The following is a 115,343-nucleotide window of genomic DNA, read 5'->3' as shown; positions in this document are numbered from 1 at the left end:
AACACAGAGTGTTCTGAAAACGTGCCAGCGTCTTGCCTCCTATAGACCATGGTCACGCATTTTTGCTGGTAGCGGATTGCTCGTAAACCCACGACGCGGGACCTTGTCGCTTGCTCGAGATCACATGCCTGTTCCTGGCAAATGGCAACTAGACGGATCATCGGCTCGACCAAGGGGAATTCCAGTCTGATCTCCGGATCAGAGGCCGCAGAAATTACTCGCCTAATACACTGAGAGCGACCTCCGCGCCGACCGCTTCTGGCCGTTTGGAAGATCGTCGGCTCACGGACCCCTGGCGGGAGGGAAAAGCTCAATTGATGCTTACGCAACAAGTTCCAAATGAGCGAACAGGGCAGACGGGTTTTCGCGAGGAGAAAGACGTCTCTTGCAGTAATTCGCCTCGGTCGCACCGGAATGCGCAGTAAACCCTCGCCTTTCTGCGAGTAGGATCACGTCTAATGAGGGGCTTTAGTCCCTTCAGACACTTAGGAAACCTGATAGGGGGAATCGGCACGATGAAGGTGCTCTGTTTGTGGTACGCGACAGAAGACGAGATTAGTTACATCAAAGGAGCGATGCCAGAAGGCACAGAAGTAGTAGCGCCCAAGGGCGACTATCTTTCTCGCTTTGATTGCGCTTACGCGGACGTGGAGCACCTCGCTGCTGATGCTGAGGCTATCATCGCATTAAGCGTTCCCGAGGGCGTCCCGGAAGTTGCGCAAAAACTGAAAGTGTTTTCCTGGCTACATTCGGGTGTTGATGACCTGCGGCAAATGGGGGCGCTTGCTCTGTTCAAGCAACGGGGGGTTAAACTGACGAATATTCGTGGTGCCAATGCGGTTGCGGTTGCGGAGCAAGCGATGATGTTCGTGCTTGCGCTCGCGAAGAAAACCTTGCTGAAGCATGAGGCGTTGCAGGAGCGACAAAAGCCTTTCCCTATATATGCGGATGAGTATCGATCGGCCATGTTGCATGGGCGCACAATCGGCATCATTGGCCTTGGACAAATCGGTGGTCGCGTTGCGAGGCATGCAAAGGGATTTGACATGCGGGTCGTCGGCGTTCGCCGGAACAAGGGCAAGCCGGTAGAATACGTGGATTCCGTCCACGGAGTCGACGAGTTATCTTCAGTGCTCGCGAAATGTGACTATGTTGTCGTAGCCACTCCCAATACTGTTGAAACTAATCAGTTGATCGGCAAGGCCGAAATTGCGGCTATGAAGCCATCTGCCTTCCTAGTCAACATTTCACGTGGCAGTGTTATTCAAGAGAAGCCTCTTCATGAAGCGCTTACGTCCGGTCGTTTGCGCGGATACGCGGCGGATGTCTGGTGGACTTACGGGTTTGGAAGGGCGTTTCCAGCCGGCTCGGGTTCACGCCTGGCTGTCCACAAGCTTCCGAATGTGATCGGGTCAGATGATCAAGCTGCAAATGCCGATGACGTTCTGCAGCGAAATATTCAGTGGGGCACTCAAAACTTGCTGGAGTTTGCAACACAAAAGCCTCTCACGCGCGAGGTTAGCCTGGATCTCGGCTATTAGACGCAATCAAAAGTGATTGCAGCCCTTATCTGAAGATGCCAAAGGCAGAGTCGTTCAGGGATGGCCGACTGAGCCATTCCTGAAGTCTTTCTTGCCAAACAAGGTGCCGCTCAGTTTCTCTAGGCAGACACGTGCGCTACCGCGCTCGAAGATTGAGCCCAATGGAGGACTAAGCCCTTTCAGCTGCTTAGGTGGGGTTGAGCCTTCGCTTCGCATCAATGCCGAAGCATCAGCTCCTGCCGGAGGAGCGCCGGACTATATAGATGTCAGATACCTTGAGATTCCCTTTTAGTTGCTCCAACACCATCATCCCTAAACCCAGAAGTACTTTGCCGGCGTGGAGGCCATCGCGGGCTATCGCGTACACCGGACGAAGCGCGTGCGTGACTGCAGTAAGAGCAGTTCCAGTGCGAAGGTCTGCCTTCCATGGTTTGTCAGTCTGACGGAACCTCTTACATTAAGGCGAAGACCATCTGCTACGCGTGACGCCGGCTTTGGATCCCCACTGGCGCACATCGAGCTCAGCTGCGACCGGGTATTAACGCGCCGCTGCAGCCTTGCGTGTTCATTGGATGTCGATCTTCGGGCTTGAACGAAAGCCTTTGAACGAGTGAGATGTTCGATTTATAGAATGGCAGTCATAGTTTTTAATCATTTACGGCGCTGAAGAAAACATCTTCTCAGCACTAAGAACGGAGATAACTTGCGCGTTAGTCGGTGTATGGCGAGCCGCCTCACCACAACGTCACGAGCGATCAAAGTGGGAGAATACATTGAAACGTGGGTGCCTACCATCTGGAAGCGGCCGATCGCTCACACTCACCATCTGTCGGGCACTGCAGGCACACTGAGTTTGTTGGAGGCACGGGCGATTTCGACTCAGCTGGGCGGAGTCTAAATCGGCGGCCTCGATGAGCAGATCAAAGGCGTGATGGCGAACCTGGCAGAGGTACTCGCCACCGAAGCTGCACGCTCGACGACGTCGCGCGATTCAAGATGCACTACACTGTCGAATGAGGCGACTGGGAGGTGATTGCTGCGTGTGCCTGCTTCTTCAAGGTGGATCCCATTAGCGATCAGTACGATGCCTGAGCCGTTGCCGCCCTTTCGGTCAGACGATTCAGAATCAAGCGATTGTCCAGCGCGGTGGGTGCACGTACTCCGATGTCCGAGCTGTGCCGCGCCCAGTGCAGCTAGAGAGCCAAACACTGTTCGGCGATCGCACCGTTAATGCTGGATTGCGAGCGGGGGAGTTCATTGTGCTGGCCAACTGCACAGCCGAGATTCCAGATGGGGGGTGCGGCAACCGGGTAACGGCGTGGTCCAGAGTCACTTCATCATGGGAAAGCAAGCGGAGACGTTAGCCGCGCTCGGCGCATCCTTTCAGGACTGCGTCAGGGCTGGAAGGCTATTACTTCGGTAACACTCGGGAACAATGGGAGCCACTTTCCAAGCGCGAGCATTTCACTTTCGCGATCAGGGGCCTGTGCAACGGTGGTGCCCTGCCAAAGCCTCAATCCACAAGGCGCCGTAACCAAGGCCGAGGTCATGGCCATGCACGCGTTGCAGAACGGCTACGACAAATATATCCCGCGCGAGGACTATCGGCCTGCACGCGTTTGGAACTGGACGCACTGTGGAGATCTGGGGCATAGCTCAAGGCTGAGCGCTTCGATCCGACGCGAAGGGAGAGTCTACATGCGTTTCGTCGCTCATGATGAAGTACGAGACCCTTTCGTCCTTTGCAATCGGTCAGGACCGTGGCGTTGCCGGTGGCAAGCACCAAGGCAATTGAGAAGTTACGCCGGTACAAACGTGGCCATCGGCACCTACATCGATATCGCGAGGCGTGAAGGGGCGGGACTCGTGGTGCCGGTGGAGACACCAAGCGTCTTGTTGCCTAGACGGCATTTGACGCGCGTCTTCATCAATCTCGACAGCGCCACGGTTATCGGCGAGCTTTTCGCGTCGGCGCGCAATCCTCATGAGCTTCCAATCGTGGACGCGCCCGATTTCCACGCCAATCGGAGCGCGGCCATAAAGAATAACACCATGGTAATTGCCGGCTAATGCATTTGCCCATACGTAGACATTCGCGAGACGGGAGAACGTGCGGCTCGTACCGTCTTGCGCGCGATCAAAGGTGACGTGAAGCCTCGGATCGGGTGGGACCGCAGGCCCGTGCTCACTCCCACGCTGAAGCAGCGTCAGAGCGTACAGCCGATGAAGGACCTGATGGACGAAGTGATCGCCGCAGTACGTAGTGGGCGAGTGCTCAACGCCTCTATTTCGGGGCTTCCCAAGGGCGGACATCACGCACGTCGGCCTCTGCGCTGTCATTGTCGTTGATTGTGAGATCCTCGCCGCGGAAGGTTTATGCAACGAGCCAGGTCGGACACATGTCAGCACCCGACTGCGCGCCAAACGCATTCGAAAGAGTCTTCTTGCATCAACGGGGCGTCCACACATGTCAATAAGCACAGTCTCAACAGCACGCCTCACTCGGCAAAGCGGCCTTCACCGGAAGCATACCCTTCAGCGTCCCAGCTGTAGGATCCCATTGGCTCGGAAAGCAACCGATCGAAGTCTGGCCACAACGCAGCCGGATTCTGCAGCTTCTCCTGGCAGCGGCTGAACGCTCGAAAGCACCGCATTCTACTCAGCTGACGCTGAGGTTCGGCGGCACGAGGCCACAGATCGCAGAGATTCGACCTAAAGGACTCGATAATTTTCGTGGAACGAGGCCGACAGATTTCGTTCAACCCCGAACATCGCTTCTTGGTCTTGCTGCTCTGCCAGCGGGGCCCGAAGTCCGACGTTGTAGGACAGTCGCTGGGACAGGCAATGAACAAAACTTATATAGTTGGGACTTGCGACACTAAAGGCTGTGAACTGCGCTACGTGCGGGACCTTGTTCGAGACGCAGGTTGTCCTGTCGTTCTCGTTGATGTTTCGGTGTCAGTCAATCGAAGCCAGGCATCGGATATTGACGTTCAGCCGTGGGAGGTGATGCGCTACCATCCGAATCCGCCGAGGGCCAATGAGCTCAAGGACCGCGGAAGGGCGGTTGCCGCAATGTCGCAAGCGTTGACGGAGTTCATTCGATCGCGCAAGGACGTGGCCGGCGTCATTGGCGCCGGCGGCTCCGGAGGAACTGCCTTAATCGCACCTGCCATGCGCGCGCTGCCCATCGGCACGCCGAAAGTGCTCGTTTCGACAGTTGCTTCTGGAAATGTGGCGCCTTATGTGGGGCCAACTGACATCAGTATGATGTATTCGGTGACCGATGTATCTGGTCTAAACCGAATTTCGCGGGTGGTACTCGCCAATGCGGCTCACTCGGTTGCTGGAATGGTGCTCAAAAGGCAGGACTCCGTTGGCGACAACAGGCCGGCAATTGGGATGACGATGTTTGGTGTAACAACGCCATGTGTTCAGACCGTGGCCCGAACGCTCAAGGAAAACTTCGATTGCCTAGTATTTCACGCTACAGGAACTGGAGGACAATCGTTCGAAAAGCTTGCGGACTCCGGATTGCTGGCGGGTGGAATCGATGTGACCACTACTGAGGTTTGCGACTTTCTCGTAGGAGGGGTTTTCCCGTGTACGGGCGACCGCTTCGGTTCCTTCGTCCGAACCGGGCTCCCGTACGTAGGCTCTTGCGGCGCCCTCGACATGGTTAACTTCGGATCAATGGAGACCGTCCCGAGCAATTTTCGGAATCGCCGGCTGCACGTGCATAATCCTCAGGTAACACTGATGCGCACGACGGCTGATGAGTGCAGCAGGATCGGTGAATGGATCGCGGAACGACTTAACCTCTGTGCAGGCCCGGTTCGGTTCCTGATTCCAGAATTGGGTGTTTCGGCACTCGACGCTCCGGACCAGCCTTTCCACGATCCTGAAGCCAATGCCGCCCTCTTTTCGGCGCTTGAGCGCACGCTGCGTCGGACCGACAAGCGGCAATTGACGCGCGTCCCGCTTCACATAAATGATCCGCAATTTTCCGAACTACTTGTTGCAAGCTTCCAAGAGGTCCTTCGTGAGCACTGATACTCCCACTAAGCCTGCCACCCGGTCGGTGCTGATCGAGCGTTTCCGAAAGATGGTCCGAGCAGGAAGTCCGATCATCGGCGGGGGCGCCGGTACCGGCCTCTCTGCGAAAAGCGAAGAAGCAGGCGGTATTGATCTCATCGTCATATACAATTCGGGCCGCTATCGCATGGCCGGCCGTGGTTCGCTTGCCGGCCTTCTCGCCTACGGAAATGCCAATCAGATCGTCGTCGAGATGGCCCGCGAGGTCCTGCCCGTTGTGCGGAGCACTCCGGTTTTGGCCGGAGTCAACGGGACAGACCCTTTCGTCGTTATTCCGGACTTCTTGCGGGAACTGAAGGAGATGGGGTTCGCCGGTGTGCAGAACTTCCCAACGGTCGGTCTGATCGATGGCCTTTTCCGCCAAAATCTCGAGGAGACCGGAATGAGCTATGCGTTGGAGGTGGAGTTGATCGCAGAGGCCAACAAGCTTGATCTGCTGACCACCCCCTACGTCTTCAGTCCGAGCGATGCGACGGCAATGACGAGAGCCGGGGCCGATATTCTTGTGTGCCACATGGGCTTGACTACCGGTGGCGCAATTGGGGCTCATTCGGGCAAGTCTCTGTATGAAAGTATCGCTCTGATCAACCAGTGCATTAAGGCAGCCAGGGAGATCCGCGACGATATCATCATCCTTTGCCATGGCGGTCCAATTGCCAATCCGGAAGATGCCTGCTTCATTCTCGACGCCTGCCCGGGGTGTCATGGATTCTACGGAGCAAGCAGTATGGAGCGATTGCCTACTGAGGTGGCAATCAAGTCCCAAACGCTCGCCTTTAAGTCGATCCGCCGCAAAAGAGTCTGACCGTAGAACAGAGAGAATAGATATGCCGGTTTTCAGAAGCGGAGAACGGCCGCCCAGTTGGTGCGAACTCATGGGGTTCGAGTTGGTCAAATTCAGCGGGCACCGGTCGATAGCGGTCACTGCCGAAAAACAGCGTTTACTCGTCACGCGTGGAAAGTGCCGGTTGGCGAGCGGGAAGGGAGCACAGGTGCTCTCTGAAGGTCAGTTTTGGGACATGGATCAGGACGATGGTCCCTTTACAGCGGACGCCGGTGAAGGCGTGGTCGAGGTCCTCATTTTTTCCGGCAGGTGGGGAGCCGAGCTGGGCGGATGCGGCATCTTCAAGCTGACAGCGAGCACCCCAGAGTGGGAAAAAGGAGACCCCGTTAGTTATCCCAAATCGACGACCTTCGACTCTCATTATCACGACTGCGATGAATACTGGGTGATCATTGAGGGCGCAGGCACGGTTGTTGTCGGATCGCGCAGCTTCGAAGTCGACGTAGGTGACTGCGTTGCCATCGGCATGGGACACCATCACGATCTGCCGCAGATCATGGCCGATGTGAAAGGCGCCTATTTCGAGACCACGCTCGAAGGCAAGAAGCGGTTTGGACATCTTTGGGAGCACAAGCACGGACCGGCCGACATTCGCCCCGAGCGGGTCTGATCCTGCTGCTCATTTCGTGGAGGCAATCATGACGTATAAAGTTCTGCATATTGGAGCCGGCGGCTTTGGAGCCTACTGGTGCGACACGTACCTTCCGTCAAACGTGACGGACGGGACGATCGAGGTGGTCGGCCTTGTTGATATCGATTCGACCGCCCTCGAAAAGAGCCGAAAGCACCTCGGATTGAATCCGGAGCAGTGCTTCACCTCGGCGCAAGAAGCTTTCCGAACGGTGGCCGCTGACTTCTGTACCATCGTGGTTCCTCCGGCTCTGCACGAGTCGATCGTCGATCTAGCCCTTACTCGGGGGATGCATATTCTGTCGGAAAAGCCGATCGCTGACACTATGGAAGCTTCCGTCCGGGTCGCCGCCAAGGTGAAAGCGGCTGGCCGCAAGATGGGGGTGACCATGAGCCATCGTTTCGACCAGGATAAAACCACTCTTAGAGCGGTCGTTAGTGCGGGCGCGCTCGGCCGAATCAATAAGGTATCATGTCGCTTCGCCAGTGACTTGCGGGCATACGATTCGTGGGGACGTTTTCGGCACGAAATGGCCCATCCTATGTTGATCGAGGGCGCCGTACATCACCTCGACATCATGGCGGATCTGGCCGGGGCACCCTGCACATCAATTTTTGCACGTACTTGGAAGCCCGAGTGGGCCGAATATATGGGTGACACAGACGTCGTAGTCCTGATGGAATTCGCCAACGGCGCTCACGGTGTGTATGAAGCCTCGTGTGTACAATCAACCGGCCTTAACGATTGGACTTCTGAATACTTCCGGGTGGAAGCGGCATCCGGGACGGCTATTCTTGACCATCGTGAAGTCGAGGTGTTCCATCGGCAGCCAAATCGGATTCGACAAACTAATCGCCAGGGAAAAGGGCAGCAGGTGCCGCTAGTTACCGGTAAGAAGTGGCGTAATTCCCTGTTGATCGAGCAATTCTGCCACTGGCTTGACGGGCGCTCACAAATGGCCACCAACGTCGAGGATAATCTTCAGTCTGTAGCGATGGTCTTCTCCGCTATTGAAAGTGCACGGCTTGGCCAGCCTGTTATAGTGCAGGAGTTCCTCCAATCCTTTCGAGAGAGCGCTCCAATTCAGTCGGTTGCAAGATACGCCTCTTAATGCCTCTGATCTTCTGTGCGGCCATTTCCTCCAAAGTCCACTCTGCCTAAGTAGGAGATTGTCGCGATGCGGAATCTACTCTCGGCAAGGCTGGCCACCACTCTCTTGGACACTATAGGTCGCCGCGCGGTCGGCATGATCATCTTGGCACTAAATGCTGTTCCTCTGCGAGCATGGGTGCGATGTGCACCTTCCTGTCGCTCTAAGTCGGAGCGGGTGGACTTAGGCTTGTGCTCGCAAGCAAGGGGAAGACCACGGAACCTGTATGCGGACTAATCATAAACCATAAACCTCCCCACCTTTGTTTATGATCGTCTTCTGGACCGACGTAGCAGGCCGGAGCGCTCGAAACGCTCCATGTCGCTCAGAACAGAGGCGAGTAACTCTTCCAAGGTTCGGACCAGGATCAGCCTGGAAATTACCAAATCTCAGCTGGCTGGACCGGTAGTACAATGCTGGGAACCGGGAGCCTTTGTCTCAGAGTTTGCGACCTGAACTCCTCGGAAGGCTGCACGTTTCTGACTTTCGCCGCATGTTTTCGGCTGTGTTAGCCCTCCTTTTGAGCAATTTCTGCTTCTGACTTGTGTCATGTTTTCGGTTCTGACGGCGTTCAACTCATGCTCCTTCGGAGTATGACTTCAGAGAGGCTGCGCATACTGCTCGGCTGCCGGTGGAAAATCGCAAAGAGTAGCCGAGAGAATGTGCGGTGCCAGAGCTATGATTTGCGGGCAAGCTCGAACTAGCACCGAGGTTGACAGTCCGTTCAATGATGCTTTTGCACCAGCGAGATAACAAGCCTTCCAGTTCAGCGGTGGGCCACCTTTGTGCGGTTGTGATGCACCAAGGCTCGCGCAGCGCCAAGGCCTGTTATCCAGAGATCGCGAGCGTCTGAGACACGCCAAGGTGGTCTATGCACCTGAAAATCCGCGCTGACACAACATTGGGGAGAGAAGTGGATAGTACAATGTATGGGACCCGAGATAAGCGGGGATACTGGAGGCCCACTAGGAGGCCGAAGCGCTCGCCGATCTTCATCTGGCCTGCCCGGCCAAAAGCATTTTTGCTCTGGCTGTTTGGCTATTTGAAATATAACTCGCCCTACGTCCTGATCTCGCTCGTCACTTGGATCTATCTGACGCCTTCGCACGAAACGATGCGAGAGTTCGGCATCGGCTGGGTATCGCTTATACTCTTGCGCAACGCTGCTCTTACGATCCTGGTCTACGGCGGCTTCCATGTGGTGCTCTATATCCAGCGACGGCAACAAACTGATTTTAAGTACAATGTCAAATGGCCAGATTCGAACAACCCAACGTTCCTGTTCGGGAGTCAGACCGTCGAGAATGTATTATGGACGATGTGCAGCGGTGTACCAGTGTGGACCGCTTACGAAGTGTTCGCCTGGTGGATGTTCGCCAACGGTTACATTCCTTACGTCCACTTTCACGACCATCCATTCTATTTCATCTTGTTGATGTTGATCGTTCCGATGTGGCATTCTCTGCACTTCTATGTGGTCCACCGCTTGATCCACATGGGGGCTCTCTATCATATCGTTCACAAGGTTCATCATCACAACGTCAACCCGGGTCCCTGGTCGGGTCTTTCGATGCACACGTTTGAGCACATCATCTACTTCTCCAGTGTGCTGACGCATTTCCTCCTGCCCTCGAACCCGCTGCTCGCAATGTTTCAGCTCGTGCGTTCGGCACTCTCGCCGGTGCTCGGACATCTGGGCTTCGATCGGGTAGTAACGGCGGATGAAAAATTGATCGACACCGATAATTACTACCACTACCTGCACCACAGGTACTTCGAGGTGAACTACGGTGCGGATCTGATTATCCCGTTTGACGAGTGGTTCGGCACGGCACATGACGGATCACCCGAGGCCGACCAAGCGATGTACGAGCGGATCAAGGCGAAAAAGTACACGCGCGGCGGATAGCACTGATACGAACGAACCGGGTGGAGAGGCGCATCTGGCGCGACATGTGCCGGGTTCATGCTACCAACTGACTTCGGTCGGCGCTAACGGACGGGCATAAGATCGAACGCTCCGTCACCGAGAGCCAATGAGAGGAAGCCACATTGACTGACGCAGCTGGGTGGGTAGCGGCTTGCGCCGCCGATGCATTGCAGCCAGAAGAGCTGCGCCGCTTCGATCACGGAGGGCGCACGTTTGTCATTGCTCGTTCGTCAGAGGGCGACTACTTCGCCGTCGACGGCCACTGCTCCCATGAGAAAGTCCATCTCGCGGATGGCATCGTCGATGGGCATATCATCGAATGTCCCAAGCATTTTGGGACGTTCGATTACCGCACGGGCGAGGCACGAGCGTTGCCAGCCTGCATCGACCTGCGCAGCTATGAAGTGAAGGTCGAGCAAAACACAGTATTTATTCGAATCTGAGGGCCAGCACAGGAGCCAGCATTGTGTCGAAGCAGCGCCTGATTGTATTGCAATCGCTATGGGCGATGGAACGACGTCATCCTGACGAGATCGAGCGCTCGGTCGAGCAGAACGTGACGACGATAAAGAACGCCGGCTTCGATGGTATCAGCACGTCGTGCATCGATCCCGCAGGTGTCGAGCTAATCGCGCATGCCCTGGTCGGTACAGGGCTCTTGGTAGAGGGTATGTGCTTCCCGCAGACGATCGATGACCTAAAGGCCGCGATCGATCTGGCCCGTCAACTCGGCGCCCTACATCTGAACGTCCAGCCCGACGTCCGTCCACGTCGCGTTGCGGATTGCATCCCGCTGTTGGAAGGGTGGATTAGGGTTGCGGAGGACGCTCGCATGCCGATCTACTTCGAGACGCATCGCAACAGGATGACGACGGACCTCCTGTTCACTCTCGATCTGATCGAGCAGGTTCCTTCAATGCGTATGCTAGCGGACCTCTCGCACGTCCTGGTGGGCAGGGAGTTCTGGTGCCCGATATCTGACGAGGACGATGGGCTCGTGCGACAGGTGCTCGACAGGGCATGGGCATTCCATGGCCGCGTCGCATCGCGCGAGCAGATACAGGTTGAGATTACGTTTCCACAGCACAAGGTTTGGCTCGATTTGTTCCTGCGATGGTGGGACTACGGCTTTAGAAGCTGGCGAAAGCGCGCAGGTCCGGATGCGCTTCTTTCTTTTGCTTGTGAACTTGGCCCGCGTCCCTATGCGATCACTGATCGGGAGGGCAATGACACCACCAATCGCTGGGAGGAGGCTCTGTTGATCAAGTCCCTGGTGCGGGACATATTCGAGCGTGCGGCAGTCGAGGCGCAACCCTCTCTCAAACAGGACTGGCTCGCTTGAGCAAAGAACATGCGATGGTGATCGTCGGGGCGGGGGAGGCCGGCACGGCTGCCGCGATCGCCCTGCGCGAGGGCGGGTGGCGGGGCCTCGTTTTCTTAATAGGCAACGAAAGTGCGCTACCATATGAACGTCCACCGCTGTCGAAGGTGACTCTGATCGAGGAGACAGATCCTGGACCGAAATTGCTCGTCACCCACGAACGCCTCTCCGAGTTAGGAATCCGATATCTCGAAGGGAAAACTGTTGAGACAATCGACCGGGCGGCACACCGCGTCACACTATCGGATGGGGCGCAGCTGTTCTATGAACGACTGCTGCTGACCACCGGCGCTCGCCCCCGCACATTGAACATTCCAGCCGCTGCGGGGAGCGGACTTGCGACGCTGCGCACGTACGCTGATGCGCTAGCGATCCGAAAGTTCATTAGTCGACGATGCGAGGTGGTCGTAATTGGCGGTGGTTTCATCGGGCTTGAGGTTGCAGCGAGTGCGGTGTCGAGGGGCGCTTCGGTGACCGTGATTGAGGCCGGCCCGCGGCTGCTGATGCGGGCAGTGCCGGCGCCAATGGCCGAACTCATCAGAGCCAAGCATGAGCGATCGGGCGTGCGCATCGAGACCGGCGCCACGGTAGAGCGCATCGATATTAAAGAAAACTCCTCCACCGTCGTGCTGTCAGATGGTCGCACGCATGTTGCCAATCTGGCCCTCGTTGGAATTGGTGTCCTGCCGAACGTAGAGCTGGCGCAGGCGGCTGGGCTCGCTATCAACAACGGCATCATGCTAGACGAGACATTGGCGACGTCAGATCCAGACATCTTCGCAGCCGGCGACTGTTGTTCGTTCCCGCATCGCCTCTATGGGGCGCGAGTTAGGCTGGAGGCATGGCGCAACGCGCGGCAACAGGGTGCTGCGGCCGCAGCGAATATTCTGGGCGCGAATCTCCCCTATGATAACGTGCCGTGGTTCTGGTCCGATCAATACGATGAGACCCTTCAAATCGCCGGACTCTGCCATGAAGAAGACGTGCTAATAGCCAGAGTTCTCGGTGCAAGGGCGCAGCTGTTCTTCCACTTGGCCGCCGGAGGACGCCTGGTCGCCGCATCCGGCTTCGGCAGCCTCGGCGCGATCGCGAAGGAAATACGTTTCGCCGAGATGATGATCGCCCGGCGGCTCGCTCCCAAAGCGGAGGCGCTTGCGGATCCGGCCGTCAGTCTCAAATCTCTACTGGGTTAGTATCGCGTTCGCATGCTGCGGCGGAAGAACATCTCCGACAGGAACAGGTTGGAGCTATCCAGCAGTAGATTAAGTTGCAGGCGCAAGAAGTAGAACGCTCCTAGCTTGGGCGGCGATGAATTCTAACCATTGTTCAAATTGCAATCAGGATGCCGCAATGAAGATACATGTGCCGCCGTAGGGTTCGAAACTACAGAACCGCTTGAGATCGTCGAGGTCGACCTTGAAGGGCCGAAAGCCGCGAAGTACTGGTCGAGATCAAGACCGCGTGTATCTGCCACACCGACTCCCACACCCTCGACGGCTTCGACAGCGAAAGGAATCTTCCCATCGATTCTAGGCCATGAGGGTGCGGGCATCCTCGGCGAGTTCGGCCCGGGCGTGACGTCGGTGAAGCCGGGCGATCACGTGATCCCGCTCTGCACCCGGAATCCCGGTAGTGCAAAAGCTGCTTCAGCCAGAAGACCAATCTTTAAACCGCGATCCGCGCGACGCGGGCAAGGGCGTGATGCCGGACGCGTCGGTGAGGCCGACGAGGTGTTGGACGATTTGGCCGGTGACCTTATTCGTGTGGCAATGTGCCAGACTGACCGCTCGTCGCACCGGACTCCTGCTCGGCTCGCGTGCGTCGCACGCGCAAGCAAGTGCGCCTACCAAACGTTCCTACCGCGGCTACTTGCGCACAATTTCTGCGCGAGATGTTACAAAATCGAAGAAACTCAGCGTTCCGAGCTAATATATTGCGATGAAACAAAAACATAAGGCGACTGCAAAGTCGCAAATGCCGCACGTGGGAGGACAATTGAGCCAACTGGTCGACCGCAAAGATGCCTTGCGCTGAAGTATTTCCGCGGGCTCGACCGGGCTTTGAATTGCAATCGGTCAAAAGAACATCGTGGTCTGGTAGTCTCCGCGGCGCCGCGGTAGCTGAAGAGCGCGGGATCAAGGAGAGGGCAATGCCAGGCACGTACAGTGCATTTGTGAAGTTTTCCGAGGTACAAAAGACATACGACGGTGAGACGTTGGTCGTTAAGAATCTCAACTTGGATATCGCCCAAGGTGAGTTCGTGACGATGCTCGGGCCATCTGGCTCCGGCAAGACGACAACCCTCATGATGCTCGCTGGCTTCGAGGTGCCTACCCAAGGCTGGATTCTTCTGGAGGGGCGCTCGATCGAAAAGATGCCGCCGCACAAGCGCGACATTGGTATGGTGTTCCAGAACTACGCGCTTTTTCCGCATATGACAGTCGAGGAGAATCTCGCCTTCCCGCTCAAAGTCCGCAAGCTCGGCAAGTCTGAGATAGAGGCTAAGACCCGGCGAGCGCTCGAGATGGTTAGACTTGGTGCCTTTGCCAAGCGACGGCCTGGTCAGCTTTCCGGAGGGCAGCAGCAGCGTGTCGCGCTCGCCCGCGCTCTCGTCTTCGATCCCAAGCTCGTATTGATGGACGAGCCGCTTGGTGCACTTGACAAGCAACTCCGCGAGCAGATGCAGATCGAGATCAAGCAGATTCACGAGGATCTGGGCGTCACAGTAATCTATGTGACGCACGACCAGAGCGAGGCGCTGACCATGTCGGACCGCATTGCGGTGTTTAATGACGGAAGCATTCAGCAGCTCGCCGCGCCCGCTGAATTGTACGAGCGGCCGCAGAATGCATTTGTCGCCCAGTTCATCGGCGAGAACAACCGATTGCATGGAAAGGTCGCTGCGGTGAATGGTGCCACGTGCACAGTGGAGATTCCGGGGCTGGGCAACGTGCAAGCGCTGCCGATTAATGTCGAAGGGGTTGGCCGACCGACGGTATTGTCGTTGCGGCCCGAACGAGTGAAATTGAATCCCCTGTCGGGGTCGCTGTCCAGCATCGTAGGTGCGCAGGTTAAGGAGCTGATCTACCTGGGGGACCACGTGCGCATTCGGGCCTCGGTTGCTGGCCACGATGATTTCGTCATCAAGCTACCGAACTCCGAAGGTGTGGCGCACGTCGAGCCCGGTGCGCTGATTACGATCGGCTGGAAAACGGAAGATTGTCGGGCGCTCGACGCGTCGTGACCACGAACCGAGGCTCGGCCGCGAGCAGGCTTGGCCGGGGCGGGAGCGCTGTCCACGTCCTGGGGGATGGCATAGCAGGAGAGAGTGGTGATGAGGAAGTTATTGATGATCGCGGACGTCCTGGCCGTTACCGTTCTAGCGGCTGGGGCGCTTGCGCCCGCCAAACCCGCCTTTGCGGGCGATCAGCTCACAATCACCGGCTATGGCGGGGCAGGTCAGACCGCGCAGCGCAAGGCGTTGTTCGAGCCCTTCGCCAAGGCGGCCGGTGTGAAGGTAATCGAGGAGGAGTACAACGGCGAGGCCTCGAAGATCCGCGCGATGGTCGAGTCCAATAGCGTCAGCTGGGACGTCGTCTCCGCCGATGCTGTGGCAGCCGCGCAAATGTGCGCCGAGGGCATTCTCGAGACGATTGACTGGAAAAGGCTGGGCTTTGACCGAGCCAAGTTCCTAGGCGCGGACAAGCTCGATTGCGGAGTGCCGGACATCCTCTATGCTACGGTCCTGGCTTACGACAGGGACAGGCTGCCGAATGGCCCGAGAACTCTTACCGACCTGTTTGATATGCAGAAATTCCCCGGCAAGCGGGGTCTCCTTAAGAGTCCCTTCGGCAATCTTGAATGGGCGCTGATCGCCGATGGCGTGGCCATCAAGGATGTCTACAACGTGCTTAGCACGCCAGAGGGTGTTGACCGCGCCTTGAAGAAACTCGACACGATCAAGAAGGATGTCGTCTGGTGGCAGTCCGGCGCCCAGGCACCGCAGCTTCTCGCCGACGGTCAGGTCGTCATGACCTCTGCCTGGAACGGACGGATTTTTGATGCGAACAAGAATTCCGGCAAACATTTTGAGATCGTGTGGGATTCCCAGGAACTGGGGATGAATGTCTGGGTGATGCCCAAGGGTGGTTCGCGCCTAGATACTGCTTACAAGTTCGTCGCCTTCGCCGGCTCGCCGTCGGGACAAGCCGGCGTGACCCGCTACATCTCCTACGGGCCCGCCAACAAGGATGCCATTACTTATGTCGATCAGGCCATCCTTCCGCACCTGCCCACTGCGCCCGACCATATGGCCAACGCTTTGCTAGTCGACCCTAACTTCTGGAGTGAGAAGGGCGACGAACTGCGCCAGCGCTTCACCGCCTGGCTCGCAAAGTAACAAGCAAGGAAGAAAACGTGGGGAGGACCTCCCGTTCTCCCTACACTCAAACAAACGAACTGAAAGAGGAGTCGATGGCGACGATAGCCGCCCAAATCACCGGCAGCCACGACGGTGTACCGCTGCGGACCAAGCTTCACCGGGTCGAGCGCCGCCGCAAGCTGAGAGCTTTCATTCTCGTCCTGCCGCTCCTGCTGTTCATCTTAACCACCTTCGTTCTTCCGATCGGTCGAATGATATTCAATGCCGTTCACGATGATACACTTCTGAGACTAATGCCGCGTACGATGACGGAAGTCAGGGCCTGGGACGGCAAGGACTTACCCGACGAGAGTGTCTATGCTGCGCTGGCGGCCGAGCTGAAACAGTCCTGGACTCAGAAGACTGCGGCCGAGATCGGCAAGCGGATAAACTATGAACTGCCCGGCGCCCGCAGTCAGGTTACCTCGAGCGCCCGCAAGGCCAGCACGCTTTCCACCGGTCCCTACAAGGAGGCGCTGATCGACATCGACCCACTCTGGGGCCGCCACGATGTCTGGAGTCTTCTGAAGCGTGGAAGCTCGGCTTACACGGCCTACTATCTCTTGCGCTCCGTCGACTTGCAGTACGGTCCGGATAGCCAGATCGTCGCCTCGCCGCCAGAGAACTCGATCTTCCGTAACGTCTTTCTGCTTACGCTCGGTATTAGCATTAGCGTGACCGCTGTCACCCTCGTGTTGAGTTTCCCGGTCGCCTACCTTCTGGCGACATTGCCGGAGAGGTACAGCAATCTCCTGATGATCATGGTGCTACTGCCGTTTTGGACCTCGGTGCTGGTGCGCACTACCGCCTGGGTCGTGCTTTTGCAGCGGCATGGCCTCGTAAACGAGATGTTGATAATGCTTCATATCTTGTCTCAACCTGCCGAGCTCATATTCAATCGGATCGGAACGGTTGTCGCCATGACCCATATCCAGCTGCCCTTCACGCTTCTGCCAATCTACAGCGTGATGAAGACGATCTCGCCCAGTTACCTTCGCGCCGCTCGCTCGCTTGGCGCAGGGCCGTTCTACGCCTTCTGGAAAGTCTATTTTCCTCAGACCCTACCTGGCATTGCGGCTGGCTGCCTGCTAACTTTCATCCTGTGCCTTGGCTACTACATCACCCCCGCGCTTGTCGGGGGCGCGGCGGACCAGATGGTCAGTTACTTCGTCGCCCACTACACAAACGAGGAACTCAACTGGGGCATGGCCTCCGCCCTCGGCGCCATTCTGCTGACTGCCACCATGCTGCTCTACTATGTTTTCAACAAGCTGGTCGGTGCCGACCGGATCAAGATGGGGTAAGAACGATGGCCTCTTCCGCCTATGCTTCGCCGTTGGAGAAGGGCTGGTACTATCTCCACCGAATGATCTGCGGGGCAGTGCTGCTGTTTCTGATTGCGCCGATTCTCGTGATCTTTCCTTTGTCGTTCAACTCTGTGCCGTTCTTCAGCTATCCGATGCCGGGGCTCTCGCTGCGATGGTATGAGGAGTTCTTTCTGACTACCCGATGGCAGGGCGCACTGCACAATTCGATGTTCGTCGCTGTGTCGGTCACGCTGCTGTCCACCATGCTGGGTACGCTCGCCGCACTCGGTCTCAGCCGGCCGAACTTCCCGTGGCGCACGACCGTAATGAGCTTGCTAATCTCGCCCATGATCGTTCCGGCTGTGATAACCGCAGTGGGTGTGTATTTCTTTTATGCGGATGTCGGGCTGCTAAACAGCTATACCGGACTGATCTTGGCGCATACGACGATGGCCACGCCCTTCGTCGTCATTATCGTAACCGCGACGCTAACGGGTTTTGACCACTCACTGACCCGCGCGGCCGCCGGGCTCGGTGCGCCGCCAACCACCGTGTTCGTCAAGGTCATCTTGCCTCTGATCATGCCGGGCATGATTTCTGGTGCGCTCTTTGCGTTTCTCACCTCCTTCGACGAGGTGGTGATCGCTCTTTTCGTGGCCGGCGCCGAGCAGCGTACCTTGCCGAGGGTTATGTTCTCAGGCATCCGCGAGGAGATCAGTCCGACGATCACGGCGGCCGCTACTGTGCTGACCCTCATCTCAGTTATCATGCTAGCCACGGTCGAACTTCTGCGTCGGCGCTCAGAGCGGCTGCGGGGCATCCACGGCAGCTGACGATGCGGGCGCCTAGGCGAAAAGCCTTTATTTGAACGTATCGGCCATTCGACCAGAACCTTGCGGCCCGGCGGAAACATCCGATGCAGCGTTGGGCGTCGCGTTTGCCAGCGTGGAACGGCGCCGGTGCTAGGCTGGTGCTCGCGAAACCAGTCTTTGCGCCGATCAGCTTAAGAGCATCATCTTCGGCGAATGGCCGAGCGTAAGGCCCGCTTCGAGCCTACGCCACGAGGGCAGCATAAAGGGAGAGTACACAATGGGGAGACATGGAAGATCGCGAGATGGAGTGCGAGCCGGGCGTAGTCCGCCGCGCCAATAATTCTTCTGGCCGGATCCGAACACGACAACAATCTGCGCCAAAGTTTCTATATCACTCAAATCTTTGAAACTGCGTCTGCTGATATGAAACCGTAGCGAATGCCCTATACGTATTACCTAAAAATTCCAATTTACGCCAAAAATATCTTTCCCGGATTAAGAATACATTGCGGATCAAGCGCCTGTTTGATCCGGCGCATCAGCTCCAGCTCTTCCGGGCTGCGTGAATAAGCCAGATAATCCCGTTTGAGCAAGCCGATGCCGTGCTCGGCAGAAATGGACCCTTGATGCTTCCGAACGCCGTCGTATACGATGGTGTTAATGCGGTTCTTGGCAATCACATTGAGTTGTCTGGCCGAAATGCACAGGTGAATATTGCTATCGGCGACATGGCCGAAAATGGAAACGTGAATGCCTGGAAACTCCGTCTCCAGAGCCTTGATCACCTCCTCCGCGTATAAGTTGAGCGCTCCAATGGGCAGGCTGACGTCGTATTCGATGAGATTTGGTAGCTTGCCGAGTGAAAGCCCTTCACGGATCTTCCAGAACCTATCGCGCTCCTTTTCCGATTGAGCGATTAATGCATCGTCCAGCAGCCCTTCCTCAAGCATTGCGCTGAGAAATTCTTCCAAGCCGATCGTCTCACCCGATTGCTCGATGATGACCGTGAAAGGGTAATCAGCCTCAAAAGCCTTGATATTCTCTGCTTCGCAATTGAAGCGGAAGAACGTTTCCCACATTAATTCAAAAGCCGAGAGGCCCATCAGCGATTTGCGAGCGTGGCGGAGCAATGCAACAACATCCTCGTAGCTGCTCAACGCGCACAACGCCGTTGCCCGATGAACGGGTAACGGCTGCAGTTTCAACACCGCGCGGGTAATGATGCCTAGGGTCCCTTCAGATCCGATGAACAACTGCTTCAGGTCATACCCGGTGTTGTTCTTCTGCACACGGTTGAGCGATGAAATGACTGTTCCGTCGGCGAGCACGGCCTGCAACCCCAATACATTATCACGCGTCACACCATGATTGATGACGCGGACGCCGCCTGCGTTGGTAGCAAGATTGCCGCCGATCTGGCACGATCCTCGCGCGCCGAGATCAATTGGAAGCAGAAACCCAGAGTCTTCCGCTGCCTTCTGCGCGACTTCGAGAACGGTGCCGGCCAGCACTGTCATTGTACCTGCAGCGGTGTCGATCTCCTCAATGCCGGCAAGCAAGTCCATGGCTATGACAACATCCTTGCGCTCGGGATTGGCGCCGCCTGCCAGTCCGGTCATCCCGCCTTGCACAACCACTGAACTACAATAGGTATTGCAGAGTCGCAATGCGCTCGAGATGTGCTCGACGGAGCGTGGGCGGATGTAGATCATCGGCGAATGGTGGCCAATACGGCTTTTGTCGCTCCGAGCCTTCGCGGGAATGCGCTCCCCTGTCAGAACTACGTGATCGCCGAGCGCCTGTTGTAGCGCTTTTAGAAGTTTGACGTTGATCGGCCGGTTCATGAGCATCTCACTACAAGAGGCGAAGAGACGTTCAGCAGACCTGTCACTTCTCCTTTAGCAGGAGTGACCAGATGCACGGTTCTCATCGTCGATCAAGTCGGGAATGAAAATCCCGCGTCATTTCATTTCCTTGGCCAAGATCTGCGAGCAGCATAGCGTCTTGAGAGCTCACACAATAACCAACACTTCGGCCCACGTTCCGTGTAAATCAGTCCTGTTGCGCAGAAATCCTGCGTTCGCTCATTTTGAGGGGCTGGCGATCGCCGGGCGGGACCGCCCTTGACGGCAGCCGTTCGTCAACTGAGACCCGGGTGATCAAGCCAATTGGCACCCGCAAATTCAGAGCTGCCGGCATCGCTCTCGATGTGTCGGACAGGGGGACGGCTATTCAGCAGCATGGTGTTTAGGTTCGGCACACGCAAACCTTCGCGGTGACCTCCGTCGCAATACTCAGAAGAGGAGTAGAATGGCGAACTCTCGAAAATCCTCGCAATGGTCGACTTCAAGGGCGTCAGTTGGGATGTGGCCGCCACTGATGCCGGCTGTACAAATGTGCTCCGAAGGGATTTTTGATACGATCGACTGGAAAAAGCCGCGCGTGGATCCCCAACTTCATAGGCGCGGACAAACATGATTGTGGCGTGCCGGAGAACGTCTATGCCACGGTCATCGCTTACGACAACGGATATGCCGCCGAAGACTGTTGGTGACCCGTTCGACACACGGAAATTTCCTGATAAGCGGGAGCTGTTTTAGAGTGCTTTCGGCAATCTCGAATAGGCGTTGATTGCGGATGTTGTGCCCATCAAGGATGTCTATAAGGTCCTCAGCACGCCCGAGAGCGTCGAGCGTGCCTTTAAAAAGCTAGACACAATCAAGAAGGAAGTTGTCTGGTGGCAGTCTGGCGCCCAAGCACCGCAGCTTCTTGCCGATGGCTGGGTCGTAATGACCTCTGCTTGGAATGGCGGATTCTTGATGCGAACAAGAACTCCGGCAAACACTTCGAGATCATATGGGATTTCAAGAACTGGGGATGAATGTTTGGGTTATGCCTAAGGGTGGTGCGCGCCTGAACACCGCCTACAAGTTCGTCGTCTTCGCCACATCACTTTTAGCGCAGGCCAGCAGACGCACCACATCTCCTACGGTCCAGCAGACAACGAAGCGATCGCTGAAACGATCCGGCGATCCTGCCGCACCGACTGACGGCGCCCGATCATATGGCCAATGCGTTGCTGATTGCCCCTCACTTCTGGCGTGAGAAGGGCGATGACCTGCGTCACCGATTCACCGCATCGGTCACGAAACAGCAGGATTAAAGAAAAGCGGAAGAACTGCCGTGCTCCTCGCTGCCTCCTCGCACGAATTCAGAAGGGGGACGATGGCGACGGTGCCCTCGGATCCGGGTTGTGCTTGGAAGAAGAGAGGCAGTCATGATGAAGAGCAGGAGCAACACGACGAGCGTAGAGCCTTCAAATTGATCGGCAGCGGAACGCCGTCCGGGCTGCCCCCGATTGCATCTTCAGGCGACGGAGGCGATTGTCAATCGGCAGAGGCTCGTAATGTCGTAGACCGGCAATTTCGAGATACGACGGATCGCAGCTGCGACCAACGGAAATCCCGCACATTCGAACAGGAGAGTGCTGATTTGAGGATCCTTGACGCGGAGGCGGGCTACGCAGGCTGCGACATCAGTCTCGATCGCGGCGACGTCGACCGGTGGTGCTGGTCGCTTCAGCTCATCACGCCAGAACTTGCCACCTTCGATGCCACCAACAACGATTCTCGCTCTATCAGCTGGGTCATTGAGCCCCAGCAGATCGTCGCCGCAATGTGTCGAGTCATATGTCAAAACCGCGATTTTGTTTGTTGGCACCAGTTGGCGAAGCAGCGCCGGTAGGAGGAGCAGGCTGGACATTACCACGGGGACGTTCACGGAGGCCGCCACAGCCGCCTGATGCCGAATAGAGAAGCCGCAGTTCGAGCTTACTGCGACAGCACCCCGCTCGACCAGCCGCCGGGCGGCAGCGACGTAGGCGCGCTCAAGGGTTGGATCGCCGCGAACGACATTCTCAACCCAAGCTCCTTCAACCGTCTCCGAGATGACCGGAAAATCGAATGTAGCCGGATCCACCATCGAGCCGGGAAGCCGCGTTGGGTGAGGCGGTGCGGGCTGCACCCCGCGTTCTAGGAGGAGGACTCCAAGGGATGGTTCAATTTGCGATGTCATGGATGAACCTTAGCGCACTTTGACGCCGAATTCTCCTAAAAATGGATTTCCGACCTTGGAAATTGTGCATCTATTGGAGAAATACGACGCAAGTACACGATGATATCTCGTCATTACAGAGTTCGGCATAGGTGTGCATAGCTTGATGGATCGCGAGAGACGGAACACGGGCAAGTGCAAGCTATCGAGCGTCCGCTGCGTTCATTCATTGGAAGCGACAGCGAGGAGGTCCATAGGAGGAGACCGCTTGCGATCGTATGAGAAACCTTCACATTCTAGCAATCACACGCAGAAATGCGGCCATACGATAGTCGATTCCCGAGGGGAATCGACGCCCGCTCAGCCATCAATAAGCCGTACGCCAGATGCACAGAGTTGTGATGATGGAAACTGCGCCAGTCGCCTCCTTCGTAGCCGCCAAGCCCCGACTTCCTGCTTGAGCGCTTGGATAGTCGCGCTTGATACGCCAACGCACTTGATAAGCCCACGCACTTGGCAAGTCGACCAGTTGCTGGAAGCTCACGGTCTCCGGCAGCGTTTAGCGCCAGTATTTGGTGGGCTCTGCTTCTCCTCCGACCCTCCGATCAGCAGCCTCCGGGGACAGCTTCTCTGGGATTAGCTTGTCGTGACCAACAGCACGCGCACACGCGCGAAACATAAGTACAACCGGTCGGCGGAGCCTCCCCGCCACGTCACCGTGCTCCGGGCGCTTGGCCGAGACCAGATCGGGCTCGTCACACCGGCCGGTATCGGCCGTACATCACTGGCTTGCTTAACGCCTGTATTCGCGCCAAGGGACAGTTTTGAAAGATGCTGATGCAACACGCGCCGACGTTGCGTGGCGGTTGGCAGCACCATAGCCAGCTTTTCGAATTGCACGATGCGGCCAAGTGCCAGAACAGGCTTGGCCTTGCTCGACATTGAAATGGGTGAGAGTTTCCACGGTCGGCTCAAAAGCGTCGCATCCACACGGATTTGCGCAAGATTCCCGCTGAATGGGTTTCTAGATCGATGGAAAACGGCGCACGCGCTCCCTATCTTAGCGGCGCAAATAACAAACGTAAGACTTGGCACAATCGCAACGAGGTGAGCTGAGATCATGAGCTTTTTGATGAAGCGCAGACGTATCCTGCAAACGGGCTCGTCCGCCGTTCTAGCGGGAGCCATGAATTCGATCATGGGGGGTCTTTCGTCGGCCGCCACCAACGACCTGCGAGTGGTAGTCTACGGCGGTGACATAGCAAAGGCATACATCGAGGCCTTTGTGAAGCCGTTCGAGACGGAGACCGGAATCAAGGTGGTCCCGATTACCGACCAAATCAGCTTTGCTCAGCTCGAACTAATGGTGACCAACAAAAACGTCACGATTGACGTTGCTCCCATCACTCAGGGCGCTACCATCATTGGTGGGGAGAGGGGCCTTCTGGAGCCGATCGACTATTCCAGTTTTAAGAGAGAGGAGCTGGATGGCCTCTTTGATTTCGTCAGGCACCCCTATGGGGTGGGCCAACTGATTTTTTCCTACGTCATGGTTTACAACGTGGAGAAGTATCCAGCGGGCAAACCGCGGCCGAGCACATGGGCTGAGTTCTGGGATACCAAGACATTTCCTGGCGTGCGGACGCTGGTGTCAGGTCGAGGAGGGGGTGAGGGGCCTTGGGAGGAAGCGCTGTTGGCTGATGGCGTGCCTCCGGACAAAGTCTATCCGATGGACATAAACCGTATTTTTGCAAGTTTGGATAAGATAAAGCCGCACATACGCAAGTGGTGGACGGTTGGCTCCGAGATCCAGCAGATCATGACAGATAAGGCGGCCGACCTTATGCAATCCTATAGCGGACGAACGGGTGTGGTGATTTCCCGGGGGGCTCCCATGGAGATGAATCGGAGTCAATCTAAGATACAATGGGATAGTTGGGTGATCCCTAAGGGCAGTCCCAATGCGACAAAAGCTCAGAAGTTCATTGAATTTGCTACCCGCGGCGACCGCCAGGCCGCTTTGGCACGGCTTTGGCCGGAAGGTCCAACAAATCGGAACGCATTTAAGCTCCTGCCCGATGAGCTTGCCCGTAAGCTTCCGAGCTATGCCAACTATTTGGCTAGTGGCATCGTCATGAACGGGAAGTGGTACAGCGAGCGAGGGGCAGACGGAAAAACAAACTCCGAGCGCCTCCGTGAACGCTGGAATGAATGGATCCTCAGCTAGATTTAAGAGCCTTTGCAATGAGTAACATGGCGGCAAAGCCGCCCGTTGATCGCCGTGCTGCTTCCTGAGTTAATGGAGCCACTATGCCGAACGCTCTCGTTACTGACGATCAAAACCCTGTCGATCGGCGCTCAAATGCGGCCATCAAGAATATTGCTGTAGTTGCCGACAACTCGTCGAAGGAAGAAGACGAACTTTCTGCGCAAATCGAGTTTCGTAATGTCACCAAGACGTACGGATCGGTTGCTGCGGTCAAGAATCTCACGTTGCGCGTTCGACGCGGCGAGTTCTTGACAATTCTTGGTCCAAGCGGCTCGGGCAAGACGACAGCGCTAATGCTACTCGCCGGCTTCCAAGCTCCAACTCAGGGCAATATCTTTATTGCCGGGAAGTCTGTGGCCGCCGTTCCTTCGTACCGACGCGATCAGGGCATTGTGTTCCAGAGCTATGCACTGTTCCCGCACCTTAATGTGCGCAGAAATCTCGAATTTCCGCTTGAGATGCGTGGCGTGAAAGCAGCCGAGAGGGCTGCGCGCGTCGATGGAATTCTCTCGCGGGTGCATCTAGATGGATTGGAAGATCGAATGCCCGCGGAGCTAAGTGGCGGTCAGCAGCAGCGTGTAGCCCTTGCTCGCGCATTGATAGCCGATCCGCCGATTCTTCTGCTCGATGAGCCACTCGGCGCACTTGACCGGAACCTGCGCGAGCAGATGCAGGGCGAGATCAAGAGTCTGCACAAAGAGTTCGGGATCACCACTGTCTGCGTCACACATGATCAAGATGAAGCGCTCACACTGTCGGACCGTATCCTTGTGATGCGAGCCGGCCGAGTTGAGCAGGCTGATACGCCTGAGGTGATCTACGACTGGCCCGCGACGAAATTCGTCGCGACATTTTTGGGGGAGGCGAACGTGCTCGAGAACGCCGGCTTCGTGATCGAATCTGAGATTGCGCAGCCGCCAGGCACTATCCCCATGATTCGACCGGAGCGAATCTCCATTGCGAGAGCCGGCGCGCCGCAGTGCCTTAATGCGGTACAATGCCAGACCGTCACCGGAACCGTGAGCAATATGATTTATGCAGGACCGCTGCGGAAGTATCAAGTGCGGGTCGGCAACAGCGAACTTGTCGTGCGCGAGCACGTCGCATCGGGGCGACAGGCCCTTCTACCGGGCGATGAGGTGCGACTAGAGTGGCTACGTTCGGATGTAAGATTCGTCAAGCCAGGGCAAGACTGATGAGCACGCTTCACAAGCTTGGTAAAATACCAATTGCTCTTACTTTTCCGGCCTTGGCCATTCTGCTCGCAGTGTTTGGCATACCGACCGTTATTCTGTTTCTGGCGAGCCTGAATGCGCCGATCATCTCTCTTGCCAATTACGAGGCGTTCTTCGGCCGCGCGGCGAATGTCCGGGTGCTCTTACAGACCGTTGAGGTGAGTGTCATAGCTACGGTCATGTGCATTGTCGTTGGCTATCCGACGGCCTACCTGATCGCGGCTGCCTCAAAGGGCGCGCGCATGGTGCTGCTCGTGCTCGTCATCATTCCCTATCTCACGAGTCTTCTAGTACGCACCTATGCGTGGATAATAATCCTGGGCGATAGTGGATTGGTCAACAATCTATTGCTCAAGCTCGGGCTTATCTCCAGCCCCGCACCGCTGATCTACAACCGCCTGGCCGTCTATATCGGCATGGTGCACATCATGCTTCCTGTTATGGTTCTCCCGTTGGTCAGCGTCATGCTGGGAATTGACAGGTCGCTTATTTCGGCAGCTCGCAGCATGGGTGCGCCCCCGTTCGCCGCTTTCTGGCGCATATTCTTCCCACTTAGCCTGCCGGGCGTCCGCAGCGGCTCGCTTCTGGTCTTCGTCCTCTGTCTTGGTTTCTACATCACGCCAGCAGCGTTGGGCGGGTTGCGTGACGCAATGCTCTCGACTTTCATAGCGGCTCAAGTCGAAAACTCCCTCGATCTGCCACACATTGCCGCCTCGGCCTTCATCCTCCTGGCGCTAGCAGGGGGCCTGCTGGCGATTTTCGGGTTGGACCTTTCTGATACGCAAAGTCGCACGACGGCAAAAGTATGGAAATCTCCTCGTAATCGGCTACCCTCATTTGGTTCGTCGACCCTCTATTTCAGAGAGCTTGATAATTCGTATCGAGCCAAACGTTGGGCAACGACGCTTTACCAAGCCGCGCCCAAAAATCATGCGTGGAACATGGTCGGTGTGGCCTTCGTCGGACTTGTCATGTGTTACCTGCTGTTTCCGAGCTTTGTCGTCATCGTGATGTCGTTCAGCGCCGGTCCGTCACTGCGATTCCCGCCGTCCGCCCTATCGCTCCAATGGTATCGCACTTTCTTTGATAGTTCTTCCTGGATCGAAGCTGCATGGACAAGTATTCAGATCGGCGTCGCCGTCGCCCTTCTGTCGACTATCGTGGGGACGCTTGCTTCCTATGGGCTCAGTCGTACCTCTCCTAGGCTACGCAGCATCCTGACATTGGCAATCCTCACTCCGATCACAATTCCAAGCATCGTGGTCGGCATTGCTGCTTATCTGGGACTGCTCAACCTTGGACTCATCGGCACCAAAGCCGGCATCGCACTCACGCACATCATAGGTGCTTCTGCCTATGTCGTTGTGATCGTCTCGGCGACTCTGGCAAATTTCGACCGACGCTTGGAGCTCGCGGCGAAGAGCATGCGGGCCGGTCCTCTGCAAACCTTTAGACGTGTAACGCTGCCACTAGTCAGGCCAGGCGTTATCGGAGGGGCTCTTTTCGCCTTCCTTCATTCTTTCGATGAAGTTGTCCAGACGTCACTGGTCAGTGGATTTTCAATTCGTACCCTTCCGTTGAAGATGTGGGAAGACATCCGCCACGAAATCGACCCGACGATTGCGGCAGTCTCGTCGATGCTGGTACTACTCCCTATCGTTTGGCTAATCGTTCTCTACATCGCATGGTGGAGATTGAGACCGACGGTTTCGAGTGCCGCTCCGCCGCCTGAGTGACCGCTCGGCGGTCCTCAACGGATGCTTACGTTGACGTCAGAAGTGGGCGCGATGAAGTGCCCAGTCAATTACCGCATCCCTGCTCCAGGCCAGCATGGCTTGCAGGTAAACTCGGTTCCATGGTGGGACACGATCATTCCCGGTGAGCGCTTGCCCTACGGGCTTGATCCAACTTGAAGTTCGTTCTGCCCCACGCGAGGACCAGAGCATGAAGCGCAGCCGCTTTTCGGAGGAGAAGAATCTGGGTTTCGGAAGGAGCACGAGGCTGGGCGTTTCAGTCGCCGTCTGTACCGGAAGCACCGTGTCAGTGACGCCAGTATCTACAATTGGAAAACCAAGTGTGGATGGAGGTCTCGGAGGCCAAGTGCCTGAAGACGCTGGAGGATGAGAACATGCGGCCGAAGCGGCGCTGGCCGACGCCGTGTTGGGCAACGCCCGTTGAAGGACCTGTTGGGAATAGTCGTGATGTCCGCGACCAAGCGAGATACTGTCGCGCAGCTCATGGATGTCCGACCGGATGAGCGAACAGCGGGCGTGTAAAGCCGTCTGCTATTGCCGCATGACTGTCAGATATCATAGGACCCGGCCGGATGATGCCGCCCTGCGCCGACGCACTAGGGCAATCGCCAAGGTGCGCCGTCGCTTCGGCCATCGGCGCCTGCATGTTTTGCTCAAGCGAGCCGGTTCACAGTGGCTCGCGCGGAAGATACAGGCCTTGGTCACAAGGTGCGTCTGATGCTCGCTCAATTCGTGAAGCCCTATGTAAAATCAGACAAGAACGATATCATCGACGCCGAGGCGATCGCAGAGGCCGCGACGCGGCAGACCTTTGTCGCAGTAAAGGAGGCCGACCAGGTCGAGCCTCAGCCGCTGCATCGAATCCGTGACCAAGTGGTCGGCTCAAGGACGCGCCTGATCAATGAGGTGCGGGTTTTCTCCCTCCAGTACCGTGTACCTCAGCGTCAGGGTGTTGGGATATTCAAACTGGAGTTGCCCCTCGAATGACGGAACGATTTGTCACCAATAATGCATCGACCCTTCGGCGATCTCTACGCCGAACTCCGCCCCTCGAAGATCGGATCCGCGAAGTGACAAAGGAGATCGAAGCAGTTGCTGATCGAGAGAACGCGATACGCCGGCTGATGACAATCCCTGGAAACTGCGCGAGGTCCCTAAATTAATGGGAGATCGAAGACGGCGCCTCATAAGTCTATGGCATCGGCGAAGACGGTGTAAGTGTTCACCTTCAGCATCGAACGCCTTATCGAGGTCGATCAAAATTACAAACAAGACCAACAGTTGCTTGATCACTCACCGTCATATCAATCCAGCCGAGCCCGCGGTTTATGCCGGATACGTACTTACTAGGTAGAACGATTCAAGCTCAACCCGCACCAAAGAATGCCGGTACTAAACACGCCGCCGGCGGAATCGTCGTACAAATAAAAGTCCGACTGGCGACACCTCGAAGGTAGACTACCTGAAAGCTTGCATAAGCAACTAAGGCGCTAACAAGTAACTCGACACGCAGCGGCCGCCAATAGACCTCTTCCTAGATGCGCCTGCACTTGCAATTCGCGTTGTCTGAGTGGACCAGAAGGCTTCAACGGATCAAGGGTCGGCTCTAAAAAACAACCTGTTTGCCAGCAAAATGAAACGCACTACCAGGAGCGTAGCGAAGACATTCGTTGCGATCGATAAGCCGATCCAGATACCAACGGCGCCAAGGCCTATCTTCAAACCAAGCAAGAAAGTAAGCGGAAAACCGACGACCCAATAAGCGATTAAGCCATAAAAAAGTGGTACGACAGTATCATTCAGTCCCCGTAATGCGCCCGCCGCAATGCTCTCCACAGCATCACTGATAAAGAAGCTCGCTCCAACCAAGAGGAGTTTGGCAGCTAGTCCAATCGTTTCATCGGCGTCGGCGCCCGAGTCGCCCAAAAACAGTTCGGCGATCTCAAAACGCGCGGCCAGTACCGCAATCGTCAGAGTTGCGATCGTGACTATGCCGAGTAGAAGTGCTGCCACACCGGCACGCTTGACGCCGGATCCGTCGTTACGGCCGACCGCGTGGCCGACGCGTATGGCCGCGGCCATGCTGATGCCGAAAGAAATCACCAATAGGATAACATCAATTTGAACCGCGATCTGATGGGCAGCGAGCGCTCTGGTGCTCATCAAGCCAGTTAGAAGCGCACCGGCCACGAATAAGCCATTTCCGATCAAGGAACTAACTGAGATAGGTATCCCTAGCACCAGCAGCTGCCGCATCAACGTCCAGTCGAAGCGCCAAAGATGTTCAAGAACGCGGTAGTCACGGAAGAAGCGGTATGCTGTTGTGAACCACAAACCACCAAGAAACGTCGCGCAGTTAACTAGGGTGGTCGCGACACCCGCGCCGAACAGCTCTAGCCGAGGCAAACCTAGCTTCCCATAGATCAGTAGATAAACTAAGCCGGCATTTACGGGGATCGCCGCCAGTGTGATACACAAGATTGGCCCCGGTCGGTTGACCGCGCTCATGAAGCTGCGGAGCACCTGAAAGCAAAACGCCGGGGCAATGCCCCATACGATCCCGAAAAGGTATTGTTGGGCGAGACGCGCCGCGTTAGGAGTTTGCTTAAAGACGAGCAGAAGTTGTTCGCCGCACAATGCGAAGGCTATGATCGGAAGCGATAGCAGCAGCGCCATCCATAAGCCCATGCGTACCGCCCCCCGGATCGCAAGTAGATTGCCCGCCGCAAAAGCCTGCGCCGCTAGCGGTGCGACCGCCCCCAGCAGGCCTGCGCCGAAGATGAAACTAAGCAGATAGATCCTGCCTGCCAGTGCCGCCGCTGCGAGTGCCTCGCTGCTAATGCGACCGATTAGGACGAGATCAGTCGTCATCATTACGATCTGCCCAACCTGCGTCAGAATTATCGGCAACGCAAATCTTGTGAGTTCGCGCAGCTCGTCGGCAAGCTCATGACCGGCCGTCGCCTGTCTCCTACTCCCCAATCCAGAATTCGGGGGCGGCTTTGTCTCAGCTGTCTTATCTATCGAAGCCATGATCAAAGATGCTACCTTTCATCGAGACGAACCTCCTTGCCGCTCGAATTTACCGATGGAGGAGGACGCGCCAGAACTGGCAGTGCGCAATCACAGCTTAGAGCGCCACCGGTTTGGGCAGTCCGAGCCTGCGTGTAGCGACTGCCCGCCCAGTGCTGAGGGCTCCGTCGCGTTGCTCCTGCATCTAAATGCTCGCCGCGCCGAAGTAGCGTTCACCGATCTCGAGCGGCGGCAGCCTATTGCTCAGCCGGTCGATCGCCTCGCGAAGATATAGTTCGCAAAAGAGCACTGTAGACATCCCGGCACTCGTCAGTCGCACCTGCGTCCGACGCCAACGCGTATTGAGGACAAGCATGCCAGTGATCATCGCTCCGATTTCGGGACATCCGATGCCGCTCCGCGAGGACAATATCAACTATCAACATTGGTGGTATCTACCTGAGCGGCCATCATCGGACGCGGGCTAGGGTCTGTACTCAATATGGATTCCGGCTGAGCGTGGTTTGTGATTCAAGGTCCTCTAAGATGATTTAGAGGCGGGAAGGCGAAGGCGCTCTACCTTTTGAACGATGCGGAATGGCGTCGGATCGAGCCGTTGTTGCCCCGCGGTCCGCGCGGGGCGCGTCGGGTGGACGACCCCCGGGTGATCAGCGGGATCGTCTACAAGCTGCGCTCAGGTTGTCGCTGGCCCGATTGCCCAACGGGGTATGGTCCCTGCACGACGGTCCACAATCGCTATAAACCGTGGAGCCGGCAGGGGATTTGGCATGACATCTTCAAGGCTCTAACCGCGGTCATAGCGGCATATTCGGCACCGTCGCCATCGACAGCACCCACGTCAAAGTCCACCGCTCCGCCGCTGGCACAAAAGGGGGGACTTCGCGCAAGGGATCGGCCGCTCGCGTGGCGGGCGCACGACGAAGCTCCAGGGCCTGACCGACGCGAAAGGCCGCCTCGGGTGCTGCTGCTCACCGCTGGCAACGTCAACGATATTACCGTTGCCGCCGATCTGGTCCACGCAATCGGTCCTTTTCGTCGCCTGATTGCAGACCGCGGATAAGATGCCGACCACCTGCTCAACCTGATCAAAAGCTGCAAGCTAGAACCGGCTATCCTCTCGACTACATCAAGGCGCAGCCCGATCCCTGACGACAAACGCGCCTACCGGCAACGAAACCGCGTCGAGCGCATGTGGTGCAGGCTCAAGGACTGGCGTCGCATAGCAACTCGATACGACAAACTCGCCAGGAAATACCTCAGCGCGGCCTTCGTCGCTGCCGCCGTTCCCGTTGGCTCAATTGAGTCCGAACCCTAGGATCGATAGCAATTTGTTCGGGAATCGATCTGACAACGCTTGCTCGAGCCCGATCACATGTTGCGATCACCTCGTTCCTGAGTGCCCCGAAGCAGAATAGGCGCGCGCCCGATCAATGCATTGCAATTCTCACAGCAAAGCACGTCTAAAGGGGCGGCGCTGCACTAGACAAGGACGCCCCTCACACTTGGTAGGTCCGTTCTCGTCAATTCTTATGTAGGGTAAATTTGCGAGAAATACTCCGTGTACTGCAAACGGTAATTGTCTCCTCTAGGGGCCGCTTCTCACCGGAGATCGAACGAAGTGGTTGCATACCTTTGCCGCCCTCGGACTTGCACATACGCGCGGCGCTGTAGCGAGTCGTTGCGTCACTTTTCGACATCTAGGAACTATGAAAGGTCGCGATTGAATCAAACAGTTGAATGCATCGCGCCAGAATAGTCAATGAACGGAGACAAGGCATGCGGGCCAACGAGAAAATGAAGCTCGGACTGTATCTCACCCGGGCGGGATACCATGAAGGCGCTTGGCGGGATCAGAGCGCGCCCGTCAGTGTGGGGGGGATGTCGAGCGTTATGAAGAACTTGCACGAATCGCCGAAAGTGCCGCCTTTCACTTCGTATTTATAGCCGATCATCAAGGCGTAATAGATGGTCATGCAATCATGTCACGTGTAGGTCGTAACGATGGCTTCGAGCCAATAACGCTGTTGTCGGCCCTTTCATCCCGAACACGGGACATCGGCCTTGTTGCGACCGCGACGACGACCTACTATCAACCGTACAATCTTGCGCGGATGTTCGCATCACTTGATCACCTATCGAAAGGACGCGCGGCCTGGAATATCGTTACCTCCGCCATGGATCCAGAAGCCCAGAATTTTGGGCAAGAGCGACTGCCAGATCACGACGAACGTTACGCTCGAGCGAGCGAGTTCGTGGAGATAGTCAAAGGACTTTGGGACACTTGGCAGGACGATGCTTTCGTTCGTGACAGGCAGACTGGTATCTACGCTGACACTGCGAAGCTACATGTGCTTAATCATCGGGGAAACTATTTTTCGGTGAGAGGACCCCTGAACATCGCAAGGCCCCCGCAAGGCTACCCAGTGTTGGTTCAGGCTGGCGCATCCGATGCAGGTATAGCTTTCGCTGCCGAAGTCGCCGAAGTCGTGTTCACCGCCGAGCCATCTATTGAGAACGGTAAAAGATACTACGCGAGTCTCAAACAAAAAGCGCGGGCACTCGGGCGGAAGGATGATCGGGTGGTAATCATGCCTGGCATCGTTCCGATAGTCGGAAAAACTAAGCAAGAAGCTGCTGAGAAACTTCAAAGACTACGGGCGGCCACGCACATAGACGTCCAAATTGGGGCGGCAGATATTTGGTTGGGCGCAGTCACCGATCTACGTTCGGTGGATCTTGACTCATTGGTTCCAGAGACTTTGCCGGAGACAAATTCCATCAAGAGCCGTCAGAAGCTGCTTGTCGGCGTTGCCGCACGTCAGAAATTTACCTGGAGACAACTGATCCAGTTGATATCAGACAGCAAAGGACATCTCATGGTTGTGGGAACTCCGGAGGAGATTGCTGACGCTATGGTAGGCACATTCGATCAACATGCGGCTGACGGATTTAACGTGTTGCCAGCAACTGCGCCTGGCGGTCTGAAAGACTTTGTTGACCTGGTAGTTCCTGAATTGCGCCGGCGAGGGAAATTCCGTTCGAAATACACCGGAGGAACCTTAAGAGAGAACCTCGGTCTGGAGCGACCGGCGAATCAGTTCGCGCAGGCTATGTAAACAGCTGCCGGCTCAGGCCAGCTCTCGGTGTGCGCATCTGGAACATTGATAAGGCGCTTGTGAACATGTGTCACTCGTGTTCGGCGTGATGAGCGGAGCACGGGTGTCATCCGCAGCCCATCGCGTAAGCACGCCAGATGGGGACCTTTACCGGTGGTGCCTTGCCGCGCCTTCAGGAGTTTGCTCCAGATGCATGTGCTGATCATGTTGTTCCTTATTCGACAAACCTACCGCGTTCGGAAAGAGTCCGCTAACGACAATTTCACTGACCTGTGAACGGCTAGCTCGGCTGTTCGCGTAGCAATAAGCCGAGTGGTAGTGTGCATCCTCACCCTTGCGTCCAACGGTGATTGTGATCTCGATCGCAAATCCTTCGGCTTCATGGCATGAGGCGGGCCTTCTCCATATCAAATGCGCCCATGCCGCGCGTCGTCCAACCCGTGGGGCCGTGGCTTGGTTGGCCAAGTTCGCCCAAGGGCGCCTGCGTCGAAAGAATGGGTGCACGAGAACGGCGACCGTGTTTCCTGATGGGATGACGTCCTTCTTACAGCAAATAGATGAGCGCCGCTACGTGCCATGCCCAACTCTTGAGCTCGATCGGTGGCATCAGAAAGGTTCAATGAGATCTGTCTCGATGGTAGCGACGTCGTTCGCCGTCGTCGGCATCATGCCAGAATGTACCACTTTCAAATACCGCTCATTATGATCCTCGTCCATCGGCGGAATGATCAACCCGGAGTGTCATAGTCACAATGATCACGTCGTAAGTTAGAATGCCGATTTTCGCATTCTGCTAGAGCTGGCGGGGCAACGGGGAAGCCGAAGGCCGCGCTTATCGCGACAGCACCCTCGCACAACTGGCGACTAGCAACAGCGATGTAGGCCGGTTCAAGGGCTGAATTGCGCAAAAAAATGTCCTCTACCCAAGCTCCGGAGATGTTTCAGTATAACTGAAAGTTGAATGTCGGAGAATTGAGCATCGAACCGAGACGCGGCGTTGATGGCGGGTCGCCGGACGCCAACGCGCGTTCGAGGCTGAGTACACCGAGAGATCGTTGAATTGCAACCTAACAGGTTAGCCCCGTCGAGGTTCTGTACTCCTTCGTCGTCTGAACTGATGTTGCTGCTCTGCCGCAGCGCCGATGAACCCGTCAAATGAGCGGCTTCAGTAACGACGTATGATGAGGATTCTTACGACCTCGGAATGGTAAAGAATACTACAAGCCTAGGGGGGTTCGCTGGTGCTCGTTTCTCAGCTATTGAAGTCGTTCCGGAAAACCCTCGTCGGACAACAACATACGTGCCCGGGGAGTGGCAGCTCCAGATCGCTATGTCTATAGGACGGCGATTCTGCGACTGATGATGGTTGTGGGCCAACGAGCCACTGAGGAGGCGAACATGAATGAAGAAATCAACCAGACTTGCAAATTGGAGTTGTTCGCGTCCCTGGAATCGAACGTTCGCTCGTACTCTCGTTCCTTTCCAGCCATTTTCAGCCGGGCGCGGGGCTCGACGATGCTAACTGAAGAAGGCCGGAAGCTAATTGACTTCTTCTCCGGTGCTGGAGCGCTGAACTACGGCCACAACAACCAAGCGATCAAGGAGGCTATCTTTGAGTACTTAGCATCGGATGCCGTAGTCCATGGGCTTGATATGGCCACTCCTGCCAAACTTCAGTTCATGAACACCTTCAAGTCGGCCATCCTTTGGGAACGAGGACTAGATTATCGCTTCCAATTCACCGGGCCAACAGGTGCTAATGCAATCGAGGCGGCTTTAAAGCTCGCTCGCAAGGCTACCGGGCGTCAAAACATCATTTCGTTCACACATGGCTATCATGGCATGAGCTTGGGAGCGATCGCCGCCAGCGGTAATAGGTTCTATCGCTCAGCGAGTGGCTTTTCTTTGGGTGGCGCGACGTTTTTGCCGTTTGATGGTTATTTTGGTCCGGCTGTGGACACCTCGGACTATTTGCGGAAGCTATTGACGGACGAGAGCAGCGGCTTCGATCGTCCAGCTGCGATTCTCGTGGAAACCGTACAAGGCGAAGGCGGCATAAACGTAGCTGGTGAGAAATGGTTGAGGACGGTTCAGGCCATTGCACATGAAGTGGGCGCCCTTTTCATAGTCGACGACATCCAGATGGGATGCGGTAGAACAGGGAAGTTTTTTAGTTTCGAGTTTGCGCGATTGTCGCCAGACGTTGTCGCTATGTCCAAGTCACTAAGTGGGTACGGTCTCCCACTTTCAATGTTGCTGATCAAAGAGGAGTGCGACATCTGGAAGCCAGGTGAACACACTGGCACCTTTCGTGGAAATAATCTCGCGCTTGTGGCCGCAACCGCAGCTATAGAAACTTACTGGCGGAGCCCCAGGTTCTCGCAGCAGGTTCAGCAAATGGGGGAGGTTATGCGACGCCGTCTCGAGGTTATTGCATCCAAGTATGGAAATGGGTTTGTTGTTCGAGGCCGTGGTATGGCTGTGGGATTTGATTGCCAGATAGCCGAAATAGCCGCTGTAGCCACGCGGAAGGCCTTCGAGAAGGGGCTAGTCATCGAGCGATGCGGGCCGGTTGACCAGGTTGTGAAATTCTTGCCTGCACTCACGATCGACCGTGAGACGATGGAGGAAGGTCTTGAGCTGTTCGACCAAGCGTTGGCCGAAACTTTGCGAGAGGTGAGGACACCGGCGAGCTGCAATGGATCTTAATCGCACCAGATGCGAACGCCCGCCGTACAATGCGGTGCTTGGCAACCACATTCATTTGTTTGGCCAAAAATGCACAGGTGCGCTAATATTGGTCTGATTCACGGCGCCTAGGCCGACACCCTCGAACCCCGAGCTGCTGCTACTGGACGACAATGGACGGTGCCTGTCGGCCCTTCAAGAGTTTAGCACTAAGGGCGATCGGAACTGTGGCGTCAGCGAATGGGAGGTCTGTTTGGACGCCATGCAGGATGTCGACTTCGATAGCTTTGTTCTTGCTTGAAGTCGACCCGGCTTGGAGCCTTGTTCAGCGTCATACGCCTCGCATGACAATCACGCTGGCTATTATGGTTTACACCCTGCCTCTGAACAGCTGCGCCAACGTTGGCTTGGATGACACCCCAAGTAAAGCCGACAACACGCGTCGCACGGGAACCGTCAGGGTTGAAATTCGATTACCATGAGTCGGCCGAGCCGCAGGAAGCATCCAGCTGCGGATTGCCGCCGTCAAGGCGGGCCGCGTACTCACCGGCGCGACGGCTTGCAATAGGAGGCAACGGGCACGCCCGAGGCACCGACGTAATCAGCTTGACGATCTCCGTACGGTTGTAATTGGAAGGCTTGCCAAAATGCGAACTCCGATAGATGAAAAGCGGCGCCGCCAGTTGCGCAGCGTGTAACTCGACTGAGAGAGAGGCTCGCTGGGTATCAGGCTAACCACGCTCACGATCGGCTTCGGTGCTGTGATTGTCGGGCATGACGTAGCGAGGCTGCTCACCCGCATGACTGCGGCAATGCGTCGAGTTTGCAGTCGGATTCATCTGAAATTGTCGACAGGTTGATGTCCCTTCTGCCATCGGCACCCCACCGCGTTGCGTTTGGCCGAATCACTGTGAGTCAAACAGCCGATGGCTGTCGACAAGCTACGTGGCGTTCCTAGAGTGAAGATCCAGGTGTCAGACATCTTTTAGGCCGTCCGATCGGGAGCACCCTTGCGTGATCTGGGGCGCGATTCTGTTGCCGCGCCATTTGGTAAAGTCGTCGACATATTGCATTTCCCTCAAGTTAAGCTCTCTCGCTCGAGGCAACCAAAGCCTCCTCCTTGGCTAACGTGCCGAATGGGTGGGGACACCCTGCGCATTGTGGTCACGCCGCGGCTTGATGTCTGTTCTGCCGTCACCGTCAAAGCTGCGCGTCTCCGTTTCGCGCGTCTCGCGCGGCCGACTATCCAAATTTGGTAGCTGCTCAAGCAAGACATTCTGTGGTTTATTCCTTCTGAAACAAGAGAGATCTAGCTGCTCCAACTTCTGTGCGGAGCCAGCGATTGGCTTGATTTCGGCAAGCCTCCGTGTAGTCCACGCAATTGAGCGGTGCATCGGTTGTGAAACACGGAGGCAAAGAATTGTTACACAGGGCTGCCGCAAGAACATTGTGAAGGCACGGCTCGACGAGTCGATTGGATGTGGTCCGCTTCGATGCAGCTCGTGCAGGCACGCTTGAGGGCGTAATGCACAGTGTGCTTCTCTTCTTTCTCTTTTTACGCGCGGTTTCACTCGCCGGTCATTCGGCAGTGGACGCAAGCCCGTTCCTCTGCTCGATTGCATTGCGCACATGTCTGGTGCCTGTCAGAGCGCAGTGCTTGCTGGTGAGGCCCAGGCAAAGATTAAAGTTTTCTTTGGAGCGCTTGCCTCGTTCAAATTGTTAGAGGAATTATCCGAATGTCACTGTCATGTGGCCCCCTGCCTCCGCATACGGCAGCAGCCCATTTGCATGTACGCGCGTTCAGCCTTGTACGGGACGGGGCTGGTTGGGAAACCATTGCAGATGACATCCGTCCTCATCGCGGCTGAGCGATTGGAAAGGAGCAATCAATGAAGAAGGCAAACGTTTCGGAGCTCATGCGCGCCTGAACTGGCAGGAGGTCCTTGAATGGGTGCATGGGTTAAAAGAGAGCCAGACCTATTGGAAAGATCAAGGCCGACCATCGCAGACAAGGCCGACTCTTCCGGGCAGCATGGAACGTGCGCGTGGCGGAGAGCTGTCTTCTTGACAAAATCATCGAGCTTCTCGCTAAACGCGTTCATCTTGTCCGAGTTTGTTGGCTCGCTTGCCGAGGCAATGATCGACTATCCCTCAGTGCCTGCGCTAGCCCCCGCGGAGAAGCGCGGCTTCACAAATGTGTAGTGGCTGACGAGTGCAGTCGTCCCACGCTCTCGGCGCTGTGCCCGGTGGACAAGGTGTCAAGGTCGCGGTGAAGGCGCGCGGTTGGTTTTGCGCTTGGTAACGTGCGGTACCTCTTGTCGAAATGGGCCAACTCAATCTGACACCCGGCGAGTGTCTCGGCGTGGTCGATGACGCTCCGGAGGGTACGACCGTTATAGGGAGCGCGGGCCTTGCGCTGGCGAGCAGCACGGACAGTGCACTAAGCGAGGCGATTGCCTGCACTCACGGTTGGCCGTGAGTCGTTGGATGAGAGCCTTGATTTGTTCAAGCAAGCTTTGGCAGAAACTTGGCACAGGTCACGGTCCCAGCGAGATGAGAAGTTCGTTCTCATTAGCACCAGAACAAGTCTCGCCGCTTCATGAGTTGACCGGTGACTCTCAGTATCTCGGGATTTCGCAGCGATCTCGAACCGAGTCCTCTACCGCAACCGCCTCTTTGATCCTCTGAGGTGTCCACTCATGATGTCTCAGGATGGCACTGCGCTGGGACGTTCTTCCGTCATGACAGGACAAGCCAAAGAGAGGTGTCCGTTAATACTAGAGGGCGAGAAGCCAGCGCCTCGAGCATGACATGATAATCGGGATCTATTCGCGCGGCCGGCGTGGGACGGGGGGTGATCTGACCTCCAAATCGCCGCTCCAGCTTTCTGCCGACTCGCTAGTTATGTGCCTTTTTTGCAGAGAGTCGTTGTGGCTAGTCCCGCAGGCCAGGCGAACTAGCGCCCCCCCCCTACGATGTTCCTACTAGAACTGGTCATTTCTAGTAAGTTGACGATGTAGTACAAACTGAAGTAGCGACTTAGAACGCTGCGGCTTAGTTAGTTGGCACAGTAGGCGAGGTGCGGCAATGAAACGCGTGGTTGATCATTTGCAGGTCTCACGTTTCCTTCAAGTGTATGACAGCGCCGCCATTCGGAAGGGCGTTAAGATTTCGATCGGCTTTGATTTTCATGATTATGTCTCGATGACGGAGCGCACTCCGACAAAAGGTAGGACGTATCCGATTTTCCGCCCTGATAGCTCACCCATTGAATTTGGCGACGGATATTGGATCGTAGGCGTTGACAAGAACAACGAGGTCGTCCTCGTAGAGGCTGCTCGACTGTATGACCTCTCGAACAGCAATCTGGCGGACCATCTTGAGTCTCTTAAGTTCTTCTATGCCGATCCGAGCAAACATGCACATCCTGATGATGGTTGTATTTGCAAAGCGCCAATTGCGCGGCAGATCACTGGAAAGGTGGTCTACCGCGGGGACATTTGGGTGCGCGGAGACTTTAGGGGGCAGGGTATGCCCAAGATCATGGAAGGGATAATGCGGGGTGTGGCCCTTGCCATGTGGGCTCCTGACTTCATGTGTGGTCTTGCGGGAACGTGGTCTGTCGAGAAGCGTGTCTACGACATAACGCGTTGCGAACCAGGTGGTTCGATATTGCGATTGGTAAACGAAAACATTGTGGACGACGATTGGCTTTTCTGGACGCCGGGTGAGGATTTAATCAGGTTAGTCAATGGGTGCGACGGGAGCGCAGTGGCATTGCCTTCGTGATCGTTGCTGGCACAAAGCCCTGCTGATGACGGTGACGCGAACATCTAAGGAAGTCCAACATCGGCGCACGGACGTCGCCGGGCATGCGGCTGAAGTGCTGTTGGCAGACGCCTTGTTGAATAACACGGGGGCAGACGTCGGGAAAGAAGTCGGCACTCTCGAAAGCAACGGAGAGCTGTCGTCCACCTGCGAGGACTTCCGTCTTATCGAACGCCAGGCGTGCCATCGACGGTTCAGCGCAACCGAGCGGGTGGATATCCAGTCAGCGAGGTGTCAGCAGCGGTGGAGTGTCGCGGTCACCGGGCGGATCGTGGCGACTCAGATGCGCAGGCCATATTCGGGTCTGGGACGGTGCGCAGGATCGACCCCTCATGACAACACCTGTTTGCTTGGCGCAACGCGCGCGCGCCGGTCTGGTGAGCTTGCCGGGAAGGACGCGGCGGTCTTCGTTCTTGATGTTGAAGCTGCGCGACGTGGGATCGCGCGTAAGCGGTAACGCAAGATTGCAGTCGGCATCGAAATTGATATGCGCTGGGGCGCGTAGCGGCGGCGATCTGCCTGACCGGCGGTACGAGAAGTGCTCTGGGCCTTGTCGGCGACGTGGTGGCGGCTTCGGTGGTCGTGAAGATCATATGCCTCGACGCGCTCGTGTATAGATGCCGCTTGGCTCCTGGTTGGTGTGCAAACAACTCCTCTATGATCGGTTCGACGTAAGGAGTGTCGTCTTTTGGTTTAAATACGAAACCGCCCGAAGAGTTTTGCGGGAGACGAGTTCAGGCCGTGTCAGCGGCTAGCGCATAGCGTCGTGATCGATCAACAATGGCGTGAAGCCGTTGTTGTGTGCGTTGACTTGCCGCAGCTTTTGTCGAGTCTTGATCGCGACTGCTCAACCCAGCTTCGTCGCCGAACAAAGGCTTCCGCGACGACGACCTCGGCACTGCAGCGCCGCCGAAGCCGCAGCTCAATTGCGTCGACAGCGCGCTCGTCCATATATGCAAACCATGTTCTTCAAAGCCAACTGTATATTGCCGGTCTGCTTAACAGCAACGAGGTGTGGGAGATGCGGTGCTGGCTCTTATTAACCAGCCGATTGTTGCGTTGAAGACCCTTCAACTTGACTCGAATGCCGGCTTCGCTGCTTTCCATACTTTCATTTGCCCGCACAACATTACGGCCACGATCGCGGGAGGGCCTGTGTATCGGTCGACGTTACATGCTCCGATGCTAGCGCCTGCGCTGTTGCCCGGCTTTGATATAGAGCCGATCTCGGCCGCTGGAAATGTCTTTCGATGGTCATGCGAACGCTCTCGGACATAACAGTGAGTGTGGCTCCGCTCTCTAAGCGGGTGCGAGCGTCAGGAGAAAAGGAGAGATCTCGTACAACAATCGCGCGAATCGTTGTTCGGTATTGGACAAGGTCTAGAAGGGCGGCAAGTACAAGATTGATCCTCCGCGAAGCTAGATGGTGTAAGCGTCGAGCAGGCCATACGTTGGATTAGTCTTGGCATGTTTATTGCTGCTCCACAATTGGGGGCAACAACTCTGAGAGAGATGCTAGCGCATTCAAGCACGCGCAAAGCGCAGTGCTCAGTCTGAGGTGACCTTTCATAGGGGAGGAAGAGAGATAGAAGCCCGTGCAGAATATCAGTTGGTCAGGTCCTTCCTCATGTTAGAGCGAAGTACCTTCCCTTTAGAGAGATCCCGTCTTAAGTCCGCGTGGCTTCGGTGGGGCGGAAGTCCGGAGAGTCACGTTAGCGGGAGTGTATTCTTGCGTCCGGGCGGAGCCTGGCGGACGCCGTGGATACTGACCACCGGTGGCGTTTCGCCGGCAAGCCAACTTGAGATCCGCTGTCCGATATCGGTCCCATTTAGGTGAGGTATCATGCCTGACGCATTCATCTATGATCACGTTCGTACTCCACGAGGTCGCGGAAAGTCGGACGGCGCGCTCCATGAAGTCACGGCACTTCAGCTAGCCTCGGTGCCACTCAGCGCACTCAGGCGGCGGAACAATATCCCTCGCGATATGATCGATGATGTTATCCTCGGCATCGTCGATCCCATCGGCGAAGCCGGTGGCGACATCGCTCGGTTTGCAGCCCTCAAGGCGGGGCTCGGTGATGCCGTAGCCGGCGTACAGATTAATCGGTTCTGCGCTTCAGGTCTTGATGCCGTGAATTTTGCAGCCGCCCAAATTATGAGCGGTCAGCACGAACTCGTCATTGGCGGCGGCGCTGAATCTATGAGTCGGGTGGGCATGGGCTCATCCGGTGGAGCCTCGTCAATGGATCCCACGATCGCGATACCTACCTATTTCATGCCGCAGGGCCTTTCGGCAGATTTGATCGCGACCAAGTATGGCTTTTCACGCAACCAGGTTGACAGCTATGCCGTGCAGAGCCACCAGCGGGCGGCAAAAGCATGGGAGCTGGGTCGCTTCAACAAATCGGTCGTACCCGTACAAGATATCAACGGGCTTTCGCTCTTGGACAGGGACGAGCACATTCGCCCAAACACGACTCTGGAGTCGTTGGCACAGCTCAAACCAGCATTTGAGGAGGGCGGGCAAACGGGCAGCTTCGACGCTGTCGCCATTCAGTCACACCCTGAACTTGAAGGCATCAACCATGTGCACCACGCCGGCAACTCGTCGGGAATCGTCGATGGCGCCGCAGCAGTGTTACTCGGCAGCGAAAACTTCGGTGTGAAACACGGGCTCAGGGCACGCGCAAGAATAAGAGCCTTTGCGAACGTTGGCTCGGAGCCCGCGATCATGTTAACGGGTCCCGTCGATGTCACAAATAAGTTGTTCGCACGCGCCGGCATGAATAAGTCGGACATTGATCTCTTTGAGGTCAATGAGGCGTTCGCATCAGTCGTGTTGCGCTATATCCAAGCGTTCGAGATCGATCATGCCAAGATTAATGTAAATGGAGGCGCGATTGCGCTTGGCCATCCACTCGGCGCCACCGGCGCGATGATCTTAGGCACCGTGCTCGACGAGCTCGAACGCAGCAATAAAGAGACCGCCCTAGTGACACTCTGTGTTGGCGGCGGCATGGGGACTGCCACAATCATCGAACGGGTGTGAAGCAAGGCGACAGGAGCAGCATATGAGTCTTAAGAATTTTCAAGTCGAAGTCGACTCGGATGGCATAGCTCTGGTGACTTGGAATAATCATGATCGTTCCATGAACGTGCTGGACGAGACTTCGACGAGCGAACTCGAGCAGATCGTTAGGACGATCATAGCGAACGCCTCAGTAAAGGGCGTTGTTGTCACCTCGGGCAAGGAGACGTTCTGCGCGGGGAGCGACCTTTCGATGCTCGAAAGTATAAATAGGGAATACGTCCGGCTGACAAGGGATGAGGGTGAGATCGCCGCGAATCAAATGCTCTTTAACCGAGGCCGGCAACTCTCGCTCACCTTCCGGTCGATCGAAACGTCGGGCAAGGCGTGGGTTGCTGCTGTCAACGGGACCGCGTTCGGCGGCGGACTTGAGCTGACACTGTGCTGCCATTATCGCGTTGCCGCGGATAATCCTGTAACGCAGGTTGGTTTTCCGGAGATTAAGATTGGTCTTCTCCAGGGCGCCGGCGGGACCCAACGTGTGCCGCGCCTCGTAGCTTTGGAAGACGCGATTCAAATCTTGCTAAAAGGCCAGCCCGTGAATCTGGCGCGCGCTAAAGCACTGAAGCTGATCGACGCGGTGGTGCCGGCGGCCGATCTGATCAAGGCGGCGAAAGACTGGATAAAAGAGGGCGGCGAGGCGGTCTCACCATGGGATAAGCAGGGATTTAAGTTGCCGAAAGGGCCCATATATTCTCCGGCAGGCAAATCGGCGCTTCGGACCGCCAATGCGCTCTATCGGCGCGACACTTACGACAACTATCCAGCCTCCCGCGCAGTAATGAGCTGTGTCTATGAAGGCTTACAGCTACCAATCGACGCGGCCCTGCGCGTTGAATCGCGATATTTTACGAGCGTCCTGCGCTCTAAGGAAGCGCGCGCTATGATCCGCACTCAAATCTCGATGCGGGAACTGGAGAAAGGGCGTTGCCGTCCGCATGACGTGCCGCCAAGCAAGGTCAAGAAGCTCGCTGTCATTGGCGCTGGCTTCATGGGCGCAAGCATCGGTTACGTGTCGGCGCGCGCCGGTATCGAAGTCGTTCTAATTACTCGGCACCAACAAAGCGCGAATAATGCCAAAGCGTACGCAAAATCTGCGTTTGACGATCAAATTCGGAAGGGGCATGCCAATGAAAATGAGCGCGACGAAACGCTCTCGCGCATCACGGCAACCAACGATTATGCGGCCCTTCCGCAATGCGATCTGGTCATCGAGTCGGTATTTGAGGACCGAAAGTCCAAGGCCGACGTGTATGCCAAGGCGCAGCCTCTTCTGAAGGATGGTGCCATTTTCGCCTCGAACACTTCGTCGCTACCGATCAATTCTCTGGCCGAAACCTTCCGGAACCGGAGTATATTTATTGGCCTTCACTTCTTCTCGCCCACTGAAAAGATGAGGCTGGTCGAGGTTATTCTAGGCAAAAACACAGGTAAGCTCGCGCTTGCCACCGCCCTAGACTACGTTGCCCAGATCGGGAAGATCCCCATCCTCGTAAAAGATTCCCGCGGGTTTTTCGCTAATCGCTGCGTGCGGCGCTATGTCTCTGAAGGAATAGAGATGTTTCTGGAAGGGGTGCCGCCGGCTGCGATCGAGAACTGCGCCAAGATGGCAGGCATGCCCATAGGACCGCTCTCGTTAGCTGATGAAGTTGCTCTTGATCTTCGCTTGCAGATTATGAAAGCGACAGAAGCCGATTTAGGCCCGAATGCGATCGACGCGGGTCAAAAGAAACTGATGGTGGAGCTAGTCGAGAACCAAGGCCGATTTGGACGAAAAAATGGCCGTGGCTTTTACGATTATCCTGAGAAAGGCAGAGGAAAAAAGCATCTTTGGCAGGGTCTTGCCAATCTACAACCAAAGCATATCGATAACAACAGGCTTGATACAGGCGAGCTGTGTCAGCGGTTCTTGATTGTTCAATCGGTGGAAGCTGCGCGCGCGATCGACGAACGCATCATAGCCGATCCACGCGATGCCGATGTCGGCTCGATTTTAGGCTTCGGCTACCCGCCGTTTACCGGCGGCGTACTATCATATATCGATCTAATAGGCGCGGACAAGTTTGTTGAGCGCTGTCACAAGCTGGAAGAGACGTACGGTAATCGTTTTACACCGCCGCAGCTCTTGGAAAATATGGCCAAAAATTCTGAATCCTTCTATCAACTAACATAACTTTCTTGTGTGCAAGAAAAGACGTGTCGCCGTCGTAGCGTATCGGGCCTGCGAAAGAGTCAAAAGTTCGATGTGTTTTAATCAGACCGCGCGAATGACCGGCCTTGATCAGCACTGACTGGATTTATGCGAGCTCATGCAGGTGATTGTCGAGCGTTGGACACACAAGCCCTTGCCTCTGCATTTGGAACGCTACAGCCCGCTTGGCTGGCAAGCTTACCAATCCGTGCTGGGCAATATCTCACTTGCCGCGGTCTGCATCAAACCGGATAGCAAAACCAAGGCTGAATGGCATAGAAGCCTCATGGCTTCTCTGAAGCTTGACTGATCGCGTTGACGGAATGTCCCGGCGCGCCAGATGGCCAAAAGCAGAGGGGCGATTGTGCACGGCTGCCACGAAGCGAGGACCTATGTTGCGAGGCGGGCCGCACTGCGGCGCTCTTGATCCGGAAAGGGATGAGAAGTTCTCGATGTTCTTCCGCAAGTTCAGGCGGGATGGCGTGATGAGTGATCGCCACCAAAGAAACTGCCGATCGGGTGGCCGTTATCATGGTGAAGTTTATCCTGGAATCTCTTGAGCGCCCCGCGAGCAGGACGCAGGAATTTCTCTCGAAAGATTCATGAGGCGGCAAGATGCGCAAGAACACCCGTTTAGATGAGACGCTTTGCGTTATTCCCCCAGAAACACCGCTTGAGGGCTTCGTCAGTCTTGCCATTCCCGTCTATCGCGGATCGACAATTGTATTTCCGGACGCAGCCTCCTATCGCGGTCGGGCGACTCGTGCACCAGATGGTTACACATATGGACTGTCGGGGACTCCGACCACGCGGACTTTGGAGCGGCAGCTGTCCGCCATGCACAATGCAGAGCGAGCAATCATTGTGCCGTCTGGTCAAGCCGCGATTTCAGCCGCCATATTAAGCGTCGTTAAAAACGGCGATCTTCTGCTCGTAACGGATAACGTTTATCCACCTGTAAAGCACTTCACGCGTAAGGTATTGGGCGATCTCGGTATAGAAACAGAGTTCTTCGATCCTACTCGGCTCACAGAGCTCGAGGCGCGGCTTCGCTCCCGACGCACGCGGCTCGTGTGGATCGAGTCTCCTGGATCGACCACCATGGAGATCTGCGACATTCCCGCTATTGCTCGCTTGAGCAAGAAAAATGGCGCGCTCCTCGGATGTGACAACACCTGGGCAACGGGACTATTGTGCAAGCCGTTGGAGCTGGGCGTTGATATAGTTGCGGAAGCACTCACGAAATATGTTGGTGGGCATTCCGATATTCTGTTGGGAGTGATTATTTTCCGCAATATGGACCTCTACCAGCGTGCACGACTCACATTGGGGTCACTCGGTATCGGCGTGTCGCCCGACGAATGTTCTCTCGCCCTGCGCGGCATGCAGACAATGAGTCTCCGATTGCGACACGTTGGCAAACTTTCAGAAAAATTCGCGCATCGATTGGCTCAGAGTGAGAACTTCCCGGTGCTGCACCCTTGTCTGCCTGGGTTTCCCAATCATGATATCTGGCAGCGTGATTTCAACGGCAGTTCCGGTGTTTTCAGCCTCCAAGTGGACGGCGTTTCTTCGGAACGTGTCAATCGCGCGTTAGATGGTCTCCAGACGTTCGCCATAGGAGCCTCTTGGGGCGGGACCCGCAGCCTTGTGGCCCCAATGATCATCGCCAGTGACCGCGATGTTATGGCTTCAAGCGCCTCAACAACCTATCTGCGGATTAGCATTGGCTTGGAAAACATTGACCAGCTGTGGGCAGATCTTGAGGGGCTGGTGAAAACGTTGGAATGTCAATAACGACACGCACGACCGATCTAACCATCTCTCAAAGGCCGTTTTCGAAGATCGGCATTGACGCCGGGAAGCAGAGCTGCCGTACGCAATTTGAAAAGGCAGGGTGAGCTTGGCATAGCAGCGCTTGTACGCGCACAGATGCGCCTGACCAGAAACTTTCAACAATAAAGAAGAGGCAAATGGCGAATCCTCCACCATGGCCGCCGAGGATAAATACATCTTAGCTTAACTAATCTAGTCGTATCGAGACAAGTGGCAAGATATCTAGACTCATGTTGGCCAGAGCTATTGGCAAAGATCATCAATTCAGCCGGCAGTCACTGCGCCAACATCAGGTGCCCTTTGTCAGACCTCGCTCGATGGATCGACCGGCTTCCTCGAACCTGCTTGTGCGAGGCGGCGACCGCTTTTTTGGCGGACCAAAAGAGGAAAGCTCACGAAGCGGATTGATTAACAAGGCTACGGTCGCCTTGCGCAGAATCTACACTAGATCTCGTTCGCGATGAACATCGAATCGTGCAAGCACATGCGGATTTCCGAGCACAGCTGAAACTCCTCTGGTCGACGCCGTCGAGCTTTGCAGGGCGCGATAAAGCCGCAAAAGCTTATAGTACTTGGCCTCGATCCTATCGCGCCGAGCCGCTCGGCGAGCAGCCCCCTTGATCAGTCGTTCTGATGCAACATGCTAGAGCGAGACAATAACAATCGCCGCCACGCCGGATTGGACCGGTGAGACGCGCCCACCCGATATTGCGCTGGAACAACGTCCAGCCTCACTCCTATACGACTCCAAACGTATATTCCCGACGCTATGTCGACAGTCATTGTCCACCACGGGATCGGCAATACGTGCCGTGACGGCGACATATGCGGTCGTCATTACGATATGGCGTCCTTTCCCGTTCCGGTGCTGCAGTTCTGGAACTAAGACGCGTTCATCGGGCCCGAGTGAAATCGCGACTCATCGTAGGACCTGTGATGATTTATCTTAGATTCTAATCTTGGAACGACCACCATGTTTGGAATTGGAGCTTCGTTCGGCGTGCTAGACGTCGCTCTCGAAATCAATTCACAGAAGGAAAACGAGCAGTTTCGGGCAGCCAGTTTGGACTTACGCAACCCGTAGATCATGCACTCGACCTGCGCACCGAGAGCAGAGCGACTCGACCGCCGAGCGCAGGACAATCGACATTGTTGGGTTTGTCGAATCCGCGACAAGAGACTACCAGGCGCCTCGCCTCTTGCTGTCGCTCATCTAAGCCGTTGAATCGTCGTTTATAATGCGAATGTCGGCGCTCCTGCGTTGTTGGCACGAGTTTTGTGAGTCTCTCGTCGGAGCTCAAGGAGCTACCAACGCAGATCCATGTTGTGTGGGAGCTATTCATTCTTGCTCTTCAGCAAAGGCTTGAAACGCTCGCTGATACGGAGATTTAGCATGCGCGCGGCGCTGAAAAGCCTGTCCCATCTTGATTACGCGCTGGTCGCCCACCTAAAGGTGGAGCCCGAGCAAGAAGAATTTGTGGACCCGCTGGATCTAGTTTTCACGGAGCTTCGAAATAGCGCATGTACCGGTTTTGAGCACGCGTTCTCGATTGAAGTCTGCGATAAGACCGTTGGCTTCTTTGTTCTCCGTGAAAGAGCGGCTTTGCCCGAATGGGCTCTTCCAAATGCCATGACTTTGCACACACTTTGCGTGGACCGATCATACCAAGGGAATGGATACGGTAAGGCGGCGATTGCACTTGCCGCTCGATGGATCTCTAAGAACCGTCCTTCTATCGGCAGTCTCATGCTCGGCGTCAACGTACGCAATGTGGCAGCTAGAGCTGTTTATCTAAAGTCGGGGTTTCGGGACACGGGCGCTACTCACTACGGCCTAAGCGGTTTTCAAAACATTCTTAAACATGAGATCCGTCGGGGAGGATAAGAGTACCTTGTTATCGATCGAGCCCTCGAGCGGCGAGGCAGTCGCGCCAACGTCTTCGCCGCGCGACGCCTGCATGGTCTTCGCGATTCGGTCCCAAATTGCTGATCCGCGTCCCGAGACACAAATTGGAGACTAGCTTAATTCGCCAGTCGAGGTCGTCACCAGATGGTCACCCCGAAGCAGAAATTCGACCATAACCTGAGGCCCGCCTGCTCCGCCGCGCAGGGGCACAACGGCGGTCCACTATTACAGAAGCATCAAAGAGGCATGCTATGCTGCACAAGACCGTAACGCAATTGATCGGGCAGACGCCGGTGATGTCAATTGACATTCCCAATCGAGATGCGCGTTTGATGCTAAAAATTGAGAAGAACAATCCGGGCGGTTCGATGAAGGACCGCATGGCCCGAAGCATGGTTATGGCTGCGCTCCAGGATGGGCGTCTCGCTCCTGGCGGCACCATCATTGAGTCCTCTTCTGGCAATACGGGTATAGGTTTAGCTCTCTGCGCATTGGACTTTGGCCTACACTTCATCGCAGTGGTAGATCACCATGCGGCCCCCGATAAGGTTCGGATGATGCGGGCGCTCGGCGCCGAGATCCGGTACGTCGAAGGCGAGTTTGCGGAAGACGAAGTCGCCGTCGTCGCGAGGCAGCGCCTCGCGGCACAACTTGCTTCAGAGCTTAGCGGCGCGCTATTCATGAACCAATCGAACAATCCTGCCAATCCGGACGGCTATGCAGCTCTCGTCGAAGAGCTAATTTCGCAAATTCCTCAGGGCGTCGACGCGTTTGTCGGATGCGTTGGGACCGGCGGGTCCATGACAGGTATTGCGCAACGGCTCAAGCGCCATAAGTCGACGGTGCGCACAATCGGCGTCGAGCCGGCCGGATCGATCATTTTCGGAAGACCCGCGCACCCCTATTATCAATCAGGGACCGGCATGCCTACTGGTGACCAGGTCGGCAACGTCCTGGACTATGGCTGTATCGACGAGGGCGTCCAGGTGACCGATGCTCACGCTTTCGAGACGGCGCGCTACATCGCCCGGCGCAAAGGACTTTTAATCGGCGGGTCGTCCGGCGGCGCTATCTACAAAGCTTTGGAGTTCATCGACGCAGGCAAGCTGACCGGTACAGTCGTAACCTTGGTCGTTGATGGGGGTGAGAAATATCTGAGCACTATTTTCGACGATGACTGGATGGAAATGCGTAGCTTGCTAGATTCAACCGTCGCTGCCCAATTGGACAAGTGGCTCTTTGGGAATGACACGTAACGCCAGGTCACGATAGTGGCGCACGCACCCCCGTTCGATAATGCGTCGCTGTTAATCTTCAGTAGGCGCGAATGCAGCGAGGGAAGCTCGCGAGGGTGATAGTCTTGAGGCAGGTTAAGAGGATCGTCATAAAGGCCGACTGGGCGAGAGAATTTGAGCAGGCTGATTATCGGTCAGCCTCCTGCCGGTTGAGCCTTAAAGCCGGAATGACTTTGCTGCTTTATCTCGTGAATGGGTAACATGCTTCATAGCTTGCCTCGGCGAACGAGCGCATGGACGTGGCGCGCATGTACCGGCGTGCTGAGCGCACCTCGCTTGCGCAGGCGCAGCATTTGCTGCCGTGAGCCGACGTTTGTCCGAGCAGTGAGAGCAAAAGCATCTGGTCACATTCTAAGTTCTGCATTCGTCCGAGCGCAAAAGGGCATTCCAATGTTTGGCGAGGACAAGAACGTGTTGGGAAAGGAACGTATATTTCCATCAAAACGATGTTTTGGATGGACCTATTTCCGGGTCCTCGAGCTCGAGTTCATGCGTGACTTACGCCATCCTCGCGGCAGGACCCGCATCGCAATCACGAGGAGCAGCTCAGTTGATCATCGTTTGTCCTATTGTGTCGTTGAGAGAGCCTCTCCTATCTGGGTTTGAAAAGTCTCTGAGGGCGAGTTGCATCGAAAACTCCAAGCGTCCGTGCTCGAGCGCCGTTCGTCAACCAAAGGTGTGAAATCTATGAGAACCCGCGTGTGGACCACTATCAATTTTGACGCGGACGGAATGCAATCCGATTTCGCGCGCGTTCCATACTCCTCAGACATTTCCGCCTATGGTTGGATCCCTATCCCGATGCTTTGCTTCAAATGTGGTGGCGGACCAACGGCTCTCTTCACGGCGGGTACCCACGGGGACGAGTATGAAGGCCAAGTCGCACTTCGCAAACTGGCACGAGAACTTACGACTACGGACCTCCAGGGGCGGGTCATCATCCTGCCTGCTCTCAACGGGCCGGCGGTTGCCGCGGGCCATCGCAACTCGCCCTTGGATGGAATCAACCTCAATCGCGTTTTTCCTGGCATGCCTGATGGCGGCCCAACGGCCATGATCGCACACTATGTAGCCACGGAACTGTTTCCTCGCGCCGATCTGATCATTGATCTGCATTCGGGCGGGACGTCGCTCGACTACTTACCTGTGGCGCTGGCCCGACCCGGGCGCACCGAGGGCGAAGCCGGAAAAGTCCTCCGCCTTTTAAGGAGCTTCGGTGCGCCCTATGGCATCCTTACGGACGGGGCGGGAGGCGGAGCAGGTGGCACACTCTATGGGCTCGCCGAACAGCAGGGCATTCCAGCATTGTCGACCGAGCTCGGCAGCGGTCCAACGATATCGGAAGCTGGGCTCGCAATCGCCGAAAGCGGCCTTCGCCGCGTGCTGCGTGACTACGGTATCGCGCGCGATATTGTCGCGCCAGAGGCGCCGGCGGTTCGGCTCGCGAGATCACTCGGGCGAACAGGTACAATCTATTCGCCTGCTGAAGGTCTTTTTGAACCTCAGGTGAAGCCCGGTGACCAGGTTGCTGTCGGTCAAAAGGCGGGATGCATCTATCGCTTAGATGACCCGCTCGCGCATCCGCTTGAACTCACCTTTGCTACCGCAGGCATCGTAAGCTTCCGGCGCTTTCCAACGCTTACGTCGATTGGGGATGCACTATTTGGCCTTATGGCAGAAGCAGACTAGCAAACACTTTGGCAGAGGTGTTCGATCGATGGGCGCGACTGCATCGAACGAAACCACTATCAAAGCGTGAACCGGAAGTTGGCATTGAGCGCCTCAGTTCAGCCCGCATCAGCAGTTCGGCTGGACGCGGGCATGTACCCGGTGGTGTTGATCGCGGCTGGCCTGCGTTCAGCAGTTCTCTTCGTGCGTGAGTTTCTGGCGCGATCTTTCGCTAGCTCGAAAGAGGCAGTGGGTCCACCAAGGTCCTCCAAAGCCGAACCTAACTGGAGCTGAGGATCGATCTGTCGCCAAGCTTAAGCGATCCCGGCACAGCGATTCAGTAGAGGCGCGGAGACCGCACGTAGCTCGGTGGCTCGCTCGGCACTCATCAGGCAAGGCCCTGTGTCCCGATCCCCATGCGAGCGTCGATGCAGCGAAGTTTCTCGGCTGGTGATGCGAGGTGTTCCATGCGGCAAGCTTCACCCAACGCTGTCATTCGTTTGGCATGGTTCGTGCTTTGTTGTTCGTACGCGAGTCACAGGCTAGCCTTTTTCGCAAGCTGCTGGGGCGTTTCAGTCATCTGAATAGTGTACAAAGAATCAGGGACAAAAAAATGTGCGCAACGGCCAATCCCGTCGCTAATTACGCCGTAGTCAAGCTGCCTATCAGGCAATTGCGACCGACAGAGCGCATCAAAATTGAAGATGCGCGTAAATTGACGAATATAATCGCGAAAGAGAAACGTTGGAAGCGACCTATTTTGGTCGAGCACCGTCACTCTGTCATCATGGATGGTCATCATCGCTACTTCTGCGCAAATGCGCTTGGTCTCTCCTTTGTCCCCTGCGTCCTGCTTTCTTATGATGATCCCAATCTGCAGGTGACCTACTGGTCTAATTCGACACCTGTCGCTGTGGACCGGATCATCCAGGCCGGACTTTCCGGCGACCTTATGGACTACAAAACGACGCGCCATCAGTTGCTCGTCGGTGTGGACAGCTGCTCAGTCGACCTGGACGACTTGAGGTGACGGACGATGGAATGATGCAGGGCTTTAACGAACACGTGTCAATGGAAGAATGTTGCCGAGCCGTAGACAAGCTTTGTTCGCTTTCAACCAGCGTGGGCTCCGGCAATGTAGAAGGCAAACAGCCCGACAGGCGCCTTTCCACCGCGCCTTCCGCACGCCTGATGTTTGCTCAAGGGTCCCCACGTGGCACAACAACCTTGTCTAGCCGACGTTAGATGGTCTTGATAGACATCCCGGCGATCTCGCCCAACAGCTTCCGGGCGCGGCCGTTGGACCGCCCGAGTGATCTGGCCACCTGACGGACTGTGCCCCCGATAAGTCGCCGGGCACCACATGGGGATAATGCATGAGGCGATCTAAGCTCTAAAAACACCCACCTGCCCAAGCTCGGTGGCGAATGTTATCGCGACGATCATGTCGATAGTTCCCAATGTTCGAAGCGCCCACAGGGGGGTAGAAGCCTTACCGAGTCGAACTCTTCGATCGAGCGCTCAAGCCGATTGATCCGGTCCTTGGCGACGCAAGCAGCTTTACCATTTCGTGAAGCGCGATCATGTGCCGGGGTGATTTAACTCTAGTTCCTGAGGCCAGCGAGATAACGAATTCTCGAGCCTTTTCTGCGGGCGATAGGTGAGGCCGTGCTTGAGCATGAAGGTGCGCGCCTTCTGCGGTGGACCGCAGCGCTTCAACCGCTGCCACTCGGGCGCAAGCGAGACCGCGCATCGTCTCGCGGCCTTCCATTCGACCCATACCGCCGTCAGCTCGTCCCATGCGTAGCAGCCGCGCGACAAAGGCGGCGCCGCCTGTTGGTCTTGGCCCGATCACCCGCCCCCTTTGAGGTCAGTGACGGAGCTAGCCTGCATTCATGTGACATAGCCAGCCCGACGGGCGTCTTAGCAAAAATGCACACTATCAAATCAGCAACCGAGCCGTCTAAAGACCCAGCGCATGCCGGCTGACGACGTGTCCACCTCGCAAGAGGCAAACGTCTCCTTTGCCGGCATGTTTCCACGAACGCAGAGTAAATTCAACTTCACGACATCAACTCCGACACATGCATAGCAAACAGCTACCACAACTCCTTCCCCGACCATGATGATCGGATCGGCTGCCCGATCAACACTCGAAAGCACCATGTCAACCGGTCACCTCACCAGAGGCGGGAATAGGAGTCTTACAGCTCGTCTATCTCGCCAAGATGCTGGATCGGGTAGCACGCCAATTTCTGTTTTCGCGACGGTCCATCACCATGGAAGCGGCTCTCGCGCTAAAGCCCTTTTGTGGACCCCCGGGATCGTCAGAGCCGGGTCGGACATCAGGTTTGGGCCCACAATTAATTCGGTAAGGCTCTCATAACTGTACGCGCCGGCAACGACATCGCCATCAGCATGGACGACAAGGGCGCTTGGCGCGTTTTGTCCGAGCGGTGGGGTGCGCAGGGCCACTACAAGTAGGCATACCTTCGGGCCTGCGAGATCGTCAGCGGGGCGTGCGATCAAAGGCCATATCTCGAACCTACAGAGCAGCCCTATTCGATCTTTGACCGCAGCACACCAAACCTGCTCCGCCTCTCCGTCCGAGATCCGCGTGACCGCCTAACATAGGCAGAGGCGACATCTGTCAACGCGGAGAATTGTCGTGACTGGCTCGATCTACGGCGGCAGCAACTTGGAGGCGGCACGAGCAAACATATCAAAGGCCTTCGGCCTGATCTGAGTTCAAGTTTGCGCTCAACGAGCCGAGGCTATCATCATTGGCAGTTGGCAGACCAGAGGCAGAGCGTCTAGATCGTATGCTGCCAATGAATCACAGCTACGGTTTCAACAGCTAAACAGGATACAAGCACAGGTCAAATCGAGTCGGAGAGATAACGTTATGAACAAAACTAACCTCGCTTGTAAGCCGTCAGATCGCGTCTACGTTGGACGATCCAAGATAAATGGGTCCGGCTTGTTTTCAAGAAGAACTATATCGAGGGGAAATGTCATAGAACGGCTCGAAGGTGAGATCCGTCCGCTGGCGACCAGGAGGACGATACAAATTGATCGAGATAAACACCTTTGTAGTGAATACATAGACTTCTTAAATCACGGTTGCCGTCCGAATGCCCGCCTTCAGATCGCCGATGGTGGCGTTGTCCTGATTGCGATGGAGGAAATTGGTCATGACAGAGATGAAGTGACGATCAACTACAACTGCTCGGAATACTCTCTTGCTGAGAGCTTCTTGTGTCGATGCTGTGAGCCTCCCAGGCTTATCGCTGGATACAGATACTTACTGGAAGCAGGCCAGGGCGAATATCTGGAGCGAATAGAGAAATTCGTGCTGCCGCACTTGTTGTCGAGTTCTTCATAATGACCGTCGTCTCAGGACCGAGTTCTACTACGAGGTGGCAAACTGAGGTCAAGTAGTCAAGCGTGGTGTAAAAGAGTGCAACAGCAACAGCCCAGAGACGCGCTACGCGGAGTTCTGATGGTCGGGCCAGCTTGCTCTTTCAGCCCGATGTCTTAGTTCTTGGCGGGCCACGTCCTGCAGCATCTGCTGGTCAGGCGATAGAGCCGAGGGCAGCTTGATCTTCTCGGTCCTCGATCTGCTTTAACCGCCGTTTTCTCGGTCGACGACAGCCGTCATACTCTTCTTCCGATCAAAATTGGGAAGTCATCTGGCTGATGCGGGACTTGCGACCGTTGTCCGATAGCAAGCGGATAAACGCCTCGCCTCTCTGGGCAGCAGAAACGCCGAGGGCCTTCAGCGTTATTCTCTCGTCCAGCTTGGAAATCGGTGCGAAACATCGCAGCTATAAGTGCTTGCCGGCCTGAAATCACATTCCGCAAAAAGTCGAGGCGCCGCGATTGCTATCATATCGATCGCCTGATTCATGCAAATATGCGGAACGCTCACTTGTTGGCCACGTCTCGCCGGCAAATAGTCGGCCATCCGTATCTTGCGCTGAGGGTCCCGAAAATTGCACCATGTTCGGTTCCAGACATTTTTGGTCGAGGCCCGGCATCTCTTTGTGGAAGCATTTCGGCGACTGGCGAAAAGGCTCCTCTTTATCTCAGCCACATCCGCGCACGTCGCCGTGGCACACTGTTTGCTGGAAGATCGTGGGGCTTGCTACGCGTGACTGGCGGCGAAGGAATCCATCAAAATGATCGGGAAGGTCAAACAGTTGGGAGCGGTTCCGATCGAAGTGTCACTCATGCTCTCTTTCGAAAGATGTCATGGAGGTGGTTCGTCTATGCCGCACGGCGTCGGGACGGACGGCCCGAAACTCTCTCAAGTCGCAGAACATGCAACTAGCCGCTCAAGGCGAGAGGGTCATCCATCCCAAAGTTTGTTGGACGCTCAGCTCCAACGCGGCGTTCACGGGAGGGGGCGCCGGCCTGTTTAATCGCCGTTCTCGTGGAGGAAGTGAAATGGACGAGAGAATGTCCTCCTGGGCATATGCTGAATCTAAGGCGCGTACCTCGCAGCTTTGCATGGGCGCATCGCGCAATGCCATCTCCCGCTTGGTTCGCTGCCTGTTCGCAGAGCGTCTTCTTGAGCCGGAAGCGTTAATGTGGGCTCGCCAAGGCAACGAAGCATGGCTTCCCCTTTGGCGATCACGTGAAGTCCTGCACTTTACGGATCTGCACCGTGCGCCTGCCGGAACACTCCAAAATCGAGGTTCAATCGAAGTAATAGACGAGACCGGCGCTTGCTACCTGATCGATAGTCCCTCCGACCTCATCGGACAGATCGTGCCCGCTTTGGCAGTCGTGCCCGCTCAGGACGGCGTTCAGCGTCTAATACGCGACGTCGAGGACAGTATGCGTAACGACGTTCTCGCACGTGATCACCGAGAGCGCTGGAGCGCAGAGTTCCGTGGTAAAATAGCCGAAGCAGAAGCCAGGGATTTCATCGATTATCTCCAAAAAAATCTGCCGCCGCACTTGGCGGCAATTACTCTCGATCAGTGGGGAGCACTGGAGGGGCATCCCTTCTACCCGACATGGAAGGCCAAATCTGACTTGTCGGCGGAGGAGGTCACTGCTTTGTCGCCTGAGTTCGGGGCTCGCGTGCGCGTTCGAATCGTGGCACTACGCAAAGAATGGTCCTATGTGGAGAAGATGCCGCATGTGAGCGGCTATTCAGAATGGTTCTCACAAAACTTCCCAGAGCTCTGGTGCGACTGGGCTAAAGGATTGAAAGAGCGTGGCAAATCTTCTGAGGATTGGCTGCCGCTACCTGTTCATAGCTGGCACCTAGACAATTTTCTGCGACGTGAACTCGCGTCAGAGATAGCTTCTGGAGTTTTCGACCCGAACGGCCCGGAAATCACAACGCTTCCGTCAATGTCGTTCCGCACAATGCTGCCAGACACACAGGAGCCGAGACCCTTCATCAAATTGCCGGTGGCGATTTGGATGACCAGCGAACAGCGCATTCTCCAGGCAAAGTCGATTCACATGGGACCACGTCTCAGCACCTTGATTTTAGAAATTATATCAAAGGAAAGGCATCTCTCAGAAAAATTGGAGATCTTCTCAGAAGAGCTCGGGGCAATCCTTCACCACCCCGTAACAGGCGACGAGCATCCGGGTCGCTTCCTTTCGGTTGTCTACCGCAACCCTGATGCAATGACACGAAATGATGGACTATTTTCGGTCACTGTTGCAGCACTCCTTGCGGCAAGCCCGCTCGACGGCCGCCCGCTCATTTGCGAATTGATTGCGAGAGGCGGCTGTCAAAGCGAAGCTGCGGCATCTGCATTCTTCCGTGCCTATGCGAGGACCGTGATCACGCCGATACTTACCATGTATTTGCTTTACGGACTAGCGCTTGAGGCGCATCAGCAAAACAGTACAATACTGTTCGACGAGATCGGCCGTCCGCAAAAACTCCTACTCCGGGATTTCGGCGACGCCCGCACGTTTGTTCCCCTGCTCAAGGAACGGGGTTACGATCTCAAGCCCTTCACTCGGACGGGGATCCTACCCACGGCCTTCTACGACGACATCAGTCTAGTGCGCTCATTCGTCATCGACGCGTGCTTCGTCTGTCATCTTCATGAGGTCGCACTGTGCCTCAATGAACAATATAAGCCGTCAGACACAAGCCTTTGGTACATCCTACGGGAAGAGACCGAGGCAGCTTTTGACGCCCTCAGGCCGCGCGTGATGTCGGATGCGCGGTGGTTAGAAGAACGCAAAGCGTTTCTCGAGGACCCCTGGCGAAGCCGTTCAGTACTACGGATGCATTTGGAGCGGTATCGGGACTTTCGAGTAGAGCACGAGCTGCCAAATCCGCTGGCGGAAGTGTAATGACAGTAGTCCCACAGCGTCCCGCGGCTATAAACCTGGCGCACAGGGGCAACTCTCCCGGCCGGTTTAACCCGTTTCATAGCGCTTGAGGCCCCTAGAAGCTTAGACCGTCCTAAGGTCCCGTGCCGCGCGAGCTGAAGAAGCGCTTTCTGCTTCAGAGCAGGATCGATGCGCCGAAAAACCAAAAGTGGAGATCGCTATATTCGTGCTGCCGTCCGCTTCAAGTCTTTCATTGCCACCCTGCCGGCGTCGCAACTCTCCTGGCCTGATGGACACGCGCCTTTTGCTGTTAGCCCAGAGAACATCGATGGCGGCACCATACCGGTATTGATACCGGTTCTTTGGGCGGCCATGATCGTGTGTGGTTTGGCCAGACAAAGCTGGCTCACTTTACGCCAAGCGCTCTAGCTTGGCGTCCACAAAGGTGACCGCGGTACCACCTTGGTCATTCAGATCGTTTCGTTACGAGCGATGTGACAGAGAGGGGAGACGAGGCGGAGGCGATCCCGTTCTTATGCGCCTCACAGTCCATATTGGCCGGTTTCGCGACGTCCTTGTCGCCTCAACTCGAGCATAGAGGCAAGCAAACGCGAGGCGTGTGTGCGAATTCCGGTGGAATCAATACAAGGACGCAGAATTTCGAACAGTAGGGGCGCAACATCGAATAAAACGAAAGTTGGTCGTTTGATAGCCTGTTCCCGGCAGCTGCCGAAGGAAACGATTTTTGCCAACGCGAATCCCCGGGGAAAGCAGCGAGTTCAAGAAGGCGCAGCCTGGCTCGCACGATGCATTGTGTGCAGAGTCTCGCTCCGATTCAGCAGGTGATTTAAGCGAACAAGAATTGGTGTCGAGGCACCATCATACGCGCAAACATGAGGTAGCATGTCGAGTGAAAACCCCGCCCTCACCCTTGTCGTTAACCACGATAAGGCGGAATTGCTTGCGCATGTGTTGGGTGAACGTTTTCCGCAAGTCCGGATCATCGTGGCGCCGGATTCTGAACGGCTTGACCGATACATAGGTGAGGCCGAGGTATTGCTTGCTTACCATTTCCCAGTCGAACTGTACGGCCGGGCGCGGAAGCTGCGTTGGTTTCAGTCCCTTAGCGCGGGGATCGATTCCATGCTTTCGATCCGCGACAGAGTGGGTGATATCATCGTGACTAATGTTCGCGGAATGCAAGGCGGGCTCATCGCTGATTACGTGATGGGCGGCGTGACGATGCTGAATTGGAACATCCGACAACTTCTGAAAGAGCAGGCGGAGCGCAAATGGATCCATCGATCCGTAGCGCCTTTGGCCGACAAAACGCTTGGCATCGTCGGGTTGGGGTCGATCGGTACAAGCATTGCTCGGCGCGCCAAGAGCGCGGGGATGATCGTTTTCGCTGCGAAGCGGGATATTTCCGTCCCGGCTGAAAGCGTAGATCGGTTGTTCGGCTCCGATCAGCTGAAGGAGTTGCTGCCGCTCTGTGATTTCGTGGTTCTGGCCCTGCCGGCGACGCCGGAGACGGTCGGTTTGATCGGCGCTGACGAGATAGCATGCATGCGACGTGATGCATTCCTGATTAACATCGCACGGGGCAGCGTCGTCGTGGAGTCCGAATTGATCAGAGCCCTACAGGCGTGCTCACTCGCGGGTGCGATGCTCGACGTCTTCGAGCGTGAGCCGCCGCCGCAGGACAGTCCGCTTTGGAACATGCCGAACGTGATCATGACGCCCCATATTTCAGGTATTCTCACACATTATGTGGAGCGCGCGTTCGACATCGTCACAGAGAACGTCGACCGCTACCTGAAAGGGCTCCCGCTGAGGAACGTAATTGACCTGCGACGCGGTTACTGACCCTTGATGGGAGCCTAGCAGAAGATTCGTGCTGCTCGCCCCAAGCGCCGCCGCATGGGCTCGTCTCGATTCGATGGCGTGCTTAGGTTCGCCGCGAGGCGAATCTTACCTGAATCCTGGGCAAGATCCTATACGAATGCTGTTGAATGCCTTTTGCAGGGGGGCCAAGCTTTGCCTGGCTCAACGGTACAATGCCGGCTTTCTGATGGGAGAGCGCCTGTGAGGCGGTCTCGTGACTGATCAGAGCTAGTTGGGGCAGCACGCAATCCAAACCTTGCTCTGGAGAGCAAGAATGGCCGGCCCTCCCGAACTGCCGGCAGGCCGTCCCGGTCGGAGCCAGTTGTTGTCGGGTCGCTCGATCGGCAAGCCTTCTTTTCCTCTGCAGCAGCCTCATTTCCTCTCCAGCAGCCTCATTCCCCCACCGTCTTCGTGCTCGAACCGAATATCAATTTAGATCGAATGAGAAGCTGCACGGTTTCCCAATTGCGCGTTGAATTTCGGCCGTGTGGCAGCCCAGATTGAAGAAATTCGGCCGGCGAGATGGCTAGTCTATCTGAACAAAGCAGTGAACCGCCTGAGAGCTGCGCATCAACCCGGGCGCGATACAGAGGTTCATTGTCTATCGCCCTTTCGAATTACCTTGGCTGCTCGGAGTTCTGATTGCTGTTGCCTTGATCCTGCACGCGATGCGGCTGCTGATGCAGCTTCGATTTGCATCTGCTCGGAACATTCACTGCCCGTACATCGCCGCGCTGGGCTTCGGTTCACCACGGACTTTGGCGATCGGATGGTGGCAATCTTGGTGCAGTTCGGCTGTCACCCTGGTGAGTATTCGATGTAGCGCATCGGTGTACGAGATGCTGCCCCACTGCAGTCTGGCGCTCGCGACGAGTGTGGTCGGCTGAACAATTGCTTGACGTGCGTTCCGCTCCTCGCCCGCAGATGATGGGCTTTAGGGCTGAGATGATGGAGTGCCGAGTCTCGGCGGATTAACTAAAGGAAGAACTGGAGCTATGGAAGCACGCGTTTCGACCGCCGCAGTCGCCTTAAGGGATTGGTCGCCTGCGGCCGATGCGAGTGACGTCATTAGCGGCATTCATGCAATGCTGCATCCCCGCAACATCGTGCTCGTCGGTGCCACAGACAAGCCGGGCAACTATGCCGAGCGCATTTGGAACAATCTAATCAAGTATAAGTACGCTGGTGGGCTCTATGCTATGAACCCCGGGCGCGACGCGATCTGGGGCGTGACCTGCTATAGGGATTTCGCCTCGCTTCCCGAGGCGCCCGACCATGTGCTCGTGCTGGTGCCGGCGAGGTTCGTCGTTAAGGTGTTACGGGAGGCTGCCGGCGCAGGCGCGCGATCAGCAACCATCGTGACGTCGGGATTTAGCGAATTGCAGGACGAGGAAAGTCAGCGGCTTGCGGCTGAACTCAAGGCCGCGGTGCGCGAGACGGGAATTTTCGTAACGGGCCCGAACTGCCTTGGCAATTTAAGTGCAGGCGGAAAACTCTTCACCAATATCGATGACCGGGTCGTTACGATGGAGCAGGGGGCCGTCGCGATTGCCGGCCAATCGGGCGCCATCGTGATGATGATCCGGCAGGCGCTCGAGGAGCGCGGTGTCGGCGTCGGTTATATGGTATCGACCGGTAACGAGGCTGGGCTGGAAACGCCAGATTTGATGGCCTACTTCGCCGCCGATCCCTCGATCCGAGTCATCGTGGTTTATCTGGAGGGCGTGCGCAATACCAGTGCGTTCCGGCGTGCATGCAGGGCAGCGCGCCACGCCGGCAAGCCGGTCATTGCGTTGAAGCTGGGAGCCTCTGAGGGTGGGCGCGCTGCCGCTATGGCGCATACCGGGGCGTTGGCAGGCTCCATCGAATCCTTCGACGCAATATCGCGCCGTGAGGGCGTGATCCGGGTACGTGGACTCGATGAACTGATCGAAACGACCGAATGTTTCGTTCATGCTCGATTACCCAGAGGCGGCCGGCTTGCCGCGGTGACGCTGTCGGGCGGCAAGCGCGGGCTTCTGATTGACGCATTCCATTCGGCGGGACTTCCTTTCCCCCCGCTCAGTAAGGACATTCGCGAAAAGTTCGCGACGATGCTTGGGCCGGGCTCGCTCGTTGGCAATCCGCTGGATGCCGGATTTGCTGCGGTGGTCGATCCATCCGTTTATCTCAAGTCAATCAAGATCATGATCGATGATCCGGACACCGACATTGTCATCATTGACGCGGAATTGCCTAAGGCGCCGCATGAATTGCGGGAGCAAAATCTGCGCATCGTTAACGAGATGGCGAGCACCACATCGAAACCTGTGATCTATATCAGCGGGATGTCCATCGGATTTACCGAGCACTCAAAGGCCCTTCGCAAGTCCTTGTCTTACATTACTGTTATGCAGGGCATGGACCGTGCTGTCGGTGCGATCAAGGCGTTAACCGACTATGCGATGCTCAATAATGATGTTCCGGATATCGTTTCCTGTTCAAAGCCCCGGGCTCGGGCTCTACTAAAAAAGACCTTGAATTGCAGCAAGGGCGCTGCGCTCGACGAGGTCGCCTCGAAAAAGCTGCTCAAGGCCTATGGCATTCCAATCCCAAAGGAGGCGTTAGCGCGGACCGCCAAAGAGGCGTCAGCGCTTGCAATGAAGATCGGTTTTCCAGTCGTGGCGAAAGTGGTCAGCCCAGACATCCTTCACAAATCCGATGTCGGCGGCGTCATGCTCAACCTCAATAGTGCGACCGAGGTTCAAGTTGCCTTCAACGAAATCGTCACGCGAGTGAAGAAGTTGAAGAGCAAGCCGAGGCTGGAAGGTATCTTGATTTCCCAGCAGCTCGAAGCCGATCTGGAACTACTTCTAGGCGCCTCACTTGATGCTGAGATGGGGCCGGTGGTGCTATTTGGCACCGGCGGTGTCGACGTAGAGTTGATCAAAGACGTGGCACTCGCCGGAGCGCCGATTGACGCGAACGAAGCCAGAAGGCTGATACGTCGCACCAAGGCGGGCATTAAGATCAGGGGCTACCGCGGCAAGCCAGCTTTGAACGAAGCTTCAGTTGTCAAGGCGCTGGTCGGGCTCTCGGACTTGATTGCCGATGCGGATGGTCAGATCACGTCTATTGACGTCAATCCATTTCTCGTCACGACCAAGAAAGGTCTCGCGGCTGATGCACTTGTCGTACTGCGAAATGACACAGACAAGAGCGCCAAGAGGAGCCCACTGTGAGCGAAGTGGTTAAGCTTGAGCGTCATGACGAAGTCGGCATCGTCACGGTGAACAGTCCTCCGGTCAACGCGCTCAGTGCCGCAGTGCGCGGCGGAATCCTGGAATGCATCAAGGCCGCTGTCGCTGATCCCGCCATTAAGGGCATCGTGCTGACCTGCGCCGGCCGCACCTTCATTGCGGGTGCGGACATCACCGAATTCGGCAAGCCGCCGAAGCCGCCGGCTCTCAACGACGTGCTGTCCGAAATTGAGAATTCGTCGAAGCCGGTGGTCGCTGCGATCCACGGCACCGCGCTCGGAGGCGGCCTCGAGGTTGCGCTCGCCTGCCATTTCCGTGTCGCGGTGAAAGAGGCCAAGCTCGGCCTGCCCGAGGTGAAGCTCGGCCTGCTGCCGGGCGCCGGCGGCACTCAGCGTCTGCCCCGCGCGGTCGGTCCCGAGCTCGCCGTCAAGATGATCGTCGGCGGTGATCCCATCGGTGCTGCGGAAGCACTGAAGAAAGGTCTGATCGAGGAGATCGTCGAGGGCCCGGCCTCCGGCGGCGAGGCCTTCGTGCGCAAGCTGATCGCGGAGAAGCGTCCCCTGCGCCGCCTGCGCGACGACGATTTCAAGCTCGCCGCGGCCAAAGCCGACCGTTCGATCTTCACCAACGCCGTTGCCGCCATGACCAAGAAGTCGCGCGGCCTTGAGGCGCCGTTCGCGGCGGCCGACGCCGTCGGCTGCGCCATTGACCTACCCTTCGACGAGGGCCTGAAGAAAGAGCGCGAGGGCTTCCTCAAGCTCGTTGCCAGCGACCAGTCCAAGGCGCAGCGCTACGCCTTCTTCGCCGAGCGCGAAGCCAACAAGATCGCGGGCGTGCCTGAGGGCACCAAGGGGCGGCCGGTGAACCGGGTCGCCATCCTCGGCGCCGGCACCATGGGCGGCGGCATCGCGATGTCCTTTGCCAATGCTGGCATCCCGGTCACCCTGATCGAGACCGCCGAGGAGCAGCTCAAGCGCGGCATGGGCATCATGCAGAAGAATTGGGAGGCGACCGCGGCGCGCGGCGGCATCCCGGCCGATGCGCCCGCCAAGCGCATGGCGCTGATCGAAGGCAAGGTCGGCATCGAGAATGTCGGCGATGCCGACCTCGTCATCGAAGCCGTGTTCGAGACCATGGCGGTGAAGAAGGAAGTGTTCGGCAAGCTCGACCAGTACGCCAAGCCGGGCGCGGTGCTCGCCTCCAACACGTCCTATCTCAACATCGACGAGATCGCGAAGTCGACCAAGCGTCCGCAGGACGTACTCGGCATGCATTTCTTCTCCCCGGCCAACGTCATGAAGCTGTGCGAGATCGTGCGCGCCGACAAGACCGCGCCGGATGCGCTGGTCACCGCCGTGACGATCGCACGCAAGATTGCAAAGGTGCCGGCCGTGGTCGGCGTTTGCGACGGCTTCGTCGGCAACCGCATGCTCGCTCAGCGCAGCAAGCAGTCCGAGAAGCTGCTGTTCGAAGGCGCGCTGCCGCAGCAGGTCGATGCCGTCGTGACGAAGTTCGGCATGCCGATGGGGCCATTCGCCATGGGCGATCTCGCCGGCCTCGACATCGGCTGGCGCTCGCGGAAAGATCGCGGCATCAAGTCCGAGATCGCGGACGCGCTGTGCGAAGCCGGCCGCTTCGGCCAGAAAACCGGCAAGGGCTACTACAAGTACGAAGCCGGTTCGCGCGCGCCGATGCCCGACCCCGAGGTCGAGAAGCTGATCGACGAGACGCTGCTCCGTCTCGGCCGCAAGAAGCGCGTCGTCAGCGACGAGGAGATCCTCGAGCGCATGATGTATCCGATGGTCAACGAGGGCGCGAAGATCCTGGAAGAGGGCATCGCCGCGCGTCCCTCGGACATCGACGTGGTCTGGCTCTACGGCTATGGCTGGCCGATCTACCGCGGCGGCCCGATGTTCTGGGCCGACAGCGTCGGCCTCAAGCACATCGCCGATCGTTTGTCGTTCTATGCCAAGGAGACCAACGATCCCAGCCTCGAGCCCGCGCCGCTGCTGAAGAAGCTCGCGGCAGAAGGCAAGACGTTTGCCTCGCTCGCGGCTGCGTCGAAAGCGGCGTGATGGCCACTGCCTCTCTGAACGTCATTCCGGATGGCCTCAAGGGTCAGCCCCAGATCGATTTCGCCGTGAAGCGCGGCGTCAATTGAATACCGGGGCTTGAGATCTTGTCCCGCTCCGGAATGACACCTGATCTAACTGCAGAAAATGACCCATCCTGGCGAACAGTTTTATTCGAAAGCCGTGCGGCGCGACGAAGCCATCGTCCAGGTCGCGCCGGCCGAGCTCCTTACGGAAGCTGCCGCTTATAATGGCACGCGCAGGCCGAAGCTCGCGACACCGGATCAGCTTACCGAACTCGCGGCAGGGGCCGTGCGCGCGCCAGCAGCAGAAATCGTCACAATCCATCCCAACACGCATCAGGAGGTCGTTTTTTGATCGACGCCGTCATTGTTTCCACCGCCCGCACCCCGATCGGCAAGGCCTATCGCGGCGCGCTCAACGCCACCGAGGGCGCAACCCTGCTCGGGCACACCATCGGCGAGGCCGTCGCCCGCGCCAAGATCGAGCCCAATGAGGTCGAGGACGTCGTGATGGGGGTGGCCCTTCAACAGGGATCGACAGGCAGCAACATCGCCCGCAAGGCGCTGCTCCGCGCCGGCTTTCCAGTGACCGTTTCCGGCACCACGGTTGACCGGCAGTGCGGATCAGGGCTTCAGGCCATCGCGCTCGCCGCGCATTCTGTGATCTTCGACGGTGTCGAGATCGCGATCGGCGGCGGTGGCGAGTCAATCAGCCTCGTGCAGAACGACAAGATGAATTCGTTCCACGTACGGGATCCCGCGCTGCTCAAAATCAAGAGCGAAGCCTACATGTCCATGATCGACACGGCAGAAGTCGTCGCCAAGCGCTACGGCATCTCGCGTGAACGCCAGGACGAATATTCGCTGGAAAGCCAGCGCCGCACCGCCGCTGCGCAGCAGGGCGGAAAGTTCAAGGACGAGCTTGCGCCGATCACCACGCAGATGGCGCTCACCGACAAGGCGACTGGCGCCGTCTCCTTCAAGGACGTGACGTTGTCGCAGGACGAGGGCCAGCGTCCCGAAACCACCGCTGAAGGCCTCGCCCGGCTCAGGCCGGTGCGTGGAGAAGGATTCACCATTACCGCTGGCAACGCCAGCCAGCTTTCGGACGGCGCCAGCGCTTGCGTCATCATGAGCGCCAAGGAAGCGGCCAAGCGCCGTCTTGCGCCGCTCGGCATCTTCCGCGGCTTCGTCTCCGCCGGCTGCGAGCCGGACGAGATGGGCATCGGCCCGGTCTTCGCCGTGCCCCGCCTGCTCAAGCGCCACGGCCTCACGGTCGACGACATCGACCTCTGGGAGCTCAACGAAGCCTTCGCGGTGCAGGTGCTGTATTGCCGCGACAAGCTCGGCATCGACCCCGAGAAGATCAACGTCAACGGCGGCGCGATCTCGGTCGGCCATCCCTACGGCATGTCAGGCGCGCGCCTGACCGGCCACGCTTTGATCGAGGGACGCCGCCGCAAGGCCAAGTACGCGGTCGTCACCATGTGTGTCGGCGGCGGCATGGGCGCGGCGGGGCTTTTTGAGGTGTTGCAGTAATCACATCCTCGCAGCCCTGTGCCAAATTGCGCATGCGCGGCACGAACTACATTCCGCAGCTGGAGTGATGGCTGCGGAGGCAAATGGCTTTCGTAACAGACGGAGGCCGGTTGTTACGGTCCCGGCCACTTTGCGTGTTTGCGCAAACCCGGACGATGAAGCTCACAGGAGGATCTCATGGATCTCGCGTTCACAAAGGAAGAGCAGGCGTTTCGGGAGGAGGTGCGGCAATTCCTGCGTGACAACGTGCCGCCGGATACACGGCGTAAGCTTGTGGAGGGGCGGCACCTCTCGAAGGACGAGATGGTGACCTGGTGGCGTATTCTCAACAAGAAAGGTTGGGGCGTCAGCCACTGGCCCAAGCAGTATGGCGGTACGGGTTGGACATCCGTCCAGCATTACATCTTTAATGAGGAATTGCAGTCCTATCCGGCGCAGCCTCCACTCGCTTTTGGCGTCGGCATGGTCGGTCCGGTCATCTACACCTTCGGCAATGATGAGCAGAAGAAGAAGTATCTGCCGCGCATCGCCAATGTCGACGACTGGTGGTGCCAGGGCTTCTCCGAGCCCGGCTCGGGCTCCGACCTCGCCTCGCTCAAGACCAAGGCCGAACGCAAGGGTGACAAGTGGATCATCAACGGCCAGAAGACCTGGACGACGCTCGCCCAGCACGCCGACATGATCTTCTGCCTGTGCCGCACCGATCCTTCCGCTAAGAAGCAGATGGGCATCTCCTTCATTGTCCTCTCGCTCAAGTCGAAGGGTGTCACCGTGCGCCCGATCCAGACCATCGACGGCGGCGTCGAGGTCAACGAAGTCTTCTTCGACGACGTCGAGGTGCCCTACGAAAATCTGATCGGCGAGGAGAACAAGGGCTGGGATTACGCCAAATTCCTGCTCGGCCATGAGCGCATTGGCCTAGCTCGCGTCGGCCTCTCCAAAGAGCGGCTTCGCCGCATTCGCGATCTCGCCTCCAAGGTCGAATCCGGCGGCAAGCCGATCATCCAGGATCCCGCGTTCCGCCAGAAGCTCACGGCGTGCGAGATCGAGCTGAAGGCGCTCGAGCTCACCCAGCTGCGCGTCGTCGCCGACGAAGGCAAGCACGGTAAGGGCAAGCCCAACCCGGCGTCCTCGGTGCTGAAGATCAAGGGCTCCGAGATCCAGCAGACCACCACCGAGCTCCTGATGGAAGTGATCGGTCCGTTCGCTGCGCCCTACGATGTGCACGGCGAGGACGGCTCCAACGAGGCCATGGACTGGACCGCCCGGATCGCGCCGAGCTACTTCAACAACCGCAAGCTCTCGATCTATGGCGGCTCTGACGAGATCCAGCGCAATATCATCGCGAAGGCTGTGCTGGGGCTGTGAATTCTACCTGTCACAAAACACAGTCGCCGTCATGGGCGGGGCTTGACCGGGCCACCCACGCCTAGCGGCACGAAGAACGTGGATGCCCGACACAAGGCCGCCATGACGAGATTAGATACCGGGAGAGTAGAGAAAGATGGATTTTGACCTGAACGAGGAGCAGCGGCTTCTCAAGGAAAGCATCGACGGTCTGCTGACCGATTCCTACGATTTCGAGCAGCGCAAGAAGTACATGAAGGAGAAGGGCGGCTGGAGCAAAACCGTCTGGCTCAAGCTTGCCGAGCAGGGCCTGCTCGGCCTGCCCTTCGCAGAGGCCGATGGCGGCTTCGGCGGCGGCGGCGTCGAGACCATGATCGTGATGGAAGCGCTCGGCAAGGCGCTGGTGCTCGAGCCGTATCTCGCGACGGTCGTGATCGGCGGCGGCTTCCTGCGCCATGCCGGCACCGACGCGCAGAAGGCCGCGCATGTGCCCGGGATCATCGACGGCAGCAAGACGCTGGCCTTCGCCCAGCTCGAGAAGAACGCGCGCTACGATCTCTTCGACGTCTCAACGACCGCGAAGAAGAAGGGCGACGGCTGGGTCATCGACGGCGAGAAATTCGTCGTGCTCAACGGCGAGAATGCCGACACGCTTGTCGTCACCGCGCGCACCAAGGGCGATCGCCGTGACAAGACCGGCATCGGCGTGTTCCTGGTCCCCGCCGACGCCAAGGGCGTCGCGAAGAAGGGCTATCCGACCCAGGACGGCCTGCATGCCGCCGACATCACCTTCACCGGCGTCGAGATCGGCCCGGATGCCGTGCTCGGTAACCCCAACGATTCGCTCGCGCTGATCGAGCGCGTCGTCGATGAAGCCCGCATCGTGCTCTGCGCCGAGGCGGTCGGCCTGATGGACGAGTCGCTCAAGACCACCGTCGAGTACATTAAGACCCGCAAGCAGTTCGGCGTCGCGATCGGCTCGTTCCAGTCGCTGCAGCACCGCGCCTCCGACATGTTCGTCGCGGCCGAGCAGGCGCGCTCGATGTCGATGTTCGCGACCATGGCCGGTGATTTCGAGGACGCGAAGGAGCGCGCGAATGCCATCGCTGCGGCCAAGGTGCAGATCGGCAAGTCGCTGAAATTCGTGGGACAGCAGTCGATCCAGCTCCACGGCGGCATCGGCATGACCATGGAGGCGAAGATCGGCCACTACTTCAAGCGTCTCACCATGATCGAGAACTCGTTCGGCGACACCGACTATCATCAGTCTCGCGTTACCGATGGGGGAAGCTTAATTTAGTCACCGCCGTCATCCTGGGTCTCGCAAAGGCGGGTCTGGTTTTCCGCGCTGCACCGTCATTCCTGGCAAAGCGAACTCACCCAGCCCCTTTCGGCGAGAGACAGCCGGATGCTTCGTCGCTAGGCGGGCACGCCGCTAGCAAGGGCTGGCGTAGGGCTGGACCAACAGGTGGCGTCTCTAGGACCGCCTCGCTTTGAGTGCACCTAAATACCGCTGATGCGCTTGCCCTGCCCGGCTTGGGCGGCCCGCGCCGCCCGCTGGCGTCTCGTTCTTTGGTTTCAAGCCACGTCCCGCCGAACGAGAGTATATCTCACGATACAATCTAAAAGAGATAAATTCGAAACCGAGAGAGAGCCATACAATGACCAAATCCCCAAGAGCTGCTGCTGAACAGCCGAAGAACGAAGCTAAGCCGAGCAAGCGAAGCGGATCGAAGCTATAATTTCGATCGCAGATGAGGAATGTCAAGACAACGCGAAACCATCGTTGGGTGAGCTGGCCCGCATCACCAACCGAGCGAGCGGCCTCCTTCGCATCAAGGGTGATGAGCGCATGGCCATTGAGAACGCCGCAACGCTCGAAATCGCAGAGGCGCGCTCGTTGCTCCTGAGCTGAGAAGTCCAGACGGAGCGTCCTAACATCTTGGGCCACGGCCTTGTCCTCGTCGATACCGGCGACTGCGTCGCCAGCCGCTCGTTTAACCGCCATGCTTTTAGATTGAGAAATGTCTAGGTCACGCGCACAAGCTGCGGAAGCAGCGGATACCCCCGAAGCAGCCCCTCTAGAATTCGAAAACCCGGCACCCGCAAAGCCCCTAGATGATTCCGATGGCGTTCCGACGCCTAAGTCTGCTCCGAAACCTCTGCCGAAACTGCCGCCAAGACTCCTCCCAAAGATTACCACCTCCGCCAAAAATCGGTAGATTGGTACGAGGCGTTGCAGAGCGGTGATGATGAGGCGTTCAAGAACGACGTTAGGAAGAACCTCGAACGGATCATTGCGAAACATTCCGCCCTCGCAGCTTACGAGGTCATGTTTCTATTCGACGATGATTCAATCGGTACGTTCCATTCAGACCGCCTATATTCAGCGGCAGCGGCTTTAAGGGCAAAGGCAAGGATTTTCTGCTGATCGTCGATAGTCCCGGCGGCCGCATCGAGCCGGCTTACTTAATTGGCAAGTCGCTGAAACGGATTGCCTAAAAGACCTTTTCGGTTGCCATTCCAAGGCGCGCGAAGTCGGCCGCAACTCTGCTCGCGCTTGGCGCCGACCAAATCCACATGGGCATGATTAGCCAGCTTAGACCCATTGATCCTCAAGTCCGGGGTTTGCCGGTGCTGGCATTGGGCAATGCTCTTGATCACATCGCGGATATTGCCTGCAAATTTCGTAGCGCATCTGAGATGCTGACGAAATATCTAACTGACCAGGCACCGATCCAGGTTTACGAACGGGTTGGTGAAAGTGCAGCCCAATATGCCGAGCGCCTCCTAACGATCAAAAAGCTTCCGGCAGGCACCGACTGCCGGCAAAATCGGAAGGCACCTAGTCCACCACTATAAAGACCACAGCTTCGTCATTGATACTGAGGAAGCCGTGCAGTTGCTCGGCTCCGACTTTATCAAGGAACAAACCCCCGAATATGACTTGGCCGACGAACTCTACGTGTTTCTCGAGATGGTCCAAATCCTCACATGCATCCGGGGTAAAAAGTTTTGGGTTGTCGGCGGACTAGACGGAATCGTGATCACGAAGAAGCCGGACGACAAATAGCCATCGCCAGCTTGAAAAGCGCGGCGGGCGGCTGGCCGACAACCCAAGAGAGAACCACCCACCGCGCTTGAGAGCGACCTCTCGGCGTCGCCGGGAGAATTAAGCCGTCGGCCTCGCGCTCAAACCTTTGCTGCTGCTGAAGCGTCGCAGGCCATTTTTTCGGAGCTTCCGCGCCGGCGATCAGCTTGGCGTCGGTCAGCGAGTCGATGAAGCTGATGGCGTGCTGACCTGCTCGCTGAGTGTCGCCGATTGCCCTTTCCAGTCGGTCGAGCCGTTCGACGTCTGCAGGATAGCGCTTCTTGGCCCAAGTGTATCGGCACATGAGCCACTTCGCTATCGCTCAGACCCGATAGCCAACCCTTCGAGTTGAGGATGGCACCGACGAGCAGATCGTCGTCGCTGTTGATCGGGTCGCCTTTGCGACCCGGCGATAGTGGGCGACCGACCAATTTCAAGAGGAGACGGTTCAGTGCCCATCAAAAAATCCATCCAGTAAGAATGATTGACCGCCGTCTGTCCCGGCCCAATGTCTTCTGGACGCGGCGCCTAAGTCGATGGAGGAGGTAAACATGGTCATTGAGGTTAAGGCCGACTGTTGAATTCGGCCGGGCCAAGGGCCGCGTGTCCCTCGGCTCAACGACCGAACTAGGATCTTGACCTGACCTCATCTGCTCTCCACTTGGCCAGGGCTTCACATGTACTCGAAGAGCCGGCTCCGACGCGCAGCCGTTGCGGAGCGACCGCCGCCGTCGCCCTTTTGGGCCTGCTGGCGGTCACCGCCAGCCCCTTAGCGAAGGTATCTCCGCCGGCGGCCGCGCTGCCGTGGAGCAACTGCTTTCGATCGTTGGCGCCCGGGTCGAGGATTTCGTACCGGAAGAGCGAGGCAAGCTCTCCAGGCCCGTCATCGGCGGCTTGCTGGCGCGCGCCGCTTCGACCGTCGGCAAGCGAGTTGCGGACGCCTCGTCGACGCTTCCTGCCCGGTGGCGCAGGCTTGGTTCGATCGAAAGACCCACAAGACGGATCAGATGATCTGGGCCGGCCGGCTGCAAGTCGTCGACGGTAAGCCCGATGGCCGTGATGACTCGGTGACGACATTGAAGTTCGACGGCGACGGCAACCTGGCTCTCGCGTACGGCCTCGCCCGGTTCTTCGCGACGATGGGCTTCGACGTCGGCAAGTTCAGGATGTCCGCGACGGCCACGATGACGGATCCCAATTGCTCTTGCACCTACCGCTCGTACGGGCCGGAGATCGAAGTCTGGACCACGGGTGTCGTCCAGCAGACGTGGCATTCCGAGAAAAACAAGCGAACCTACTTCGCCGCCGCAATGGACCCGAGCGGACGAGTGGCCTCGGGCCAGGTCACGGCGAGCTTCGGAGGAGTTACGATGACGCGCCCTGCGTCTTCTGGTCGTCCCATGACAAGCTGAATGCGGACAAGCGGCTTGACAACTATTGATATGACCCCCGCCTTTTTCGGGGGGAACGTGTCGAGTTAGGCGGCTGCCCCTTACGAGATCAATCGGACGACAGTTCGTCTTTCATACACGGCCCCTCATATTTTCGGTCTCAGGCGCCGGACCGTTTCGGAGGGCCCATTCGTGGCCGGTCTTCTGCTTCATTCGCGCGAGTAGCTTCTCGATCCTCTCGAGATATGTGGACTGGTAATGAACAGCTCCCATTAAACAGGGCTTGATCGGGGTTCGTATGCAGCGCATAAATTCGTGCATCACCGACCGAATTTGCCGCCCCTTGTGCAAAAACTGTATTCGATGGATTGGGAACGCGTTCGCATATTCCTGGAGGTCGCGCGAGCAGGACAAATCCTGAAGGCGTCGAAGAATCTTAGATTAAATCATTCCACGGTAGCTCGACAACTTAGCGCTCTTGAGCGAAGTTTGAACACTAAGCTGCTCGAACGACATACGGCTGGATGCACTCTAACTGCGGCAGGCGAGTCGTTGATGGTCGCCGCTGAGCGCGCGGAGAGCGAATTTATCAGAGTGAGTTCGAGCATCAGCGGCGCGAACCAGGCGATCACCGGTACAGTGCGCGTCGGTGCACCTGACGGCCTTGGCAACTATTTCCTTGCAGAGCGCCTTGGCATGCTTGCTGCGAAACATTCAAGGCTCCTCGTCCAACTGGTTCCGCTGCCACGAACATTCTCGCTATCGCGGCGAGAGGCCGACATAGCCATTACGTTGGATCGTCCCAAACAAGGCCGACTGATCCTGGCGAAGCTGACCGACTACACACTGAGCGTGTACGCGGCGGAGAAGTACCTTGCGCGAGAGGGCCCGATCACAGACCAGCACGAACTAGGCGGCCGATTGTTCGTAACGCATGTTGAGGACATGGCCTACAGCCCCGCCTTAGACTATGCTTCTGTACTCGGTCGCCTTATGTCACGTAAATACGAATGCGGCAGCGTGGTCGCGCAAATGGAGGCAATTCGCGCCGGGTATGGAGTTGGAATCCTTCACGACTATGCAGCGCAACGCTATCCGGAGTTGAAGCGCGTGCTGCCGGCAGTTCGGTTCGTGCGCAACTATTGGATCACCTCTCATCCTGATACGCATGAGACACGTCGAGTTCAAGAGGTGCATCGATTTATTTCCAGATCCGTGAAGGCCGAGAGGGCCTCATTCGTATCGGAGTAAGGTAGTAGACGCAGAGACCGGTGCATCGAACGACCGGCTAGACCTCATAGGGCGGTCGAGCAGCGTGCGCAAAGGTCGCTGACGAGTTCCCGGCAACGAAGCCTGTCCGGGGCATGCTTAGGTGCGGCCCCTCTAGACGGGCCAGATCATAGGTACAGCGTCATGACCAAGGGTCTCGCGAAACGATCTAACCTATGACGGAGCTGGTCCAACGGGCGAGCTTGGAAAGACTCGTCTCAATTATCTCTTTTAGTAGATTCGTATTGTCACCGCTGAGGACAAACACCAGCACAGTCTCATGGTACGCGGCCAACGGATTGGCGGGGGTTAGCTCAACGTCGCCGCCCGCGACTTGAACAAGGTATCTATTGTTTGTTTCCTTAGACGTGACTATGACGCCCTTGATTCGTTCTGCTATTTTTGCCAGCTGGCCCAAAGACTCGCGCATTCCAAACTGGTCGACCAAATCCTTCGTGCGCAGAACCATGGTGCTGAATGCAGCGCCAGAGAGCTCAGCGCCGCTCGCCGCGGGAAGAATTTTTGAGGGGCGGCGCGTCAGAATCGGCGTGCCGATGGCACTCGCATCGACTTTGCTATGATGGGCGCGTACGACGACGGCCTCTTGGTTGAGCTCGCCCAAGATCGCTTCGACCTCAGACACCCGAGTTGCGGGTACAAGATCTATTTTGTTAAGGATCAGCCGGTCGGCCGCTTCGATTTGCTGCTGGACCAGGTTGCCAACAAACCTGTCGTTCAAACGATCGATGAAACTTGACGCGTCGATCATTGTAATAATGGCACTGAGGCTCAATTCTCGCATGCCTTGGCTGTAATATGAAATGCGGCGAGGGTCGCCAACTCCGCTAGCTTCGACCAGAATGCGCTTCAGTGGCGGACGAAATGCAGTCATCCAATCGAATGCTTCTCCGAGTCGATCGGTGACGGAGCAGCAGACGCAACCATCTTGAATGCCAAGTGTCAATCCAGCCTTTTTAATCACGTGCTGAGCATCGACGTTAATAGGCGCGAGGTCGTTTACGATAACTCCTGTCTCTTTCGAGTCCCAGGTCTGTAAGAGGTGATTGACGAGGCTTGATTTGCCGGAGCCGAGATATCCGCCAATTATGATGACATCTACCGTCATTAGCGCACTCTAGAAGCTATTCGGAAAGTACTTTCCTTCGAAAACAGTGCCGAGGACCTTGATTTCGCGGATGCGCTCCGGCGGCACCTCGAACGGATCACTGTCCAGCACAGCGAAGTCCGCTTTTTTGCCCGCGCGAATACTACCGACTTCGCCATCCATTCCGAGTATATAGGCGGCGTCGATGGTGATGGCTTTCATCGCCTGTTCGACCGAAATGCGCTCGAGTTCTCCCATGACCTTACCCGTTTCACACAGGCGGTTGACTGCTACCCAGGCGTTCACCAACGGTGCTGCGGGCGCCATGCTGAAGTCTGAGTGCAAGGAGAAGCGGATATTGTTGCGCGTCAAAGTGCCTAGCCGAGACATCTGCGATGCCCTTTCATAACCGAGTATGCACTTATAGAAGCGGTCGCTGAGCTCATGAACGTAGTAAATGTTAACTGAAGCGTTGGCGCCCAGCTCGGCCGCGCGCTGAATCTGTTCCGGTGTGCTCACTCCAAGATGCTCGATTACGAGCTTGCGCCCAAATCGCGGCCGGCGAGCTTGGAGATGCTCGAGCGTGTCGAGGACGAGTTCTAGACCCAAGTCGGCGGAGGTATGAATATGAATGACGTCTCCCGCATCCCAATAGGCTTCGGCAGCCTGGCGTAGAAGCTCGGGCGAGGTTATCCAGTGGCCATCTTGGCCCTCGATCCGACCCGGCCAGTGGAGTTGCATCAGGTTGGAGAAGAATCCGCCGTCGGCGAACAACTTGACCGATTTGCCGAAGTGAGCGCGTGCTGTATTCTTTGCGCGAAGAGATTTGAGATGAGCCATGCGCGCAGGAATGTCGACGGAGTCCGCGCCGAAGGGAATCCCAACGGGAGTCATTTGTACTCTGAAGGGCGTGCTTTCATCGAAGGTTTCCTGGCAAAGCTGCCATTCCAGCTCTTCTCCGCCGATTTTGCCAAACGCCATGTCGCCGATTGTCGTGTTGCCGCCCGCCCGTATAACGTCTTTGAAAGCACGATATCCAGCTTTGATACGCTCCGGCGCGAGGAGATAGCTCCGCAAACGCGCCAGGACCATGGCCATGCCGCTTTCGTAGAACAGCTGTCGTTCAGCATCCACTTGGGGATGCCTTTCGGCATCCTCCCGCGTTATTCCGGCCCATGCCATTGCGGCGTCGTTGAGGTAAAGCGAGTGAAAGCCGCGGTGCCACACGACGATCGGCCGTCTGTTGGAGATGCGCGAAAGCAGTCCTCCACTTACCGGTCCGTGCCACAACTCATGATAGCCCCAACTCACCAGTGGTTCACCCTCGGAGAGCTGGCTTTCAATCTCGGTCAGACGATTGAGGAATTCGTTCTGTCCACGAACGGAGGTAAGAGATCTCCCGGGCAATTTCCAATCCACGCCAGTGATCCAGTGCATGGGAAGGAGAATGGAAGCCAGAGCAGGATGCACATGCGGGTCTATGAAGCCGGGCATCAGCACGGCATCTCGAAACGTGTCGTCGATCTCAGGTGTTTGGCCAGAAAACCACGGCCTGATTGACTCTGCCGTACCAACTTCGAGGATCCGAGACCCTCGAACCACCACAGTGTCGGCGACCGGCAAGGACGGGTTCATCGTCCGGATGGTCCTCGCCCTGTAGACGGTTGTCCTTTCCACCTTGGAATCCTTCCAAATGATCGTTGCGAATGGCCAAGCCTGTGCCGTGACGGCCGACTTACAACCTATTCACTAAGCGGAGTCACACGTACGACTGCCAACCAACGGCTCCTCACAGGGGTTTTCGAAAGCTCATTCGTTCGCGCAAAGGCCATTGTGCACCCGACGCTATCAGTCACGATGCACAGCAAGAGTGTGGCCACTACTGCTTTGGTTAGTCCTTGTGAAGGAGGGTTGATGGGCGGCGGCTAGAAGGGGGTCGTCTGCGCTATGCCGCCTGTCGCCCACTCGGCGCTTCTTCGGCCGAGCACTCCCAAATTTGTTCTCCCTCGACGTACGTGCCGAGGACCTTGAGATCCAGCACGTGCTCTGGATCGACGGCGCGAGGGTTCTTGTCGAGGATTGCAAAATCCGCGTATTTGCCGATCTCAATGCTTCCGATGTCGTTTTGCTTTCTGAGGTGGAAGGCCGCGTCAATTGTTATAGAGCGCAAGGCCGAATCCATATCCATGATCTGATCTGGACCAATAACGTTTCCTGCGCGGCTTCGGCGAGTGGTGGCAAGATGCAGGCAAAGGAGCGCGTGCGGCCAAGTCATCGGCGGGTCGCAGTGGAGCGAACTCCGCATCCCCTTTCGGACGGCGCTCCCCGCAGGCACAAACTTTGCGGCCGCTTCCGGTCCAAGGAGCGCGTCACGGAGTGCTTCGCCCCAGTAATAAAGGTAAGGTAAGAAGAAGCTGCACACCACTCCGAGCGTGTTGCAGCGGTCAATTTGGTCTTCGCGCAACGTTCCGCAATGCTCGAGCCGGAACGGACGCTTTGCTTCGGGAAACTCATGGAGTGCCACCTCATATGCATCCAGAACCGCGTCAATAGTCCGATCGCCATGCGTATGAACCGACATTTGATGCCCGCGGGCGGCGTAAGCTCGTATGATACGCTTCAACTCTTCGGGCTTGTAGTTCATGTGACCGACGCTATCGCGCGGTAGACCCATGCTCGTAAGGGTGATTTCGTTATTGAGGTATGGCTTTGTCAGCCACACGTTGCCCATAAGGACGGATCCATCACCCCACATCTTGATGCCGGCCATTGCAAACCGATCGTTTCCTCCCTCAAAGGAAATTGTCTCGATTCCTTCGGGAACAGCTCTCTGATAGCAAAAGACCCGAATGGGCATTTGCTCTCTTTCCAAAGTCTTCTTGTAGAAGAGGCTGGTCATGGGCGTCACGCCCATTTCGGAGCTGGTTGTATATCCAGACTTTGAGAACTTCCACAACCAATCCCGTAAGGAGTCGACGCCCCGCTGCTCGCCACAGAGAGCATAGAAACTCTCGATGATGTATTCGCGCGAGCGCTCCTCAAATTTCCAAGGTTCCCCATTCTCATCGCAACGAACATTCCCGCCAGGAACAACGGGGGTTTCGCGTGTGATTTTAAGTGCCTTAAGGGCCGCCGAATTGAGGTAAATTCCGTGCATGTTTGACACCTGCACCGCGATCGGAATGTTCGGTGAGAGTTCGTCGAGATCGGCCTTGCTAGGCTCTTTGGCGCCGACGTGGAGCTGGGGGTCAAGCCCCAGGAACCAGAGGAACTCACCATCTTTTGCTTTGCTAACTCTTCTTCTTATCTTAGCGAGAGCCGCCTCGTACGTGGGCGTGTGCACCGATCGAATATCGACCACGGGGTCGCCCCAACACAAAGCGCTAAGCAGGGGATGACCGTGTGCTTCGACGAAGCCGGGCAACATCGTGCGCCCATCGAGATCGACCATAGTTGTTTGCGAGCCACGGTGACGGCTTACGGCCTCCCAAGATCCAACGGCGAGTATTTTTCCCTTGGATATTGCCACGGCCTCAACCTGCATCTGGTCGCGATCCATCGTGACTATCGGACCGCCGTGAAAAATTGTGTCTGCGCCCATCTGTGCTCCTCCTGCCTGCTTCCGGGCGTCAAGCGCCGTTGGTCTGCCCTTCAAACATTTCCGTCAGTGTGTCGGTTGGTAGTTCGCCGCGCACGCCTATGAACACGAGCTCGCTTCTGCGATCGCCTGAAACGGAAGGGCGGAGGTCGATCGTCGAGCGCTTGCCGATGAGTTGGAAAATGCCGCTCTGATCGGCCAAATCAGAGAATCGAACGATACCCTTCGCGCGCAAGATTGACGCAGGAAGAGCCCTTACGATGTCAGCGAAGTTGGCTTGATTTCCGACATCACCTGACCAGGACCAACTCTCAAACGTGCCGGAATGATCACGAGTCCTGGAGGTGCCGGTGCAGGCGGTACAGCCTTCGTGACGGCAAGGGCTTTCAGCGCGGTCGCATCGAAAGGATGTCTTCCGATTAAGCCGGAGGGCCTCTCCGTCGCCATCATCGAGCAACATAAATGCCGGAAGGACGGCATTCTGCGTCTTTATGATTCTCATGGTAGGCAACGCACCGCGGAGTATCCCGATCACTTTGTCAGCGAACCGCGGCGCTATCAAATCGGTCTTGTTGAGTAATACATAGTCCGCGACCGCAGCCTGATCGATAGCAAGCTCAGTATGTTCGAAGCTGAGGCTCGGGAAGTTTTCGGCATCAACAACGCAAATGGTGCGATCAATCCTCAGCCGGCGAGAAACCGCGGGTTGCATAAATGCATCCGCGATGGCCATCGGGTTCGATACGCCACTTGTCTCGAGCAAAACTCCGTCGAACCTCTGCTCTGAAGACGCGATAGACAGAATTGAGCTTAAGAGGTCATCTTTGATGCTGCAGCACACACATCCATTGGTAAGAGAAATGATGGTGTCGTCCTGCGATGCGATAAGCTTCACATCGATGTTGAGCGCGGCAAAATCATTGACGAGGACAGCCAGCTTCAGCCGAGTGTGCTGTAAGACGTTGTTCAGAAGAGTCGTCTTTCCGGCACCCAGAAAGCCGGACACAATCGTCACCGGTAATCGTTCCTCCCGGGCGAAATGCAGCATCGCGGCGAATCCTCGGTGATTACAGCAACGCTCGGGCGCGTCCGTCGCCTGCCACACCGCCCAGGTACGAAGGGCGTTTTCGAGCCCTTGAAAATCAAAACGACGAAGCAGCTATTGCGATAAATCAAGAAGAAAATTCTGTCAACATGAAATTTTAATCAGAAATTTCACGTGCTTACCTGCTGTTGCGGTCCGCACGGGACTGCGTTTGTGAAATGTGGGAATGGCAGTTTGGGTGTCTTCACCAGCGCAACCGGCTGAGGACCCTATCAATGCACGCAGGCGGAATGCGCCCAGACAAATTGGCCGGCATCTTTTTTAGGACGGAGTGTCCATTTCGTTCCGTAGCAACGATCTTGCCAATGGCGAGGACTATCATCGGTTACAGACAAGGTTCTGGCGCAGACAGGTTTGCCTCCCCGGGGGGAGGGAGATGCATCGCTAACAGGCACCGCTTCATAGCGCAGATCGCCAGCCCGTTTCAGCGGATCCATTTCTCTTACGACCAGCGCGACTTGTGTAGCTTCTATCGTATGCCCCAGTCGCTCGGGAGCGAATGCAGCGGTCGCGATCATCAGTTCAAGAAAGCCGCGCGACTAAGTGATGACCAACCGACCTTGCGCCGTTTTCTTGCCCGGTTGTTTGCAACGGCGGCAGAGGCGGCAACGGTTGGTCTCTATGCTCCTTAATGACATCTTATGGATTCATCTGATTGGGCTTGAGCCATTCTCGGATCTCCACTTATCTAGTAGTGCGGCGGCGTAATGACCCAAACCACTTTAGCTGGCACCGTTCCGGGATTTGCGCAGCGATGTTGCAAGGTGCTGCTAAAGGAGAAGCTGTCTCCTTCCTCAAGCTGAAACAGCTTGCCGTCAACCCAAAGGTTCAGTTGCCCCGCAATCACAATACCCGCCTCGTTGCCGTCGTGGCTGTATTCTTCGCTGTCGGCCCCCGGTTCAATCGTACTTAAGAGCAGCTCTAGAGGGCCAGCGAGGTTGGGTGAGAGAAGCTCCTCGGCGATCCCGAGGCCGGTGAATGTCAATCGGCGACGGTGCGCTTTACGAACGACGATGTCCCGTTCGCCCGGCGCAGCCTGCATGTTCCCGTTGAAGAACCAATTCATATGTACGCCGAGAGCGTCGCTTAGCTTCTTCAGAACACCGATCGGCAGCTTCGATTGATTTCGTTCGACTTGGCTCAAATAGCCGACCGAAATGCCGGCGGCCTGAGCAAGCTGGGTGAGCGTCAGCTTCTTGATCTTCCGTAGTTCGCGGATCTGGCCACCGACGGCAGCCTCCAAATCCATTCCGCTTTTTGTTTCAGAGGCCGCCCATTCCTCAGCTGCGCGTAAAGATCTAATCGCCATGGGCTCTCTCGTCCTTCAATGCGGGCGGCGTGCCTATCGCGACCAGCCGCCTGCAGCCACAAAGCCACCTTCCAGCATTCAAACCGCCCGAGTGGCTCAATCCATTTGGAGCGCTTGCAACATGAGCTCCCGACTACCCGATTCTTTATAGAGGCCACAACACCGAAAAAAAACCTATGGGCGTGAAAAAGCTATTCACTTTTGTGAAAAAATATGAGATTTCTTCACGAAGGATCGTTAGGAGCTTCAGGTGTGACGGATCTTCCGAAGTCGGCCCAAGTCGTCATTGTCGGCGGCGGTATCATGGGTTGTAGCCTCGCCTACCATCTTACTCTACGAGGTTGGAGGGATGTCCTATTGCTTGAACGCAAGCAGCTTACCTCCGGAACGACATGGCACGCCGCCGGGCTGGTTGGTCAACTCGGGGCAACCCACAACCTGACGCGATTGGCCCAATACACGACAGAACTGTATGATCAGCTCGAAAGAGAGACCGGTCAAAACACCGGCTACCGTCAGATCGGATCATTGGCAATCGCCAGTCATCAGGAGCGCTTTGAAGAGTTGAAGCGCGGAGCTTCAATGGCTCGTTGTTTCGGGCTGGAAGTGAACGTCTTGACTGCGAGGGAAGCGGGCGATCTTTGGCCGTTGATGGCGACCGAAAATGTCGTGGGTGCGGTCCATCTTCCAAAAGATGGTCAGACCAATCCTGTGGACACGACACTTGCGCTGGCGAGGGGCGCCAAGAATCGCGGGGCGAAAATATTTGAGGGCACTGCTGTAACCGGGATCATGATTGAAAACGGCCGCGCGATCGGTGTTCGTACCAAGGACAGCGAAATCGCTGCCGAGTTTGTGGTCAATTGCGCAGGCATGTGGGCGCGGGATCTCGGTGCAAGCGCGGGGACGACAGTGCCGCTCCACGCGGCCGAGCACTTCTATGTCGTGACCGAGCCGCTGCCTGATATAAAAAAACATCTTCCCGTGCTGCGGGATGCGGATGCCTGCACCTATTTCAAGGAAGATGCCGGCAAGTTGCTGGTCGGCTGGTTCGAGCCGGTTGCAAAGCCCTGGGGTATGGACGGGATTCCCGAGAGTTTCGAGTTCGATACGTTGCCGGATGATTTCGAGCACATCGAGCCCTTGCTTGAGGGGGCGATCCGTCGCGTTCCGATACTGGGGAAGACGGGAATCCAGTTGTTCTTCAATGGACCCGAGAGTTTCACCCCCGACGATCGTTATATGCTGGGCGAGACGGCGGAGGTGCGAAATCTCTTTGTGGGGGCAGGCTTCAATTCCATCGGTATTCGTTCGGCCGGCGGAGCAGGCAAGGTGCTCGCCGATTGGATCGTCGATGGTCATCCGCCGATGGACCTGTGGGACGTCGATATACGGCGCGTCATGCCTTTCCAGTCCAATCGTCGCTATCTACGGGATCGAACGGTCGAGTCGCTTGGGTTGCTGTACGCGATGCACTGGCCGTTCCGGCAGGCGGAGACGGCGAGAGGCGTCCGACGTTCGGCACTACACGATCGCTTGCTCTCGCGGGGGGCTTGCTTCGGTGAGGTCGCGGGCTTCGAACGGCCCAATTGGTATGCGCCCGAGGGGTACGAGGCCAAGTATAAATACAGTTTCGGGCGGCAAAACTGGTTCGACTATTCCGCGGCGGAGCATCGTGCGGTTCGCGAGAGCGTCGGGCTGTTCGACCAATCCTCTTTCGCCAAATTCGTTTTCGAGGGCGATGACGCCGAGCACATTCTCAATCAAATTTGTGCAAACAACGTCTCAGTTCCGGTCGGGCGCATCGTCTATACTCAGTGGCTCAACGAGCGTGGTGGCATTGAGGCAGATCTGACGATCACCCGCGAAGGAGAAAAGCGATTTCTCATCGTAACCGCGGTGGGCACCCAAGTCAGAGATTTCGCCTGGTTGAAGCGCCATATTCCAGAAGGTGCCCGGGCGCTGGCAATCGACGTCAGTTCCGCCTACGCCGTCCTGAGCGTGATGGGCCCTAAGTCCAGGAGTTTGCTGAGCAAGCTGACCGATGCAGATCTGTCCAACGGTGCGTTTCCCTTTGCGAGCTCGAAGATCATCGAGCTTGGTTATGCCAAGGTGCGGGCGAGCCGCATTACTTACGTCGGTGAACTGGGTTGGGAATTGTACGTGCCGACCGAGTTCGTCCAGGGCGTGTTCGACGCTCTCGTCGAAGAGGGGGCTTCATTCGACATGCGCCTTGCCGGCTACCATGCAATGAACTCATTACGAATGGAAAAGGGTTATCGGCACTGGGGCCACGACATCACCGACGAAGATACCCCGCTGGAGGCCGGGCTCGGCTTCGCAATCGCTTGGTCGAAGCCGCAAGGATTCATCGGGCGCGATGCCTTGCTGCGTCAAAAAGAAGTGGGACCCAAACGCAAGATGGTCCACATAGCCCTCGAGGATCCCGCGCTACTTCTCTACCACAATGAACCGATCTGGCACGCGGGGCGGCTCGTAGGGCGTGTCACGTCCGGCATGTACGGTCACAGCATCGGCGCTTCCCTTGGTCTGGGCTATGTCGAGAACCCCGACGGGGGAGGAGTGGATGCGACCTATTTGCAGAGCGGAAAACTTGAGATCGAGGTTGCCGGCGTGCGTGTGCCCGCACGCGCTTCGCTGCGCGCGTTCTATGATCCGGCGAACAATCGGGTGAAGGACATCGAAGGCGCTGTTACCGTGTCTGCGGCGGCTTCTTGAGTGGTAAGTGTTGTGTCTGAAGTCAACACGGCACCCGCCAAAAGCCCCGATGCACGGAGTCCGTCCGTCTTTGGCTCGTCGAAGGAACGAACCGATCGTCCGGATTTCGTCCTGACATTTTCCTGTCCGGACCGGATTGGCATTGTTCATGCCGTTTCGGGCTTTCTCGCCAACCATGGATGCAACATCCGAGACAGCGCTCAGTTCTCCGATCGCAGCGCGGGGAAACTTTTCATGCGCCTCTCGTTCGAGGCGCTCGATGAAATCGCAACCTCACGCTTACAGTCGGAGTTTGCCAAGGTCGCAAATCTGTTTGACATGACGTGGCAACTGCATGATTTCGGGTCGAAGCCGCGGCTCATGATTATGGTCTCGCGGGCGGGGCACTGCCTCAACGACCTTCTGTTCAAATATTCCACCGGAATGCTCGATGTCGAGATTCCCTTGATCGTTTCGAATCATAAGGACTTCTTCCGCCTCGCTGCGTCCTATGACATTCCGTTCCATCATCTGCCAATCACTGGCGATACGAAGCTGGCGCAAGAGGCAAAACTGATGGGGTTGGTCGAGCAGGAACGTATCGATTTGATTGTTTTAGCCCGATACATGCAGGTCTTGTCGGATGGACTCTGCCAGAAGATGTTCGGCCGGGTCATCAATATCCATCACTCGTTCTTGCCAAGCTTCAAGGGAGCTCGACCGTATCATCAGGCCCAGGCAAGAGGCGTCAAGTTGATTGGTGCGACCGCGCACTATGTCACGGCCGAGCTGGATGAGGGGCCGATCATCGAGCAAGACGTCCTACGCGTTGATCACTCCCTCACGCCGGAGCAACTCTCGGCCGTCGGACGGGATGTCGAGGCGGCGGTATTGACGCGCGCCGTAAAGTTCCACGCGGAGAATCGAGTCTTGTTGAACGGGGATCGCACGGTGGTATTTGGATGAGCATCTTGATGCGGTTGAACACGCAATGAGCGCAGTGGTGATCGACGGTGTTGCCGTGGCCAGGCAGCTACACGCGGTTTTGCGCGGCGCCGTTCTAGATCTCGCGGAGCGCGGGGCGACGCCTGGCCTTGCCGTCGTGCTTGTTGGCGACGATCCTGCCAGTTCGGTTTACGTTCGCAACAAGGTGCGCCGGTCGGTCGAAGCGGGATTGCGCTCGTTCCATCACAAATTACCCGCCTCAACCAGCGAAAGTGACATTCTGGCGCTGATCGCGCGCTTGAACACCGCCGAAGACGTTGACGGCATTCTCATTCAACTGCCGCTGCCATCTCACGTTGACGCCCAGAAAGTGACTGCTGCGATTGATCCGGCAAAGGACGTTGACGGTTTCCATCCCATTAACGTCGGCAACATGTCGCTCGGCGCGTCCACTTTGGTCGCCTGTACGCCGCTCGGCTGTATGCTTTTGATCAAGAGCGTCCGAAAGGATCTTAGCGGGCTTTCTGCAGTCATCGTAGGCCGTTCAAACATAGTCGGAAAGCCGCTAGCACAACTCCTGTTACGAGAAAACTGTACGGTTACTATAGCTCACTCCAAGACCGAGGATTTGCCTTCGGTCTGTCGTCGAGCGGACATCCTGGTCGCAGCGGCCGGACGAGCAGAGTTTATTCGTGGCGACTGGATCAAGCCTGGTGCAATTGTTATCGACGTCGGCATCAATCGGATCGAACGCGATGGCAATCAGCAATTGGTCGGCGATGTGGATTTCGAGGGCGCTCGCACCATTGCCGGCGCGCTGACACCAGTCCCGGGCGGTGTGGGTCCGATGACCATCGCGTGCCTGCTCAGAAATACGGTCGAGGCTGCCTGCCGCCGCCGGGGTGTTTCTTCGCCGCTTGCCAATGGCGTGGACCCAATCGGCGCGGCGCCCCTACGTTGAACTGCTGCGGAACCAGGATCATCAACGGCAATGGCCATCGGCGAACCGATCCAGCGCTCTATGGGGTAGAACGGATGAACAAGCTCGACACCCGCGCCCGGCTCTGCGAGGGTTCTTCCGTGCGTCCCATCTGGCGGGTGGCGCAAGTTTCCTTGAACACGCTTACCAAGCTCTTGGTTGATGCCGGCAGCGCTTGCACCGCCTTCCATAATCGACCGTGCGCAGCGTGAAGCTCCAGCGCATTCAATGCGACGAAATTTGGAGTTTTGCCTGATCCCAAACGTCGCGAGCGCCAAAGCCGCCCGATTGGACCGGCAGACGCGTGGACATGGACTGCTATCGACGACCGACTCCAAGCTGATCCTGAATTGGCTTGTCGGGGATCGCGACGCGAGCGCGACCAACGACTTCATTGCCGACCTTAGCCCCGCCTCGCCAACCGGGTCCAGCTCATCACCGACGGCCAAAAAAAGGCTTACCTTCATGCAGTGAGCAACGAGCTCGACCGGGATGGCGTGGCCTGCTTGTGAACCTTTAGGGCAGCGATCCGCAGCCGCAGAAGCGCCACAGCCTGGTCAAGCTAATCCGCATCGATAAGGATTTGATCGTTGGTTCGCCCGACGTAGCGGACATTTCCACGTCTTACGTAGAGCGCCAGAACCTCTCAATGTGCATGTCAATGCGCCAGTTCAGGCGCCTTACCAACGTCTCAAAGAAAGGCGTGAACCACTGTCATGCGCTGTCGCTCTACTTCGTCTGGTACAACCTAGTGAAGCCGCACAAATCACTCAAGGGCCGGACGCTCGCCATGGCTGCCGAACTTGTTTCATCGCCGTTGGAGATGAGCGACATCGTTACGTTGATTGATTAGCGCAAAGGCCCGCCAAAGAAGCGCGGCCCCTACAAAAAGCGTGGACAACTGATCTCTATTACCCAGGAGTGGTACACTCGTGTCGCGGCTCTCTGAGTCGCGTCACAACTTAGAAAGGAACTTCACCGTGGGTAAGAACGAGAAAACCGGCAAAGGAGTTGGTAGTATCGCCTCGAAAGGCTTGCAGAAACCCGGCACCCTGACGAACAAAGAAATCAAGACGCTCGCGGCCTCTGCGCTGACGCAGCGCCCGGATCATAAGAAGCCTACAGGGCGGAAGTAAGCTTTCGATTTTGGTTATTGCTGCGGTCGGGATCGTAGAAGGACCCGACGCCTGATCCCAATCCTCGTCGCCGTTGCTTGCACCCAAGTTCGGCGCGAGGACTTTTGTTTTTCATCGTCCTGCACGAGGAAGCCGACCCAAACGCACTCGTGCGCCCGGAGCGCCCGCACCTCAGAAAGGAACTGCCAACTTCCTATTGGCTGGCAACTATCGAGCTGTTCAATGCCGCACTAGCTCGGGATTCTCGGGCATGATCGCATCTCGCGTGTTTATGGTTGATGTCCTGTAAATCGGCGGGGCCGAATTGGACAGGCTGTTTGTTTTGGGGGCGGTTATCTTGCTGGCCGGCTTGTTGAACGGCGGCGTTTACTCGGTAAATGGCTCTGACATCGGCACCGCCATTGTCATTAATAGATTTACGGCAGCGGTGTGGTCCTGCGGCTATCAGTTCACCCGGACAGACTACAAGTGACGAAATTTCAAGCTGACCCCGAGATCGATACTGTTCCCCTCTGACGCCCATCATAAAGAGGGAAACAATCCGCCATGAAGACTGAGCGGCCGTCGAGACCACTCGGCGTCCTCACCGAGTACACCACATGAATCAAGATGTCCCACGTTCCCAAAAGGGCCGGTCGGAAGCTGTCTTCAAAACGGTTGACAAAGGCCGTAGAAGGTAGCCGCGGTCCAGACGCTTGGCGAAGAGCATCGCACGCCGGAAGACCTAGTTGTTCTGCGGCTCGGACCATGGTGGATGGCGACTGTTCGATGTACAGCCGAATAGTCACAATGAAAGTGAACGGCGGTGGCCCATCGGTCAATTGTCGCCGCCTTCATGTCCGTCAAATCTTTCTGCCCAACTCTTCCCAATAAGGATCCCGCAGTCGCCTCTTGAAGATTTTGCCTGAGTCTTCGCGCGGCAGGCTGGTCCGGATCTCGATCTGCCTTGGAACCTTGTAGTCGGCCAACACTGTCTTCAGCTTCTCGCGCATGTCCAGGACGTCAAGCATAACACCGGGTTGGGGCTCGACCACTGCCATCAGTGCCTCGCCAAACTCCGCATCGGGAACGCCGAAGACTGCGCAGTCATGGACGCCCTGCAACATATGTAGAGCTGCTTCGATCTCAGCCGGGTAAATGTTGACCCCACCGGAAATCACCACGTTGTTCATCCGGTCGCATAGGAATAGATAGCCATGCGCGTCGACAAAGCCGAGATCGCCGGAGGCGATAAAGCCGTCTTGATTTATCTCGACGAGTGTCTCGGGTCTGTTGTGGTACGTGAATCCCGGGTAATACGCATTTCGCGAGTAAATCTCTCCAATCTCCCCTGCTGGCAAAACTTGTCCGTGCACACCGATCACGCGCAGCTCGACGTGGGGCAGAGGTCTGCCGACCGTTCCGGGCTTTGCTAGCCAGTCCAGCGAGCTCGCAAACGTCACAGCACCCGCCTCTGTCGAGCCGTAGAACTCATTTATAATGGGACCCCACCATTCAATCATGGCACGCTTTACCTCCGGGGGGCAGGGCGCGGCTCCATGGATCACGTGGCGCAGCGACGAAATGTCATAATTCGTTCGTACACTTTGGGGCAGTTGCATGAGGCGTACAAACATGGTCGGTACCATGAGAATGGTGTCGATCTTCTCCGCTTCGATCAGTCGCAACAATTCCTCAGGTTCGAAACGCGGCATCAGCACCATCGCGCCGTCGCGTCGGCTGAACCAAATTCCAAAAAAATTTGGTGCGGAGTGGTAGAGCGGTCCTGGCACCAGCGCGCGAGCGCCTAGCCCATAAATTATCGTGCGCACATGCTCCAGTCCCACGGCCTGCTCGCCGACTGGCGGGATGCGACGTACCCCTTTGGGACGCCCCGTGGTACCAGACGTATAGATCATAGTCGTCGGCTGGGCTGCGGGCAAAGCCGCACAAGAGGGCTGATCCGTAATCCAGTTTTCGAAATCACGTGCGAACCGCGGCATTGCGAGAAGCGCGGGATCGATCTTGTATGCCCTTACCAATTCCGGCGGCGTTGCTACGCCCAGAATCAAGTTGTATGGGGCGTCATGTCCTAGTTGATGTAAAAGGTCTGTATGCCCTATCAGCACCTGCGCTCCGGAGTCAGCCACAATATACTCGATCTCCTGACGCTTGAAATGCCAGTTCACTGGCACAGCATAAGCTCCGAGCTGCATGATTCCATGGGTGACCTCCACAAATGCGATCTCATTCCGCATCAGAATGCACACGCTGTCGCCTTCCCGAACGCCGAGTCGAGCGAGCCCCCCCGCGATGCGCGTAGCGCGATCTGCGACGTCGGAATGACTGCGCCGTCTCTCACCCGAGATGATGCCACGAAACAATTTGGAAGTTCCGATCATCGTAGCTCTCCTGCTTTAGTAAGATGGGGCGGCCATCGCACCGTTTCGTAAGACCAAGACGCATTGCGTGGGTATTTGGTCCTGGGAAGGGCCGGCGCCACAGTCTTCACGCATTTGAGGGCGCAGGAACGCTGGGGTCACCTCCCGGTTGCGGCTCCCATAAACAATCGTCCTCGGTACGATATTCACGGCATCGCCAATTCGACTGACCATCAATCCTTAACCGCCGCCTAATCGCAGCGCCGCGGCCCCTCGACGAACGCTTTAGATCCTTGGGGCCTCACTCGCCGCAATTTGATACGGCGCCTTCAGCTCCATGGGCTCGGCTCTCGCCCTGCAACTTCACCCCCGGTCAAGTTTGATGTGCAAACTCGTCTCGCGGTGTTCACGCTTCTTGAACCGCATGTGAGGTCGTTGTGTACACTACCAAAAATTGGAGGCAGGCAATGGCGCGTGAAACGACTGCGTTGGATGCCACAAGCGAATGCATTGCGATCCCGCGCTGCCACAAAGCGCTCGACTTTTAGTCAACGGCTTCAGCAATCCTGTTGGTTCGGGTTCAGGCGACGATTTCACCCAAGCAGAACCAGTTCCAGCCGCCAGCTCCAGCATCGTGAAGCTCCGCGAGCGCACGCGGTTAAAGGGCTGCATCGCGCCGCTGGCGCGACCTCACCATCATTAGCCCCTTTTATCTCGGATCGATTACCGCTAGAGAAAAGGCGGTTTCGGCCGACGCTGAGGCCCTCGGCTATGTCCTGAAGACGAGCGACTTCATGGAGTGAAACGTGTCGAGCAGCGTGGCCCTACGGTGCTGACGACCAGCTCTCTTGTTTGCGCTGCAGCGAACGTACTCGGTCATGGCGGTAGGCGCATCTGGTAGAATTGGGAATGAGCGCCACGACCGGTATCGCAAAGGTTGATCGCTGGTCGCAATTGTACGGAACGAGACAGATGCTCGCCTCCCCGATGCAGCGCGCCTCACAACGAGTTGCCGCATTGGTTCATGGCGGACCAGTGTCTTTCGGTTGACGGCCGCATGGATCTCAAAGGGCAGATCCGCGTAAGCACAGGTGGGACTGGCATCAGACGCAGTTCGCCAAGGTCGCCCTATATTCTGCGGCGACCTGCTGCACGAGCTCGGCGGCACCCATGATCGAGCGCACGCCTGAGACCGAGTGACCAGCACTCAAGATATCGATCCACCGCCGCGGTCCTTCGCCGGAGCTGCCACCAAATCTCTGTTTGGCTTGCGCTTCTGACACGGTTTCGTCGAGTGTAGACGGGTCAAGCCCGCAGGCTACGATTGATGGCCTCAGCATGTTGACTGGGAGCCCTGTAAAAGCCCTGGTCAATACAACGTCATCGAGCGTGGTATCCACCAACATTCGTCGATAGGCAATGCTTGCCATGCTCTCCAACGTGGCAATGAAGCGAGTCCCCATATAGGCTAAATCACACCCGAGCAAACGCGCAGCTGCGAGCGAAGCACCGTCAGTGATACCACCGGCGAGTACGATTGGACCATCGAACATGGTGCGAACAGCGCGAACAAAAGCAAATGGATTGGCCCAACCTGTATGGCCTCCAGCTCCCGCGGTAAGCAGAATCAAGCCATCCGCACCGGCTTTCAGGGCGTTCTCCGCGTGGCGCAGCGATGCGACGTCTGAGAACACCAGGCAGCCAATTTCGTGCAGCGGCCCGATAGCAGCTGTCGGCGATCCCATGCTGGTTATCACAATCTCCACCTTGTGGCGCACGATACAGGCGAGATCATCCTTCATCCGCGCCTGGCGCATGAGAAGGTTTGGGCAGTGCGGCGCCGCCACTCGATCCGGTTTCGCCAGATCTTTCTTAATGCAGCTTAGCCAATGATCTAGCTCCTCGACCGATCGGGCATTGATGGTCGGAAATGCGCCAATCGCTCCCGACCGGCACACGGTAGTGACAAGTTCGACCCCAGATACAGAGAACATGGGCGCGACGATCAGCGGTAGGTTCAGTCGCGATGCGATTGCAGTCGGCAACCCGCTTCCGTGGGAACGTGCAATCATACTTATCTCCTGCCATGCTGGGTTACGCTTCTATGTCCTCAAACCATAGCGTTAGGTCCGAGAATCCACGGGCAGCGGTTCGAGCAAACATGAGTGCGCAGGCGACGAGTTGACTTGATCAGAGCAGAGCGAACACAGATGGTGTTTACGAAGCATCGCGAAAACCCGTTGCTGTTCTTGTCAGGCTAATGTTCACCAAGCAATCGGTGACATGAGCGTACCGCTAGCTCAACTGCCAAAGTAGATAGTGTCCACCGGAACTAGCTTCCGATCTATTCGCCGGACTGCTCGATGCCGTCGAGCTCGCTTCTAGCGAGCAATTCTTCCGAGGTTGTTGCGCTGCAGGTGCCGCGCCGGCGCTTTGCCGCACTACGCCCGATCAGCGCATGCTCGGCTGGGAGGCGGATCGACTAAGTGACCCATTCTCACGCTCGACTTGGTTGCCTACTTCCATAGTGCGAAGTCGTGTCCTCCCGTCGAGTAAGTCGGTGACGGTCAGGGACTCGGAGCGATACAGTTTGTCCCAATTGTGAAGAAGCATCGCAAATTATCGCTGACGGAGGGTTCATCCTCATTGCGAAAGGCGATGAACTCCGGCGCATCGTCGCCAGAAAACTTGTTGGTCCGGCCCTTGGTTATGTCAGCGACATGGGCCAGGCGCTGGCGGTTAGAAGCGCTGCTCGACTTGAGAAGTCTGGATGATCGCTGTGGTTCAAGGTGTCAGCAGTCCGGCGCGGCGTGACGGTTGTCGACGTGCTGTTTGTCCTGAGCACGTGCCCAATCTCTTGGACGAAGGACGTGCATTCCTCACATAAGGGCGTGGCGCTCTAAGTCGCGGGCTGCAGCAAAGTCAAATAAGCTTGTCCAATTAAGCCGATCTATTAGACCATGCGCTTCCTGCGGATCTTTGGAATATGAGTTCGATCTCTCGAGATACCTCTAGGATAGAGTCTGAATGTTGGCCATTCTTGAAGAGTGCGTATTTGAGCGCTTGCTCCCGGGTTGCGAACACGCCGCCAAAAATGCCGTTCTGTTCGCGGACCACCCACTTTCCAAAACGATTCTTGCCAACGAAGACCATCGATCGGGTGGAGCTTCCGGAACGATATTCGATAAGCTTCATAACCATTAGACCACGAGTTTGTTGCATCATAATTTGGGACTCCCGCACCATCTCATGCTCGGCTCGCTGTAATAGATCGATCATCTCAAGTTTTGCGAGCGCATCGCCGTTCTCGGCTACGAGAGATGGGTGCTACACTTGGGCCCATGAGCTGCTCGGCGAACATCACACCGAACGTTCGCTGCCCAACGCTTGCCGAGCGCAAAAAGTCGTCGTTGCGGTCGGGATTGTCAGCAAAGCTCGCTTGGCGCCTCCGGGCACGAACTGCACCGGTTTGACGAGGCACACGTGCGAGGAGGCTGCGAGTACATTTGGAATGAGGGGATCATCTGTCGGGTCTGGCATCTGCAACACCGTCCTTGGGTCGCGGCTCAGGAACGACCGGCCGTAACATGTTTGGAGAACCGTCACGATTTTGGCCGTCTCACATGATCGTTGCGGGTTGCGGCAAGCATTGGGCCGTTCTAGTTGGCGCGCGTCAATTCCGATGGCCAAGTCTACCGCAAAGCCCAGGCGAGTCGCGCTACCAATTCTGGGGAAGGCATGCCTTCGGTAGGATTGAGCAGAACGTACCTACCGCATCAGGGCGTCTTTGCGTTCTTTTCACCAACAGATTGAAGAAAATGAGTGCGCTGGGAGTGAAGGCGCTCGCGAAGAAAAAGGATCTCTCGCGCTAATCGGAGTTAACGTACTTCCAGTGTGAGATGGATGCATTTTCTACGAGACAGACCAAGACATCATGCTCGCGAGTTGCTCGAGTCAAATCCCTACAGGTGATGAATGGTGCGGCGAGGCCACCCGTCAAGACTGTGCTTAAGCCAATGACTTCTGCTCAGAAGCTAATCCGGCACTGCCAAATTTCGTACTCGTCCGTTCAGCTCAATCTTCCCGATCGCCTCAATGGTGTGCGCTCCTACAGGCGCAAGATAATCCCGGAAGACCAGTTTCCTTGGCGGAAGGCGAGTCGCTAGAAGAGCTGAAATGGCGCAGCCGAGGTGGTCCGATCATAAAACCGTACCCAAGTTCACGGCCACGTTTTTCATGCAGCAATATTTTTGTCTTGGCAGCAAGTATAAAGCTCGTGCCCAGGAAGTATTATTTCTTTCTGTTGCGTGGGGGATTGGGCTTTCGACCCTTGCGCAACGTCTCAGGAGCCGTGGCCCCCTTGGGCGGTTGGATGAAAAATTCAGACAAATGAACTCCAAGCGTATCTGCGATGCGGTCGAGAATATCGATTGTCGGGTTCTGGGATTGCTGCTCAATGCCGCCCATATAGGCACGGTCGATCCTGGCATCATATGCCAATCGCTCTTGCGAAATACCGCGATCTACGCGGATCCGGCGCACATTCCAGGCGACAAGCGCACGAGCTTTCATGCGCTAAAGCAGCCATTCGGTAGGCCATCAAACCACTGGCTATAACCATACTATTGCGTTACGTTTGCCCATAAATGCGGAAGAGTAGAGTCCGCGCCTTATCCGAACAAAGGAGCGGCACTGGATTTAGTCTGCGAACCTGCCTGGCTGAAGAGTTACGGCGAGCTGCATCCGATGTCGGCCACCTGGTTCAGAGGGCGTACGGCGGTTCTCGTGATAGCGATTAATGGCATTCTGGGGATGGTCGGCGGGACCGAATTGACGGAACAACGGCAGTCACGGCCGCGTAGGTATGCCTTGGCGCGTGTGTTCCTGCAGGTCGCGACAATCGGTTCTCTACGAAGAAGCTGTGAATACGGCTAGCATCACTCAAACCGAGGCTTCTCAATCTGGTAGGACTTTCAGGCCGTGCCGCCCGATTACAAGATCGCCGATTTGGCGCCTGATGCGCCCCAGCTCACGCCATATGACGAGCAACATGCCGCAACGTATATGCGTCTGCTGGATGCCGAAGCCGATAACGCTGATTGGCGGGAAGTTGCGCGCCTTGTGCTTGGTGTTGATGCTAGCCTGGATCCAGAGCGCGCCCGCCGCACTTTTGAAAGCCATCTGGCTCGTGCCAAGTGGGCGGCGCATCATGGCTTTCGGCATCTGCTGCAGCGCGGTTGGCCAAGGACCAAGGAATAAGTGCGCTTGAAACAGTCGTCATTTTTGGTGATGACCGATCGCAAAACTAGATCATCACATCGCGTAACCGCGTCAATCGCGAACATCTATATTGCTGCAACCAGAAATAGTCACATTCGTCGGGCTGCAATTCCCTGCAGATGCGTGAAAGACATACAGGGAAAGTGATACGATGACACGTGCTGACTGGAGATCAGAGAAAGCCTATCCTGACGCCAAAAAAGCGGAAGCTGTGGACATCGCCTGGGAATGGCTACGCCGCAATGGCGAGTACCAGCGCAACTATATGGCCCTGGCGACGAGCGAACGATCCGGCGCGATGACGGACCATTTCAGACGGCAGTGGGGACTGTCTTTTCGCAGCTGATCCGCAAAAGGCGTTCGACCAACAGGCCATTTTCTGGGCGCCCGAAGCGCTAGCGACCGTGCTGCACGTGCGGGCGGCTGGCCACTCGGCAGTGGGGTTTGAGCTGGATTTCAGAACGCTGAGGGCTAGCGAACTTCGACATGCGCCGGATGGATGGCATGCGATCGTGGCGCTCGGAGGAGAGAAGCATCGTCTGTGGCTAACAGAACTTCCACATGGCCGCTCATCTCTTGCGGTCGACCTGCCGTTCGACCGCGATTTCTTGGTTCGTTCGCAGGCAGCTGATCGATTTTGGCTGGCGCTCGACAGGCGGCCCGTGGGACCACCGTCTCTGACGCTGCCAATCTTGACCCGTCGTAGGCTCATCCTCGCCTTGCGCGCAGTCGATGGAGCTTCGGAAGGACACAGCTATCGCGAAATCGCACAAGGCTTGTTCGGCAAGCATCGCATTCCTGATGGCGGCTGGAAAACGCACGATCTGCGCAGCCGGACCATTCGTCTGGTCAAGACCGGTTTGCATCTCATGCGAGGCGGCTATCGCGCCTTGCTCCGTCGCGGTCGTAAGGGCGGGGGAGATGCGACCTGAGCTTTGGCTGATTAACCGGCGATCTCACAACCGTCGTAGTCGGGCCGTTTGAAGGCCAAGCGGTTGTGGCAGGGTGCGGTTGATGTCTTCAACGGCGTGCTGGCCGCGGTGCTCGCGAAACGACGAGCTTGCAGGTGATATGTGCAAATGGGACGCTAAGATTCCGAAAATCGATCAAACGTCGGTTATCACGCAAATACGTGCTAGCCGGCTTCTGGAATCGCGGACTTCTTGCAGAGCCGCGCAACCCATCGGCAAAAGGCGCGAGCGACCTCGAGATTGTCGCTTCGGTCCACCGCATAAGCCCGATATTGCATGCCGCTAGAAGTACGCGATCCCGGTATGACATGGAGAGCCCCTGTACGCACGAGATCGCTGACGATGATTTCGGGCGCGACCAGCAGGCATTTTCCGGTTATGACAGCCGGCAAAGCAAGGTAATGATGATCGTATCGGGCCCCCGACTTGATGTCACTCGCCGTCAGGTTCATGGCTCTGAGCCAGGTCGGCAGTATGTCGGGCCGCGACGTGATATTCAGGATCGGCATTGAGCGGGCAGTTGAGAGAGCTTTTCCCAGGACGTGAGTTGGAGAGCCTACGCAGACGAGCATCTCGTTGTAGACGGCCCAATCGTCAGCCGGTTCAGCGACACACAGATCGCGCGTAAGCAAGATGTCGAAATTGTCCGAGGATCTCGGCGGAGACAATGAACTGATCACGTCAACGACAACGCCGCCCATCTCGGCAGAGAACGCTTGAAGGTTCGGGATCAGGAAGGAGTGGGCGAAGGTGGAAAGAGATGTGTGGACCACAATTCGATTGGGATCCGTTCTGTTCCTGCGCCGCATTCTCTTCGCGGTAAAACACACCGTGTCAAGCGGCTCGGCGACGGCGTCTGCAAAGAGCCTCCCGAATTCTGTCAATTCGCTCCGACGGCCTCGGCGTTGAACAAGATCCGTGCCGAAGTAGTCCTGTAACACAGCCAAATAGCGGCTGACCGAGCTCTGTGTCGTTCCCAATGTGCTCGCCGCACGGGTTACGCTTCCCTCGCGGGCAATGGTCACAAAGACCCTGATAGCATTGAGCGGCACTTCATTGTGTTCGGCAGCCATTTCTGCTCCGGTAGCTTCTGGGTGTCCGCTGATTGTCCACGGCAATGCCGAAGCTCCATCACATTATTCGATGTCTATAGCCGGGTCGCCGCCTATAAACGACATATCGCGCATAAAATCCGCCTTCTTGACGATGTCCGTGACCTGGCTCGCCGAGTTCGATTGCCGTCGACAGCTTTTCAAGAGGTGATCTCCAGGCGCCGGCAAGGGGACGACTGCTGATGTCGCGCTCGACGCGTCTGCCTGGCTCTTGCCTCTTCATGAGCCTGCGACGCGAGCGCCAACCATCGCATGGTCGCAAGTTTACATCGACTTATTCGATGGATGTCATCCTGCCGTAGCAGTTCAGGCTTTTAAGGTCGTGCACAATCGCAAATTGAATGACGTAGGCGTTCAATTTCGGTGATTGGCGAAGGTCTGTGCAAATAAGCATTCGCGCACGTGGCATTCGCACGAATGGATGTGGAACCGGAGACGGTGATGACCCGTATCGATCTGACGCGACGGCAAGCCATCGCAGGTGGCCTTGCCGCAAGCGCGCTAGCCACCTCAGGCGCTAGCACTGCGGCGGAGGGTGAATCTAAGGCATTGATGCGTCGCCGTATCAAAGTCGGCATGTCCGGATTTCCGCGATCCTTCGATCCCGTGATCGCGACCGATACTGCCATTCGCCGGATCATGCCGCAGCTTTTCGATACGCTGATTACCTTCGACCACGCCCACGACATGGCGCTACGGCCCGGCTTGGCCGAGCGTTGGGAGCGGATCAATGCGCAGTCGCTGCGGCTGTACTTGCGCAAGGGCGTTGCTTTCCACGACGGGTCGCCTTTGACGGCTGAAGATGTTGCCTTCAGCCTTGGTCCTGACCATCTGCCAGGACCTGGACGCAGCGGAATGTCCGAGGCGCTTCAGTCGCTCGATCGGCTCGAGAAGATCGAGATCGTCGATCCCTATACCGTCGTTGTGCATGCAAAGGGCGGCGACGCGCTGCTCGAGCAGCGTTTGGCGGCTTGGGGGTCGGAGATCGTGAGCCAGCGCGCCTTCCTCGCGGCTGGCTCGTGGGAGCGCTGGACCACAGCCCCTGTCGGAAGCGGGCCCTACAAGCTGATCGAACACAAGCTCGACATTCGTGTCTCTTTGGCAGCCCATGAGGCCTATTGGGGCGGGCGTCCGCCGTTCGATGCCATCGAATACCGCATCATTCCCGAACTTTCCTCGCGCGTAAATGGCCTGCTCGCCGGCGAGCTCGACATCGCCACTGACATTTCGCCAGACCAGTTCGCGAGCATCCAGAGGCGTGCTGATCTCGAGGTCGTGGGTGGCGCCGTGCAGAATATACGCTCGCTCGTGCTCGATCAGACCGATCCCATTCTGAAGGATGTGCGTGTTCGCCGTGCGATGAGCCTTGCGCTAGATCGCAAGCTGATCGTGCAGAGCTTGTGGGAGGACCGGCTCCCGATTCCGAACGGCTACCAGCTGCCGAGCTATGGGGAAGCCTACATCGACGAATTCCCCGCACTTGCCTACGACGCCCGCAAGGCCAAGGAGTTGCTGACTGATGCCGGGTACAAGGGAGAGCTGATCACCTATCGTCTGCTCAGCAACTACTACCCCAATCAGGTCTCTGGCGCGCAGACCATGATCGAGATGTGGCGTGCGGTTGGCCTGAATGTCAAAATCCAGATGATGGAAAATTTCGCGCAAATTCAGCGGCAGCCGGTGCGTGCGATCTTCGATACGTCAAATACGGCGCTGTTTCTGGATCATCTCGGCCATCCCTGGCGCGAATACGGTCCGAACGGCACTCTGCCGAAGTCAATCGGAGTTTGGCGGAACGAGGAATATTTCGCGCTCGGCGCCAAGCTCCTGGATACCGTGCAAAGCGAGCAGCGCCGCCCGATCATCCGTCGCATGCTTGAAATTATCAGCGATGTCGATCCACCTTGCGTGATCTTGCACGTCTCAGGCCAGTTCTATGGCAAACGCCGCGATGTGCCGTGGCTGCCGGGACTGACGCTCGACCTCAATTTCGGCCCGTTCAACAGAGCTCTGATCCGGACCTGATCGCGATGACGCATACGTTTGATCGGCTTAAAGCCGATGCGGCCTCGTGATGCGGCAAGGACAGGGACTTCGCATGGAGCCGCTTCTTCAAATCGCAGATTTGCGTGTCACGTTCGATGATGTGCCGACGCTGCGCGGAATCGATCTCACGCTCGCGCGCGGCGAGTCGCTGGGCATGGTCGGGGAAAGCGGTTGCGGTAAATCTGTGACATGGCTTGCGGCGCTCGGACTGTTGACCGGACGCGCGAACATAACGGGCAGCGTACGCCTGGCCGGAGACGAGCTGCTCGATGCAACAGCCTCTCGGCTCGACAAGGTGCGGGGCGGGCGGATCGCCATGATCTTCCAGGACCCGGCGAGCGCGCTTAATCCCGTGCACAGGGTGGGCGATCAGATCATAGAGGTCTTGCGGCTCCATCGTGGCATGGATCAGCGCGCGGCGCTTGCCGAAGCCCGTCGTCTGCTCGACCAGGTCGGCATACCCGATGCAGCCCGCCGGCTTCGCGCCTATCCGCACGAATTCTCCGGTGGCCAGAACCAGCGCATCATGATCGCCATGGCGCTTGCAGGACAGCCCGACATCTTGATCGCCGACGAACCGACCACCGCCTTGGATGTCAGCATTCAAGCGCAGATTCTTGAGCTTCTGCGGCAAATTCAGCGCGAGACAGGCATGGCACTGGTCCTGATCTCGCATGATCTCGGCGTCGTCAGCGAGATCTGTGAACGTGTCATGGTGCTTTACGGGGGCCACATCGTCGAAGAATTGCCCGCTGACCGTCTCTTCGCGCGACCTGCTCACCCATATACGAGAGGTCTTCTTGCGGCTCTTCCAAGTCTGGATGGGCCCCGGCAACGCCTCTTCGCCATTCCCGGTGTCGTGCCAAACGCAGCCGCGTTTCCCCCGGGCTGTCCGTTCGCCCCTCGATGCGATCGGCGGATCGGAGGCTGTCGTGATTGGGCGATGGAGCTCGCCGCGCTGGAGGGCGACATCAGACACAGGGCCGCCTGCTTGCATGTCACGAGCGAACCGCCCGCGGGCGAGGTCGTGGCCGCATGACCGCAACCGCTCCGCCCATCCTCCAAGCCGATGGGCTTGTCCGAAGTTATCGATTGCCGCAGGGCCTTTTCCAACCTCCGGCTATGATTCATGCGGTCAATGGGCTCTCCCTGCAGCTGGCTCCCGGCGAAAGCCTCGGACTGGTTGGTGAATCAGGTTGCGGGAAGTCGACTGTGGGCCGGCTCCTGATCGGCCTGGACCGGCCGGATGCCGGCTCGGTGATTTTCGACGGAGAAGCTTTGCCCGCTATCGGCGATATCCGATGGCGACGGCTCAGGATGCGGATCCAAATGGTCTTTCAGGATCCGCTCGCCGCCCTCGATACCCGCCTGACGATCGGCGCGCAAATAGCCGAGCCGCTCGAAATTCACGGGCTTGGCAGCAAGTCGGAGCGAGAGGGGCGGGTCAATGCGCTTCTTACCGATGTGGGGCTGAGGACCGACCACCTCGGGCGTTTTCCGCTTGAGCTTTCAGGGGGCCAGCGCCAGCGCGCCGTCCTGGCTCGTGCGCTGGCCACCGATCCAGATCTCATTGTCTGCGACGAGCCAGTATCGGCTCTCGACGTCTCGATCCAGGCGCAAGTGGTCAATCTTCTGCATGAGCTGCAGGAGCGGCGGCGCATGGCGATGATCTTCATCAGCCATGATTTGCGAGTGGTCCGGCTGATCAGCGATCGCATTGCTGTGATGTATCTCGGCACCATCGTCGAGGAAGGATCGTCTGAGGCGGTTCTTCTCGATCCCTTGCATCCCTATACGCGGGCGCTCGTTTCGGCAGTGCCTAGGCCTGGACGACATCGCTCGCGCACCATCCTTCAAGGAGATCCGCCCAATCCGGCTGCGCGACCGAGCGGCTGCGCATTTCATCCTCGCTGTCCGGTCGCACTTCCGCTTTGTGCGCGGTTCGCCCCAGAGCTCAAATCGGCGCCTGACGGGCGGCGCGTCGCCTGCCATCTAATCGGCGATCTCGGCGCCGAACTCGACAAGGAGAGATGATGGCTCGCTTCATATTGGTCCGGTTGGCACGCGCGTTCCTGACCGTCGCAATCGTCGTCACATTCGCATTCGTGGTGCTGCGCGCCTCTGGCGATCCCGCCCTGGCGTTGTTGTCGCCGGAAACCCCGGCGGAAGCGGTCGAGGCCTTCCGAAAAGCTTGGGGGCTCGATGCGCCGCTTTGGGTGCAATACGGCAGATACCTCTTTGCGGTCGTTCATGGAGATCTTGGCCAGTCGATGCGCGACGGGCGTGCCGCGATCGCCATCGTTGCCGAGCGCATTCCTGTCACGCTAATGCTGACTGCGCCGGCACTGATCCTCAATCTGATGATCGGCATTCCCTCTGGAATCTACGCGGCGCTCAGGCGGGATAGTTTCGCTGATCGGTTGGTGATGATGGTCGCCGTCGTGGGCTTCACCGTGCCATCTTTCGTGCTTGGTCTCGTGTTCGTACTCGCTTTCGCCGTCGAGCTCTCCTGGTTCCCCTCAGGGGGCGCGGGCACTTGGCACCATCTGGTATTGCCCGTGATCACCCTTGGTCTGGGCGGCGCGGCCGTTTTAGCCCGCTTCAGCCGTAGCGCCATGCTCGAGGTGCTTGGACAGCCCTATATTCGTGCCGCGAGTGCCAAGGGCGTGCCTTGGCCAAGCGTCGTGACCGGCCACGCTCTGCCCAACGCTGCGATAGCGGTGCTGACCGTCGTCGGGTTCATGGTCGGCAATCTCATCTCGGGAACGGTGCTCGTTGAAAGCGTGTTTTCGTGGCCAGGCATTGGCAGCCTGCTGGTCGTGTCAGTTGCCAGTCGCGATCTGGCTGTCGTCCAGTGCATCCTGCTCGTCGTAGCCGCCGCCATGATCTCCACCAATCTGACGATCGATCTGCTCTACGGGATGCTCGATCCGCGTTTGCGCGATTTGCGCTCCGGGAGGCGATAATTGTCCAGCATTTCCGCAGACGAGGTTTTGCCGTCTTCAAAGATGCCAAAGGTGTGGTGGTGGCGCGACCGCGCGATCGGAATAGCGATCGCCTGGCTAGTTCTCATGTTTCTTGTTGCAATATTCGCTAGTCACCTCGCTCCTTATGACTATGCAGCCCTCGACCTTCACCATCGGCTCGCTGCACCTCTCGGCCTCGGCGGAACCATTGCGCATCCCTTCGGCTCGGATGAGCTCGGCCGCGACGTGCTGGCGCGCCTTGTTATATCTATCCGCATCAGCCTCCTTATTGCTTTCGGCGCGACGTTGATCGGAGCCGTCCTTGGCATCACGCTTGGCTTTTTGGCCGCTCACTTCCGCGGCTGGGTAGAGCAGGTCATTCTCGGCTGTGTCGATTTCCAGGCAAGCATGCCCTTTCTCGTTCTGGCGCTCGCGGTGCTTGCTTTCTTCGGCAATTCTCTGCTCCTTTTCGTGGGGCTCATCGGCCTGCACGGATGGGAGCGCTACGCCCGCGTCACCCGCGCTCTTGCGATGAGTGCCAACGAGAAAGCCTATGTGACCGCAGTGCGGCAGCTTGGTGCAAGCCCGGGGCGCATCTACCTGCGCCACATCTTGCCGAACATCGCATCGACCCTGATCGTTACCATGACGCTCGCCTTTCCGGAGATCATTCTACTCGAGAGCGGCCTTAGCTTTCTTGGCCTTGGTGTGCAGCCGCCGCTGACATCCCTTGGCAATATGGTCGGCTACGGTCGTGACTATCTGACCCGTGCTCCCTGGATTCTTGTTCTCCCTTCGCTGGTTATCTCGCTTACGACTTTGTCGATTTCGCTGGTCGGGGACTGGCTGCGCGACCGGATCGACAAAACATTGGCGTGAGATTTTGAAACAGCCAGATCAGAGAGATCTCATCCCTGGCATGGGAGAAGATCGTACTCTTTCGCAATATAGCAGAGAAGTTCATGCCTTCGTCGGATCTTTCGCGTCTCAAGCTGACTTGTTCTCGCAATGGCGAGGCAAGAGGAGCGCCAGGCGCCCGGTTCGGTTTGCAGTTTCCTGGCTGGCAAACCTGAAGACGCGTGTCTCATCAGCCGGGGTTCCTTTCCGGGCGTATCAGGTCGACAATGATCGTCATCAACAATACCGCTCAGGTGGCTTGGACGTGCAGCAAAGCGAGTTTGCTTTGTGCGACCTGGATCGATGCAGGCGGCCGCGTCATTCAGAAAACAACGCTGCGCCACGATACATCTGTGCAATCCTTCGAAGCCGCTCCGCGTCCCGTCGTCGCGATGGAGGCTTGCCCAAGCCCCAATGGCTGGCACGCAAACTGCGGCAGCTCGGGCGGTGATCCATGCGCAAGGTCGTGCGTAATGCATCGAAACCAGACTTCTGATCGTCCGGGATCGTGGTTGCCTGGCCTCGAAAGCGCATGCATGTCAACAAGGTTACCGGAGCGTTCGTGGCAAAAATAGCGCGAGTGGCTGGGTCAACCTCACATGGCCCTCCTCGACTTACGAGCGTCGCCTTTTCGCTCGCATAACCCCAGCAGATTGCGAGGTTGGAGGTGGTGATGCCGAGACATTCGATCGGCGCCGCGTAAGCCCTTCGCCGAAAGCAGGCCAGGGCCCGATTAGCTATCTCGGAACGCGCCGTTCTGATCTTATCATGGCCTGGTCGCAACGGCAGCCCACTCACGAGAGGCCGGGTACATTTACGCAGACTATCGAAGTCGATCGCTTACGAGCCTTGCAGAGGCGGGGCAGACCATACGTTTCGGCGGATCACGTCCTGCAGCATCTCCTCCGTCACGCGACAGATCAGATCCGCCACCATTGACGTTCTTGTCCCCGAGCTGCTTTAGCCGCCGCATCTCGGTCGGCAACAGCCGTCATACTTCTTCTTCCAAATGAAGTAAGATGCCTGGCTGATCCGGCCTAGCGGCAGGTGTTCGGGACTGTCATGGCCCTGCTTGAGAATAAACGCCTTCTAGGCGTCCTAAAAACTTCCAGGCCTTCATCGTCCGTCGCTCCTAGTCGACGGGATTCGGCAGCCGAAAACTCTAGCCTAAAATGGTCGAGTTTGTAGGCCTCCGATCAATTTGACGCTTCGGTCAATCTGTCTTTTGGAGCTGCGCAAATATCGCCGTAGCAAGCCTTCTCACCCTTGTAGTTGGCGAGCGTCTGGACCAACAATGAGATGTCGTGCTGTTTCTGTTCAACCGAGATCGGCTCAGAACTATCCAGCGACTTCAGCGCCGCATCAACCAGCTCGATCGCCCGATCCTTGTTGCCGCTCTCGTAGTAATACTGAGCGACCGTCGGATATATCAGGTACTTGAGCCCGTCGCCCCGTTGCGGAGGATTCAGCGCCAGGATATGTTCGGACAACTCTTTGCCCATCTCAAGGCGCTCGGCGCGAGGCAAGTGGGAGTTATCATTCGCCGGATTGAAGAGCTGGCGCAGAGCCTCTCCCATCCATTCTTCAGCGTTTTTATCGATCGCGTCCCGAACGAATTGCCGCATGACCGGCAAGCCGGATTCCAAGTCACGCAGTTTATGAAGCAACAGATCCGCTTGAAGTGTGCGGTAGTTAAGGCTATCGGGCGTCACAGCGAGGGTCTCTTTGACAACCGAAAGCGCTTTCGCCCAATCGCCCGCCTTCAGCGGCGGCATAAGTTTGGCGAGGCGCTCGCCTTGAGCGATCCGCTTTGCCTCGGCGGCTTTAGCTTCATCGCTGGTGCGCCACGCTCCGTTCAGAATTTTTGGAAAAATGTCGTCGAGCTGCATCAAAGAGCCAATAAAGGCGATGTGGCCGTCACGGTCGACGACGAACAAGGTGGGGATCCCGAAAGATAAGCTGTGTTCCATCCAGAGCTTGTTCATTTCGCCCGTGTAGTCGAACCCAATTCGGTAGTTGGGATTCGGCACCTTTTCGGTCAGCCATGCGTCCAATTTGCTTCGAGCCTCGTCCGCTGTCCCAGCATGTTCATAAGTTGCGAGTCCCAGGACCTCAACTCCAATGTCTTTGTGTTTTTCTTGTAGCTTGGTGAGAGGGGGCAGCGCCGCCACACAAGGTCCGCACCAAGTTGCCCAAAAGTCGACGATGTACACTCTCCCCCGCTGGAAGCTGGCGAGGGGTTGACCGCGCAGCCAGCTCTCCACCTTGATCGGAGGAGCTTTCGATCCTAAGCCTAGCACCATGTTACCCTCCAAAACGATTGCTCGAGGCTGCGCGAAAGTTTGCGCGCGCTGACCTCTGATTTAACCGGCACCTGTGACGCTGGTGCCTTGGTGTAGGCGGAGTGCCCAGCGAGCTGCGCGGCAAATGTCGGTCGCGCCACGCCAAGCGCGACGAGACCCCATAACACGAGCAGTAATTTCTTTCTCTCAGAAGAGGGGCATATGGGTTCATGGAAGGGTCTTGCCTGCACGCACTGCGGAGTTCACTGCGCCATAGCAGCAACATCCGTGCCAGCATCAGCTGCAGTAACCGCCGCGCCGTGAAAACGGACCCCTGGTATTTGGAACGCTTAAGGACCGCGCCCGATTGCAATAGCCGGCTTGATCAGATTGACGGTCACAACTGCCGACGTATCCGCCTTCCTGATGCAGCTGACAGACGTCTGCGCCGGAAGCCTCTCCGCCGCTTCCACCTCAACGGCCGAGAGACATCGGCGCAAGGGGTGCCACTTCCCACACCAAATTCGGCGAGCGACGGGGTGACCGTTTCGCCATAGCTTGCCATTTATTGCAATTGCCGCGTGAGACTCCTTTCGTTGTTTGACGCTTCGCAGACAGCGATGGCTCATAAGCTACGTCGCCTGTGAGCAAAGCCCACATGATTCGCGCTTTCTTGTTGGCGAGAGCCACGGCCACGACATTGGGATTGCCGCATCTCGCCCAGCCAAATGCCTAGCGGATCCTGCTTACTGGTAGCCGGCTAGCCGCGTCAAACATTCAAACCGCAAGTTCGCGCTGCTTTTACGGCAGGTTTTCCTAGAGGGTGCGAACCGTGCAAATACGATTCTCGCGAAGATGCCACCCGCTCGCATTAGCTTGTCAGCGAGCGCATTACCTTCTAGCCGAGCGGGGCTTGAACGGAAGGGAAGTGCACAACTGTGTGACTTGGTCCGTTTGTGTTAAAGATGCGCTCGGCCAAACCGAATTGAAGTGGTTCAAGCTCGGTTACAAGGCCAAGTTCGCTTAGCTATGCAACTACCTCGCGCTCTGGCAGCGCAAGCCGGCCGGGGATAGCGACCAGCTCGCCTTCGTAGATCGCGTTTCCTGGCGACGCATTGTGCTTGGTGAAGTTGCGCACGTGTTGTCCCGATAACGCCGCACCGGGCCGGGTTGGTGATGGCGTGAGGTCTTCGGCAGATAGTGTCGCGGGTAATTCTCAATTCCGTCAATCAATTCTTTGATAGTCACGTCGCGTAGCTCGATCATTGAGAACGTTGATGACCACGTTTGTAACCTCAGCTTCAGTAACTCAGGACATGTTCCCTGCCTTCATTCTGGGATCGGCGCCTCTGCCACGCCCTACGCCAACGGCGCGCGCGTGAGGGCCACGGCAACAGCCGGCGCAACTGGCTCTGTCGAAGGCGTCGCGGCCTACAGCGGAACGGCTTGACGATAACCGCTGACAAGACGAGCGGTCGCGGTACAGGTGCGGCCTGGCGTAGCGGGCGAACCGGCACTGGCTTGGATGCGGCGATAACAGCGTTTGGCGAGACGCTCGGCGCGGACGTTGCCATGAGCACGACCGGCGTCTACGCGGACGGTCCATCGGTTGATGCCGGTACTTCCGGGACTTTCTACGTGTCCGGTACAGTGACTTTCGCGACAAGGAGCAGGGGCGCGTTTGCCGCAAAGCTGTGGGATGGAGCGACTGTCATCGCATCGACCACCTACACGTCAGTTGCTCGCGAACGCGGGCCCGTGTCTCTGAGCGGGTTTATTACGAACCCCGCCGGCAATCTGGGTATTCCGGTCGCGGAATGCTGGCTCGCCATCCGGTCAAACCTTCAACAACTCGGCCTTGAAGGACAGCGTCATCAACGCAATGAAGATTGCCTGATTTTCGCCGTTGCGCGCGGCGAGCTAGCGACTCAAATTCGGTGCAGCCCTCTGTTCTTCTTTTTGCGCTTTGCAATCGCCTTCGTGACCTGCTCTCGCAAGCGAAGGATTTCGGCCCATCGAGCCGTCAAATCCGGATCGAATGGCGCGCCGTCCCGCCTTGCTTTTTTTGACGGTTGCGTTTTGCCCATGACCGCAGCCTAGCGGCCGCGCGTCTGGCTGGCGCGATCATTCCGTCATTAAGCTTGATGGGCGTGGTCTGGGTTAATTCTGGAACCGCACGCGCGGACTTGCGCGGTCGAGCTGCAAAAAGTACTTAAAGAAGCGCATGGCTCACGATCAATCGCAATCAAGTGGCCCGTCTATCAATTGGCTCTTTTGGTCTCTGATGTTCGAGGCGCTCGCGTCCTTGTCGCTCAAGCCATCAATAGCGTCCGCGGCTAGCTGGCCAGTTCGATCACCTTGTGTCGGATAACCGTCCAGCCAGTCCTGTTCGGTCGCTAAGGCGGACCACGCCCGCGCCATGCGCTTGTAGCGGAGTGCCGCCTGCGCGTTGGTCGCCTCTTCGGCGAGTTGCAGGCAGTTCTCGGCGTTTTCGCGAAATTTATCGGACGTTCTGGCCATCGGAGATAACAAGCTTCCGGTGAATTGGTTCCGTTTTGTAGACTGCAGATGCCCGGCGCACCTTCAGCGCATTTGCCTGTACTTCGCCTAGCGACGGGGCCTGTCCTTGTTCTTCTGGATGAGAGGCGGGCTTGGTTTAGCTTGCTCCCGAAGTGGTTCACGACGGCGTTGATGGCCATCAGAACCAGCGCCGTTCTGAGGTCTTGCCGGCCCACCAACGCGCCGGCGACCCCTGGCGACTTCTCTAGGTGCGCCACGACTTTCACATGACCTTCTGCGATCAATCGCAGGAACAGGACACCGGACAGGTTGAAGCTTTGACGTGCGTCGACGGCCGCCATCAGGCCGTCGGAGGGGCGTCGATCGGCGATGATCCGCCGAGTATTCGTGCGATGAAAGCATCCAGATCGCTTCGCAGAAAGGCGTATCGTTGTCTCCACTTGCGGCCGCCGAACAGGGGTGCGATCATGCCGGAGGAGATGAGCTCGTGCACGACTTTGCCTTCGACGCCGAGAATGGCTCTTGCGGCGGTGAAATCCACGCTGTTTCGGAGGTCTTTCGCGATTGCCCTGACGGCCTCACCGTATGAGCCCGAGATTCACGCCGAGACTGCGCATCTGCTCTCAGATGATGCCGCATTCCTTGGCGGCTTTCTTCAGGGTGTAGGTGCCGGGCAGCACCGAAGCATCGAGCGCGATGCGGCCGTTGAGATGGAGTTTTCGTGGGCGTGCGCGACGAATGCCTCGGACAGGATCTCCGAGAAGGACCGGCCGCCCTTCGCGTTGAGCCAGTAATAGAGCCAACCGTATGCGGTCCGTGACTTCGGTCAATTCCAGGGCATTTCGACGGACGCCGCGAGACAACGCCGCTGCGTTCAGTCGCGAAACCAGCCAGCCTTGATCGCCTCCGCGATGGCTTCGACGAAGACCCGCGTCTTCGCCGGGACCAGACGTCCCGGCGGCAGGATCGCGTAGACGCCGCCGTCGCCCTTCCCTGTCCAGCCCGGCAGTACGTGAGTGAGTTTCTTCTCCCGCAGCGACGACCGAACCAGCAGTCCGGCAGCAACGAGATGCCGGCCCCGTCGAGTCCGGCCATCAGAATAATCTCCGAAATGTCGGCGACGAGTGCGCAGTTCGGGCGAAGGCATCGCGACTGCGGAACGGTTTGCGAAGGAAGGGTTCGAGATCGTGCTCGCCGCTCGCAGCGCCACGAAGACCCCAGCAACTCGCGGACTGGTTGAAGGCCAAGGGCTAGAAGGCCGAGGTGAAGACGGTGGACTCAAGTGATCGGAAGAGTGTCGTTAAGCTCGTCGCCGAGGTCGAGAAGCAGCACGGCCAGATCGACGTGATGCACTACAACGCGGCGTTGATGCGCAAGGCGAGCGTCGCCGAGCAGCCGAGCGACACGTTCAACAGCGATCTGACGGTCAACATCGGCGGCGCGCTCGCGGCGGCTCAGGCGGTTGCTCCGAAGATGGAAGCCCGCAAGTCTGGCGCAATCCTGCTGATGGGCGGCGGCTTCGCTCTCGCTCCCAGCCCGGATTACCTGTCGCTCAGCATCGGCAAGGCCGGCATCCGCGCCTTGGCGCAGGGGCTCTTCGAGTCGCTGCGAGAGAAGGGCGTCCACGGTGCGACGGTGACTGTCGCGGGCTTCGTCTCCCCGGAAACCAAGGAGGCCCAGGCCGTCGCCGATCACTTCTGGCAACTCTACAGCCAGTCGAAGGACGCCTGGACCGTCGAGGCGACCTACACCCCCGCCTGAGTTCGATCACAAGCCAATCATGCCGCGCGCGGGACCGCCTCGGGCCCGGCGCGCGCGTGCAATTCTGGAGGCCACATGACAGCAGCGGCAATTCGCCTGGAGAAGGCCGGAGGACCCGAAGTCCTGAAGACAAACGGGTCGAGCAGGAAAAGCCCGGCGCCGGCCAGGTCTGGCTCGACCAGGAAGCCATTGGCGTGAATTTTCTCGACGTTACGCAGCGCAACGGCGCGGTGCCGATCAAGCTCCCCAGCGGGCTCGGCTTAGAGGGGGCGGGGCTCGTCGCCGCGGTCAGTCCCGACGTCACCAACGTCGGCGTCGCCGATCGGCTATGCGGTCGGTCCGATCGGCAGCTACGCCACAGGACGGCTTTATCCTGCGAACCGCCTGGTGAAACTACCGGACGCGATCAAGTCGGAACAGGCGACCTCGATCACCTTCAAGGGCATCACGGCGCAGTACCTCATCAAAAGCACCTTCCACGTCAAGCCCGGACACGTCGTGCTGCTTTTCGGCGCCGCCGGCGCACTCGGTCAGATACTCGCGCCCTGGGCGAAGCACCTCGGGGCCCGGGTCATCGGCGTCGTGTGTCGTTCACCCGTTGTTGCCCCTCCGATGGCCTTCCTGATCTTGCCTTAAGGATCGATGGCCGCGTATCGGTTATGCCGGCAGCACGCATAAGCTCCAGCATCTCAAGTTCGGAAAGTCGGCTGATTAGGCGATACAGTGCGCTGTCGTCGGCCATGCTACTCCTCCCTTTCATACATCGTTGGTCAGTTGGCATGTTGCGCCGCAAAAATAAACGGAATCGAGCGCGTCCGAGGGGGCAAGGGAGATGTGATCCTCCCTAAAGCGCGATGAGCAAACAGATAGCTTGTATGCTCAGCTATTTGCAGCCGGGAAGACCTTGCATTGGAGCGTCCTCGCCCGTTCACGCATTGATCCGAAGCGCGTCCGGTCGCTCTATTGCGTCTGTCATCGCACTTCCTCCGCTAAACAAGATTACCGAAGGCGTCGGGGCGCAGCTTCTCGGGAACCGGAGGAGGATTCCCGAGCGTCTTGAGGATTTCCTTGCGCACCAAGAGGGGCGTGCTTGCCGGGAGACTACGCAACGCTCCCGCGATGAGCTCGATGCGCGTCTTCATGTCTTCCGGGAGCATGAGGACTCTGAGTGGTGTATCACGCTCGTACAGCACTGGTAGGCACCATGTTCCGTACGCGTCCTTGGGGGTGTCCTGATATTCTTCGTGCAGCTTTTCGCGAGCGGCGTTGACAGCAAGCCCCAGATCCAGCATGGCTGCATCGCCCCAATCAACACCTGAGAGCGATTCCTTGAGCTTTTCGAACACGCGTCCATAGAACGCGCGCGTGAATACGGTTGCGGCATCCGCCTTGATCGGCTCCGCCATGCCGATAGTCACGGGGGAGGCGCTCTGAGCCAGTTCGCTTGCCATGGACGGAAGCGATCCCGCAGGTGTCGCCCCGCTGCAGGTGTTCAGCACGGTTAGCCATGTGGCGCCAGTTGAAATCAGAACTTGCCGCAGGCGCTCAATCGACATACGGACACTTCCGATCCTTTTTTGAGTGTCCCAATCGCAAATTGTCGCGAGTTCCAGAAGACGCTCCCCCGCCTCGTTTAGGCCATGGCAGAAGAAGTGGACGATTTGCGGCGATTGATCCTTGATGACCTGCCCGACTTCAAGGGCAGATGGCGGCACAAAGGTAACGTCAACTCCGGGATATTCGCTCGCCCTATCGATCAATTGTTGCTCACCAAGGTAGATGGAACATATGAGTCGGAGACCCCGCTGCCTCGCGAGCAGCACTGCGCTGTGGATCGCTTTTAATTCTTCCTCTGCCGATGCATTCGCAGCCGAAAGGAAGGCGATCATTCGTATGGGCCAGCTAAAGGTCCGCACGCCGGGATCTCGGATGTCCGATTTGTAAGCGATACGAGTAACGGTGCAGTCCGGCTTGAGCGCGAGAAACGGCGGCATCGAGACCGCCTCCCATCGTGGCGTTTCAGCCTCTGGCACGTCGACGACAAACCGAAGCGCGGACGGAGTAGAGCCGGCGATGCGCTCGAGCTCTGCTGCGACCGCCCTATGCCGACAAAGAGCGTCCCTGATTTGGGTCGCATAACTGGTCACGTTCTGAAGTGTGTCCAGCTTTGGTAGCTTGGCGTAATCCAGGAACATCGATTTGTGTCTTCTAGAATCGTGGTGGCCTACCAAACTTTTTAGCAGCCGCACGCTCAGCCTTCCCTTGTCTGAGGCTCCGATCTCAACGATAGCTTCGTGCGGTCGTACGAACTGCGATGGACTAATCGATGTTCGCAGGTGGGAACGAGCGTCGCCAGTGGTTGCTGACGTGCCCAAAGATAGATGTCGCGAGACAACGTCTTTGATGTCGGAGAGCGTCTGCCGAACAGAAGCGGAATTTACAGTTTTCCCGATCCCATTGGACCTGGATAGTAGAACGTCGTCCGACGCTCGGCGAAGTTCGTCGAGCATCGCGTTCTCAAAAAAGCGCTGGGTTGCCGAGGCCCAGTTTGGCACCTGCTGGGGCGGAGGAACGCTGCTTCCTTTCGTTAACATTGCCGAGTTGTTGGCCGGGCTCTCGTCTCCGACCTTTGTAGCCGCGTCTGCAACGGCACTCGGCAATCCATATAGGAAACCGCGCAACAAGGTCGGCGGTTGTGTCGGCTCTGGGGAGAGCAGGAAACGATAGCCGTCCGTGAGGGCATTTGCGTCGTCCGGCACTTCGAGCGGATGGTAGAGCAACGGTCCGGGACGCGTGTGCGCGGCCGTGTCTGCGAAGAACGCAGCGGCATTCATGCAATGCAAATGCGTCCGCGGAGTAATGGTCACGGCCCACGCGCCCAGAAGCGTGAGCATTGCGCACAGATCTTCGACAGAGAGCCACGTTACGACTTGCCGGCCCTGTGTTTTCCACGGCTGCCTGAGAACCAGCATTGAGTTGGTCATGGTCGGCTCGACATCACAGATGACGTGCACAGCGTCTAGAGCTTGCCCTCCAAGTGATTCGGACATCCATTTGGTCCATAGCCGCCGTAGATCAGCTGGCCCACGCCTTATCGGAGGTGGCTGGTAAAGCTGTGTCGGTCTTTCAACGAGCTGTTCGGAAGGAAGCCGCGTGAGCAGCTCATGCCAGGGCTCCGGCGCGAAAATATGCACCCGTGTCTGCAGGCGTTTCGATCCGGTCAGAATGGCTTCCACCACCGCTCGCACCTGCCAAACCGTACGGTCCTGATGAGCGTTCGGATCTGCGGTAACAAGAATGGCGACGTCGGCAATGTTCTGATCCTCATGTGGTCGCTCTAGGAAAGTCGGCAAGCGCAAAATGGGTCTGCGGAGATGTTCTCCGAGGGCCGATTCCCAGGGAAGCGCACCAAGCAGACCATAAGGCCGAACCAGATCCAGCCACAAAGGTTGCTCAGCTGGCAGAGCCTGCGCGGTCAACTCGTCGCGCAAATCCATAGCAATCTCAGGTGGCAAAGTGAAATCTTGTTGCGGCTGCAGGAGGCTTGATGGCACGCCCATAACCGCAAGCGGGTACTTCCAAACGCGGTGTTCATGCTGAGCAACGCCCGTGCGCTGGCTGAGATCGAACTGAATCTCCGTGTTCCCGGGAGAAAAATTGAGGCTAACATGGAGAATGACCCCATCATGCTTCGTGCGAGCGAGCAGCTCCGTCGCAGGCAGTGAAGATGGCAAGAACAACTCAAACCCAGACACTGTCATGCTCCTTCCGTTTTGCGCTCGAGCGCGGCGTGTGCCAGAAATTCTCGGCACCCTTGCCAGACGAGTGCAGCGCCCGCTTGATCGGCACGGAAACCTTCCGCGCTTGGTCAAATGAGCAGACCGGTAGCCAGATGCTCAGAAAGTCTGTCGTGGCTCGTCCTTGAGGGCACTGGAAGCTCGCTGCCCGGTCAGGATGCGCTCTAGCGGAACGGGAGCGGGGCCGCGATCCGCGCCCGATCGGATAACGGCTAGATGCTCTGCGGCTTGATAACCCCAGCGCTTCGGCCGTAGATCCGGGTCTCACGTGGCAACCGCCCAGTCCTCGACTCGCCGCGGAAAACGCCCGTAGTGCCTTACCGCAGACGGAAAGCCGCCTGTTCCAGCTTCGTGAGAGCAGAAGCGCCGGCGCATCTAGCAAATGCGGCATGCGCTCGACCAGCGCCGTTCGGGTGCCCGCCGGTTTGCTGGCACGGCTCTCGTCACCCCGCAGAAGCCAAGTGTCCGTATTTGCGCCTCGCAATGTCCAGGGACTTACTTGACGCCCGTCGGGCATTTCACCCCCCGTAGAGGTGGAGCTGGGCACGTGGACCCATCATATCTAATGATAGTCTAAGAGCGGTATACGTGCCATCCGGTTGTAGTTGGGCGGGCTTTAGAAGCCGGTCGAGTGGTCGCCGTTCAGCTGAGTGCGGGCAGTCGCAACAAAAACGGTTTCATGCTCGACAAACGCGTGCCTTCGTCTTAAGCTTCAATTTTAAGTTCAGCGTTATTCGTTCAAAATTATTAGGGTAGCCCCATGCCAGAAGTTCGCGCGGCAGGTCCCTATCCGCTTGAGGGCATCAACCTTGAAACTTGGCTGGTGCGCTTCGACAGGAATGGCGTATGCACGTCGCCGGGCACCCGTGCGGCGTTGCTCGCGGCGCTGGCCGCCAAGCCGACTTCTCCAGTCTTGTTTTTCTCGCACGGCTGGAACAACGATTTCGCCGACGCCGTCGACCTGTACCGGACGTTTTTGAGCCACTTGCAGGAAGTGCTGCAGACGCTTCCGCCAGGGCCCGCGCCGATCTTCGTAGGCATCACCTGGCCGAGCATGTGGCTGCCTTCCGACAGCGGGCCGCAGATGGCTGCGGCCGGGCCAACCGGCCAGAATCTGGAGACTGAATGCGTCGCGGGGGAGCTGCTCAACATCCTGCCTTCGTCGACTGATTGGGATCGCTTCTATCAACTCGTCCATGCGGCCCGCTTGACGCAGGCCGAGGCCAGGGAGCTGGCCGGCATGCTGAAGCCGGCCCTCAAGGCGGACCGCGTCGGCCCCGACGAGGCGCCGGCATCCGAGGACAAGATCGTCGCGGCGATGACCGCGATGCAGGCCGCGGGAGGCGGGGCGCTGGTCAGGGACAATCTCGACGATGTCGGCACGGTGGGCGGGACCGGCGGAGGTAGACCCGGCGCGGCTGGGATCCTCAGCTACCTCGACCCACGGTGGGCGGTCCGCTTGGCATCGCTCTACATCATGAAGGACCGCGCCGGCACCGTCGGTTCCAACGGCGTGGCGGCGCTGCTGCGTGACATCAAGCGGTCGACGCAGGGGCCGCTCCACATGGTTGGTCATTCCTTCGGCGCGAAGATCATGTTGTCGGCGCTCGCAGCGCAGCCGGCTGTCGGCTGCCACGCACGCTCGCTGTTGCTGCTGCAGCCGGCGGTGTCGCATCTGAGTTTTGCGGCCACGGTGCCGGGCCGGGAAGGCCCGGGAGGCTATCGCGGCGTGCTGGACCGCGTCGCAAATCCGATCGTCACGACCTACAGCAACCACGACATCCCGCTGCACGAAATCTATCATCTGGCTCTTCTGCGTCGCGAGGACCTCGGCGAGCTGCAGATCGCAGCCGGCGAGACCGCGGCCGGCAATCCGCCGAACGCCTACGCGGCGCTGGGGGGCTACGGGCCTCGCGGCGCGGGCCAGCGCCTCGTCAACACCATTCCGGGACCCGGCGAGACGATCGATTTGGCCGGAGCGCGCCTCATCGGGCTCGACGGCTCCGTCGCCAATCGAATCGATTCACATGGTGGCGTCGCGACCTCGTTTACCGCCTGGACGCTGCGTAGCCTGATGGCCTTGCCGTGAGACCGCGACCATGACCTCGCTGCAGACCACGCTGTCGGATTTCTTGAAGGCGATTCCAAACCCGTTCGCGAGGAGCAATCCCGACCTGATCGTTCTGCGCACGACGCTGACGCTCACGGAAGA

At 57.4% G+C, this 115,343-nt stretch carries 78 protein-coding genes and 7 pseudogenes (1 of these 85 cut by a window edge); 66 read left to right on the top strand and 19 right to left on the bottom strand.

The window, feature by feature from the left end:
- Positions 1 to 515 precede the first annotated feature (515 nt).
- From BCCGELA001_RS29845 to BCCGELA001_RS29780, 16 genes and pseudogenes are all read left to right on the top strand, one after another.
- Positions 516 to 1,541, top strand: coding sequence for an NAD(P)-dependent oxidoreductase (locus BCCGELA001_RS29845; RefSeq protein ID WP_060736945.1), 1,026 nt, complete (start codon positions 516 to 518; stop codon positions 1,539 to 1,541).
- A gap of 1,815 nt (positions 1,542 to 3,356) precedes the next feature.
- Positions 3,357 to 3,611 carry a hypothetical protein gene (locus BCCGELA001_RS29840; RefSeq protein ID WP_008545065.1) on the top strand — a complete coding sequence of 85 codons (255 nt, stop codon included), beginning with the start codon at positions 3,357 to 3,359 and terminating at the stop codon, positions 3,609 to 3,611.
- 57 nt (positions 3,612 to 3,668) lie between these two features.
- On the top strand, positions 3,669 to 3,890 hold the full coding sequence (locus tag BCCGELA001_RS39530) for a M81 family metallopeptidase (protein WP_442855157.1): 222 nt from the start codon (positions 3,669 to 3,671) through the stop codon (positions 3,888 to 3,890).
- A 495-nt stretch (positions 3,891 to 4,385) separates the two neighbouring features.
- On the top strand, positions 4,386 to 5,594 hold the full coding sequence (locus tag BCCGELA001_RS29835) for a Tm-1-like ATP-binding domain-containing protein (RefSeq protein WP_060737932.1): 1,209 nt from the start codon (positions 4,386 to 4,388) through the stop codon (positions 5,592 to 5,594).
- A 52-nt stretch (positions 5,595 to 5,646) separates the two neighbouring features.
- The gene (locus tag BCCGELA001_RS29830; RefSeq protein ID WP_008545063.1) at positions 5,647 to 6,441 is read left to right on the top strand and encodes a phosphoenolpyruvate hydrolase family protein; all 795 of its coding nucleotides are present in this window, start codon (positions 5,647 to 5,649) and stop codon (positions 6,439 to 6,441) included.
- Positions 6,442 to 6,511: 70 nt separating this feature from the next.
- Complete coding sequence (locus BCCGELA001_RS29825; RefSeq protein WP_236840774.1) at positions 6,512 to 7,090, top strand: cupin domain-containing protein; 579 nt, start codon at positions 6,512 to 6,514, stop codon at positions 7,088 to 7,090.
- Positions 7,091 to 7,118: 28 nt separating this feature from the next.
- Complete coding sequence (locus BCCGELA001_RS29820; RefSeq protein WP_060736943.1) at positions 7,119 to 8,222, top strand: Gfo/Idh/MocA family protein; 1,104 nt, start codon at positions 7,119 to 7,121, stop codon at positions 8,220 to 8,222.
- 964 nt (positions 8,223 to 9,186) lie between these two features.
- On the top strand, positions 9,187 to 10,170 hold the full coding sequence (locus BCCGELA001_RS29815) for a sterol desaturase family protein (protein WP_008545059.1): 984 nt from the start codon (positions 9,187 to 9,189) through the stop codon (positions 10,168 to 10,170).
- Between the two features lie 143 nt (positions 10,171 to 10,313).
- Positions 10,314 to 10,634: a non-heme iron oxygenase ferredoxin subunit gene (locus BCCGELA001_RS36380; protein WP_008545058.1), complete on the top strand. Its 321-nt coding sequence runs from the start codon at positions 10,314 to 10,316 to the stop codon at positions 10,632 to 10,634.
- Positions 10,635 to 10,699: 65 nt separating this feature from the next.
- Positions 10,700 to 11,533: a sugar phosphate isomerase/epimerase family protein gene (locus BCCGELA001_RS29805; RefSeq protein WP_008545057.1), complete on the top strand. Its 834-nt coding sequence runs from the start codon at positions 10,700 to 10,702 to the stop codon at positions 11,531 to 11,533.
- A gap of 14 nt (positions 11,534 to 11,547) precedes the next feature.
- Positions 11,548 to 12,765, top strand: a complete 1,218-nt coding sequence (locus BCCGELA001_RS29800; RefSeq protein WP_008545056.1) for an NAD(P)/FAD-dependent oxidoreductase — start codon at positions 11,548 to 11,550, stop codon at positions 12,763 to 12,765.
- 138 nt (positions 12,766 to 12,903) lie between these two features.
- Positions 12,904 to 13,238, top strand: a pseudogene (locus tag BCCGELA001_RS36375) (alcohol dehydrogenase catalytic domain-containing protein); the annotation flags it as partial.
- Positions 13,239 to 13,721: 483 nt separating this feature from the next.
- The gene (locus tag BCCGELA001_RS29795; RefSeq protein ID WP_060736941.1) at positions 13,722 to 14,816 is read left to right on the top strand and encodes an ABC transporter ATP-binding protein; all 1,095 of its coding nucleotides are present in this window, start codon (positions 13,722 to 13,724) and stop codon (positions 14,814 to 14,816) included.
- Positions 14,817 to 14,921: 105 nt separating this feature from the next.
- On the top strand, positions 14,922 to 15,971 hold the full coding sequence (locus BCCGELA001_RS29790) for an ABC transporter substrate-binding protein (protein WP_060737930.1): 1,050 nt from the start codon (positions 14,922 to 14,924) through the stop codon (positions 15,969 to 15,971).
- Positions 15,972 to 16,045: 74 nt separating this feature from the next.
- The gene (locus tag BCCGELA001_RS29785; RefSeq protein WP_008545052.1) at positions 16,046 to 17,296 is read left to right on the top strand and encodes an ABC transporter permease; all 1,251 of its coding nucleotides are present in this window, start codon (positions 16,046 to 16,048) and stop codon (positions 17,294 to 17,296) included.
- A gap of 5 nt (positions 17,297 to 17,301) precedes the next feature.
- A complete protein-coding gene (locus tag BCCGELA001_RS29780; RefSeq protein WP_008545051.1) occupies positions 17,302 to 18,132 on the top strand; it encodes an ABC transporter permease in 831 nt (276 codons plus the stop codon).
- Between the two features lie 449 nt (positions 18,133 to 18,581).
- On the opposite strand, the gene BCCGELA001_RS29775 is transcribed toward BCCGELA001_RS29780, so the two are convergent.
- Positions 18,582 to 19,955: an FAD-binding oxidoreductase gene (locus BCCGELA001_RS29775; protein WP_060736940.1), complete on the bottom strand. Its 1,374-nt coding sequence runs from the start codon at positions 19,953 to 19,955 to the stop codon at positions 18,582 to 18,584.
- Between the two features lie 798 nt (positions 19,956 to 20,753).
- Between BCCGELA001_RS29775 and BCCGELA001_RS39525 the strand changes: the two genes are divergently transcribed.
- Complete coding sequence (locus tag BCCGELA001_RS39525; protein WP_442855184.1) at positions 20,754 to 21,011, top strand: extracellular solute-binding protein; 258 nt, start codon at positions 20,754 to 20,756, stop codon at positions 21,009 to 21,011.
- Positions 21,012 to 21,477: 466 nt separating this feature from the next.
- Here BCCGELA001_RS39525 and BCCGELA001_RS38525 read toward each other — a convergent pair whose 3' ends face one another.
- Complete coding sequence (locus BCCGELA001_RS38525) at positions 21,478 to 22,092, bottom strand: hypothetical protein (protein WP_008545049.1); 615 nt, start codon at positions 22,090 to 22,092, stop codon at positions 21,478 to 21,480.
- Between the two features lie 1,192 nt (positions 22,093 to 23,284).
- Here BCCGELA001_RS38525 and BCCGELA001_RS29765 point away from each other — a divergent pair.
- From BCCGELA001_RS29765 to BCCGELA001_RS29740, 5 genes and pseudogenes are all read left to right on the top strand, one after another.
- Entirely contained in the window at positions 23,285 to 24,391 is a 1,107-nt protein-coding gene (locus BCCGELA001_RS29765) for an ABC transporter substrate-binding protein (protein WP_060736939.1), read from the top strand.
- Between the two features lie 83 nt (positions 24,392 to 24,474).
- Positions 24,475 to 25,629: an ABC transporter ATP-binding protein gene (locus BCCGELA001_RS29760; RefSeq protein ID WP_008545043.1), complete on the top strand. Its 1,155-nt coding sequence runs from the start codon at positions 24,475 to 24,477 to the stop codon at positions 25,627 to 25,629.
- Complete coding sequence (locus BCCGELA001_RS29755) at positions 25,629 to 27,404, top strand: ABC transporter permease subunit (protein ID WP_008545040.1); 1,776 nt, start codon at positions 25,629 to 25,631, stop codon at positions 27,402 to 27,404. The genes BCCGELA001_RS29760 and BCCGELA001_RS29755 overlap by 1 nt, the downstream gene beginning before the upstream one ends.
- Before the next feature lie 208 nt (positions 27,405 to 27,612).
- A pseudogene (locus tag BCCGELA001_RS39010) lies at positions 27,613 to 28,089 on the top strand (transposase); the annotation flags it as partial.
- Between the two features lie 29 nt (positions 28,090 to 28,118).
- Positions 28,119 to 28,334, top strand: a pseudogene (locus BCCGELA001_RS29740) (IS110 family transposase); the annotation flags it as partial.
- A 681-nt stretch (positions 28,335 to 29,015) separates the two neighbouring features.
- Here the strand turns inward: BCCGELA001_RS29740 and BCCGELA001_RS29735 are convergent.
- Positions 29,016 to 30,455 (bottom strand): MATE family efflux transporter, encoded by a 1,440-nt coding sequence (locus BCCGELA001_RS29735; protein ID WP_063921116.1) that lies wholly within the window; start codon positions 30,453 to 30,455, stop codon positions 29,016 to 29,018.
- Between the two features lie 562 nt (positions 30,456 to 31,017).
- On the opposite strand from BCCGELA001_RS29735, the pseudogene BCCGELA001_RS36370 reads away from it, so the two are divergent.
- The 22 genes and pseudogenes from BCCGELA001_RS36370 to pimD all read left to right on the top strand — a co-directional run bounded on the left by BCCGELA001_RS36370 (position 31,018) and on the right by pimD (position 69,793).
- Positions 31,018 to 31,770, top strand: a pseudogene (locus tag BCCGELA001_RS36370) (IS5 family transposase).
- A gap of 526 nt (positions 31,771 to 32,296) precedes the next feature.
- Positions 32,297 to 33,571 carry an LLM class flavin-dependent oxidoreductase gene (locus BCCGELA001_RS29715; RefSeq protein ID WP_335339430.1) on the top strand — a complete coding sequence of 425 codons (1,275 nt, stop codon included), beginning with the start codon at positions 32,297 to 32,299 and terminating at the stop codon, positions 33,569 to 33,571.
- 1,398 nt (positions 33,572 to 34,969) lie between these two features.
- The gene (ectB, locus tag BCCGELA001_RS29710; RefSeq protein WP_202815394.1) at positions 34,970 to 36,280 is read left to right on the top strand and encodes a diaminobutyrate--2-oxoglutarate transaminase; all 1,311 of its coding nucleotides are present in this window, start codon (positions 34,970 to 34,972) and stop codon (positions 36,278 to 36,280) included.
- Between the two features lie 3,066 nt (positions 36,281 to 39,346).
- Positions 39,347 to 40,048, top strand: a complete 702-nt coding sequence (locus tag BCCGELA001_RS29705) for a hypothetical protein (protein WP_008545013.1) — start codon at positions 39,347 to 39,349, stop codon at positions 40,046 to 40,048.
- 1,882 nt (positions 40,049 to 41,930) lie between these two features.
- The gene (locus BCCGELA001_RS29695) at positions 41,931 to 43,139 is read left to right on the top strand and encodes an acetyl-CoA C-acetyltransferase (protein WP_008545009.1); all 1,209 of its coding nucleotides are present in this window, start codon (positions 41,931 to 41,933) and stop codon (positions 43,137 to 43,139) included.
- 22 nt (positions 43,140 to 43,161) lie between these two features.
- Complete coding sequence (locus BCCGELA001_RS29690; protein WP_060736935.1) at positions 43,162 to 45,351, top strand: 3-hydroxyacyl-CoA dehydrogenase NAD-binding domain-containing protein; 2,190 nt, start codon at positions 43,162 to 43,164, stop codon at positions 45,349 to 45,351.
- Between the two features lie 136 nt (positions 45,352 to 45,487).
- Positions 45,488 to 45,679 carry a hypothetical protein gene (locus BCCGELA001_RS37530; RefSeq protein WP_144441555.1) on the top strand — a complete coding sequence of 64 codons (192 nt, stop codon included), beginning with the start codon at positions 45,488 to 45,490 and terminating at the stop codon, positions 45,677 to 45,679.
- A gap of 305 nt (positions 45,680 to 45,984) precedes the next feature.
- Entirely contained in the window at positions 45,985 to 47,166 is a 1,182-nt protein-coding gene (locus BCCGELA001_RS29685; protein ID WP_060736934.1) for a trans-sulfuration enzyme family protein, read from the top strand.
- A 1,432-nt stretch (positions 47,167 to 48,598) separates the two neighbouring features.
- Complete coding sequence (locus BCCGELA001_RS29680) at positions 48,599 to 49,090, top strand: GNAT family N-acetyltransferase (protein WP_008545004.1); 492 nt, start codon at positions 48,599 to 48,601, stop codon at positions 49,088 to 49,090.
- A 272-nt stretch (positions 49,091 to 49,362) separates the two neighbouring features.
- Positions 49,363 to 50,367: a cysteine synthase family protein gene (locus BCCGELA001_RS29675; protein WP_008545002.1), complete on the top strand. Its 1,005-nt coding sequence runs from the start codon at positions 49,363 to 49,365 to the stop codon at positions 50,365 to 50,367.
- A gap of 738 nt (positions 50,368 to 51,105) precedes the next feature.
- Positions 51,106 to 52,095: a succinylglutamate desuccinylase/aspartoacylase family protein gene (locus tag BCCGELA001_RS29670; RefSeq protein ID WP_236840773.1), complete on the top strand. Its 990-nt coding sequence runs from the start codon at positions 51,106 to 51,108 to the stop codon at positions 52,093 to 52,095.
- A gap of 439 nt (positions 52,096 to 52,534) precedes the next feature.
- Positions 52,535 to 53,104: a ParB N-terminal domain-containing protein gene (locus BCCGELA001_RS29665; RefSeq protein ID WP_144441554.1), complete on the top strand. Its 570-nt coding sequence runs from the start codon at positions 52,535 to 52,537 to the stop codon at positions 53,102 to 53,104.
- A 1,746-nt stretch (positions 53,105 to 54,850) separates the two neighbouring features.
- Positions 54,851 to 55,459, top strand: coding sequence for an SET domain-containing protein-lysine N-methyltransferase (locus BCCGELA001_RS39520; RefSeq protein ID WP_442855183.1), 609 nt, complete (start codon positions 54,851 to 54,853; stop codon positions 55,457 to 55,459).
- 1,064 nt (positions 55,460 to 56,523) lie between these two features.
- Positions 56,524 to 58,410: an IucA/IucC family protein gene (locus BCCGELA001_RS29660; RefSeq protein WP_008544975.1), complete on the top strand. Its 1,887-nt coding sequence runs from the start codon at positions 56,524 to 56,526 to the stop codon at positions 58,408 to 58,410.
- Positions 58,411 to 58,578: 168 nt separating this feature from the next.
- Positions 58,579 to 58,818 carry a hypothetical protein gene (locus tag BCCGELA001_RS37525; RefSeq protein ID WP_144441553.1) on the top strand — a complete coding sequence of 80 codons (240 nt, stop codon included), beginning with the start codon at positions 58,579 to 58,581 and terminating at the stop codon, positions 58,816 to 58,818.
- 474 nt (positions 58,819 to 59,292) lie between these two features.
- Positions 59,293 to 60,255, top strand: a complete 963-nt coding sequence (locus BCCGELA001_RS29655; RefSeq protein ID WP_008544973.1) for a D-2-hydroxyacid dehydrogenase — start codon at positions 59,293 to 59,295, stop codon at positions 60,253 to 60,255.
- A 1,013-nt stretch (positions 60,256 to 61,268) separates the two neighbouring features.
- Positions 61,269 to 63,494, top strand: a complete 2,226-nt coding sequence (locus BCCGELA001_RS29650; RefSeq protein ID WP_008544971.1) for an acetate--CoA ligase family protein — start codon at positions 61,269 to 61,271, stop codon at positions 63,492 to 63,494.
- A complete protein-coding gene (locus BCCGELA001_RS29645; protein WP_060736931.1) occupies positions 63,491 to 65,587 on the top strand; it encodes a 3-hydroxyacyl-CoA dehydrogenase NAD-binding domain-containing protein in 2,097 nt (698 codons plus the stop codon). Before BCCGELA001_RS29650 ends, BCCGELA001_RS29645 begins: the two co-directional genes overlap by 4 nt.
- Positions 65,588 to 65,731: 144 nt before the next feature.
- Positions 65,732 to 65,962, top strand: a complete 231-nt coding sequence (locus BCCGELA001_RS29640) for a hypothetical protein (protein ID WP_008558551.1) — start codon at positions 65,732 to 65,734, stop codon at positions 65,960 to 65,962.
- Positions 65,959 to 67,146, top strand: a complete 1,188-nt coding sequence (locus BCCGELA001_RS29635; protein WP_008558548.1) for an acetyl-CoA C-acyltransferase — start codon at positions 65,959 to 65,961, stop codon at positions 67,144 to 67,146. Before BCCGELA001_RS29640 ends, BCCGELA001_RS29635 begins: the two co-directional genes overlap by 4 nt.
- A 177-nt stretch (positions 67,147 to 67,323) precedes the next feature.
- The gene (gene pimC, locus BCCGELA001_RS29630; protein ID WP_008558545.1) at positions 67,324 to 68,514 is read left to right on the top strand and encodes a pimeloyl-CoA dehydrogenase large subunit; all 1,191 of its coding nucleotides are present in this window, start codon (positions 67,324 to 67,326) and stop codon (positions 68,512 to 68,514) included.
- Between the two features lie 136 nt (positions 68,515 to 68,650).
- Positions 68,651 to 69,793: a pimeloyl-CoA dehydrogenase small subunit gene (gene pimD / locus BCCGELA001_RS29625; RefSeq protein ID WP_060736930.1), complete on the top strand. Its 1,143-nt coding sequence runs from the start codon at positions 68,651 to 68,653 to the stop codon at positions 69,791 to 69,793.
- 177 nt (positions 69,794 to 69,970) lie between these two features.
- Here the strand turns inward: pimD and BCCGELA001_RS37520 are convergent, their stop codons facing one another.
- Both BCCGELA001_RS37520 and BCCGELA001_RS29615 read right to left on the bottom strand, forming a co-directional pair.
- Positions 69,971 to 70,801, bottom strand: a complete 831-nt coding sequence (locus BCCGELA001_RS37520) for a hypothetical protein (RefSeq protein ID WP_144441552.1) — start codon at positions 70,799 to 70,801, stop codon at positions 69,971 to 69,973.
- Between the two features lie 739 nt (positions 70,802 to 71,540).
- Positions 71,541 to 71,888 carry a hypothetical protein gene (locus BCCGELA001_RS29615; protein WP_060736929.1) on the bottom strand — a complete coding sequence of 116 codons (348 nt, stop codon included), beginning with the start codon at positions 71,886 to 71,888 and terminating at the stop codon, positions 71,541 to 71,543.
- A 703-nt stretch (positions 71,889 to 72,591) separates the two neighbouring features.
- Between BCCGELA001_RS29615 and BCCGELA001_RS29610 the strand changes: the two genes are divergently transcribed.
- Entirely contained in the window at positions 72,592 to 72,996 is a 405-nt protein-coding gene (locus BCCGELA001_RS29610; RefSeq protein WP_144441550.1) for a hypothetical protein, read from the top strand.
- Between the two features lie 342 nt (positions 72,997 to 73,338).
- Positions 73,339 to 74,226, top strand: a complete 888-nt coding sequence (locus tag BCCGELA001_RS29605; protein ID WP_060736928.1) for a LysR family transcriptional regulator — start codon at positions 73,339 to 73,341, stop codon at positions 74,224 to 74,226.
- 187 nt (positions 74,227 to 74,413) lie between these two features.
- Here the strand turns inward: BCCGELA001_RS29605 and BCCGELA001_RS29600 are convergent, their stop codons facing one another.
- The 5 genes from BCCGELA001_RS29600 to BCCGELA001_RS29575 all read right to left on the bottom strand — a co-directional run bounded on the left by BCCGELA001_RS29600 (position 74,414) and on the right by BCCGELA001_RS29575 (position 81,361).
- Positions 74,414 to 75,370: a CobW family GTP-binding protein gene (locus BCCGELA001_RS29600; protein ID WP_008558511.1), complete on the bottom strand. Its 957-nt coding sequence runs from the start codon at positions 75,368 to 75,370 to the stop codon at positions 74,414 to 74,416.
- Between the two features lie 9 nt (positions 75,371 to 75,379).
- Positions 75,380 to 76,984 carry an amidohydrolase gene (locus BCCGELA001_RS29595; RefSeq protein ID WP_144441549.1) on the bottom strand — a complete coding sequence of 535 codons (1,605 nt, stop codon included), beginning with the start codon at positions 76,982 to 76,984 and terminating at the stop codon, positions 75,380 to 75,382.
- A 310-nt stretch (positions 76,985 to 77,294) separates the two neighbouring features.
- The gene (locus BCCGELA001_RS29590) at positions 77,295 to 78,950 is read right to left on the bottom strand and encodes an amidohydrolase (RefSeq protein WP_008558509.1); all 1,656 of its coding nucleotides are present in this window, start codon (positions 78,948 to 78,950) and stop codon (positions 77,295 to 77,297) included.
- A 28-nt stretch (positions 78,951 to 78,978) separates the two neighbouring features.
- Positions 78,979 to 79,995: a CobW family GTP-binding protein gene (locus BCCGELA001_RS29585; protein ID WP_008558506.1), complete on the bottom strand. Its 1,017-nt coding sequence runs from the start codon at positions 79,993 to 79,995 to the stop codon at positions 78,979 to 78,981.
- Between the two features lie 745 nt (positions 79,996 to 80,740).
- Positions 80,741 to 81,361, bottom strand: a complete 621-nt coding sequence (locus BCCGELA001_RS29575; protein WP_008558502.1) for a helix-turn-helix domain-containing protein — start codon at positions 81,359 to 81,361, stop codon at positions 80,741 to 80,743.
- A gap of 213 nt (positions 81,362 to 81,574) precedes the next feature.
- On the opposite strand from BCCGELA001_RS29575, the gene BCCGELA001_RS29570 reads away from it, so the two are divergent.
- The 5 genes and pseudogenes from BCCGELA001_RS29570 to BCCGELA001_RS38520 all read left to right on the top strand — a co-directional run bounded on the left by BCCGELA001_RS29570 (position 81,575) and on the right by BCCGELA001_RS38520 (position 87,139).
- Positions 81,575 to 84,100 carry a GcvT family protein gene (locus tag BCCGELA001_RS29570; protein ID WP_083543438.1) on the top strand — a complete coding sequence of 842 codons (2,526 nt, stop codon included), beginning with the start codon at positions 81,575 to 81,577 and terminating at the stop codon, positions 84,098 to 84,100.
- Positions 84,101 to 84,211: 111 nt separating this feature from the next.
- Positions 84,212 to 85,045: a formyltetrahydrofolate deformylase gene (purU, locus tag BCCGELA001_RS29565; RefSeq protein WP_060737925.1), complete on the top strand. Its 834-nt coding sequence runs from the start codon at positions 84,212 to 84,214 to the stop codon at positions 85,043 to 85,045.
- Between the two features lie 25 nt (positions 85,046 to 85,070).
- Positions 85,071 to 85,985, top strand: a complete 915-nt coding sequence (gene folD, locus BCCGELA001_RS29560; RefSeq protein ID WP_060737924.1) for a bifunctional methylenetetrahydrofolate dehydrogenase/methenyltetrahydrofolate cyclohydrolase FolD — start codon at positions 85,071 to 85,073, stop codon at positions 85,983 to 85,985.
- A gap of 74 nt (positions 85,986 to 86,059) precedes the next feature.
- A pseudogene (locus BCCGELA001_RS39515) lies at positions 86,060 to 86,856 on the top strand (IS1 family transposase).
- 127 nt (positions 86,857 to 86,983) lie between these two features.
- Positions 86,984 to 87,139, top strand: coding sequence for a hypothetical protein (locus BCCGELA001_RS38520; RefSeq protein WP_193409745.1), 156 nt, complete (start codon positions 86,984 to 86,986; stop codon positions 87,137 to 87,139).
- Positions 87,140 to 87,981: 842 nt separating this feature from the next.
- Here the strand turns inward: BCCGELA001_RS38520 and BCCGELA001_RS29550 are convergent.
- The 3 genes from BCCGELA001_RS29550 to BCCGELA001_RS29535 form a co-directional block, all read right to left on the bottom strand.
- The gene (locus BCCGELA001_RS29550; RefSeq protein WP_442855182.1) at positions 87,982 to 89,517 is read right to left on the bottom strand and encodes an acyl-CoA synthetase; all 1,536 of its coding nucleotides are present in this window, start codon (positions 89,515 to 89,517) and stop codon (positions 87,982 to 87,984) included.
- A 1,085-nt stretch (positions 89,518 to 90,602) separates the two neighbouring features.
- On the bottom strand, positions 90,603 to 91,571 hold the full coding sequence (locus BCCGELA001_RS29545) for an NAD(P)H-dependent flavin oxidoreductase (RefSeq protein WP_060736925.1): 969 nt from the start codon (positions 91,569 to 91,571) through the stop codon (positions 90,603 to 90,605).
- A 2,218-nt stretch (positions 91,572 to 93,789) separates the two neighbouring features.
- Positions 93,790 to 94,071, bottom strand: a complete 282-nt coding sequence (locus tag BCCGELA001_RS29535) for a helix-turn-helix domain-containing protein (protein WP_060736924.1) — start codon at positions 94,069 to 94,071, stop codon at positions 93,790 to 93,792.
- A 408-nt stretch (positions 94,072 to 94,479) separates the two neighbouring features.
- Here BCCGELA001_RS29535 and BCCGELA001_RS36360 point away from each other — a divergent pair, with 408 nt between their 5' ends.
- From BCCGELA001_RS36360 to BCCGELA001_RS29525, 3 genes are all read left to right on the top strand, one after another.
- Complete coding sequence (locus tag BCCGELA001_RS36360; protein WP_083543437.1) at positions 94,480 to 94,758, top strand: DNA -binding domain-containing protein; 279 nt, start codon at positions 94,480 to 94,482, stop codon at positions 94,756 to 94,758.
- A 172-nt stretch (positions 94,759 to 94,930) separates the two neighbouring features.
- The gene (locus BCCGELA001_RS37510; RefSeq protein ID WP_144441548.1) at positions 94,931 to 95,125 is read left to right on the top strand and encodes a transcriptional regulator domain-containing protein; all 195 of its coding nucleotides are present in this window, start codon (positions 94,931 to 94,933) and stop codon (positions 95,123 to 95,125) included.
- Positions 95,126 to 95,216: 91 nt separating this feature from the next.
- Positions 95,217 to 95,711 (top strand): DUF2285 domain-containing protein, encoded by a 495-nt coding sequence (locus BCCGELA001_RS29525; protein WP_236840772.1) that lies wholly within the window; start codon positions 95,217 to 95,219, stop codon positions 95,709 to 95,711.
- A gap of 203 nt (positions 95,712 to 95,914) precedes the next feature.
- Here BCCGELA001_RS29525 and BCCGELA001_RS29520 read toward each other — a convergent pair whose 3' ends face one another.
- Positions 95,915 to 96,823 carry a LysR family transcriptional regulator gene (locus BCCGELA001_RS29520; protein WP_008558447.1) on the bottom strand — a complete coding sequence of 303 codons (909 nt, stop codon included), beginning with the start codon at positions 96,821 to 96,823 and terminating at the stop codon, positions 95,915 to 95,917.
- A gap of 480 nt (positions 96,824 to 97,303) precedes the next feature.
- Here BCCGELA001_RS29520 and BCCGELA001_RS29515 point away from each other — a divergent pair, with 480 nt between their 5' ends.
- The 5 genes from BCCGELA001_RS29515 (at position 97,304) to BCCGELA001_RS29495 (ending at position 102,753) form a co-directional block, all read left to right on the top strand.
- Positions 97,304 to 98,887 (top strand): ABC transporter substrate-binding protein, encoded by a 1,584-nt coding sequence (locus BCCGELA001_RS29515; RefSeq protein WP_060737921.1) that lies wholly within the window; start codon positions 97,304 to 97,306, stop codon positions 98,885 to 98,887.
- A gap of 73 nt (positions 98,888 to 98,960) precedes the next feature.
- Entirely contained in the window at positions 98,961 to 99,947 is a 987-nt protein-coding gene (locus BCCGELA001_RS29510; protein WP_060736922.1) for an ABC transporter ATP-binding protein, read from the top strand.
- Complete coding sequence (locus tag BCCGELA001_RS29505; protein ID WP_060736921.1) at positions 99,944 to 100,942, top strand: ABC transporter ATP-binding protein; 999 nt, start codon at positions 99,944 to 99,946, stop codon at positions 100,940 to 100,942. The genes BCCGELA001_RS29510 and BCCGELA001_RS29505 overlap by 4 nt, the downstream gene beginning before the upstream one ends.
- On the top strand, positions 100,942 to 101,874 hold the full coding sequence (locus BCCGELA001_RS29500; RefSeq protein WP_144441785.1) for an ABC transporter permease: 933 nt from the start codon (positions 100,942 to 100,944) through the stop codon (positions 101,872 to 101,874). The genes BCCGELA001_RS29505 and BCCGELA001_RS29500 overlap by 1 nt, the downstream gene beginning before the upstream one ends.
- A 42-nt stretch (positions 101,875 to 101,916) precedes the next feature.
- Positions 101,917 to 102,753, top strand: a complete 837-nt coding sequence (locus BCCGELA001_RS29495; RefSeq protein ID WP_060736919.1) for an ABC transporter permease — start codon at positions 101,917 to 101,919, stop codon at positions 102,751 to 102,753.
- Positions 102,754 to 103,647: 894 nt separating this feature from the next.
- Here BCCGELA001_RS29495 and BCCGELA001_RS39000 read toward each other — a convergent pair.
- Together BCCGELA001_RS39000 and BCCGELA001_RS29490 are read right to left on the bottom strand one after the other, a co-directional pair.
- Positions 103,648 to 103,851: pseudogene (locus BCCGELA001_RS39000) on the bottom strand (IS3 family transposase); the annotation flags it as partial.
- A 116-nt stretch (positions 103,852 to 103,967) separates the two neighbouring features.
- Positions 103,968 to 105,074 (bottom strand): TlpA disulfide reductase family protein, encoded by a 1,107-nt coding sequence (locus tag BCCGELA001_RS29490; protein ID WP_144441547.1) that lies wholly within the window; start codon positions 105,072 to 105,074, stop codon positions 103,968 to 103,970.
- A 1,551-nt stretch (positions 105,075 to 106,625) separates the two neighbouring features.
- Between BCCGELA001_RS29490 and BCCGELA001_RS37505 the strand changes: the two genes are divergently transcribed.
- Positions 106,626 to 107,153: a hypothetical protein gene (locus tag BCCGELA001_RS37505; protein WP_144441546.1), complete on the top strand. Its 528-nt coding sequence runs from the start codon at positions 106,626 to 106,628 to the stop codon at positions 107,151 to 107,153.
- A 135-nt stretch (positions 107,154 to 107,288) separates the two neighbouring features.
- Here the strand turns inward: BCCGELA001_RS37505 and BCCGELA001_RS29485 are convergent, their stop codons facing one another.
- Positions 107,289 to 107,573, bottom strand: coding sequence for a hypothetical protein (locus BCCGELA001_RS29485; RefSeq protein WP_008558413.1), 285 nt, complete (start codon positions 107,571 to 107,573; stop codon positions 107,289 to 107,291).
- Positions 107,574 to 107,839: 266 nt separating this feature from the next.
- On the opposite strand from BCCGELA001_RS29485, the gene BCCGELA001_RS29480 reads away from it, so the two are divergent.
- The gene (locus BCCGELA001_RS29480) at positions 107,840 to 108,367 is read left to right on the top strand and encodes a hypothetical protein (protein WP_060736918.1); all 528 of its coding nucleotides are present in this window, start codon (positions 107,840 to 107,842) and stop codon (positions 108,365 to 108,367) included.
- Between the two features lie 80 nt (positions 108,368 to 108,447).
- Here BCCGELA001_RS29480 and BCCGELA001_RS29475 read toward each other — a convergent pair whose 3' ends face one another.
- The gene (locus BCCGELA001_RS29475) at positions 108,448 to 108,783 is read right to left on the bottom strand and encodes a hypothetical protein (RefSeq protein WP_162492950.1); all 336 of its coding nucleotides are present in this window, start codon (positions 108,781 to 108,783) and stop codon (positions 108,448 to 108,450) included.
- Positions 108,784 to 108,845: 62 nt separating this feature from the next.
- Here BCCGELA001_RS29475 and BCCGELA001_RS29470 point away from each other — a divergent pair, with 62 nt between their 5' ends.
- The 3 genes and pseudogenes from BCCGELA001_RS29470 to BCCGELA001_RS29465 all read left to right on the top strand — a co-directional run bounded on the left by BCCGELA001_RS29470 (position 108,846) and on the right by BCCGELA001_RS29465 (position 109,970).
- A complete protein-coding gene (locus tag BCCGELA001_RS29470) occupies positions 108,846 to 109,334 on the top strand; it encodes an SDR family NAD(P)-dependent oxidoreductase (protein ID WP_236840771.1) in 489 nt (162 codons plus the stop codon).
- 56 nt (positions 109,335 to 109,390) lie between these two features.
- Positions 109,391 to 109,645, top strand: a pseudogene (locus BCCGELA001_RS39510) (alcohol dehydrogenase catalytic domain-containing protein); the annotation flags it as partial.
- A gap of 76 nt (positions 109,646 to 109,721) precedes the next feature.
- Positions 109,722 to 109,970: a hypothetical protein gene (locus BCCGELA001_RS29465; protein WP_060736917.1), complete on the top strand. Its 249-nt coding sequence runs from the start codon at positions 109,722 to 109,724 to the stop codon at positions 109,968 to 109,970.
- Between the two features lie 353 nt (positions 109,971 to 110,323).
- Here BCCGELA001_RS29465 and BCCGELA001_RS29460 read toward each other — a convergent pair whose 3' ends face one another.
- Positions 110,324 to 113,089 carry a CHAT domain-containing protein gene (locus BCCGELA001_RS29460; RefSeq protein ID WP_158511650.1) on the bottom strand — a complete coding sequence of 922 codons (2,766 nt, stop codon included), beginning with the start codon at positions 113,087 to 113,089 and terminating at the stop codon, positions 110,324 to 110,326.
- A gap of 865 nt (positions 113,090 to 113,954) precedes the next feature.
- On the opposite strand from BCCGELA001_RS29460, the gene BCCGELA001_RS29455 reads away from it, so the two are divergent.
- Positions 113,955 to 115,220 (top strand): hypothetical protein, encoded by a 1,266-nt coding sequence (locus BCCGELA001_RS29455; protein ID WP_144441544.1) that lies wholly within the window; start codon positions 113,955 to 113,957, stop codon positions 115,218 to 115,220.
- A gap of 10 nt (positions 115,221 to 115,230) precedes the next feature.
- Positions 115,231 to 115,343: the beginning of a hypothetical protein gene (locus tag BCCGELA001_RS29450; RefSeq protein WP_008558386.1), read on the top strand. 1,363 nt of this gene lie beyond the right edge of the window; 113 of the gene's 1,476 nt are visible here — the first part of the coding sequence; it begins with the start codon at positions 115,231 to 115,233; the stop codon falls past the right edge of the window.

Origin of the sequence: Bradyrhizobium sp. CCGE-LA001, from assembly GCF_000296215.2 — a bacterium.
In the GTDB taxonomy this organism is placed as follows: domain Bacteria; phylum Pseudomonadota; class Alphaproteobacteria; order Rhizobiales; family Xanthobacteraceae; genus Bradyrhizobium.
This window is presented reverse-complemented; position numbering and strand designations above follow the sequence as displayed.

Excerpts from the sequence above, each read along its gene's own strand:
- BCCGELA001_RS29695 (WP_008545009.1), top strand. The coding sequence starts at position 41,931 with ATGCCTGACGCATTCATCTATGATCACGTTCGTACTCCACGAGGTCGC.
- ectB (WP_202815394.1), top strand. The coding sequence starts at position 34,970 with ATGAATGAAGAAATCAACCAGACTTGCAAATTGGAGTTGTTCGCGTCC.
- BCCGELA001_RS29500 (WP_144441785.1), top strand. The coding sequence starts at position 100,942 with ATGGCTCGCTTCATATTGGTCCGGTTGGCACGCGCGTTCCTGACCGTC.
- BCCGELA001_RS29775 (WP_060736940.1), bottom strand. The coding sequence starts at position 19,955 with ATGAACCGGCCGATCAACGTCAAACTTCTAAAAGCGCTACAACAGGCG.
- BCCGELA001_RS29760 (WP_008545043.1), top strand. The coding sequence starts at position 24,475 with ATGCCGAACGCTCTCGTTACTGACGATCAAAACCCTGTCGATCGGCGC.
- BCCGELA001_RS29845 (WP_060736945.1), top strand. The coding sequence starts at position 516 with ATGAAGGTGCTCTGTTTGTGGTACGCGACAGAAGACGAGATTAGTTAC.
- BCCGELA001_RS29660 (WP_008544975.1), top strand. The coding sequence starts at position 56,524 with ATGGACGAGAGAATGTCCTCCTGGGCATATGCTGAATCTAAGGCGCGT.
- BCCGELA001_RS29685 (WP_060736934.1), top strand. The coding sequence starts at position 45,985 with ATGCGCAAGAACACCCGTTTAGATGAGACGCTTTGCGTTATTCCCCCA.
- BCCGELA001_RS29805 (WP_008545057.1), top strand. The coding sequence starts at position 10,700 with ATGGAACGACGTCATCCTGACGAGATCGAGCGCTCGGTCGAGCAGAAC.
- BCCGELA001_RS37520 (WP_144441552.1), bottom strand. The coding sequence starts at position 70,801 with ATGTTTCGCAATGATCCGTTCGAGGTTCTTCCTAACGTCGTTCTTGAA.
- BCCGELA001_RS38525 (WP_008545049.1), bottom strand. The coding sequence starts at position 22,092 with ATGGTGGATCCGGCTACATTCGATTTTCCGGTCATCTCGGAGACGGTT.
- BCCGELA001_RS29735 (WP_063921116.1), bottom strand. The coding sequence starts at position 30,455 with ATGGCTTCGATAGATAAGACAGCTGAGACAAAGCCGCCCCCGAATTCT.
- BCCGELA001_RS29765 (WP_060736939.1), top strand. The coding sequence starts at position 23,285 with ATGAGCTTTTTGATGAAGCGCAGACGTATCCTGCAAACGGGCTCGTCC.
- BCCGELA001_RS29650 (WP_008544971.1), top strand. The coding sequence starts at position 61,269 with ATGGAAGCACGCGTTTCGACCGCCGCAGTCGCCTTAAGGGATTGGTCG.
- BCCGELA001_RS29585 (WP_008558506.1), bottom strand. The coding sequence starts at position 79,995 with ATGCTGCATTTCGCCCGGGAGGAACGATTACCGGTGACGATTGTGTCC.
- BCCGELA001_RS37525 (WP_144441553.1), top strand. The coding sequence starts at position 58,579 with ATGCGCCGAAAAACCAAAAGTGGAGATCGCTATATTCGTGCTGCCGTC.
- BCCGELA001_RS29575 (WP_008558502.1), bottom strand. The coding sequence starts at position 81,361 with ATGGCGATTAGATCTTTACGCGCAGCTGAGGAATGGGCGGCCTCTGAA.
- BCCGELA001_RS29510 (WP_060736922.1), top strand. The coding sequence starts at position 98,961 with ATGGAGCCGCTTCTTCAAATCGCAGATTTGCGTGTCACGTTCGATGAT.
- pimD (WP_060736930.1), top strand. The coding sequence starts at position 68,651 with ATGGATTTTGACCTGAACGAGGAGCAGCGGCTTCTCAAGGAAAGCATC.
- BCCGELA001_RS29610 (WP_144441550.1), top strand. The coding sequence starts at position 72,592 with ATGATCTGGGCCGGCCGGCTGCAAGTCGTCGACGGTAAGCCCGATGGC.
- BCCGELA001_RS29675 (WP_008545002.1), top strand. The coding sequence starts at position 49,363 with ATGCTGCACAAGACCGTAACGCAATTGATCGGGCAGACGCCGGTGATG.
- BCCGELA001_RS29690 (WP_060736935.1), top strand. The coding sequence starts at position 43,162 with ATGAGTCTTAAGAATTTTCAAGTCGAAGTCGACTCGGATGGCATAGCT.
- folD (WP_060737924.1), top strand. The coding sequence starts at position 85,071 with ATGAGCGCAGTGGTGATCGACGGTGTTGCCGTGGCCAGGCAGCTACAC.
- BCCGELA001_RS29705 (WP_008545013.1), top strand. The coding sequence starts at position 39,347 with ATGAAACGCGTGGTTGATCATTTGCAGGTCTCACGTTTCCTTCAAGTG.
- BCCGELA001_RS29520 (WP_008558447.1), bottom strand. The coding sequence starts at position 96,823 with ATGGCTGCCGAACACAATGAAGTGCCGCTCAATGCTATCAGGGTCTTT.
- BCCGELA001_RS29490 (WP_144441547.1), bottom strand. The coding sequence starts at position 105,074 with ATGGTGCTAGGCTTAGGATCGAAAGCTCCTCCGATCAAGGTGGAGAGC.
- BCCGELA001_RS29780 (WP_008545051.1), top strand. The coding sequence starts at position 17,302 with ATGGCCTCTTCCGCCTATGCTTCGCCGTTGGAGAAGGGCTGGTACTAT.
- BCCGELA001_RS29800 (WP_008545056.1), top strand. The coding sequence starts at position 11,548 with ATGGTGATCGTCGGGGCGGGGGAGGCCGGCACGGCTGCCGCGATCGCC.
- BCCGELA001_RS29570 (WP_083543438.1), top strand. The coding sequence starts at position 81,575 with ATGAGATTTCTTCACGAAGGATCGTTAGGAGCTTCAGGTGTGACGGAT.
- BCCGELA001_RS29790 (WP_060737930.1), top strand. The coding sequence starts at position 14,922 with ATGATCGCGGACGTCCTGGCCGTTACCGTTCTAGCGGCTGGGGCGCTT.
- BCCGELA001_RS29535 (WP_060736924.1), bottom strand. The coding sequence starts at position 94,071 with ATGAAAGCTCGTGCGCTTGTCGCCTGGAATGTGCGCCGGATCCGCGTA.
- BCCGELA001_RS29515 (WP_060737921.1), top strand. The coding sequence starts at position 97,304 with ATGACCCGTATCGATCTGACGCGACGGCAAGCCATCGCAGGTGGCCTT.
- BCCGELA001_RS29600 (WP_008558511.1), bottom strand. The coding sequence starts at position 75,370 with ATGACGGTAGATGTCATCATAATTGGCGGATATCTCGGCTCCGGCAAA.
- BCCGELA001_RS29785 (WP_008545052.1), top strand. The coding sequence starts at position 16,046 with ATGGCGACGATAGCCGCCCAAATCACCGGCAGCCACGACGGTGTACCG.
- pimC (WP_008558545.1), top strand. The coding sequence starts at position 67,324 with ATGGATCTCGCGTTCACAAAGGAAGAGCAGGCGTTTCGGGAGGAGGTG.
- BCCGELA001_RS29835 (WP_060737932.1), top strand. The coding sequence starts at position 4,386 with ATGAACAAAACTTATATAGTTGGGACTTGCGACACTAAAGGCTGTGAA.
- BCCGELA001_RS37505 (WP_144441546.1), top strand. The coding sequence starts at position 106,626 with ATGAGCACGACCGGCGTCTACGCGGACGGTCCATCGGTTGATGCCGGT.
- BCCGELA001_RS29640 (WP_008558551.1), top strand. The coding sequence starts at position 65,732 with ATGACCCATCCTGGCGAACAGTTTTATTCGAAAGCCGTGCGGCGCGAC.
- BCCGELA001_RS29505 (WP_060736921.1), top strand. The coding sequence starts at position 99,944 with ATGACCGCAACCGCTCCGCCCATCCTCCAAGCCGATGGGCTTGTCCGA.
- BCCGELA001_RS29755 (WP_008545040.1), top strand. The coding sequence starts at position 25,629 with ATGAGCACGCTTCACAAGCTTGGTAAAATACCAATTGCTCTTACTTTT.
- BCCGELA001_RS29545 (WP_060736925.1), bottom strand. The coding sequence starts at position 91,571 with ATGATTGCACGTTCCCACGGAAGCGGGTTGCCGACTGCAATCGCATCG.
- BCCGELA001_RS29815 (WP_008545059.1), top strand. The coding sequence starts at position 9,187 with ATGTATGGGACCCGAGATAAGCGGGGATACTGGAGGCCCACTAGGAGG.
- BCCGELA001_RS29825 (WP_236840774.1), top strand. The coding sequence starts at position 6,512 with ATGGGGTTCGAGTTGGTCAAATTCAGCGGGCACCGGTCGATAGCGGTC.
- BCCGELA001_RS29820 (WP_060736943.1), top strand. The coding sequence starts at position 7,119 with ATGACGTATAAAGTTCTGCATATTGGAGCCGGCGGCTTTGGAGCCTAC.
- BCCGELA001_RS29590 (WP_008558509.1), bottom strand. The coding sequence starts at position 78,950 with ATGGGCGCAGACACAATTTTTCACGGCGGTCCGATAGTCACGATGGAT.
- BCCGELA001_RS29605 (WP_060736928.1), top strand. The coding sequence starts at position 73,339 with ATGGATTGGGAACGCGTTCGCATATTCCTGGAGGTCGCGCGAGCAGGA.
- BCCGELA001_RS29655 (WP_008544973.1), top strand. The coding sequence starts at position 59,293 with ATGTCGAGTGAAAACCCCGCCCTCACCCTTGTCGTTAACCACGATAAG.
- BCCGELA001_RS37530 (WP_144441555.1), top strand. The coding sequence starts at position 45,488 with ATGCAGGTGATTGTCGAGCGTTGGACACACAAGCCCTTGCCTCTGCAT.
- BCCGELA001_RS29830 (WP_008545063.1), top strand. The coding sequence starts at position 5,647 with ATGGTCCGAGCAGGAAGTCCGATCATCGGCGGGGGCGCCGGTACCGGC.
- BCCGELA001_RS37510 (WP_144441548.1), top strand. The coding sequence starts at position 94,931 with ATGACACGTGCTGACTGGAGATCAGAGAAAGCCTATCCTGACGCCAAA.
- BCCGELA001_RS29485 (WP_008558413.1), bottom strand. The coding sequence starts at position 107,573 with ATGGCCAGAACGTCCGATAAATTTCGCGAAAACGCCGAGAACTGCCTG.
- BCCGELA001_RS29680 (WP_008545004.1), top strand. The coding sequence starts at position 48,599 with ATGCGCGCGGCGCTGAAAAGCCTGTCCCATCTTGATTACGCGCTGGTC.
- BCCGELA001_RS29495 (WP_060736919.1), top strand. The coding sequence starts at position 101,917 with ATGCCAAAGGTGTGGTGGTGGCGCGACCGCGCGATCGGAATAGCGATC.
- BCCGELA001_RS29595 (WP_144441549.1), bottom strand. The coding sequence starts at position 76,984 with ATGAACCCGTCCTTGCCGGTCGCCGACACTGTGGTGGTTCGAGGGTCT.
- BCCGELA001_RS29795 (WP_060736941.1), top strand. The coding sequence starts at position 13,722 with ATGCCAGGCACGTACAGTGCATTTGTGAAGTTTTCCGAGGTACAAAAG.
- BCCGELA001_RS29480 (WP_060736918.1), top strand. The coding sequence starts at position 107,840 with ATGACCTTCTGCGATCAATCGCAGGAACAGGACACCGGACAGGTTGAA.
- BCCGELA001_RS29615 (WP_060736929.1), bottom strand. The coding sequence starts at position 71,888 with ATGTGCCGATACACTTGGGCCAAGAAGCGCTATCCTGCAGACGTCGAA.